This is a genomic window from Microcoleus sp. CZ3-B2 (genome assembly GCF_036705055.1).
Lineage (GTDB): Bacteria > Cyanobacteriota > Cyanobacteriia > Cyanobacteriales > Microcoleaceae > Microcoleus.
Genome location: NZ_JAUBTN010000024.1, coordinates 1 through 88,515 on the forward strand (window position 1 = coordinate 1; position 88,515 = coordinate 88,515).

The following is an 88,515-nucleotide window of genomic DNA, read 5'->3' on the forward strand; positions in this document are numbered from 1 at the left end:
TATTGGTTATTGGTTATTGGTTATTGGTTATTGGTTATTGGTTATTGGTTATTGGTTATTGGTTATTGGTTATTGGTGATATCGTGTCCGATGGATTGAAAACAATAAGATTGGATCGCACGCGCGATCCGTTTTTGTTGTGGTAAGCGATCGGACATGATATCATCAGTCATCAGGAAGAAGGAAGTTCGGCAACGAGCAATGTACGGGATGTAACGGATGTAACCGATGTAACCGATGTAAGTCCGTCGGAAGAAGGAAGAAGGAAGTTCGGCAACGGATTATGTAGCGGATGTAACGGATGTAACGGATGTAAGTCCATCGGAAGAAGGAAGAAGAAAAAAATAAAAGGAACAGGAAAGCAGGAAGAATTAAGTTTTGAGGAATGTTTTCAGTAATTAAGAAATTTCTCACCATCTTGGGGTGGCTACACTTATTTTTTTACTCAGACAAAACAAACGATTTCTTAGTAAGAATATTGGATAAATCAAACGAATAATTCGCTCATAAACCAGTTTTTTAGCGGTTTGCTTTGTGCAATTACTGTGAGTCTTCGTTTGCCAATCTTCAAACCTCCAGTAGCAGAGTCAAAGCGTTATTGTACCAAGTCAATCCTTTATTTAAAACCTTAAATCCAGCTACTTTGCACATAGATTCTAAAGCAGAAGCTGTAGGCAACCACCACCACGGCCCAAAGTCGTTGATGTCAAAAACTGCTTTCTCAATTACTCCAAGAATTGGTGTGCCGTAGGTGTATTGCTGCCAGTAAGCTGCTAATATAGAGCGTTCGGATTCGCTCAAAGCGGGAATGAATATTACCCCAGAAGCTGGAATTTCGTAGCGCCCCCGCTCGTTTTCTATAACTTCTTGGGTTATAGCTGAAGTTAAGATTAAATACTGCCCTGTTATTTGACGCAAGCTGATTAAAATTTGCAAAGGGTGGGGGTGATGGTACAAAACTCCTGCACAGTGGACTACACCGTAAGGTTCGCCAATTTCTGCGGGCTGAATCTGAGTTATATCTCGACTGATACAATTATAATTAGCAATATTTAAACTTGCCATGCGATCGCGAAAATCTTGCCAAATTTCTTGTGATGTGGGGGTGACATCAATCATTGTTAGAGAAACTGCACCGTATTTGCTTGCTACAGATACTTTTTCGTTGACGGTTCCCCACAAGCCGCCGACTTCTGCAAAAGTCTGATTTTTGACGACTCGGGCAATGTAGCGATCGCGAATATCGTCAATTTCCAACTCTAATAATAAACTGCGATCGCCACTTTGATGTTTTCGATCCAATATTTCCGCTAATTTTGCGGATATTGCTGCATCTTCCGGCCGCATTTCTAATGCCATCAAGTACAAAACAATCGCTGCATCAAGCCGATCGCCATCAACAAACTTTTGGGCGGTTTCGCAGTAAAATTCTGGAGAGTGCAGCGGTTGCAATTCGTGGTGATAGTAGCTGGTTGCGGAGTCTAAATTGGCTGGAGTTCTTTCGCTCAAAGCGGCGGCTAACTTGGCGTAAATTTTCGGGAGAGAAGGCTCGATTTGTAAGGCACAAAGGTAAGCAGAAACAGCCTTATTCCAGTCGTGCATTTCAGTCAAAGCATCGCCTAGATTGTAATAAGACCAAGCAAAATTTGGGTTGAGTTCAATGGCACGCTCATAAGCTGTAGCGGCTGCTTTCCACTGCTGGGTTTTCAACAGCGCTTCTCCTAAATTGTGGTAAGTCCAAAAAAAATCTGGATTGAGTTCGATCGCCCGCTGGTAGGCGAAGGTTGCCGCCAACCAATCCTGAAGTTTAACTAAAGTCAAAGCTAAATTATAATGAGACCAAAAAAAATCGGAATTAAGGGCGATCGCGCTTTCGTAGGCTGTGGCAGCTTCCGACCATTTTTCTAGTTGAAAAAGCGCCTCTCCCAACTTGTGAAAAAAGCCAGAACAATTCGGATCTAAGTCAACAGCCTGCTGGTAGGCTGCGGCGGATTCCGACCATTTTTCTAATTTGCCGCAAGCTTCACCGATGCTGTAGTAAGACCAAGAAAAATCCGGGTTAATTTCAACAGCAGTGCGGTAGACAATTAAAGCTTCTTGCCATTGCTCTAGCTCTAGCAAAACTGCGCCTAAATTAAAGTAACACCAAAATGAATTCGGATTCAATTCAATACTTTCGCGATAGGCTTTTTCTGCTTCGTTCCAGAGTTTTTTCTCTTGAAAGACTCTTCCGAGTTTGTAATGAAATTCCGAAATATCTGGTTGAATTTTAATAGCTTGACGGTAGCTCAAAATAGCTTCATCCCACTGTTTTAGCTCGCTGGCTGCTTCGGCTAATTGGCAGTAAGCTTCGCAAAAACTAGGGTTTAAATAAATAGTGCGACGATAGCAAATTATGGCTTTTTGAATTTTATTTTGCGCTAATAAAATGTTACCTAAATCTAGATATTCTGAGGCTACTTCTATCGGTTCCACCATGAGTGCTTGATAGGAGCAGTCTGCTGCTTTTTCTGGTTGACCGAGTTGGGTAAATATGCGGCTCAAATTGCGGTAAAATCCTGCACAGTCGGGTTGCAGGGAGATAGCTTTTTGGTAAAAGGCGATCGCCTCTTGCCACTGTTGCAAACTAGCGCTGAGCGTGCCGAGGTTAGCAAAAGCTTCGGCAAAATCGGGTTTGTGGGCGATCGCAACTTTATACCAATACTTTGCGTCTTCTAGATTGCCCTGAGCTTGCAGCGCCTTCCCTAGGGTTTTGCAAGTCTCGGCAGAATCGGGGTGCGATGCGAGAATTTGGTGGCAAAGTGCGATCGCCTCCTCCAACTTCCCAAAAGCTAAATATATTTCTGCCTGTTGTTGCAAATCAAGCGCTGCTGTTTCTGAATTCACTTACCGCGTTCCTGTTGAGTAATAATGACCTGTATGATTGTAGAGCAAAACCTGTCTAATTTCCAGATTGTACACAGACATCTGCTTTACTGTAAATACCGGAGCGCCTGCTGGGCATTTGTGCGATCGAACTTTAAGTGAATTTGCACAAAAGTAGAAGAAAAACCAATTTAGATTACACTAAAATAGCAACCAGTTAAGTAAATTCACTTAATCAAACGCCAAATACGGATCGCGATCGATATTGTGATGTATTTTTTCTTCCTGCTTGCCTCTTCCTGATGACCAATAACCAATAACTAATCACCAATGACTAATCACCAATGACTAATAAAGTTCGCGAGCGGGGACGTTCGCGCTAATGACCAATGACCAATGACCAATGACTAATGACTAATGACCAATGACTAATGACCAATGACTTCTTCCTTATACTTAACAGCGAATCAAATAATGTCAACAGTTAATCAAACACCGCTAGTCAGCGTAATTATACCAGCATATAATGGCGATCGCTACATCGCGCAAGCAGTAGAAAGTGTCCTAGCGCAAACTTTTACAAATTTGGAAATTATCGTTGTAGACGACGGTTCCACAGATGAGACACATCAGGTATTGCAGCCTTATCTGGACAAAATTCGCTATGTATATCAAGAAAATCGAGGAGTAGCAGCCGCCCGCAACCGAGGAATTCAGGAAGCAAAAGGCGAATTTATAGCATTTTTAGATCAAGATGACTTCTTTGAACCCGATAAATTAGCCGCACAAATAGCACTGTTTCGCTCCTCACCATCCTTAGGAATTGTCAACAGTGGCTGGCGTTTAGTTAACGAGCAAGGCGACGCAATTTCCGACATCACACCTTGGCTGTATTTCCCCAAATTAAACTTAGAAACTTGGATAGTACAAATGCCCGTACTTCCCAGCGCCATGATGTTTTCGCGCCAGTGGCTGGAAATTGCCGGCGGGTTTAACTCAGAGTTTGATTCAGTAGACGATTCAGATTTAGTGCTGCGTTTAGCAGTGCTGGGTTGCGAAGCAGCTTGGCTCCCTCAAATCACAGTATCCTACCGCCAGCACGACAAAAATGTATCAATCAAAAAAGCCCTGAAACAAGCAAATCTTTTTATTACCTTAAAACAGCAATTTTTCGCCAAACCCGATTTGCCGCAGCACATCCGCGAATTAGAAAATCCGGCTTTATACGAAGCATTGACTTGGATGGCGTGGCAATTGTACTATAGTAACTATCCAGTTGAGGCGGTTGATTTTTTTCAAAAATCTCTCCGCTACAGTCCCTATCCAGCAAAAAAAACAGTCACAAATTGGCTCCAACGTCTGGCTTCTATTGCCCTAGTTTACCGACGTACAATCGACTTTGAAATATTAAGAAATTTATCGGACTGGAAAAAGTTAATGGCTAGCATACTTTCCTCAAAAACACCCAGAGTCAGCGTCATTATCCCGGCATACAACTGCGAACGCTACATTGTGAATGCCTTAGAAAGCGCGATCGATCAAACTTACCAAGACTGGGAAATCATAGTCGTAGACGACGGTTCTACAGACAACACTCGCCAAGTTTTAGATGCTTACCGCGATGTAATTCAGTACGTCTATCAGGAAAATCAAGGCGCAGCAATAGCTCGGAATCGCGCTTGCGAGATTGCCAAAGGCGAATTCTTAGCTTTTCTGGATGCTGACGACTTTTTTCTGCCAGAAAAACTTGCCAAACAAATTGCTTGTTTTGAAGCTGACCCCTCTTTAGGGATGGTACAAAACGGCTGGTTGATGGTTGATGAAACCGGAAAAGATATCTACGCATCCGTCCCTTGGGAAGACTCGCCCAACTTAGATTTAGAAACCTTTGTTCTATACAAAAGCGTGCGTCCCAGCGCCATGATGCTGCGGCGCGAGTGGTGGGAACGTCTGGGCGGTTTTGACCCTCGCTTTCCGCCAACCGAAGATTTAGATTTTGCTTTGCGTTTGACTTTAAAAGGCTGCAAATGTGCTTGGTTGAAAGAGGTATTAACCTGCTACCGCCAGCACGATAAAAATTTGATGTCCGGCGGGCAAAAAGTGATGAAAAGTATGGAAATTGTGATGGAGCAATTTTTCGCCAGACCCGATTTGCCCGATCGCATTCGCAAATTAAAAAAGGCAGAACGTTACAAATGTTTAGTGTGGATAGCGTGGCGGATGTACCGCGACGGATATTTGGCAGAGATGGTCGAGTGCCTGCAAAAATCGCTGTACTATACTTCTTTTACTGGCTCCGAAACTGTTTTCAAATGGTTGGAAACTTTTAGAGTTTCTTCGGAAGAATACAGCAATAGTTTTGATGCTTATGCCTTGACCAATTTACCTGAATGGCAAGACGTAGTTGTAGAGGCTGTCAACAATACCTATCAATTTAAATCAGTGCCCAGTTCAAGTTCCCGTCAATTGGGAAGGCACGTACTCCTGTACGCAGAAGACCACGGAATCGGCGGTTTAGCGCAATTCAACCACTCGCTGCTTTGCAAATTAGCAGCCGACGGCTACCGAGTTACTAGCGTACAAACTAAAACTTCTAATCCTTTAATTACCGAACAGCAGCAGCTAGGGATCGAGCATATTTGGCTGGAGTTCGACACAATGAAGGAGTTTTTGCGAATTGCTTACAATTGTGCGGATGCTGAAAGAATTTACGCGGAAGCTCAACCGGATTTAATTATCTTTAGTGATGGCTGGCCGATCGCAAATTTTGCTGCAAAACAAGTGGCGATTAAGCAAAACATACCTTATGTAATTACTCTCGGTTATATCGATCGCACTTATCAACATTTCAACCGTGGCGATCGAGTTCCCTATTTCGATGCAGTCGCCTATCAGTACGATTTAGCCAAATCCGTCATCGCTGTTTCCCACGAAAATTTAAACTTGTTCAAGAGTTTGTTTAAAACACCTCTGGAACGGGGAAAGGTTATTTATTACGGCAGGCCGGACAGTTATTTTGAACCGCCCAATCTTTCCAACCGCCAGCGCTTGCGCCGAGAACAAGGCATCCCGGAAGAAGCTGTGGTTTGTTTCACGGCGGCGAGACTGACTCCAATTAAAGGATATCAGTATCAATTGCAGGCGATCGCCCAACTGAAAAATCTGCCAATTTGGCCGCAGCTATACTTTGTGTGGGCCGGCCCCGGTTCTACCACTCACGACAATATGGAGCCGGAATTGAGAGCAACTGTTAGCGAATTAGGAGTCACCGAACAAGTTAAATTCTTAGGACAGCGGTGGGATATTGCCGATTGGTTGGACGCCAGCGACATCTTTATTTTATCTTCCGAATCCGAAGGAATGCCGCTAGCAATTATGGAAGCAATGGCGAAAGAACTGCCCGTAATTGCTACAGCAGTCAGCGGTATTCCCGAAGAGTTGGGAGACACCGGAAAGTTAATCGCCGATCCCAAAATTGACCCGAAACAGACAGCGCGAGAGTTAGCAGAAACGATAGAACTCTGGGCGCAAAACCCCGAATTGCGGAGGCTTGCAGGACAAGCTTGCAAATTGCGGGCTGCAGAAATGTTCAAGGAAGAACGGATGCTTGGGGAATACGCAGAAGTTATCGCAGAAGTCTTATCTGCTAGCAGCAATCGAGATAAATTTGCGGTAGCCCCCAAAGTCCAAAAGCAGATTCAGCAAGTTGACAGTATGCTCAATTACTATTATCTAGTATGGCAGGCATGGCAAGCTTTCGATCGCGGAGATATGTCCGGGATGGCGGAGAAGTTGCAGTTATCATGGAAATGTACGCCGCTGTTTACAACGGAAACTATTTTGAGCTGGATCACGAATTTTGTGACACTATCTGCCGAAAAGGGCGTTAAACTTGATACTCGCTCGCTAGTTGATTCTGAAGCTTGGCAAGAATTGATAGCATCAATCCAGGGTTTTGAAGTTGCCTTGTCTGTTCGTTAAGACTTTGTGCGTTCCCATTTCTAAAAAATGGTTCGCAGTAAGGAATGCAAGTCCTTGTTAGTTGGTAGTAATAACTTGCATTCTTTCTTGGCTTGTGGTAAAAAATGCCAGTCTTTCTTATCTAAAATCTTTGAGGAAGGACTAAAGTTCTCACTACAAACTTACTAAGGTTTGTCATTGCTTCCTGTTGTTCACTTCGCCAGCCAATACAATATGCAATTCACCTTCAAGTTCAAACCTATTAACAAGCTGCTGCCAATTTGCTTGGCGGTGGTAACTATGCTGTTAATCGCCTATTTTGGGCAGCAAAGAGCGATCGCCCAAATGCGATCGAACATCACAGTAGATTTTGGCCAACCAGCCGTCGGTATAACGTCCATGAGCGGCATCTTGCACGGCATCGACCCCAGCAAGCCCCCAGACAACTTAATCAAACCCTTGCAGCCGAAGCTGTGGCGCGCGGGAAGGCTCGACATTTACGATCGAGTAATCGCCAGCGGAGCCGAATTTCAACTATTAGTTAGCGACCTCTGGGGCTACGGTAGCAATCCCAATGGGTGGCCCTATCAAAACTACCCCGCGTGGGAAGCATTCATCCGACAGTTAGCCCAGCAAAATAAAGGCAAAAAAATTATTTGGGATGTATGGAATGAACCCGATTTAAAAAATCCGTTTTGGAATGGTAGCAGAGAACAATTCTTTGAAACCTACAAAAGAGCTTACAAAATTCTGCGGGAAGAATTGGGGCCAACAGCCGTGATTGGCGGGCCGAGCATCAGCACTTACAACAAAGAATACCTCGCCGCCTTTTTGGATTACTGCAAAGCCAACAAACTAGAAGTAAATTTCCTAGCTTGGCACGAACTCAACGATACGATAATTTTATTTGTGGACGACCACGTAATCGATGCCAAGCGCAATTTTCAACAAAGTCCTTTTTACAAGGAACTGAAACTGCAAAAAATTTACGTTAACGAAATTGTTGGAGAATTAGCTCAATATCAGCCGGGGGAAATTTTAGGTTATTTGTATAACTTGGAGTATGCAAAAGCTGATGGTGCTTGTAGGGCTTGTTGGGATACAACTGGAGTTCAAAAAGTTAGCAATTGCTTCAATAATACGCTGAGCGGGATGGTTACGCCTAATACTTTTGAGCCTAGGGCCGCTTGGTGGACATACAAAGCTTATGCTGACGGAGTGAATTCACGGGTGCTTAGCCAATCGGATAACGATCGCCTTGTCGCTTTAGCCAGCAAGTCAAATCCAGAAGGTAAAGCACAGGTACTTTTAGGTTATTTCGACCGCAATTATTCCTCGGCCACAACGGTAACATTAAGCCTCGGAAATTTGGAGCAGCTAGGTATTCAAAAGGGTCAGAAAATTACTCTAAAGTTAGAAAAAATTCCCAACAATCAAGAAGGATCGGTGCAGAAGCTTGTCACGGTTAAAGAAGAAAACTTGTCGGTGGGTAGCGGCAGCTTGGCTTATGTTATCCCTAATTTCAACGTCCATGAAGGCTACTTATTGACGGTTAGCAAGTGATATAGTTTCTGGTTGCACCGGAATTATATAGAGGACACGGCAGTGCCGTGTCCCTACCGCGATTAATTGTAGGGACACGGCAGTGCCGTGTCCCTACAAATATATAGCCGTGTCCTTACAAAGATATAGAGTTTAGCTGGGATTTTTCAAAGATTTTTGCACTGATTCCAGCCATTCTCTGACTGTTTGATTTTCCGATTGTGGGTCATAGTAACAGCCTAATTCATCGAGGATGAATGTTTCTAAGTCGGCTGGGGCGATCGGCATTTCTAGCAGTTTGCTAAGCTCTTGCGATGCGGCTTCAACCGTTTCGCGCGGTTCGCTGCTGCGGTAGTTGTTCACTACATCGCTGGGAGTCTCAGCTTCTAGCGGCCAGTCTTGGTGAAAGTAGGAACTGAAAAATTGGGTTAAATTAGGAAATTGATCGATCATTCGGGATAAGCTGTGAGAATAAAGTATCCGGGAGGTAATTTGGCACTGCGCTGGAGGACTATTTTCAGGCGAGATGCTGAAGTTGCTTTCGATGCGCGGCGGCGCAAAGTAATGCCAATTATTCTGTTGGCGTTATAGTCGATCGTATAACGATTTCCTCGACTTTTAACCCAGGAGTCGATCGCACTTTGGTTTCTGTTCATTGCTTCCGCAATGGCCGATTCGGCGACGGAACGGTCAGTAAAGGAAGATGCAGCAGAAATTCTCGTTTCGCTTGCGAGTCGCTGTGCTAGTTGTGCTTCTGTTTTGCCAACGTGTCTCTCTAAAGTATGTCCTCCTGCGGCTTCGTGAACATCCAATCCGCCGCCCGGTATGCTAGGAACAAAAGCTACGGTGGTTTGTGGTATGCTGGAAATTTCCGACCCAATAACCGTGGCGTAAACATCAGGTATTGCCGATTGGAATAAGATTGTTATTGAGGCGATCGCGCCTATGATACCTAAAAACTGTTTGAGGCGATCGAATTTAGTTCTCATTGCTGTTTTTTATGTTCATTTTCAGATTTATATACTATTTTTTGTCTGTTTCATAGTTTACCATTAGTGAGTTAAAGATTGCGCGCAGCATTTTAATATACGGTGCGCGGTGCATCGCCCTAGAATTACTGCGATGGCGATTATTCATAAATTTAAGGTGAGGGGTACTTACCCTAGAATTATTGAGCATAGGGGATGATTTCTGCGCTTCACAAAGCTTCACTAACCATGACAAAATGTTAATAATTATTTTAAAAAATACAAATAATTGATGATACATTAATTGATGAGCTTTCAAAAGGTGGAAAAATGCAAGTAGTTATCCTCGCTGGCGGCCTCGGTACTCGTCTCAGAGAAGAAACAGAATTTCGTCCAAAACCTTTAGTTGATGTCGGCGGGCGTCCGATTATTTGGCACATCATGAAAATCTATGCCTACTATGGCTTCCAAAACTTCATTGTGTGCTTGGGCTATCGCGGAAACATGATTAAGGAATATTTCCTCAATTATGAAGCCATGAACAATGACTTTACTGTCTGTCTGGGACGCAAAAATAGCATTACCTATCATGAGGAACATCGCGAACAAGATTTTAATGTAACGCTGGCTGACACTGGCGCAGAAAGCTTGACGGGAGGACGGGTGAAACGGATCGAAAAATATATCGATGACGAGAATTTCATGGTGACATATGGTGATGGAGTTGCTGATGTCAATATTGATCAATTGATGGAGTTTCACAAGTCTCACGGGAAGCTAGCAACTGTGACTACATTTCGCCCGATTTCGCGCTTTGGAATTTTGGATGTAGACAGCGATAGCCGCGTAGTAGAATTTACTGAAAAACCTCAAATAGACGGTTGGATTAGTGTTGGATATATTGTGTTTAACCGCCGGGTATTTGAGTATTTGGGTGGGGATGATTGTGTTTTAGAACAGGAGCCGATGCAGCGTTTGGCGGCAGAGGGACAGTTGATGGCTTACCGTCACGAGGGCTTTTTCTTTGCAATGGATACTTACCGAGAATACAAGTATTTAAACGAACTTTGGGATGAAGGGAAGGCTCCTTGGAAAGTGTGGAAATAAGTTATAGAATTTCTCAGAAAGATGAGGTACTCTCGTGGGCATTGGGCATTGGGCGGAGCGAAGCGGAGGGATTGGGCATACCTCACAACGTTTGAGAACCGCTATATACTAAATCCGGGTTTGGGCTCCCCTTTATGAACCAATCGGTGCCGACATCGTTTGACTTTCTGGCGGTTGAAACCGCCGAATCATAAAAGGGGTGGCTCATATTTTGTATTAGTTGTGGGGCTTTCCGAAATAATAGTAATGCCAATTTTAAAACAATCATAAAAAATGGATTTTCAAGAAATTCTCCACAGCACAAAAAGTTATCTTAAAGAGTGTGTTGTGCCCCGCGCCGAAGTTATCGACGGTGACTCGGAAGCGCTGAAAATAGCAGTTGCTGGGTTGGAAAGTCGATCGCTCTTAGCGTTGCGAGTTCCCCAAAAATGGGGCGGTGCGGACATTCCACCGGAGCTTTTTTACGAATATCAGGAATTGACGGCTCGATATTCTGGGGCTTTGGGTTTCCTGCAAACTCAGCACCACAGCGCAACTGCGATGATTGCCAGCAGTGACAATGAAATGCTAAAAAGTAGATACTTGGGCGCGATCGTCCAAAAAGAGTTACGCTTAGGTGTTGGGTTTTCGCATTTAAGGCGATCCTCTTCGAGGGCTTCGCTAACGGGTAATCCGGCTGTCACCGCAACTCCCACAAAGGATGGCTATTTACTGTCGGGGAATATTCCTTGGATTACAGGTTTTGGCTTGTTTCAAAAGTTTATTGTGGCTGCGCTACTTCCAGACAATCGCGCGGTTTTTGGTGTGCTACCTTTTGCCAATATCGATCGTGAATATGGTAAAATAGCTGTCAGCGAAATCATGCAGTTAATCGCCATGAACTCGACTAATACTGTGACAGCAACTCTCGATAATTGGTTGCTGCATGAATCGGAAATAATTTCGGTTAAACCTGTCGGGTGGATAGCCGAAAACGACAGCAAAAATATCCTGAATTCTGTGCCGGCTACTTTTGGCTGTATTCGAGCGGGATTGGATGTAATTGCAACAGTGGCGACTGCTAAAGATTCGCCTGTGATGGCGACGACTTGCCAAAAATTGGAGCAAAAGCTCGATCGGCTAAAACAGAATTTCCGACAATCTCAACATAGCTCAAAAGCAGAACAATTAGCGCTCCGAGCCGCAGCCATTGACTTAGCGGTGCGTTGCGGGCACGCAGCAGTTGTAGTTTCCGGCGGTGCGGCTAACGGTATCCAGCACCCCGCCGGGAGAGTTTATCGAGAAGCTTTGGTGTATACTGTTTCCGGGCAAACCAAGGACGTGATAGAAGCTGCGCTCGATCGAATTGTCAGCTAGCTTTTAGTCCGCTAGCAGTGGACTTCGCTTGACAAGGAGCGGTTTCAACCGCCGATTCATTTGTGCTTGACAAGGAGCGCTTTCAACCGCCGAAATTCTTCATTTTTGCCGATGACAAACAACTTTAACTCAAACAATTTAAAAACGATCGCCTACAGACAAATTATCGACTTAACCCATGCAATTCATCCAAATATTCCCATCTGGCCCGGAGATCCGGCGATCGCATTTGAAACCGTATCTCAAATAGAAAAACACGGCTATTTCCTGCGAAAAATTTCAATAGGAGAACACAGCGGCACTCACATCAACGCACCCAACAGCTTCGATCCAGCCGGCGCAAGCATTGATAGTTATGCGCCACAGTCGCTAGTTTCGCCCGCAATTGCGATCGACATCCGCGAGGCAACTGTTGCCAATCCAGACTACACTTTAACTGTAAGTGATATATTAAATTGGGAACAACAGCACAAACTTATAGAACCGGGAAATCTAGTTTTATTGTATACTGGATGGCAAGAAAAATGGGATAACAAGCAAGCATTTTTCAATCCCGATGCAGACGGAATTTGCCACTTTCCCGGATTTGGCAAAGCAGCAACTCAATTTTTGCTGGAAGAACGCTCAGTCGCCGGAATAGGAACCGATACCCACGGAGTAGATCCGGGACAAGATGAAAGTTTTGCGGTTAACAAAATGGTGTTGGGAAACCAGCGAATAGTGCTGGAAAATCTAGCAAATCTCCACTTGTTACCTGCTGCCGACATCACTTTGGTTATCGGAATATTACGTTTGTTGGGAGGCTCAGGCTCGCCCGTGTCAGTGTTAGCTTTTGTAGCTTAAACGCTTGCACATTTAAAGTGTTTGTTGGGGCGAGTCTGAAGCGCACCTCACTCATGGTTGCATGATTGTTTGATATAAAATGTTAGTGTTGATTAGCTTATTGCGGTAAAATTAAAGTGAGAGAAGTCGAGTAAAAATAATTAAGATTGATGACAGAACTGCCAAAGGATCTCAACGAGGCGATCGCCCAATCGCGCATTGCAACAGCCGCCGCCCTCTCGGACGGCAAAAATCTCCTGCAAGTCGAATTAGTATTTCCCGAAATAGCACTGCAAGCACAGTCTATCGCCCAACAATTTCTCCCAGAATTTGAGGAAATTCACTCTGGAGTCAAAGTCTTTTTTCCCGATACTGGTGCGGCGGCCCTCGCCCGTCGCGACTGGGGAGAAACACTGTTTAAAGTGACTGATTTGGGTAGCAGCCGCACCCCTATTGAAGAGAAAATAGCACCGGAAGACGAACTATTTTTGTTAGTGAATCCGGCGGCGGTAGAAGTGGCGCAAGTCGAAAAACTCTACTTAGCGACGGGGGGTCGCCCGGTAATTATACTCAACCCGCGACTCGAAGATGTTGCTACTATAGGGATAGGCTATGCAGCCCGCCAATTGCGCGATCGATTCCTCAACAAAATCGAATCCTCCTACTACATCAGGCCTCTAGACAATGCGGCTTTATTCCGCTGTTATCCGCAACCCTGGCAAGTTTGGCTGGAAACAAATGACGAATACGAACTAATTTCTGAAACCGCCCAAAAACCCGTCGGAGACGATTTAGAGCGGATTTTAAACAAAGCTTTGGGAACCGTCGATCCAAATTCCAACGCACCTGTTAAACCGCTAAAAAAGAAAAGTTTTTTGGCAGAACTTCAGACTTTTCTCAAAGCTTTGACTCAGTGAGATTTGTTAACGCTCGATCGTGGTATTGTAGGGTGCGTCAGCTAGGATTATTTTTGATTTATATAGATAGGGCTTCACTGACGCACCCTACAGAAGTGAGTTATTTTTGAGTTGATTTATCGACAAATAACTGTCGAGTAAATCTCAAATCTCAAATCTCAAACTCGTACTGAGCGAAGTCGAAGTATCTCAAATCTAAAACTCGTACGCTCGCGAAGTCGAAGTATCTAAAATAGATTGACTCAATAATAACAGTTGCAGAAACGCAATGAAAAGCTTGCCAGTTTTGCTATCTGTAGCAAGACAAACAGATATTAGGGAAAATTACTGAATCTCGATCGCAAGGACTATAATGGGTGAGACCCCTCCTCCCTAAAGAATGAAGGAAATAGCATCAAAATCAGATGGTATAAGCAAGTAATTGGGGTTTTGAGTCAGGGAAGCGGATAAACACAGTGGAGTACCGACGCATTGTTATCGGGGACGTACACGGGCATTACGACGGCTTAATGCTCTTGCTAGAGGCACTTGCCCCGAGCTTGAAGGATCGCGTTTATTTTTTGGGAGATTTAATCGATCGCGGGCCCAAAAGCGCTCAGGTATTAGATTTTGTGCAGCACAGCCCCTACCAAACTCTGCTGGGAAACCACGAACAACTAATGCTGGAGGCTTTGTCGGGGCCGCAGGTGGATATGCGGGCGTGGCAATTTTGGATGTACAGTGGCGGGGAGGCGACAGTCGCCAGCTACAAAGAGACAGGGATGATGCCGTACAAACACTTAGATTGGCTGCGATCGCTCCCTACGTACATTGACTTAGGCGATATCTGGCTGGTACACGCGGGCGTGCATCCGGCTATGCCAATTAACGAACAGTCTAGCGAACAACTCTGCTGGATTCGCAAAGAATTTCACACGATATCGAAACCGTATTTTCCCAACAAATTAATTATTACCGGTCACACGATCACTTTTACCTTTGAGGGTGTGAGGCCTGGGGAATTAGTCAGGGGCCAAGGGTGGTTGGATATTGACACGGGTGCTTATCATCCCAAAAGCGGCTGGCTGACTGGATTTGACCTCAACTACCGCAGAGTTTATCAAGTAAATGTGTTTAACAATCAAGTCCGAATTGTGCCGTTTGACGAAGTTGTCCGACAATTGAAGCCACAGATTACATTCCCGAAAAGTCAGATTAACCCTGTTGTTCAGCAGCAGGGTTAAATTAAGTTGTAGGGTGCGTTAGTTTGAGTTTGATCGACAAAATCGAAATTCACTTGTTTCTAACGCACTCTACCAAATAGATTTGTTTTTTAACGAACCGCGAAGACGCAAAGATCGCTAAGTAAGAAAAGAGAAGAGAAGAGAAGAGAAGAGAAGAGAAGAGTTCGCCTTTGACAATTAGAGAATTGCTAGGAAGATCGCAAAAATCGCCGGATTTCCAGCTTGTAAGCCGCATTGTTCAAACCTTCACCGCTAGCCAGATCCGGATCGATCGCTTGAGAAATAGCGGCAATCCGATCGCTCGTAGCCGGGTGTGTGCTCAAAATACTCGGTGGAGAAGACTGATTGAGCAACTTTTTCATAAAATCAACCATCCCAGATTGAGCGTAGCCGGCTCGCCCCATAGTTTCCAATCCCAACTGATCCGCCTCGTACTCAGCTTGGCGGCTGTGGGGGCGGCGCAAAGCCAACTCGACACCAATCTGCACCGCCGCAGAGCGATCGAGCCCTGTCGCCGAAGCTACACCAGAGGCGATCGCCATTTGACGCATTTGTTTAATGGAGTGGCGAGCACTAATATGCGCGATTTCGTGGGCGATGACACTGGCTAATTCCGCTTCATTATCCGCCGCCGCCATCAAACCCTTATTCACATAAACAAAACCGCCCATAGTCGCAAAAGCATTAATATTGTCGTCATCAATCACCTGAAAAGTATAAGGAATATTAGGGCGAGTGCTTTGCTCTGCCAGCCGTTGACCGATGCGGTTGATATATGCTGTAGCAGCGCGATCTCGGTAAATTTTTACTTCTCCCCCCGCCAACTGCTGATTGATTTGTCCGCCAACAGTCACCTCCTGGCGATCGGACATATTCGACAGTTGAATAACTTGAATCCCCCGAAAAATCAGTTCCGGCAAAGAAAACGCCTGTGTTGGTTCCGGGGAAACCACCCAGATACCCGCAGTCACAATCAGCGACAGAAACAGATAAATCCCCCGGCCACAAGTATGCCGGCAAGTCAACCAAAAACTTTTGAACATAATTGATAAGTGTTAAAGGAAGTCATTAGTCATTGGTCATTAGTCATTAGTCATTGGTCATTAGTCATTAGTCATTGGTCATTAGTCATCAGTTATTAGTGCTGTCCCCCCCGAGCTTTCCGTCCCACCTCATCAGGAAGATGGAAGATGGCTATAAGGGCGAAGCTGAGCGGGTGAAAAGATGAAAGATGGAGATAAGACGGCGGTTGAAACCGGATTTACAACAACAAAGTCCCTCTCTAAGAGACTGAAGAAAATAATGTAATTTCAACCGTCCGTTCTTCAACCGGCGTCGGCAGGTTTTGTTTGACTTTCTGGCGGTTGAAACCGCCCGGTATTCTTTTTTTTTTACGAAAAATTCAAAAGTCACTAAATCGGCAGACGAAATAGAACGCTGCTTAGTTGCTATTTTAACTTGTTGCCAAATTTTAACCACTCTCCCCATCTCCCCACTCTCCCCCTCTTCCCCATCACCCCATCACCCCTCACCGACTCTGTAAGTCCTGCGGATTTTGGGCGATCGTTGTGGTAATATCTTTTGGCTTGTACAGATACTCCTGTCGCTGTCCGTTTATAGGCGATTTATGAAAATTTTAGATTCTCAAGGCCGGCTGTTCGGCAAACTCAGCATTCTAGACGTATGTGCCGCAATGATTGTGCTGCTAGTTGCAGTCGGCATCTTCTTTTTTCCCGGCACATCGGGCGGTTCCGTCGCCCAAGTCGGCGGCGCTAGTGTTAAATCTGTAGAGATTGATGCAATTGCGATCGGACTCAAAGGCACGAACTTCCCAGAGTTGTTCAAAGCTGGCGATAAAATCAACGTAGTTATCCGCAACCAGCCCGCCGGTCAGATTACGATCAAATCCGTCAAAACTATCACCAGAACCCTCGCAGTTCCCCAGCCCAACGGTACTCTCAAAGCTCTCCCCGATCCCCGAGAAGAAGAATCCTTCAGCAGAAATATGATGTTTACCCTAGAAGGAAAAGGTCAAATTACTGACAACGGCCCGGTTTTAGGAAATACGAAGGTTAAAATTGGCACTACCCTAGAACTTGAAGGCAAAAAATACATTTTCAATGCCAGCGTCATCGACGTGCGAGTCAAAGAATAGTCATTAGTCATTAGTCATTAGTCATTAGTCATTAGTCATTAGCATTTCGAGTTCTCCTATGAGGTTCTGTCGGCTTCCGCGCGCATACCTCACAACGCGATCGAACCGCTATAATAGGGAAGGGGGGAAGAGGGAATTCATATTTCTTCTTCCCCCCTTCCGTCTTCCGTCTTCCGTCTTCCGTCTTCCTTCTTTCTTCTTCCTGATGACTTTGTACGGAAAGCTCGGAGGCGACAGCACTAATGACTGATGACTAATGACTAATGACTAATGACTAATGACTAATGACTTCTTCACCCTTGAGAAAGCACCCTTAAATATTGTCGAATTAAGCCAACAGTCACAGCCGGAATTTCCAACTGCGGAGTCAAACCCACATTTTCCAGAGATTGAAAAACTTTGATTGCTTCGGGGTTGAGATTGGCCAATCGCTGGCCGATATCCGGGCTGGTAAACTGCGATTTTTCTCCCCAAATAATCGCTGTCGGCGTTGTTAGCTGAGTGATGTACAGCGACAAATCAAAGCACAAATCTCCCCGCACAAAGGACAGGGCGGCATATTCTGCATTTGGTTCTAAGGCAGATTCGAGGTAAGCATCGACAATTTCTTGGTAGACGCGGCGCGAATCGGCAAATTGGCGCTGTTCTAAGAAGCTGCGAATCCCGCCGTCTGTGGCGATGGCCGTACTGTAGAGCAAACGGTCTAAAATTGGCGTGTTGACTAGCTTAGCGAAGAAACTGCTGCCGTAATCCTGTCCGAAGTCCGACAAACCGCTTGGTGTTGTCAAAATAAGCGATTTGAACAGATCCGGGCGGGCGATCGCCGCTCGAATCGCGATCGCCCCTGTCAGCGAAGAAGCGATCGCATCCGTCGGACTGTCGCAAGTTTTTTCCAGAAATTCAATCAAAGTTGTGATATAATCTTCGACTTGATAATTTCTCGGCGGATGTTCCGATCGCCCCCAACCGATTAAATCCGGTGCTAAAATTCGATATTCCGCTGCAAAAGCCGGATAAACTTTCGACCATTCGTAGGCACTAGACCCGCCCCCAAAACCGTGGAAAAATACCAAATTCGGTTTGTTTTCCGATGCCGGGGCAGACAATTCGAGCCAAGGCATTTTTTCAGCAGTGTAGTACACCATTCTGCCGAGAGAAGTAACTATCGATCGCTGACCGAAGCCGAGGGGCATAAGCATAAATAAACCTCAATCGCTGTTAGATTTTAGCTTTTCCTCCGCAGCCGGGCCTCAATTTAAAATTGTTGCAAAGCTAGCGGAGTTTTTGTAAAGATTAAGTATTGATTTCAATCTATTTTAGTACAAATCAAGCCTGAAACTACGGACAGCAACTAAGTTGTGCGATTTTGGGGACTTTTGCCCTGTAGTTATCTTCACCCTTGCTTGCCTACCGTCGATCGGAGATAATAGCAAAATGATGGGTAAGACCCCTCAAAAGCACCGAGTCGGTTCGCCAAGCTCGAAAGCAGGAGTATTCGATTTCGCTTTTAAACCGACCGCTGGTTTGCTGCCGTGAGCCAATCAAGAATAATTAATTACCATATTTTGCGGAGCAGTCGATTTTGAGGTTGAAAGTCCTTGTTAGAGGCGATCGGTTTTCGATTCCGGCGTTGCAGGTTTGGCAATTTCCCGCCTCGCCACTATCAATTCCCAAACACCAGAAACAACCAATTTCAGGGAGATTTACTAAAAATGCAACTGCTCAGGAAACGGGATCGCGAGGGTTTTATGGTTGACGCACAGAGTCTTCGATCGGACGGGTTTGCAGAATTTGATACAGCCTGTCGAAGCATGGATTTAAACGGCAAAAAGTCTTTAGTCGCCATTCCCGAACGATCGGGCGCTGGGCTAGACGTGCGATCGCGCGCCACGGTACCGGCGATCGTCCGCCTAGCTTTAGAAGATTTGAAATGCTTTGAAGTAGTAGAACACCAGTTTGCACATTGGGGGGTGACTTTTAGCAATGCTGTAGCCATCCAACCTTCAAACCCAGCATTTTTCACCAGTTTTGGGAGAACAGTGCTAATGGGAGCGCCAAAAAGCGGATTGATAGAAGTAACTTTCAAGCATCCTGTTCGCAGCGTGTCAGGACTTGTCACCAGTTCGCGGCGAACTGTTTTATCGGCTTGCGACATTGACGGACACCTAATTGTTCAGGATGAAATGCCTGCACCGAATCTGGTAGGCTCTAATTCTCCGATCGCCCCTAGCACTCCCCTGCGTGTCAAAGCTCCGAATATTCATCGAATTACTTTTTATGCTTTTGACGGTCAGCTAATAGTCGATGACTTTATTTTTGGATTTTGAACTGGTGCCATAGGTATCATCCCAAGTCTGCAAACCTTCGAGAAGGGCATTGCGGACTAAAGCTTCCGGTTCTTGACTCAGCATCAGGCGAAAACACTCGGCAGCGCGGGTTAGGGCTATCCTGTTCCTTGGCTTGGCGGGCTGATTTTTGACAAAACTCCGATGGCCAAACCCACCGTTATTTACCAAATCGGTCATTTGCCGCACTGCAATCAAACGCTTCACGGGGTCAGCATCGGTCAAATCTGCCAGGATGCGATCGACCGTGGCTTCATCTTTTGAGGCTCCCATACTCAGCGCTTGTCGCAGCAGCAGCCCTGCAATGGCGATCGTCCCAAAGTTTTGCAAAATCAGGCTCGCAGCCATCCAGTGGCTGCTTGAGTCCGCCCAAATCGCCAAACTCATGTAAGCGCCCAAGGTAGCAATGCCGCCGGTGCCCGCTGCTAAAATAAACCGACGGTTCGGGCTATCCCAAAATTGCTCGACTTGCGATCGCAGCAATTGCCACTCCCGCGACTCTCCTCGGTAAACCAGCATCATGGCTGCGATTCCGAGCCCTGTCGAAAACAGTAACTGACTGTTCCACAACGCCCAAATTGCTGCCAGGGTGATAACTGTCAGCCAACCTTTCGATCGAGTCAAACGATTTAGCAACCACTTGACAAAGCCGATAGAACCCACAGGCGATCGGGCCCGATCGGTCTTGGCCTCAGCCCGGAAATATCTTGTTTGGGCAGTCTCTGGGAATCCTCTAGAGCGATCGTCCAGACTGAGTTCTCTCAAACCTCGCGCATCAGTGATATCCTCAGACAGGTCGAGGGGGGGGAGCTTACTGAGTTGCCAAGTGCGATCGGATACTTGCACTGGCGATCTATTCAGCTTGGTTGTAGTTTTTTTAACTTGATTCATAGTGACTTTTTTGATAAATAACTTACATTTATCCCGGCGTTTTTAGCACGGATTTAAATGCTCGGAAAACAAGACTCTGACACTAGACTTGAGTTGCACTCTGCATCGCAGATTATATTGAATTATCTGCGTCGGTCGGTGTCGATCCGGTTGAAATCTGGCGTTAACCGATCGAATATTGATGCAATCTTGGTCTCCTCTATGATATCATCGGAAATTAAAACCCGTCGTGGTGAACACCTCAACTGCGCTGAATTCCCAGCCATCATTACAAAAAATCCAGCAATTGCAGATTGTTAAAAAAAGTACGAATACAGGTCAACAGCGAATATTTCTGACTCACTTTTGAGACAGTGCGGGCGATCGCACCGCGCCGCGGGCCGACAAGCAGTCCCCCAAAGAATACGCGACGCAAATTTAGCCTTTGGGGCCTGGGCCCGGGAAATCGTCGCTGTGCCCGGATGTCGGATCGGGCTGTGTTCGCAGGTTGAGCGTTTGGATCGACAGCCGCAGGTGAAACCCCAGAATTGCAACAGTCTTGTGGGAAAATCCATAGCAGGATCGTTCCTAAACTGCTAAGATTTTTGAATAAGAATCCGAAATAATCAAGTCTGGTAAATTAGCCGTAATTCTAGTATGGGGCAGGAAGCGTCGCGCCCGATCGCCAACCAACCCAGATATCTCGATATTACGGTCGATCGACCCGAAATGATAGCATCCAAGCCGCTTCCGGTGGTTCCAACCCGTAAACCTGCAGCGCCAAAACCGACTGCTGCAGCTTGTACCGGCAAAGGCGGAAGCAGGAGAAATATAGACTGCAAGACCAGACTCAGGCCCAAGTTCTGCTTCAAATTGTGTCTGCAAGGGTTAGGCTAGTGAAGAAAAGAAAATAATAGTTGCGATCGAGACTTCATCAGTCTACGTTGTAATTTCTTATCCTGTCGTCAAGCTCAACAGTTTTAGATTCTCTGGCAAACGAAATGCTTGACACCGATCGTGCAAAACTCGACAGTCAAAGAACAGAGGTTTGACGGCAAAGCCCTTACCAATATGTAAACATTTTACCGATGGCTCGCCGGAGTAATCTTGCAGGAAAACCCATGTCTAGTATGCAAAACCAATTCACGGTTCACTTCTGGGGCGTTAGAGGTAGCATAGCCTCTCCCGGAGCCGAAACAGTACGTTACGGGGGCAACACACCCTGTATAGAAATGCGAGTGGGTGAGAGCCGCCTAATTTTTGATGGCGGTACTGGATTGCGGGTTTTGGGACAAACTCTCCTGTCGCAGATGCCCGTAGAAGCTCATATGTTTTTTACTCACTCCCACTGGGATCACATTCAAGGATTCCCATTTTTTGTCCCCGCTTTTCTTAAGGGTAATTGTTTTCACATCTATGGGGCAGTGGCTCCTAATAAGGCTACGATCCAGCAGCGGCTAAACGACCAGATGCTTCACCCCAATTTTCCCGTGCCTCTGCAAATTATGGGGGCCGACCTGAAATTTAACGATATAGAAGTGGGCAAACCGCTGGAAATCGGAGAAATCAAGGTGGAAACTGCTTTGTTGAACCATCCGGGGGAAGCTATGGGCTACCGGGTGAACTGGCGGGGCTATGCGGCGGCTTACGTGACTGATACCGAACATTTTCCCGATCGTTTAGACGAAAATGTGCTGTATTTGGCTCGGGATGCTGAGGTGCTGATCTACGATGCTACTTATACCGATGAGGAGTATTATGCGGAAAAGTCTAGCAGGGTTGGCTGGGGACATTCGACTTGGCAGGAAGCGGTGAAGGTGGCAAAGGCTGCTAATGTCAAGAAGCTGGTGATTTTTCACCACGACCCGCTACACAATGACGAGTTTTTAGACAAGGTGGGAGAGCAGGTGGCTCAAAGGTTCCCGAACAGTTTGATGGCGCGGGAAGGTTTGTCGTTACAGTTGCTGCCTCCGGGTGAGATATCTGAAGAAGTCGGTGCAAGCGCCTAAAGTGCTTGTCTGAGGAATTTGAGATTGGCCTGCAAGTTCTGAAATCTTGAGGTCGGAAATTTCAAATTGAAGTTAGGACTGACCTTACTTACCTAAAGACGAGAGACCTCCGAGACTCTCGCAGCGCGAGAGTCAATTCTTTAATCTTTAATCTTTCATCTCAAATCGACGCTTCGATCGCACGCGGGCTAATTATGTCAAAATGTAAAGCGTGTTGCTAACTTCTTCCTGTACCGCTGCTCTGACTCCAACTGCCGTTGCCTTGGGAAACTTTGATGGTTTGCACCTAGGGCACCGACAAGTCGTGCAGCCAATTTTAAATCGATCGCCTAAATCAAATTCTGCGACTGTTTCGGTGTCGGCGCAATCCTCGCGCTCAAACCCTGGCCAAGATGCAAATTTGGAAAGCAAACCTTCGGTAAGCTGGGACAACGACTCAGCAGCACCGCCCGATACAGCCGACAGCGGCCTTAATTTCAATGGTTCGATCGCCCTCGGTCAGGCTGTGGGTAACAGCTTCTCTGGGCTCGATTCTAATGGGGTAGATCGGCTTTACAGCACTGTGCTGACATTCGCTCCGCACCCGCAAGAATTTTTTACAGGTAAACCCAGAAAACTGCTGACACCTCTGGCCCAAAAGGTAGAATTGCTCGCAGCAATGGGTGTTGAGCAACTGGTACTGCTGCCGTTCGATCGAGAACTGGCGGCCTTGACTGCTGACGAGTTTGTCGAAAAAATTCTGGTGCGACAACTGCAAGCGAGTCGAATTAGCGTGGGGGTTGATTTTCGGTTCGGGCACCGACGCGCGGGGACGGCTGTGGATTTGCAGTCGATCGCCTCGGGTTACGGTATTGATGTGACTCTGGTAACGCTGCACAATTGCGATGAAGGCGATCGGATCAGCAGTTCTGCCATCCGAGAAGGTCTGGCATCCGGCGACCTCAGAAAAGCCAATCAGTTGCTGGGCAGATCCTACACTTTAGTCGGGACTGTGGTTGGAGGACAGCGACTCGGCAGGACGATCGGATTTCCTACTGCTAATATCGAACTGCCGCCAGAAAAATTTTTGCCTTGTTTTGGCGTGTACGCGGTGCGAGTCTCGGTGAAAAATGGAGGAGAAAATATCAAATATCCAAATTCTTCCTATAAGTGGGAAAATCCGCAATCTTTAATCGCCCAAAAACCGTCAAATTTATCATTCATAAATGGAGTGATGAATATTGGCCGCCGCCCGACGGTAGACGGTTTACAACTCACTGTAGAAGTTCACTTGTTAGATTGGTCGGGGGATTTGTACGGTAAAACCTTGAGCGCAAGTTTGGTAGAGTTTTTGCGACCCGAACAAAAATTCGCATCTCTGGATGCTCTCAAAACTCAAATTCAAGCCGATTGCGATGTTGCTAGAAAAGTTTTAGCTGCTAATGGTTAATATATCTATTGCAAAAATATTTGTTAATCCAAACTTCGGAGCGGCTAGAAGCCCATCCGAATTATGAATTCATTGTGTACAGTTTTACTTGGGCGATTGAAATCGCGTCTACACAAACGAAGTCCTAGCTGAGAGGAACTAGGAATCAAATAACCAGCAATGAAAAACCAACAATTAGCAAAGTAAATCAACGTAATTAACGTAAAAGGGGGAACGCTTAAAAAGCTAGCTGTGTATTTCTTCTTCCTTGTTCCTTCAATCTAATGACTAATGACTAATGACTAATGACTAATGACTACTGACTACTGACTAATGACTAATGACTAATGACTAATGACTAATGACTAATGACTAATGACTACTGACTAATGACTAATGACTAATGACTAATGACTAATGACTAATGACTAATGACTAATGACTACTGACTACTGACTACTGACTACTGACTACTGACTACTGACTACTGACTAATAACTTCTACTTAAAAATCAGGGATATGAGAGAACACATTGAGCGGCTAAAACAAAATCTAGGCAAGACGATTGTGGGAAAAGCGGATGCTATTCGCTTGGTGCTTGTAGCCGTGCTTTCGGGCGGGCACGCGCTGCTGGAAGATGTGCCTGGTGTAGGAAAAACGCTGCTGGCGAAGTCTTTGGCGCGATCGATCGATGGGAAGTTTCAGCGGATTCAGTGCACTCCCGATTTGTTACCGACTGATATCACCGGTACTAATATTTGGAATCCCCGCAGCGGAGAGTTTGAATTTTTGCCCGGGCCAGTTTTTGCTAATGTTTTGCTTGCTGATGAAATCAACCGGGCGACGCCGCGAACTCAGTCTGCTTTGCTGGAAGTGATGGAAGAAAAGCAGGTGACGGTAGACGGAATTTCTCGGAGTGTTCCGGCACCGTTTTTTGTGATTGCGACTCAAAACCCGATCGAATATCAAGGCACTTTTCCGCTACCGGAAGCGCAGATGGATCGGTTTACTTTGTCTTTGACTTTGGGCTATCCCGCTGCGTTGGAAGAGTTGCAAATGTTGGAACGGCTGTCTGATACTTTTGCAGTTGAGGATTTGCAGCCTTGTATTTCTTTATCTGAGGTGCAGGAATTGCGCCGCTTGTGTGCTGCGGTGAAGGTAGAAGGCTCTTTGAAGCAGTATATTGTTGATTTGGTGCGATCGACCCGCGAGGATGAAGAGATTACTCTGGGAGTGAGTCCCCGGGGTGCGGTGGCTTTACACCGGGCGTCCCAGGCTTTGGCATTTATGGAGGGCCGGGATTTTGCTACTGATGATGATGTTAAGTATGTGGCGCCGCACGTACTTTCTCACCGGTTGATTCCGGCGGGGGGAAGGAGGGCTAAGACGATTGTCGATCGATTATTGCGGTCTGTTCCTATTCCTTAAAAAGCATTGAGATTAATATTATCCACAGTCAGGACACGGCAATGCCGTGTCCCTACAATTAATCGGGCGATGGTGACATTTTAGGGGATCTCGTGATTATTTTGGGGTAGGGAAACGGCACTGCCGTGTCCTCAGTTGCTTGTTTTCTCGCGAGAAAAATTGATTGTTTTGAGGTAGGGAAACGGCATTGCTGTATCCTTTTTATATCAAATATTTTGGGTAGGGAAACGGCATTGCCGTATCCTCAATTGCCTTTTTAAATCACTCGATAGAACTTTCAAACAGCGCGACTAATTTTTTTGCTTCTAAATCGATATTGTGTTGTTTAGCTACCCGTTCTGCTCCTGTTTTCCCCATTTCTTCTAGCTTTTCTAAAGGTGCTTCCAAGGCCGCGCGCATCGCCACAGCTAATGCTTCTACGGAACCGGGAGGAACTAACCAACCGCAAACACCGGGTTCTACGAGTTCCGGGATGCCGGCAACATAGGTGCTAATTACGGGCCGATTCAGAGCGAGGGCTTCCATAATTACGACGGGTAAACCTTCGGCAAAACTTGGCAATACCATGGCGCGGGAAGCTAAAATTTCTTGCTGAACTCGATCGCCACTGGCCCAGCCGGTAATTTCTATATAGTTTTGCAGATTGAGTTGTGCAATCTGCTGTTCAATTTCAGCTCGCAGCGGCCCGTCTCCAACAAATACCAATTTAAACTCCAAGCCTTGAATTGCTAGCTTGCTGGCGGCTTCTAGCAATAACAAATGGCCTTTTTGTTCGCTGAGCCGGCCGACACAAACTAGGCCGGGTGCTGCGGGTATGGGGACGTGCGCGTGAACTAAAAAAGCTGCATCGACTCCGCAGTGTATGACGTGGATTTTTGACCAATAAGTGCGATCGCACCACCGAAAAAGCTGACTTTTACCGAAGGAACTGACTGCTGCTACAAAGGTCGATCGTTTAATTTTTTCGTCTAAGGAAAGAAGTGTAGCTTTATCAAATTCTTCGGGGCCGTGAACTGTGAAACTGTAAGTCGGGCCGCCCAGCACGCGGCACAGCATGGCAACTGTTGTGGAATTTGTGCCGAAGTGAGCGTGAACGTGTTCTGTACCGGATTCTGCAAACCAATTTAAAAGAATGCAAGCTTCTGCTAAATAAGCTAGATGCAGCAAAATCCCCCGTTCCGAGTGCCAGCCAACTTGGAACATTAACTGCACAGCTTGGAGGAATCGAATTGGTCTAGTTGCGGCAACGCGCAGCAAACCCCACGCTAGGCCCTGTACGCCAACTCCTAAGATTACTTTAGTCAATTCTTGCTCTAGTTTGTCGGCTTCATCAACGAGTTCTGACTCGCAGGATCGGACCGAAAAACGTGCGATTTTTATGCCGCATTTTTCCACTGCGAGTATTTCTCTGCGGACAAAGCTGTGGCTGACTTTGGGGTATTGGTTGACTAGATAGGCGATATTCATGAAGGGGGAGAAAATTTTATGGTAAAACTTAGATAAGTTTAGCCTTTGGCTGCATTCCCTGGGCAACAAATTTAGCTGATTTGTTGAGCTTATTTGAGCATGGGTTGAGGGCGATCGCTTTTGGGGGAACGGGGAAGTGACAGCGGGGCGATCGCCCTGCGGCGCGAGCAAATCAATCCACACATTTTACATTTTTAATACAATAGTCAGGACTGTTTTTAGGTAGTAGTCACAAACCCTTGATTTTCCCGCAAGCAGTTTGCTCGCCATGAAAGCCTTTTTTTAGGGATCGCAATCAAAAACTCTCTCAAGTGTTTTCCTATGCAAACCACTCCCAATCAGGTTGAACAACCCCCAGATTTCCTGAATAATTGGTAATTATTCAACGTGCAATTCCATCTAATTTCCTATTGTCACCTAAATTTTCCCAAAAATCACCAGCCCGAAAAATCATCGCCCAAATCCCCAAAAAACCTGCAACTCTCGCAACTCTCACAACTCCCCGAACTCTCACCACCAAAGATTTTTCAGACACAACTTGCTCTGCACCTACCCAAAATGACAGCAATAAGGTAAAGTAAACGGCACAAGAGTCTAGAACTCTCCAACGACCGCAACTCGGCCAACCCGCCCCTGACCAGCAAAACTGGCAGATACAGGCGGCTTTAACCGCTAACCGTCAACCCCTAACAACCGACAAAAATGCAAACCTACTACTACGTTTTAGCCAGCCAACGCTTTTTGCTAGAAGAAGAAGCCCTTGATGAAGTGTTTAAAGAAAGAATTCGCAATTACAACGAACAAGAAAAACAAATAGACTTCTGGTTGGTCAAACAGCCAGCTTTTCTAGAAGATGCGACAATGGCAGAAGTCAAAGCAAAATGCCCTCAACCCGCAGCAGCCATTATTTCCACCGATCCTGTTTTCATTACATGGTTGAAACTTCGACTAGAATATGTACTGACAGGTGAGTTTCAAGCACCGTCAGCAAATATTCCCGATGCCCTCGCATCGCTACAGACAGCATGAATCAACTAGCAAAAGAATCTACAGCTAAGCTAGGAAAATTAACGGGAAAATTGTACAATATTTTTGTCTTTTTTCCCCTATTTTCTGCTACGACGATCGCTCTTTTGACCTTGACAATTTTATCGAGTTCTGTTAAAGCTCAGTCGAGCTGCGAACCGCCGCTGTCCGACGAATATCTACTGTTAATTGTCACCCGAACACCCGAACAGCAAGAAAAAGCAAAACGCTCTTTTCCCGGAAATACTGACAATACAGTTTGTCGGTACATCAACGATACGGTGACGCGAGTTGGTGGCTTTCGCGACTCGCAAATTGCTAGCGATTGGGTTAAATATATCGAAGATGTTGTCGGATTGCAAGCTTATGTAGTACGATCGCCCGCAGCGGCACTTCCTCAAAATTTGCCCGTCTACAACCCTGAACCAGCAACAGGTTCTGAACCAATCGCCAATCCTCAAACCGGTAATATTGGGTTCAATCCCCAAGCCCTAGGCCCCGGTTATGCAGTGTTAGTGGATTATTTCAATCAACCGGAATTAGCCACCCAAGTCAAGCAAGCATTGGGCACGCAAGTAGGCTTGGCTTCCTACGGCCAGCGTCCTTTTTTATTCGTCGCTTATACCACGGATCAAAATGCCGCTACTGCTGCGGTAAAAGCATTGAGCGATCGAGGTTTTTGGCCGATGTTGGTAGACAGCCGCCGCGTTACGGTAATTAGTCCTGCTGTTAGGTGAAAGTTCACCTATCTCCATTATCATTCGGCGATTGAAATCGCTTCTTGTCGCACAAAGTCCGCGCAACGCGAGACTAAGAGTAATACCACGATCGTTCGGCGATTGAAATCGCTTTTTATCACACAAAGTCCGCGAAGGCGGACTAAGAAGTAATAGCAAATTTAGTTAAGAATTAATTATTGTTGTTTGAGCTGTAGCCCATTGTTTCCAAGCTGACTTTCGGCCCGCTTTTTTGCCTCGATTGCGGCTCCGTAATCCGGTTTGTAGCGAATTGCTTTATCATAGGAGGCGATCGCATCTCCGTATCTTTTTACCGCTACCAGCGCATTGCCGCGGCTGTACCAAGCTTCCGAATAGTCCGGCTTGACATAGACGGCTTCGTTGTAAGAGGCGATCGCATCTTCGTACCGCTGCAAATTGTACTGAGCATTGCCTCTATTGTACCACGCTTGAAATTCTTTCGGATTCAAATCTAAGGCTTTGCTGTAACACTCAATTGCTTGTTCGTACCGACGCAATTCGTGGTACGACCAGCCTAAATTATACCATGCTTGATAATAATCTGGTTTTAATTTAACAGCTTTTTCGTAAGCTTCTACCGCTTCTTTATGCCTCCGCATTTTCAGCAAAGCGATGCCTTTACTGTACCAGGCTTGATAAAAATTTGGCTGAAACCGCACGGCTTTTTCGTAGGCTTCCAAAGCTTCTTGATTTTTGTTTAATTCTAGGAAAACATTGCCTAAATTGTACCAAGCCTCAGAATTGTCAAATTTGATTTCAACTGCTTGTTGATAGGATTCTACGGCGCGATCGTACTGTTTTAATTTTTGGTAAGCTTGCCCCATATTGTACCGCGCCCGGTACGAATTTGGCTGAAATTGTACGGCTTTTTCGTAGGATGCGATCGCTTCTTCGTAGCGCTGGGAATCTAACAGGGTATCGCCTTTTCCTTCCCACGCTGCGGCATAGTCGGGCTGGATTTTTAAAGCGTTGTCAAAAGATGCGATCGCCTCTTGAGACTGTTGCAACTTATCCAAAGCATAACCGCGTCCCGTCCAAGCTTCCAAATATTCCGGCTTTAATTCTATTGCTCGATCGTAAGCTAACTGCGATTCCCGATATTTTTTCAATTCATATAAAGTTTTAGCTTTTTCCTGCCAAACTTCCGCGTAGTCTGGCCTGAGAGTTATTGCTCGATCGTAAGCTGCCAGAGCTTCTTCAAATCGGCTTAAATTGTAAAGGGTATTTCCTCGGTTGTACAAATCAGTTGCATTGGCAGAATTAAAAGTATGTACACCATAAATTGATGCGAGAATCGTGATGCCAATCACACCGGCGAGCGCCCCAATTTTTAAATATAGTTTTTGACCAGGTTTAGGCGACTTTTTCGCAGCAGCAACCGGAGGCAATGCCGGCATCGTACCGCTGAAAGATTTTTTCAATTCTTTAATAGCTTCCAGTGTTTCGCCGGCACTAGAATAGCGCTGCCGAAAATCGTACTTTACCATCCGATCTAAAATCTTGGCAAATTCAGGACTCACCGATGCTTTATCCTGCCAAATAATTTCCTCTGTATTCGGATCTTTGGTCATTTGATGAGGATTGATGCCCGTGAGAAACTGAATTGCGATCGCCCCTGCGGCATAAATATCGCTGCTGAGTTTCGGATTACCGTGAGCTTGTTCGCTGGGCATATAACCGGGAGTTCCGATGCTCACACTTAAGCTATTCTTCGGCTGAGGATTAGTAATTTGAGTAGTGATTTCTTTAACTGCTCCAAAGTCGATTAACACTAACTTATTATCTCGATTTCGGCGCAGGATATTGCGAGGATTTACATCGCGGTGAATCACATTTTGCTGGTGTACAAAATCTAAGATTTCGAGAACTTCCTCCAATATACAAATAACTCGCTCTTCCTTCATGCCTCCGGCATTTCCCGGAGAAGCGGGCGTAATTTCTTGACTTAAATCGTGACCTTCGATAAATTCTTGAACGAGATAAAACTCTTGATTTTCTTCAAAATAAGCAAAAAGTTGCGGAATGCGATCGTGATTTCCCAACTTGTACAAAACCTGTGCTTCAGTATCGAACAAACGTCGGGCTATCTGTAGAGTTTCCGGATCGGTTGCTTGAGGTTTAAGCTGCTTGACGACACAGAGGTGATTGCCTGGTAGCTGTTTATCTTCAGCTAAATAAGTTTGAGCAAATCCGCCGCCTCCCAAGTGACGGATAATGCTGTAGCGCGTGCTGAGTGTGATTCCAAGCATGAAATTTACCTAATATTTCCGAGTCTTTCTCCCCTTTCGGAGTAAAACAGGGGTTGGGGGAAAGGTTTTGTATTTGATTAAGTTTAACTAATTTGCGATCGCCCTTGTGGCACAAAGCTTGTGAAAATACCAGTAGATTCTACCGACAATCGGTAAAATTGTCGGCGAATCATGTTAGCAGTGACATTTCAGATGCGTAGGATGCGGATTGTACACTTTACTTTGATTTAACATGGTTTAGACCCATGGGCTAGAAACCCGGTTTCTACGATTTTTACGAACAATAACGATAAATTTACGAAGAAACCGGGTTTCTGATGTCAGCGCGCGCCAGTTTGATTTTACCTTAAACAGCTTTCAAAATTTCATCATCAACCGAAAAATCTATCTCGGCTTTGTCCCTTCCCGAAACTACATAATCATTCTGAAAAGAATCTTTCAATCCCGAAACTAAGTCAAATTCTGGTTGCCAGTTAAGCTCGGTAACAGCTTTATTAACTGAGGCAAAAAAGTGCTGCACCCGCATCGGAAAAGCTTTCTTTTTACCGAAGTCAAATTGTTTCGGATCGTAGTGTACAATTTTGATAGCATCGGGCGATTTGCCGGCGGCTTGAATGCAGGCGCGGGCTAAACCGTCAAAGGTGACAAATCGATCGCCCGAAACGTTGTAAATTTGCCCTCGAGCCCTTTCATTCCCCAAAACCGCCGCCATCGCCCTCGCCAAATCCTGACAGTGCCCCAACTGCGTGAAGTGCATACCGTTACCCGGAATCGGAATCGGGCGATCGCGCGCAATGCGATCGAAAAACCAAGCCTCCAAATCGTTATAATTTTGAGGCCCATAAATGTAAGTCGGACGGATCGAAGTCCAAGGCAAACCGGACTCGGCCAAGTAATTTTCCGTTTCGCACTTACCCAAATGCCGGCTTTTGGGATCGGTAGCATCCCCTTCCACGTGAGGCATTTGATCAGACTTCAAATAAACCCCCGCAGAGCTCATGTAAACAAAGTGCTGCACCCGCCCTTTAAATATCTCAGCTAAAGGCTTTGTATCGCTCAGTTCCCGACCGTTGTTGTCAAAAACAGCGTCAAACTCCTCTGTAGATAACTTGTCTTTAAGTTGGTCAAGATTTGTGCGATCGCCCAAAATCTGTTGCACGCCCGCAACCGGCACAGGCTTATTGCCCCGGTTAAACAACACCACCTCATGCCCTTGTGCTGCTAAAATTTTAGTAAGATAAACCCCAATAAACCGAGTACCGCCCATCATCAAAATTCGCATTATTTCCGATGCTCCTTACAGTTAGTTCAAATATTTTACAATAAAATCAGTATCTTGCTTTACTAACAGTTCGCGATCGCATCTAAGCCAAAGAAACCCGGTTTTTCAACCGAAGATCCGGGCCGCCACCTCTATATTTTCCCGAAAAATCCGGTTGCTGCGCCTGCGACTAACTCCGATGGTGCGATCCCCCGAAATAAACATACTTTGAAACCCCCTAAAAAAGCCCTATGCAAATTCCCCGGCTGCACCCAGAAACCATCGAAGAAGTCAAACAAAGAGCCGACATAGTAGACGTTATTTCCGGTCGCGTCATCCTGCGGAAACGCGGCAAAGAATTCGTCGGGTTATGTCCCTTTCACGACGAAAAATCTCCCAGTTTTACCGTCAACCAAGCCAAACAAATGTACTATTGTTTCGGCTGTGGCGCAGGAGGAAATGCCTTTAAATTTCTCATGGAATTAGAGAAAAGATCCTTCAGCGAAGTCGTATTAGAACTTGCTAAAAATTATCAAGTACCAGTCAAAACAGTCGAACCAGAACACCGACAAGAATTGCAGCGCCAAATTTCCCTGCGCGAACAACTCTATGAAATCTCAGCACTAACAGCCAACTTTTACGAACACGCCTTGCGACAAACCCAAGGAGAAGAACCTTTAGCATATCTCAAATCCGATCGCCAACTCAGTGAAGAAACTATCCAACAATTTCAACTAGGTTATGCGCCCCAAGGTTGGGAAGCACTTTACAGTTATTTAGTAGAACAAAAAAACTATCCAGCGCAATTAGTAGAACAAGCTGGATTAATTGTACCGCGCAAATCAGGCGGTAGCGGCTATTACGATCGCTTCCGCAACCGCATCATGATTCCCATTCGCGACACCCAAGGCAGAGTCATCGGTTTCGGCGGCAGAGCTCTGGGCGACGAACAACCAAAATACCTCAATTCTCCCGAAACAGAACTTTTCGACAAAGGCAAAACCTTATATGCTCTAGATACAGCCAAAACAGCCATTAGCAAAGCCGATCGCGCGATCGTCGTAGAAGGGTACTTTGATGCGATCGCACTGCACGCAGCAGGCATCTCCAACGCCGTAGCATCCCTCGGCACTGCCCTGAGTTTAAACCAAGTGCGGCAGTTATTGCGGTACACAGACTCCAAACAAATTATCCTCAACTTCGACGCAGACAAAGCAGGAAATCAAGCAGCAGCGCGCGCCATTGGAGAAATAGAAAAACTCGCCTATCAAGGAGAAGTACAACTGCGAGTGCTCAACATTCCCGACGGCAAAGATGCCGACGAATACCTCAAAACATACTCCCCGCAACAGTATCGAGAATTGCTTGAAAATGCACCATTATGGCTCGACTGGCAACTACAACAAATGCTAGTAGATCGAGACTTGAAACAAGCAGATACTTACCAGCAAATTACCTCAAAAATTATCAAATTACTAACCAATATTACCGACGACAATCAGCTCACGCATTATTTACAAAAAGGCGCGGAAATCCTCAGTAAAGGAGATTCTCGACTCACCAAAATGCTAACCGAAAACTTACTCAATCAAGTAGTAAGCGATTGGGCAAAGCGGCAAAATCAAGACGAATCTTTGACAATGCCTCTATTGATTAGAAACAAGCTGAGGCCGAACAAACAATATAAAAAGCAGCGCGCCACCGACCAAAACCAAAGCTCAAAACCAGGCTTTTCAGCAGCAGCCCGCAGTCTGTTAGAAGAAGCAGAAGCGCAATTATTGCAGATTTATTTGCACTGTCCCGAATACCGCCAAGAAGTCAGAGAAGCAATAGAAGCTAGAGACGTGCAGTTTAGTCTTTCTCACCACAGATTTTTGTGGCATCAGATTGTGAATACAGAAATATTGCACAAAGCTTATTTACAAATAGCGCCGTCTGAGTTAGTTTTGAAATTGCAAGATATTTTGATAGAATATCCCACTCAACTCGATCAAATCTCCCATTTATTTCACTTAAACGAGTTTTCCGAAAAAAATGTTTATCGCGCACCTTTAGTAATTAGATCGACCATAGCTTGTATCGAGCAAATTATCAGCATCAAGCGGCGGAAAATTGCACTAGATATGTGGAAAAAAACCGATGCTGCTATCGAATATTATCAACAACTCTGCGCCGAACAAGAATGGATAGAAGAATTAGAGAGGCTGCGTCAAGTTAATTTTTACGATTTAACCTCCGTACCTTGGGCTTGAGGTGAAGGACTAAAGTTCTGACTTCAGTCCTTTCTACCACAAACTTTTAGTAATCGCAAAACAGAGTTTCGCGAGTATCTCTACCCGTTACTGAATTAGTACCTTTTGCAACTTCACAAAGTTTTTTGATCGTATCGTCTCGCAGCAGTGTCTCAGTAAAATCAGCACCGTCAATAATCGCTCCTTCCAGTCTGGTATTGTAAGCAAAAGCACCCTCAAGGATAGCATTTGTTAAATTTGCGTTCATCATACGAGCCAAATCCAAAGTTGCACCGCTAAAATTAGCACCTTCTAAATTTGCATCTTCCAGATTGGCGGCAAAAAAGCTCACGCCGCGCAAATCTGCGTTGGTAAAATTGCTGTTGCGAAGATTGGCTTTATTAAAACTGTCGTTAGTCAAAACTTGTCCAGCAAAATCAGCGCCAATGAGGATTTCTTTGTCACGATCCAAGGCGAAAGCAGGTGCGGGCGCGATCGCGATCGCCCCAGCAGCAATTACTGCTAAAATAACAAAACTCAGCAAGAAAGTATAAATATGTTGGCGAATTGTAGAAGTCATACAAGTTAAAGCGAATGGGCAGCGATGACAGTTCACAATTGAATTCTAGCAGAAAGCGCGCGCCTGCTGACCCCAATTCTTCCCAATCCCCCAACTATCGGGATCTGGGCACATTGGGAGAAAACTTAGTCGCCGAGTGGCTGCTGCAGCAAGGTTGGGAAATTTTGCACCGACAGTATCACTGTCGTTGGGGAGAGATTGACATCATCGCCCTTGGAAGAGATGAAGCCAGCTATCAAAACCGAGGCATTCCCCATCACCAATTCCCAACATTAGCATTTGTCGAGGTCAAAACTCGCCGCCGGGGAAATTGGGATCTCGGTGGAATGCTGGCTGTTAGTGCTGCAAAACAAGCCAAACTTTGGCAAACCGCCGAAATATTTTTAAGCACTCGTCCAGATTTAGCAAATAATTCTTGTCGCTTTGATGTCGCCCTCGTCAGGTGCGAACCTTCAGGGCAAAATATTAAGCAAAAATTACCACTATTAACCGCAGCAAATTCTAAATCCGCCCTTACAGGAAACTACCGGCTCACCCTACAAGAATACATTCGAGCGGCTTTTAGTAACTAGAAATATCCTTAAAAATTACATTACAATTGAAAATTAGCTTGTTACCATGCTCTGCCTGGTAACACAGATTCAGAGGCTATGCCTCTTTTTACCTCACCACTTATAGGACTGTAGGATATGTTTAAGTTATTCAATTTTAGTCACTTAAAAATTACCACTGAAAATTAAAAATTCAGGGCTGTTGGTAATTTTAAATTATTAACTTATCTCTATTTTCACGCATCTCGATTTCGATCTTTGATGGACATGGAAACAGGGTTAAATCTTTTCCCCATCTCCCCATCTCCTCCCCCCGGCTGTCTCGTCACGGTTATATCGATCGGCACAGAAGTCTAGGCGAGAGTCTCCGGGCAATATCCCAGACCCTTGACAAATTGCTGGCGAAACGCTTCAATTTCTTTACGGTCGGGGCTGCCGTGACAAACCACCGCCACCTGGTAGCGGCGCATCACGCCTAGTGGCGACTGTCCTGTTTCCAAACTCCACAGTGCCATTTGCAACCGAATTTCTGGATCGTAAGGAATCCCGAGTTCGTTCATAAAAGCCCGAAAATCCCCGTGCATTTGGGGAGTTAGATATTGGCTCATTTTTACCTTCACCACCCAGCCGTCAATTTGGTGAATAACAGTGATAAATTGCAAGGGAAGATGACTAGCCGCGCGCAGGTAATCCACCACTCTCAGAGTGAGGCTAGTATTGGCGATGTAGTAGAGGTATTCCATAACTATCCTTCGAGCAAAGCTGATGCTACACCTCTATCCTCGCGGGCTTTACCCGCGACCACAAGGGGAAAAGCACCCGACTTTGGATGGGGGTTTTTACCCAATTTGTTACCCAGTTGACAGATCGATCGTACAGGAATTTACCCGATGACAGAGATTGACTGGTCTTTGGACGGCTACGACTACGAACTTCCGCCCGAGTACATTGCCCAAAATCCCGCAGTACCGAGGGATAGTTCTCGCTTGCTGGCTGTAGATTCTCCCAGCAGCCACCAACACCGGATTTTCCGGGATTTGCCCGACTTGTTGGAACCGGGAGACTTGCTGGTACTCAATAACACCCGCGTGTTGCCGGCGAGGCTCTACGGGCACAAACCCAACGGCCCGGCTGTGGAGATATTGTTGATGGAAGAACGGCAGCACAACTGCTGGCTGGCTTTGGTTAAACCGGGGAAACGCTTAAAGTTGGGAGCAAAAATTGAGTTCGATCCGCATTGTAATGACTCCGCAGCAGCAGGCCCTTGTTGTTGCCTTCCCCACGGGGATGACCTCGCGAGGCGATTGACTGCGACAGTTATAGAGAGGGACGAGGCAACCGGGGGACGGCTGTTGGAGTTTGACATCCCCACAGATGCGACTCTGGCGAAGTTTTTTGACGAATACGGCTACGTACCCCTGCCGCCCTACATCGACAACTCCCAAGCTGCGCCGGAACAGTATCAGACTGTGTATGCCGATCGGCCGGGGGCAGTGGCAGCCCCCACAGCCGGCTTGCACTTCACCGAAGAATTGTTCGACCGCTTGCAGCAGCGGGGCATCGAAAAAACTTTTGTTACCCTCCACGTCGGGGTAGGGACATTTCGCCCGGTGGAGGTGGAAGACGTGACGACTCACCAAATGCACAACGAATGGGTGGAAGTATCCGCCGCTACTGTGGAGAAAATCCGCGAAACTAAAGCTAGAGGCGGGCGGATTTTTGCCGTAGGTACAACAGCAGTGCGAGCTTTAGAGGGAGCGGCCGCCGCGAGCGGCGATTTTTCGTTGCAGCCTTTTTGCGGCCCGACAAATCTGTTTATTTATCCGGGCTATAAGTGGCGGGTTGTAGACGGGATAATTACCAATTTTCATTTGCCGCGCTCTACTTTGATGATGATGGTAAGCGCGATGATTGGAAGGCCTCGGCTGTTGGATTTGTACCTAAGAGCGATCGAGCATCAGTACCGCTTTTATTCCTTTGGCGATGCCATGCTGATTTTACCGGCTGCAAAGAAGGATTAACTTATATCTGGCACCATTCTCAACTTTTCCTTGAGGGGCGGGCCATCCGCGGCTACCCCACAACCCAATTTATGTGTTGTGGGACAGCCATCGGGCCTGTTAACCGAGAATGGTGCAAAATATCAGAAATGCCAGTTGTTAATTTTTAGTCGCTTTACTCTTCCTCCTCTTCTTCATTGCCGGGATACACGAAGCTGTTGGAACGTCCAGTCAGAACCGATTTGCCTAGGGACAGAGCTTTCTGAGCTGCCACAGTAGCTTTGCGCTTCCATGTGGCCTTACGCATATTCTTTTTGGATTTGGAGGTTTTCTTCTTAGGGACTGCCATGACGCTAAATACTTTGAGATTGTATAGACAAACAAACATTCTAGCCGATTTTGCCTTGCTCGCTTGCTCGACTCTGTGAGAACAAATGTTTCATTAGTAGGGTGCGTCAGCCGCTAGCTTCTCCAATAACACGCCAAATCCCCCGGCTGGCGCACTCGCAGCAGCCAAATTCCCGTAGGGTGCGTCAGCCGTTAGCTTCTCCAACAACACGCCAAATCCCCCTGCTGACGCTCCCTACATTTAAATCTCCGCCTGTTTGCTGCTTAGAGTTCGTGAAAGTGGTAGAGCACGACGCCAGTAACTGGGTCGTTCTCAATGCTCACATAACCGGTTTTGAGCATGGCGGTGAAAGCTTCTTCCACTTCGGCAAAAGTAGCGCCGGTTGCCATCACGCCTTGGGTAACAGATAATCGGCCGTTCTTGGTATAAGCTGCCTTCAGGAGTTTAATCCCTAACTGTTCGGGGGTTTGCTTGGTGTATGTCGAGGCGATCGCCCCGCTGGTGGAAGATAGCGGTATACCTTGGGGAGATACGCCGAGTTTGCCCCTGAGACTGGCATTGTGTTCGTCCACCATGTTCGGTAGCAGCAGCAAGTCAAACAATTGCCCGAACCCAAACAAGCCAAAGGTACACAGCCACAGCAAACCCGTGCCAATCTTGCCGTTGTAGAGACGGTGGAGTCCGAAGGGGCCGAAAAAACAAGCAGCCCATAACAGGTAACTAACACCTAAATTGCTCATTTTATGACCGTCCTGTCTGGTTATTCTAATAATTGGAGTCCCTTTATACATTTTGTACTTTCTATCTGGCGTTTGAACAGTTTGACACCAGCGGATATTTGTGCATTGTCCGAAGTTATGGGTTATTTACTACCAATTCCCCATGCTCCATGCCCCATGCTCCATGCCCCATGCTCCATGCCCATAAGTAATTGTGCGTAGCAATTCTTAACGCCAACAACATATTTTCGGGGTCGAGAACTTGGTACACTGGAGGGCGTGGAAATTACACCAGCTTTGAGTTGGATTCCACGCGGTTCGGGCTACCGGTGCTGGCCAAACTAACCGAGAGCGATCGACCTCACCCGCCCGACACCCGAAACAAGCAAGTTGTTATAAGCAAAAAATCCAATAAACATATGGTAGATTCTCTCAAAAAACCCGCTTTTGCTCAACAGCAAGAAGGGAAAACCCCAGCCAAAGAAACTATTCTCACGCCGAGATTTTACACAACAGACTTTGACGAGATGGCCAAAATGGACATCTCGGTAAATGAAGCCGAACTCGAAGCAATTATCAAAGAGTTCCGCGTTGACTACAACAAAACCCACTTCGTGCGGGATGCCGAGTTCGATCAATCTTGGGAACACATCGACGGCGAAAAGCGCAAGTTGTTCATTGAATTCCTCGAACGCTCTTGCACCGCTGAGTTTTCTGGCTTCTTGCTCTACAAAGAATTAGCACGCAAGCTCAAAGACAAAAATCCGGTACTCGCCGAAGGTTTCTTGCTGATGTCCCGCGATGAAGCGCGGCACGCCGGATTCTTGAATAAAGCGCTGTCGGACTTTGGTTTGTCCCTAGATTTGGGTTTCTTGACAAAGAGCCGCAGTTACACATTCTTTAAGCCGAAGTTTATTTTCTACGCCACTTACTTATCCGAAAAAATCGGTTATTGGCGCTACATCACGATTTACCAGCACTTGAAAGCGCATCCTGAAGACCAGATTTATCCAATTTTCCGATTCTTTGAAAATTGGTGCCAGGATGAAAACCGCCACGGAGATTTCTTCGATGCGGTGATGAGAGCTCAGCCTCAAATGCTGAACGATTGGCGCGCTAAGCTTTGGTGCCGTTTCTTCTTGCTGTCGGTATTCGCGACAATGTATCTCAATGATATCCAGCGCGCGGGTTTTTATCGATCGCTCGGACTCGATGCTCGCGAATACGACATTGAAGTGATCAAAAAAACCAACGAAACAGCAGGCCGCGTATTCCCCGTCATGCTAGACGTGAACAATCCTGAGTTTTACGAACGGTTGGATGTTTGTCTCCAAAACAATCAGCAGTTGACCGCAATTGTTGCTTCTGAAACTCCAAAATTCTTGCAATTCTTCCAAAAATTACCTCTGTATTTGTCGAACGGCTGGCAGTTGTTGAAACTGTATTTGATGAAGACGATCGAATCGCCTTCTGTTGAAGGTGCAGTGCGTTAGGTTTTGATTTTTCATCCTCTATTACGGCGGTTCTGCAGGAAGCGGAGCCGCTTTTTTTTGGTATGATGTGAAATTAGTTTAAATGGGCGATCGCATTTCAAATTCAACTCAGAAAATTGATGCAGCAGTTAATTGTGAGATGAAAAGTGAGTAATACGAGTACCGCAAGACGCACCTATTTTGAACTAGAAGATATTCAAAGGCAATGAAGAGAATGGCAGTAGAAACGTAAAAAAATATTTTTAGCAACTTGGTAATTTTTACGCTATTCTCAATTCTTAACTCAGTATTTTAAAATTAAGGTTCTCAAATCTACGATATTCCGGTGCACTTTATGAAACTCCACAAAAAACAATTCAACAGATCTACTTGGGTTTTTTACCTAGGAATGTTCGCCGTATTCCTCCTATCCTTAACTCTCCGATTTTGGCAATTAGAGCGATTTAACACTCTAGTATTTGACGAGGTTTATTACGCCAAATTTGCCAACGATTATCTCACCAGAACGCCTTTTTTCAACGCTCACCCGCCCCTAAGCCAGTATATAATTGCGATCGGAATTGCGATCGGCACTCACCTGCCCTTCGGAAAAACCGCCGTCAACGGCCTAACAGGCTCAATGCTTTCCCCTTGGGATTATCGCTGGCTAAATGCTCTCACAGGTTCCTTTATTCCCTTAGTTGTCGGAGCCCTCGCCTATCAGCTCCTTCGCCGCCGCACCTTTGCTTTTCTTGCGGCTTTATTTATCGCCTGCGACGGTTTATTTTTAGTTGAATCTCGCTACGCACTCAATAACATTTATCTAGTCTTATTCGGAATACTTGGTCAATTATTTCTGCTCAAAACCGTAGAAGCTGAAGGCAAAAAGCGCTTGCTTTGGCTAGTATTAGCTGGGATAGGATTCGGTGCATCTGCCGCTGTCAAATGGAACGGATTGTGGTTTTTGTTTGGGGCTTATCTCATTTTAATCTGCGCTTGGGCCGTGCGTTTAATTCAGGGAAACAGAGGAAATGAAGAACCAATCCGCGATATAAATTCTGCTCTGCTTCCGCCCGAAAGTCCAGTACAAAAATTGACAGAGCTAACTTTTGTGGAAGTATGCTGGAGTCTAGCTGTAATTCCTATTTTAGTTTACAGCATCTGCTGGATTCCTCACCTGCATCTGAATCCAACTCCCAATTTCTGGCAGATGCAAACGGAAATTTTGACTTATCACGAACGCATTAAAAGTGGCCCTAGCGTGCATCCTTACTGTTCCACTTGGTACAGTTGGCCTTTGATGCTCCGCCCCATAGTTTACTTCTACAAAACTGCTAGCAACAATGCACAACCAGATCCGGTTTTGCCACCTTTACCCAGCGGTGCAACTGAGACGATTTTTGACGTTCACGCGATGGGAAATCCTTTCCTTTGGTGGTTTTCCACTTTAGCTTTAATATTAGTAGCAGGAGTTTTAATTCACCGGATTGTGGTGTGGTTTCAAACGCGCCAAGTGGCTTCTGTTGACAGCCTCGAACAGCAGCAGCCGATTTTGTTTCCGCCGACGGCCCAAATGTGGATGGTGTTATATTTGATAGTTAATTGGGCTGCTAATTTGCTGCCTTGGATGAAGGTGAGTCGCTGCGTATTTTTGTATCATTATATGGGCTGTTCTGTGTTTGGAGCCTTAACACTTGCTTGGTGGGTTGACAGGTGGCTGCACAGCCCTCAAACTCGACTCCGAGGGATGGGGGTAACAATTATTTTTCTGGTTTTGGCTGCTTTTATTTTCTGGATGCCTATCTATTTGGGACTACCTTTGTCGCAGTGGGAATGGAATCTTCGGATGTGGCTTCGTTCTTGGGTTTAAGTTAGAAATAATTCCTTTATAAACGGGCCGAATATCCCGTTCCACCAGAAAATTAAGTTGTGTGGAACAGGCCGGAAAGCCTGTTCCTAACAAAGGTCTAAGATGTAAGTTATAACATTTATAACGGTTCTCAAGCTTGGTGAGGTATGCGGCATTTTTGCACTCCTGCCTATGCCCTATCCCCTATCCCCTATCCCCTATCCCCACGAGAGCACCTCATGTTACTGAGAAAGGCTATATAACAAAGGTGAGTTTGCAAAAGCGAGCATTATTTTTGATACAGTGCTCGATAAACTGGTTCGCCTCGTTTTTGAGTAGCAATTTCTCTTTCCGTAGCAACGGGTAGGGGATTTTCTGCTAGCCATTCCCCGCCATTTTGACGCTGAAAACTGGGATGAGATGAAAAGCGATCGCACATTTCGACTTCTACTTCCTCAATATCCGATTGAATAAACACTTCACCGCCAACAGCCAGATAAGTAGCCAACTCGCTGACTAATTCCTGCTGTACTACCCGCCGTTTGTGGTGCTTTTTCTTGAACCACGGATCGGGAAATTGAATGCTGACTCGCTGCAAAATACCAGCGGACAAAGTTTCTAAAATTGGCTTCAGGGAACTATTCGCATTGCAAAATAAATAGTGCAAATTTGTCAAGCCTTTTTCATCGCGCCACAGATTCGCCTCATCTACCAGAGGTTCCCGAATTTCTAATCCGAGAAAATTCCAATCTGTTTGGATTTGCGCCATATGCCACAAAAACCTTCCTCTACCGCAGCCGATATCTAGATGCAGCGGTAAATTTAAGTCGGCATAGATTTTAGTCCAATCTGGGGGACTTGCGGATGCTTGATATCTAATTGATAGGGGATTGACGTGTTCCCGAACTCTAACTCTTGCCAATTTTGCTGTCTCCTGAATGTGATTTTTAATTGCCGATCGAGGCAGATTAACGCGGATTAACGCAGATGAATTTAGAAATAAAAAATCCTAACACTACGATTTTTTATTTCTAAATTATTGTATTATGATTCTGGTTCTATTCCTGCTGCTCTTAATTGCGCGGCTAGTCGATCGGCCCGCTGTTGAACATTTGCTTTTTCCTGCCTTTCTCTTTCTACCATTTCTGCTCCCCACAATAACATCTGTCCGCTTTCATCCCACCACCGCAACCAATATCCGGTTCTTTCGGCTTTTGTTCCTTGCCAAAAACCTAGAAATAACCCAACTCCGGCAATCCAATAATGATTGTTTAGATCGGGTTGCTGTACTTGATACTTTCCTGATGAATCCAACTGGTAGATTTCTAGCAATCCAGTAGCAGGTTCAAAAATTGCATAGATTGGTACTCGCAATACTTGTTCGTAAAAATACCATTTGCCGGGGGGATAAGTTGGTTTGCTAGAGTATTCGTCCCAGGGAGTAGCTGACAAAAACTCCATCACGATCGCCGGAATGTCTCCTTCTAAGTTGGGAGTGTAACTGCGGCGAATTTCTTTACTCTCAAGCGTTTGTACGTTGCGGGCATAAAACCAATCTGGAGCTTTGATAACTAGCTTGCTATCTACTGTCGCACAAATTCCCATGTTGGGGGCAACTAATATTCCTGTTACAATTAGCCCTGGGATTTCTAAGATTTCGCGCAAGGCCGCAGCGAGCAAGGGTTGGTCGATATTTTCCACAGGTTCCTCGTCTAAAATGAAGTCTTCTGGCAATTTTTCCCAGGTAATTTTTAAGTCGGCTGTACTGGCTGTCACGGTATTTTACCTCTTACTGAGACTGCTGGAGTGCGGTTTGCAATACTTGCTGGTGAAAGAGCGATCGCCCTACAATAAATTTTATCCTTTCTGGCGATAGTGCGTCGCCGTTGGCGTAGTGTTCGATCCAGGTTTTGCTGATTAAATAGGGATCTTCGGGCAATTCTGATAATACATATCCCGGCATTTCTAACTCATCCATCAATTGAGTTACTTTGGGATCGTAGCTGAGGGCAAAACAGCGGCATTCTTCCGATGCTGCCATAATTAAACTGTGGTAGCGCATCCCGATCGCCATTTCGACTCCCCGGAATAGTCCTTTCAATTTTCTCGGATCGTCTAAACTAAGTATCTCACTTCGTTTCGGCAGGGCTTCGTGCAAATGCTTGGCAATTTCTAAGTCGCGAGATGCTTGAAAAGGTAGCAGTAAAATTAAGGTTCTGGTTGCTTTTTGAAAGTCAACTAAAGCTTGAGTTAGAATTGACAATCTGGCGGGAGTTAATGTAGGATGGGAGCGCAAACAAACTGCAACTCTGGGCGCTGGTAAATTCCATAAACCGGAGACGGGGGAATTTTCTAAAGCCCACACGGGATCGGGCGCTAAAGTGAACGGAATTTGCCAATCTGCAAGTAAGGTAGCTGAGCCTTTATCCCGCACGCTGACGGCGGTGCATCCAGCAAAACACCGCTGAGATAATTTGCGGGTAATCTCTCGATTTAAAGGCCCAATTCCCTGGGCCCAAGCAACTGTTTTTAAGCCCATTTGTTGCGCTAGTCCCATCAAACCCCCATAATAGAAAGGGCTGACAATGCTGGTAGCGTCTTGGATCAAACTGCCGCCTCCCCAGATTAGCGCGTCGGAGGTGCGGAGTGCTTCGAGAACTTGAAACGCATTCATACGATCGCGCGCAGCTACCCCGTACCGCTGATTTGTCTCGACAGGATTGCCAGACAGGACGATCGGCGTCACCCCATCTGGTAACATTTGCAGTAGCGATGCCAACAGCGCCTCGTCGCCACCGTTGCCTTTACCGTAATAGCCGCACAAAATTGCTCGCATTTCTACTCTTGGTTTATAATGGGGAATCTAAGTATTACAATATCTAATTGTTGCGGTCGATCCGTAAAATATTTTAACAGTTAACAGTCAACAGTTAACAGTCAGCAGTCAACAGTCAACAGTTAACAGTCAACAGTCAACAGTTAACAGTCAACAGTTAACAGTCAACAGTCAGCAGTCAACAGTTAACAGTTAACAGTTAACAGTCTTAAACAAATAAATACATATTTTATCTTCCCCGTTCTCTGTTATTTTAGAATACAAAAAATGCACGTTTTGTCAATTCCCACCTGGATTATTCACATCTCTAGCGTCGTCGAGTGGATTGCGGCCATCTGGTTAATTTGGACTTACGGCGAAGTCACTCAAAACCGAGCTTGGTGGGCCCTTTCCGCCGGAATGCTGCCCGCCCTAGTCAGCGCCATGTGTGCTTGCACTTGGCACTATTTTGACAACTCCCCAGCCCTAGAATGGATCGTTACCCTGCAAGCGGCGATGACTCTCATCGGCAATTTTACTCTGTGGGCGGCGGCTTGGTGGATTTGGCGATCGGCTCAACCAGTAGAGAAAATTCAAGATTAAAAGAGGTGTCAAGTCAATGAAAAATAGCACTTTTTGGGCAACATTTACAACAATTTCCCTCGTATTAGCAGGCGGATTATTGCAGGAGAGCAAAGCCAGCAATAATTTCCAGGAAGTCGCCCAACAGCCTAACTGTAAAAGTCCTCAAACCACGCTAGACATGAATATGTGTTCTAGTCAAGAGTTCAAAGCAGCAGACACCAAGCTCAATCAATTATATCAGCAACTTCGGGCTAAACTCAACAGCAAACAGCAGCAAAGATTGACGGTTGCACAGCGTAGTTGGCTCAAGTTTCGCGATGAAACTTGCAGCTATGAAGCCGGACACTTTGAAGGCGGTACTTTGGCGGCTCCTGTATACATTTCTTGCAGAGCAAAAGTTACACAGCAGCGCGTTAAAGATTTAGAAGATTATTTGAAACAAGCAAATTTGTAAGCAAATCTACAGAATTAGCTATTAAATTACCGACTTCTTCTGTGAGATGTTGCACCTGTGGTAAAAATCGGTTTTTTGACATAAAATATAGCATTCAAACCTATATATTTCGTTCAAAAAACCAGTTTTTGTACGTTGCCGATGCTGTAAAATAAAAAATCAATTTATCTTTCTCAACGGCAATAGTGTACAATCGAAAGTCTAAAAACTAAAAGCTAAAATCTCAAATCGCCATGTCCTTCGTTGGTTTGCACATTCACAGCGATTACAGCCTCCTAGATGGCGCTTCTCAGCTACAGCAGCTCGCCGAACGGGCGGTGGAATTAGGGATGCCCGCGATCGCCCTTACGGACCACGGAGTGATGTACGGCGCGATCGAACTCATCAAAGTTTGCCGAAATAAAAACATCAAGCCCATAATTGGCAACGAAATGTACGTCGTCAACGGCGACATCGAAGTCAAAGTTAGAGGTAGAAGAAAATACCATCAAGTTGTCTTAGCCAAAAATACCCAAGGCTATAAAAACCTCGTCAAACTCACCACAATTTCTCACTTACAGGGAATGCCAGAACGAGGTATTTTTGCCCGCCCCTGCATCAACAAAGACCTGCTCAAACAATACTCCGAAGGTTTAATTGTCACCAGTGCTTGTTTGGGTGGCGAAGTTCCCCAAATGATTCTCCAAAACAAGCTAGATACAGCGCGCGAAGTTGCCAAATGGTATAAAGAAGTATTTGGGGATGACTACTATATAGAAATTCAAGACCACGGTTCCCAAGAAGACCGGATGGTAAATGTGGAAATCGTCAAAATTGCCCGCGAATTCAATATAAAAATAATCGCCACTAACGATTCTCACTATATTTCTTGTAACGACGTAGAAGCCCACGATGCTTTGCTGTGCATCAACACCAACAAACTGATTGAAGAAGACAAGCGGATGCGCTACAGCGGTACAGAATATCTTAAGTCCGCTGACGAGATGGCGCAACTGTTTCGAGACCATTTGGACGACGAAACCATCAAAGAGGCGATCGAAACTACCCTAGAAGTAGCAAACAAAGTATCAAGATACGAGCTAACAGGAGAAGCTCGGATTCCCACAATTCCAATTCCCCCAGAACATACCGCCGATACCTATGTAGAAGAAATATCTTGGCTAGGACTATTAGAACGCCTCAAAAGCCGCACCAAAAACGAAATCCCCCCAGTCTACAAACAAAGACTAGAATATGAGCTAAAAATGATTCAGCAGATGGGTTTCTCTGAATATTTTTTAGTAGTTTGGGACTACATGAAATATGCTAGAGATAACAATATTCCCGTCGGGCCAGGACGTGGTTCTGCGGCAGGTTCTTTAGTTGCTTACGTCCTCAACATTACCAACATAGACCCCGTACACCACGGATTGCTGTTCGAGAGATTTCTCAATCCCGAACGTAAATCTATGCCAGATATCGATAGCGATTTTTGCATAGAAAGACGCGACGATATGATTAAATATGTTACGGAAAAATATGGCACAGACCGCGTAGCACAAATTATTACTTTCAACAGAATGACATCAAAAGCTGTCTTGAAAGATGTTGCTAGAGTGCTAGGAATTCCCTACAAAAAAGCCGACGAAATGGCAAAAATGATTCCCGTGTCGCGGGGGAAACCGGAAAAACTCAAAGTGATGATTTCCGAGGGAACACCGGCACAGGATTTTAAAGACAACTACGAAAATACAATTTGCATAAATGCAGAAACTGGCACCGAAGTTCCAGTGCGTCAGTGGATTGACATGGCAATTCGCATTGAAGGAACTAACAAAACCTATGGCGTTCACGCGGCCGGTGTGGTCATTTCTTCCCAACCCCTTGATGAAATTGTACCATTGCAAAAAAATGACAATGGTGCTGTGATTACCCAATATTTCATGGAAGACTTGGAATTTTTGGGGTTGCTGAAGATGGATTTTCTGGGACTTAAAAATTTAACAACTCTCCAAAAAACAGTCGAGTATGTTAAGCAAACGCAAGATATAATTATCGATGCCGAAGCCTTACCTTCTGATATTGAACGCAGAGCTCAAGAGACATTTACTAGGAACAACAAGTTACCAGGTGATGTAGCAAAAACTTATCAACTCTTAGAAAAAGGAGATTTGGAAGGTATTTTTCAGCTAGAATCTTCTGGGATGCTGGATGTAGTAAAAAAAATTAAACCTTCCTGTCTGGATGATATTTCTTCTATTCTGGCGCTTTATCGTCCCGGCCCGCTGGATGCTGGTTTGATTCCACAATTTATCGATCGCAAACACGGTAGAGAGGTGGTTAAATATGACCATCCGTTGTTAGAACCAATTTTAAAAGAAACCTATGGAACGCTTTGTTTCCAAGAGCAAATTATGCGGATGGCTCAAGATTTGGCGGGCTATTCTTTAGGTCAAGCTGACTTGCTGCGCCGCGCAATGGGCAAGAAGAAGGCTGATGAAATGCAGAAGCAAAAGGAAACATTTATTGATGGGGCAACTAAGAATGGTGTCACTCAAAGAGTTGCCGAAGAGTTGTTCGGACAAATGCTACAATTCGCAGAATATTGCTTTAATAAATCCCATTCAATGGCCTATGCCTATATCACTTACCAAACTGCTTATTTAAAGGCAAATTTTCCTGTAGAATACATGGCTGCACTGCTGACTGCTAATAGCGGCGATCAGGAGAAGGTACAGAGATATATTGCTAATTGTCTCAAGCTGAAGATTGACGTTGAGCCACCTGATATTAATAGCTCTGAACTTATTTTTACGCCGCTTCCTATAGAGATGACAAAGGCCGAAAGACATAAAATTTTGTTTGGAATTTCGGCGGTTAAAAATGTGGGTGAGGGGGCTATTGAAAATATTTTGGAGGCGCGCCAAGAAGGGGGTAAGTTTAAGTCGCTGCCGGATTTGTGCGATCGCGTAAATCTACATTCTGTCAACCGCCGCGCCCTAGAAGCCTTAATTCAGTGTGGTGCTTTTGACAAAATCGATCCCAACCGCCAGCAATTGGTAAACGACCTCGAAGGGGTGATGAAATGGGCTCAAGACCGCAAGAAAGACCGGGAAAGTGGTCAAGGTAATCTGTTTGACTTGTTAGGTGGGAATAGCTTTGGGAACTCGGCGAATAAATTTGAGTCTGCACCAAAATCAAAGACTGTCAAAGATTTTGATACACAGGAAAAATTGCGTTTAGAAAAAGAATTGCTGGGTTTTTATGTATCAGAACATCCCCTCAAGTTTCTGCTTGAATCTAATCAAGATCCAGATGTTGTGACTCTGGCAGAGTTGGCGGAGAAAAAAGGGAAAGTTTCGGTTATTGTAACGATCAACGCTATCAAACTTGTAGTGACAAAAAAGGGCGATGCGATGGCAATTTTGCAATTAGAAGATTTGACTAATCAAATCAAAGCTGTTGTATTTCCCAAGGCTTACGAACAAGTGAAACCTTACATTGTAGATAATGCGATTTTGCTAATTGGTGGAAAAATAGAGAAAGATGGCGAAGAAATTCAGATAATTGTAGACACTGCAAAGCCTGTAGAAAATTCACAAGTTGCAGAGGAGATCGAGGTAGCCCAACCGGAAATACAAAATTCTTGGGCGAGGGAATCGGAAACACAAAGTTCTTGGGCGGCGCAACCGGAAAGACAAAATTATTTGGCGACGGAACCGGTTAACTTTGCCCGATCGACAAAACCTGTGGAAGTTATAGAAATGGTGATTGTCAAGTTTACACCGCAGCAAGTACAAGATGCAGAAAAACTCAATTATCTCAAAGCTCTTTTGGAAGAACTTTCCGATCGCCGAGAGGATGCTAGGGCTTCTGTGGGCGGAATTGTTGTGGGTAAATATTGCTGTCAGCCGCTTCGGATTAACCCTAAGTTATGGGTACAAGATGGCGGTGGTGCTGTTAGCCGCCTCAAGTCTGCGGGATTTGATGCTTGGGTTTTTCCTCTCGACAATCGCGGGGATGCTGCGGTGTTTCGAGAAGTGCGATCGCAAGTTAACATACATTCTTGGGCCAGTCGTTTACTTGACGCGGATGCCGATCGCATTTCTCAGTATCTCAACTATCTCGCCCAACTAAACAAACGCCCGCCAAACTAACACCTCGTAGCCATCCCCACCGGTGACTAAAGTTTGACCGTCAGGACTAAAAGCCACCGGATTACACCCAACCAGACTGCACAAACATACCCCTGTTTGCAAGTTCCACAGTTTAACCGTACCATCTCGGCCGCCGCTAGCCACAATAGAGCGATCGGGACTAATCGCCACCGAAATAATTGCGTCAGAATGCCCGTTCAAAGTATTAATTAATTCCCCTGTATCGACATTCCACAATTTTAGCGTAGCGTCCGCACTACCGCTGACAATCGTCTTGCCATCTTGACTAAAGGCGATCGCATAAACCCAATCCGAATGACCCACAAAAGTCCGTACACTCTCCGCAATACCTACACGCCAAATCTTAATAGTTTTGTCCGCACTACCGCTCGCCAGAATCATACTTTGAGGGCGGAAACTCACAGATAAAACCTTGTCAGAATGTCCCGAAAGTTTTTGCACCAAGGCTCCGTTGTGCTGGTTCCACAGTTTAATACTCTTGTCGCCGCTAGCACTCGCAATTGCGCCTCCATCACAGCTAAAAGCCACCGAATACACCGAGCCGTACCGGTGACTGTAGGGCGAACCGTAATCGCTGTAAAACTCGCGAATCATCGCCTTTTTATCCAGCTTCCACTCAATAACTTTTCTGTCAAAACTGCCACTAACCAGCATTCTTCCGTCCGGGCTGATAGCCACAGCATCAACCGTTGCAGAATGGCCGAAAAAAGTATGAATTAATTCACCTGTGTGCAGGTTCCACAGCTTAATTGTTTTATCGTCGCTGGCGCTAGCAATAATATTGCCTTGAGGATTAATTACAACAGCATTAACCGAGCCTGAATGACCGCGAAGAATGCAGGCGCAGCGCCAGTTACGAGACAATAATTTCTGGTTGCTAGGGGAAGCAGTTGCAACGTGAATCTTGTGGATCGGCGCGACAGAGACAGCGGTCGATCTATTTTGCTGCAAGTTAGTTACTGCCGAATTGATAGCTATTTTGGGTCGATAATTATAAGCGATTTGAGAGCGGGGATATTGCCCAAAATGTACTAGGTCTTGCAGCACTTCAGCAGCGGATTGATATCGCTCTCTTACTGAATCTTTGAGCAATTTGTTTAAAATACTTGTTAATTTTTTGCTGACTTTGATGCCTTTTTGCGCTAAGTGCGATCGCCAAATCCATTTGCATTCCAAAGCATCAAACAAATCATTCAGCACCGCCCCAGTCAGCAGATGAATGCACGTAACGCCCAAACTGTAAAGGTCGCTCGCCGGATAAGCCTTGCCGCTGCGAATTTGTTCGATCGGCGCATAGCCAGCAGTTCCAGTTATCGTACCAGTTTTCGCCTCAGAAATGACGCTAATCTGCTTAGCCACCCCAAAATCTACCAGCACAAACTGACCACCCCTCGCCGCACCCTGTACAGCAGCAGATTCAGGCATAATTATCCCTTTTTTTCCTTTCGCTGCAGTCGAGTTGCAATATCGGGCAGCCCTGAGATTTTGGGGATTTCTCCGCAGAATATTTTCCGGCTTAATATCCCGATGAATCACCTGCTGCTCGTGAACAAACTGCAAAACAGGCAACAAATTAATCAACAATTCCCAAATCTGTTCCTCACTAAAAGCTCCCCGCTGCTGCAACTCCTGAAATAAATTATTTCCCTCAATTAACTCTTCCACAAGATACAGATGTGTTCCTTGTTCAAGAGAAGCCAACAAACTTGGAATTTGTGGGTGTTCTCCGAGTTCGTACAGCCGCTGAGCTTCTTGTTTAAACAGTGCAGTTGCCTTTTCTAACTCTGCCTTTTCTTGAACCTGCGGAAAAAATTGTTTGATGGCGCAGCGAGTTTTTAACCTATCTTCATCGACAGCTAAAAAAGTTCTGCCAAATGTTCCTTCACCGATAGGTTGAAGGGCGCGGTAACGCTCTTTCAGCAGCAATTTTGAGCCGCACGCCAGACAAAACTTACTTGAGTCAGGATTTTGCGGCTTCTGGCAATGGGGATTGAGGCAATAGCTCATCTTTTTTCCTGCCTGGAGAGTCCCACCACGGCTAAACTTAGCAAATATGGTAGTCTGTTTCAACTCATGGCGCGAGATTAAAGTCAATCGGACCTGACTAATCGGGTTAATCGACCCAAAATCTAGCTCGCATCTCAGGTTGAGTCAGTGACTAGAAGTGCTTGAGGTGAGTTTTTATATATTCTAATACTTTCCTAAAATTTTGCAGGGCAAACCGATCGCCAACACAAACATCTGTGTTTTGCATTTGAGCGAGCACCTCAATAGCTCGCGTATTGTACAACTCGCTCTGAGAGACAGCACTATATATAGCCTTTTTCACTCTCGATGAGGTACAGGTTCAGATTTTAGATTCTTCGACTTCGCAAGCGAACAAGTTTTAGATTTTAGATTTTAGATTGAGGAATTGAGGAATTGAGAGAGTGATAAGTGCTATAGAAGTTTCCCCAAAGAATGCAGCGGCAGAATAACTTCCTAACCCTTAATTCATCAGCCCTTCGCAATTCTTCAATCTCAAAATTGTACCATCGCGAAGTCGAAGGATCTAAAATGGTATTAACCGCAACTATTTTCTCCCTCTACAATAGACTCTTGCTTTTCGCTCTCATTCTGTGAAGATGCTTTTGCTTTAATCACCGCTTCCCGAAAGCCTAAAACCAGTAAAATATTGGCAAGTGTCAAGAATAATTCCGCAGAACCGTGCAGCCAATCGACATTTGCTAGTGACTCGTTGTAGGCAACTTTTGCATAAATTGCGGCGGGAATAGTCACAGCCACAAAAACCAGAGTCCCGTAAAACCCTATCAAAGCTAAGCGAGGTGTTTTTCCCGAGCGAGTCAAAAACCAGAGAAATCCCAAGTAGGGAAATAGAGACAGTACAAATAAAGTTTCTTTGGAAATCATTAGTAATTGTTCGTTCAGTTGAATATTGATAGTTTATATCATGTACCGTCGCGCAATCAACAAAGTTCGTAATGCGGACACCATGACGCACTACGAACCGTTTTTATTGTGGTAATCGACCGGATACGATCTGACAGATGAGGGCGACTTACCTGGAATGCAGAGAATGGTCGCAATCAATAGTGTTTTTTAAATTTATCCCTAAAAGGGAGAGGCTTTCAATCAATTATTTTTTGTCATGAGCCAGATATTGCGATCGAATTAAAAAATATTCACAATAATTTTTAATTTTTCATCTTTAACTTGACCAGCCCCAAAACCGATACCGTGCTGCATAGGACGGTCGTGAATCTTCCCAAATTTTAGACTCAAGTTCCCGACTGGGTGATTCGCGGCGCTGCAAGTAAATCTCTCATTCTTCAATTCTTTAATCTCAAATATACTGACATATCGACCCGTTGCTCTAGAACTGCTACAGACTCACCCAAGCTCCTAGCTGAAAACCAAAGTTGCAGCAGGTCGTCAGTATTCAAGACCCTTCACCTACGCGAAGACAAAACCCGTAACTCTTCCCCTGACACCGTTTTTAGCATAACACATCTTCAATTGTTCCAATCTTTTAATTGTCCCTCTACCCCACTACCCAGCAATTAAAAGCCGATACATATCCAAACTTTTTGCTCTGCTAGGAATCAAGCAAAGATAGTTCAAAACTTCTAAATCGAAGCTTGGTTTTCTATCTGCTGCAATAATTTCCTTGAGCTTAGCATCAAAATCAAAACTCGGGCCGCAATCCCAAACTTTGAGTTCCAAGTGTCCGTCAAACACGGTAATTTCTAGTTGAACGGGAGTTTCTACTGGCAGATTTTTGTGAGCGTGGCGAACTGCATTAATAAAACCTTCAGCTAAAGCTAACTGAAGCTGGAACCAAACTTCATTGGGTAGCGATAAATCTTTTAATTGCTCAAACCAATCCATAACTATAGTTAAAGCATTGACATCTGTGTTGACTTGCAGGCTCATGTTTTGAACAGAAGTTTCGTAAAGCTCTGCTTCCTGGTCTGTTTCATTCTGCCAATCCCATCTATTTAATAAATTCATTAATCCATCTAAAGCTTTAGAATTTTTTTTATTTGGCTCTTTATTGCGACCTTCTACTTCGTAACTTTTGCTGAGTGACAAACAATTTTGACCGTCGAGAGTCCGGGTGTAGCTTAACTCGTCTGCAATCTGCCACATCAGTTTGATGCCTCTGCCACTTTCGGCCAGTTCGTCTATGTTGTTCAACATTTATTTTCCCTGTGTAAAAGTATTAATTTTTAGCGATTTTCAGACCGGGTGAGCCAAGTTGTTGTATTTTATACTTGCTTGCTCGGTATTATTTCGCGCTCACACCAGAATGCTATCTTTTTTATAGAACGTAAGGCATCAGCAATATGTCTTAAGAGTCTAAGCCAATTGGCTTATTTACCGATCGCCTGTACGGAGAAAATTCGCCCCCCTGAGCAAAATCTTGCTGCCGCGAGTACCAATATTTATGCAATGCCCCCCGCCAGCTATTTGTCCCAGCCGTCGCCAGCTCAAAAATGCAACGCATTCAGCGCCCGCACAGCTACGCTCCTGTGGAAGTTGCAAGGGAGTGTAGCTGTGCGCGAGCTCATCCTAAAAGCCTAGGTAATATCCGCAAGTGCGATCGCGCCGACCAATCTTACACCGTCAGCGCACTAGACTAGGACTGGCACCAACAACCCGGCTTCTGTGAGAAATATTGGGTTTGACAGCGCCGAATCAACCGATAAACCCTATTTTTAGCCCGCGCGTCATTCTAGCAGACGACTCGGCGCGCGATCTCCAAGACTTACCAGACTTGGGCCAAGCCAAAGATAGTCTGTTATGTTCGAGAGAGAAAGAGATGAGCTGTTGTGCATCCCAATTGTGTATGGTGATTGAGGGAGAGAGGGGCTTGCTTCGGCTTGCTTCGGCTCCCTTCGGCTTCGCGAGCGGGTAAAGACGGGGAGAAGGGGATAGGGAGAAAAGATTTTTGATCGATCGTCGAAATATACAATGTTTATTTGCACAACAGCTTAGAAGGTGAAAGACGGAAAAAGAAAAAGGATTTTACAACGTTTGATTGGGAATTGAAATATACAATTTAAATGCGCTACACCTTATGACCAAAATCAAACTGACAATTCTAGCAGCTATATTACTACTTCCATTTTGTGCAGCCGTTCCCTTACAAGCTCAAAATCTGTCTTTAGTCAAGCGGCTGCTAGCAACCAGAGGATGTCCCGGATGCGACTTATTTGGTGCTTCCTTGAGTCGTGCAGATTTGTTCGGCGCTTCCTTGAGCCGTGCCACTCTCAGCAGGGCCGACTTAGTTGATGCCGACTTAACTGCGGCTGATTTAATTGAAGCTAATTTAAACAACGCCAACATGAGAAATGCCTTTTTGGCCTACGCTGACCTCAGCAAAGCCGACATGAGCAGGGCCGACATCAGGGGAGCAAGCTTAGAAAATGCCAACCTTAGCAATAGTTCTATTCAAGAAGCATCCCTGATGATGGCTAACTTAAAATGCAGTAATTTGAGCGCCGCTAAACTAAGTCGAACAGACTTGAGAAATGCTGATTTAAGTGGTGCAAATCTCAGCGGTGCCAACCTCCAAGAAGCCGATTTAAGTGGTGCAAATCTCAGCGGTGCTGACCTCAGAGCCGCCGATTTAACTGATGCGAGATTGAACAAAACTAATCTCACAGATGCCAATCTTTGCGGTGCCAAGATGCCGAATCGAAAAACCTCTCGGAAAGGCTGCGAAATTAATCAACCACAACCGATTATTACAAATAATTACTGTAATTACTGCTATCCTATCAAGGATTGGTGGCTGAATGTTTTAAGGTTGAATTAAGCGGTAGAATCTCTAGATATTCCTTTTTCCTGATTGGCGATCGCGCTTGAAAACCTAACAACCTGGTTTCTTGCTATATTTCTCGTTACCAAACCTAAAATTATAAGACACCCGGTTTCTCACCCCCCATGCGTCGCTAACTATTACCAACTCAACTGGTGCGCCGCGCATACCCTACAATAACTAGAATCACTGTTAGCGCCAACAACTTTTATCTATTTTGGAATATCCCAAAATTGGCTTAATCTTTGCAGATATTCTGCGCCGCCGATTTCTGCAACATTATTGTGACCTCCACCAGGAACCATGTAAAGCTGTTTGGGCTCTGGTGCTGCATCAAACAGTTTTTTGCTCATTGGGGATGGAACTACAGTATCGGCAGTCCCGTGAATAAATAGCACCGGCATTTGCAGGCGATCGACTTTTGATAGAGAATCAAACCGCTGAGTCAGCAAAAAATCGATCGGAAACATCCAAAACAGCCCTTGTCGGAAATCCACCATTTCCCGCACCGAAGTAAAAGAGCTCTCCACAATTAACCCCGCCGCCTCCGGGTGGCGCACTGCCAGATCGATCGCAATTGCCCCTCCCAAAGAATGCCCGTAGATATAAATTTGATTCGGGTGAATCCCGCGCTGTTTCACCAAATAATCCCAAGCAAATTCAGTATCCTCATACACCCCAGATTCGCTCGGAAAATCGCCCTGGCTTTTTCCGTAACCGCGATAATCTATCAAAAATACCGAAAAACCTAAGCGATGAAATCGATTAGCGTGTTCGACATTTGCTCCCACATTTGAACCGTTACCGTGCAGGTACAAAACTACCGATGGGTTAACCCGAGCGGCTTCTCTTACTTCCCCCCGAACCTTGCGGGGGTTTTTCGAGGCAGGAATCCACCACCCGTGCACGGTTTCCACCGCACCTGTTTTAGTAGGAATTGGCAGCAAAACATCTTGATATTTCAACTGCCAATCATCTGGCGTAGTTTCGATCGCCCGCGCTGGAACAAAGATAAACTTACCTTGCGCGGCCCATAGAAACAGACAAACAGCAGAATAAGCGATCGCCAAAACTGTCCCAAAAGTTATTAGCGATTTAGACAATAGCAATACCAGAAAATTGTTCATAGAAAATAGGGCACGCTGGAAATTAGAGATCGGTCAACAGCTAAGGGCGAATGATTAATTCAAACAATTAGCCAAGATCGATTACTAACTTCCACCGTCCAGTTCCGCCAAGTTTGAAAAATTAATCCAAATCAGGGCGGTGCAAGTGCCAATTCGTAGACTGTTCGTAAGCATGAGCTACTTGAAACAACCGAGATTCTTGCAAAACATTACCAATCAGTTGTATGCCCACCGGCAGTCCTTTATCATCAAATCCGCAGGGCAAACTCAAAGCTGGCAAACCAGCCAGATTCACCGGAATAGTCATCAAATCTGACAAATACATACTCAGGGGATCGTTGAATTTTTCCCCGGCCTTAAAGGCCGTAGTCGGAGCAGTGGGACAGACCAAAACATCAACTTGAGAAAAAGCTTTTTCAAAGTCTTCTTTAATCAAAGTCCGAACTTTTTGAGCTTTGAGATAATAGGCGTCGTAATATCCAGCCGACAGCACGTAAGTGCCGATCGCAATCCGGCGTTTAACTTCCGCACCGAACCCTTGAGAGCGAGTTTTGGCATACATATCCAAAAGATTGTCGGCATCGGGCGATCGGAAACCGTATTTTACTCCATCATACCGCGCCAAATTTGCCGAAGCTTCCGAGGGAGCAATAATGTAGTAAGTGGGTAAACCGTAGCGGAAGCGGGGACAAGAAACGACTTGAATTTCTGCGCCCAATTGTTGAAATTGCTCGATCGCCTTAGTAACAGCGTCTTTAACCCCAGAGTCCAGCCCTACACCAAAAGTTTCTTTAATTACACCAATTCTAATCTGACCCTTCGGTCGCAAACTGGGTCTTAAAGCTTGAGCGTAGTCAGGAATTGGGACATTAAGACTCGTGGAATCTCTCGGATCGTAACCAGCGACGGCCCCCAACAAAATCGCCGCATCCTCAACAGTCCGACCAAAGGGCCCGATTTGATCCAGAGAAGAAGCATAGGCCACCAAACCGTAACGAGAAACCAACCCATAGGTCGGTTTCAGCCCCACCAAGCCACAAAAAGCAGCAGGTTGGCGGATCGAACCCCCAGTATCCGAACCCAAGCTCGCGACGCATTCTCCGGCGGCTACCGCTGCGGCAGAACCGCCAGAAGACCCTCCGGGTACGCGCTCCAAGTCCCAAGGATTCGCGGTAACTTGATAGGCAGAAGTTTCCGTCGAGCTCCCCATTGCAAACTCGTCCATATTCGCCTTACCCACAATCACCGCACCGGCGGCTTTGAGTTTGGAGACGACGGTTGCATCGTAGGGAGGCACAAAATTCTCCAAAATCCGAGAGGCGCAGGTTGTGGGAACGCCATCGGTACACATATTGTCTTTAACGGCGATCGGGATGCCGGCCAAGGGCCCAATTTCCTCACCGGCGGCGATTTGGGCATCCACTTTGTGGGCCTGGGCCATTGCGCTGTCTGCCGTCACGCACAGAAAGCTTTTCAACTTCGGCTCTAGCTGGGTAATTCGGTCTAATGTTTCTTGAGTAATTTCCACAGCAGAGCGTTCTTTATTGACCAGTTGTCGGTGCAACTCGCGGATGGATGCCATGCTCGTACCTTTATCATTTCTACTTTCGGCCACTTAGTCAATATAGCTGGCAATTGCACCTGGTTACAGCCCTTCCTCAACAGCGTCTATCTGCGCGCATCTACAGTCAAAAACAGCCACCTATTTGCCACCACGATCCCCAGGAAAAAAATTTCATCCGGAATTGTCCCCAAAACTAGAGATATATGCTAAGAAGTTCCCGATGCCCCGTTGGAGGAATGCCACCTAAAGCTCACCTAGAATCTCACCTGACGGCAGAGGAACTCAAACTTCGCTACCGGCAGGCACAAAACACCACAGAGTCCCGCCGCTGGCACTTGCTGCTGCTAGTTTCCCGAAATTGGACTATCAAAGAAGCAGCCCAAGTCGTAGGTCTCAACTACGACTACGCCAAAGAAATTGTCCAGCGCTACAACCGAGAAGGGCCTACCTCTGTGAGAAACCGCAGCGGAGACCGCAAGCCCCCTCCTGCAAAATCCTTGCTGAGTCCAGAACAGCAAGAAGAACTGCGACAAGCGCTGCAAGGCCCTGCCCCCGATGGCGGAGACTGGACAGGGCCTAAAGTAGCTCTCTGGATTGCCGAAAAGATCGGTATCGATCGTGTCTGGCCCCAACGCGGCTGGGATTACCTCAAGCGGTTGGGTGTTGACTGGCGGCGGCGCAAAAAGTAGATTGTTCGCAATATTTTAGAGGGAGTCGATCGCCATTGAGTGCGATCGATTCCCTTTATTTTGGCAGAAGTCATTAGTCAGCAGTCATTAGTCATTAGTCATTAGTCATTAGTCATTAGGCATTGGGCATCGGGCATTGGTCAAAAGAACAGGTGCGCCGCTCGATCGATTGTTGCTCTTTGTTGAGGATTGTCGATGTATCCGCACCCTACGGCTAAAATCCCAAATCCCAAATCTAAAATCTAAAATCGTTTGACTCTTGTAACAATAGCTGCTTAGATTGAATTTGGTTGTGTTGAGGATGTCGAATATATGCGAGGAATCGGGCGTTTTTTGTCGATCGCAAACAAGATGGCGGCAGTAGTCGCTGGCATCGGACTGGTTCAGGTGTTAACCATCGCCAGTTCATTCTCTCAATCATCTAACCCGCGTTCCCTAGACGAACTCTACAAAATTCGCGATCGGCTCGTCACCGAATTAGAACAACCAGCCTCTCCCTCCCCAGAACCAACCCTGCTTTCCGGCTTAATTCCCCTCGGCGGCAATCCCCAAGAAAAACTGATACAACAGTTGCAAGCGGTAGATGTTCAAATATTAGTAGAACAGAGAGCTAACGACAATTTGCAGCAAGCAGTCCGCTTAGCCAACCGAGCCGTAGAAACTGGAAAACAGCAAAATCAGTCGATCGAATCTTCGCAACAAACTCAATTTTTGTGGCACCAGGCCCTCAACAACTTGCAGGAAGTTCCCCAAAATTCCTTTTTAGCTCCTTTCAAAGCATCAAAAGCTCAAGAATACCGGGAAAACTTCACAGCAGCCACCTCTCAAGTGCGGCAAGCAAAATCAGATTTTTTGGCTGAGGTGGCTCGCGAAAGCGGTTTGTCCGATCGAGCTTCGATCGGCATTTGCCACCTGTCGAGAGAGTGCGTCAACCTGCGGGGCGATGTGCCTCCTGCCAGCCCGGCCAGCTTAATTAAACTGCCGATTGCTGTCGCCTTGATGCAAAAAGTCGAACAAGAAAAAATTAGTCTAAACCAGGAAGTATTCGTCAATCGGGGCAACTTCACCGAAGACTCATCGACGAAGATTGTGTCCGCTAAAAATTACCCGTTGAAGACACTGTTAGAAGAAATGATCGATCGCAGCAGCAATACTGCTACCAATCAACTAATCGATTATGTCGGTTCCGATTACATCAATCAATTCTTGGAAAATCGCGGCTACCAAGTCACCCGCGTCAACTTCAAATTAATGGGGGAAAAAATTATGCCAGCCAACCCCGGTTCCGGCCCAAACCGCTTGACGGCTAACGAACTCACCGAAATGATGGTGCAAATTTACAACGGCGAAACACCCGGTGCTAAACTATTAGTAGAAACTCTCAACGGCCAGTACGATCGCGCTTTGGGATTTGCCGCCTTGGAAGGAACTAAAGTTCAGTGGTTGGGCGAAAAAACTGGCGAAAATTCCCTGGTGCTAGGCACAACTTTAGCGATGAATATTGACGGCGAAGCCTACGTGATGACTGTGATAGACAGTCGCAGCAGCGGCGATTTACAAATCCGCAACTCTATTTCTAAAATTGCCGATTATATTAGCAAAAATCCCAGTTTTTAACCACTCTGGAGCTAGGTTCACAATACGAATTTGGTTCAAGCATCAATCCTGGACGCTGCTAAAAGCTCATCCCACAAATCCTGCTTTTGATTGCTATAGCAACCGCCAACACGATCGAGAAGTTCCTTCTTCCCTCTTCTCTCTTCCTGATGACGTTGTACGGAAAGCTCGGAGGCGACAGCAAAACATGACTGATGACTGATGACTAATGACGTTGTAGGGAAAGCAGTTGTCAGTTGTCAGTTGTTACCAACAACAAAAAACAAAAAATAAAAAACAAATAACAAAAAATAAAAAACAAATAACTAATAACTAATAACTAATGACTAATGACTAATGACTAATGACTAATAACTAATGACTAATGACTAATGACTAATGACTAATGACTAATGACTAATGACTAATGACTAATGACTTCTTCCTTCTCTTAAAAATGCCGCATCAAAAACTCAGTGTTTCTGTCAAAGGCGAAGGATTTCCTATTCTTTGCTTGCACGGACATCCCGGTTCCGGCGATTGTATGTCAGTGTTTACAGAACACCTCTCAAAGCGCTTTCGGACGATCGCCCCAGACTTGCGCGGCTACGGCAACAGCCGCACCTCCAATCCCTTTGAAATGACCGACCACCTCCTCGATTTAGAAGCACTTTTAGACCGATTGGGAGTCGATCGGTGTTTGGTTGTCGGATGGTCTTTGGGAGGGATTTTAGCCCTGGAATTAGCGATGAAATATCCCCAGCGAGTCACGGGTTTGATTGTGCTGGCATCCGCTGCCAAACCGCGAGGTAGTCACCCTCCGATCTCTTGGCAAGATAACCTTTACACCGGTTTAGCCGGAATCATCAATTGGGTGATTCCCGGTTGGCAGTGGAATATTGATACTTTTGGCAGGCGATCGCTCTTTCGCTACTTGATCCAGCAGCATACAGCCACGCCTTACCGCTACTTGGCACGGGCAGGTACTCCCGCCTATCTCCAGACTTCCGGCGCGGCTACAAAGGCTTTAAATACCGCTCTCAGAGCCGGATACGATCGACTGCAGCATCTCGGCGACATTCAATGTCCCTGCTTGGTGCTGGCTGCTGAGGGCGATCGGCACATTACCTCCGCATCCAGTTTAGAAACAGCCCGCCACCTCCGCGATTGTCAGTGGAAGTGTTATCGGGATACAGCCCATTTGTTTCCTTGGGAAATTCCCGATCGGGTAATCGCAGACATCGATCGCTGGATTGAGAGTAACCCCCAAGCACTTAGCTAAAGTTCTGAACTTATATCATGTCCAGTCGATCGCCATCACAAAAACACCGCGAACCAATTTTATCGCTGTCAATCGACATGATATCAATTCCGGTTGCACTCTTTATGATGTTAACTGTTAACAGTCAACAGTCAACAGTCAACAGTCAACGCCTGAATTTACTATTCCGATGAAGAGAGGATTTGATATGACACGATATTATCTCTATCGTTTGCGTTTGTATCTGAATTAAAAAGTGCGATCGCCGAATCGCACTGTGGTATAATTCCGATGTTACCGGAACTTAATTTACAACTCACGCACTCAAAATTTCCCTGCCGCTACTGACCGCTCAAAACAGGCCACAGCCCTCCATCACCAAACTTTCCCAAATCATCTGCCACCGTCAAAGTAACAGGTTTGCAGCGTTGAATCGAAACACTAACACCTTCTGCACCTTCATTTTCTATGTCTTCTACATATCCTGCTTTTGCAGATTCCGCCTCTTGAGTGCTCAAGAAGGGGCCAAAATAGTAAATGCACCGCGGCGTTGAAGTTTTAACTTCAACCCACCAAGCCAATCCGAAAACATTGAGCAAGCTAATCAAGAATTCTTTCATCTGCTTTTTTAATTTATTTAACGGTGTTTTCAGGGTGCAGCAGGCAACGCCCGCGCTTTTGTTATTTACAAGGGGAAGTGACACTGCTACCAAGAATTTATCCAAACCTATTTGGAGCTGATATCTAAATAGATTGGTGTCGAATTCCTGTTTAAACCAAGGGAGAAAGTTCCTTTTACTTTCGCCTTCAACCTGTCCCTAACTCAGGCAGCTCTATTATTACTTGTTCAAAGTGTGATACCGCTCAATTTTTGGCGGTATTCACACATTATGGCATCGCCCTAGCTGCTGACAAACCGGGAATCACCAAAGTGCGTTCTCATCCATCAGAGTTATCTGTTGTTTATTCAGCTTTAATTCTAATTGAATTCCAGACATGGTGTTTTCCCAGATGACATTCTACGGGCATTGTGCTAGTAAGGTGTAAGTAGCTGCTGAGACCGATCGCCCCGATTGAGCTACTTACATCAATTACTCTGTTGTACACTTTTTTTCAACGACCTTCAAGATCCGTGTACGTGAAACTTTTTGGGCCCCCGCTGGCGGTAAATTTCGTATAAAGCCATCCCCGTTGCTACCGACACATTCAGGCTAGGAGTCTTTCCCCTTAAAGGAATTGAAACTAATCCGTCGCAGCCGCGCTGTATCAAAAGGCTCAAACCGTCAGCTTCACCGCCCACAACTAAAACAGTAGGCCCGGAGAACTTGATTGTCTCTACCGAGTCACCTACCCCTGCTGCAGTGCCGTAAATCCAGAATCCAGCCTCTTTCAATTCTTCCAGCGCCCGGTTAAGATTGACAACCCTTGCCACTGGCAGGTTTTCCAATGCCCCTGCTGCGACTTTTCTCACTGCCGAGGTAATCCCGACGGCCCGCCGCTGTGGAATCACAATGCCCTGAGTTCCTAACGCTTCTGCGGTGCGAACGATCGCCCCTAAATTGTGGGGGTCGTTAAGTCCTTCTGCTACCACAATCACTGGATCTTGGCAAGCGGCCTTAGCATTGGCGATCAGTTCGCTCAAATCGAGGTATTCGTAAGCTGATACTTGGGCGGCTACACCTTGATGGTTTGCCTTCCGCGTGATGTAGTCGAGGCGCAAATCGTCAACTTCATCAATGATGCTGCCGTTGGCCTTGGCTTCGGTTAGCAAGCTGTGAAAGCGCGGATCGTAGCGCAGGTGCGGGACAACCCAGATCCGGTTGAGCACTTGGTTGCTTTCTAAAGCCGCTTGCACCGCATGGCGGCCGTAAATCATGTCGTCTGTGTTTGCGTCTGGTTGCACGACAGTATTTGAGGCAGTGTCCACAGGGCGAGTGTCTGTCTCTTTGTCTCTGTCTCTGAAATGATAGCCTCGGAATTCCCGCGGGCTGCTATCTCCGTCTCTGTTTTTGTCTTTGTCTCTGTCTTTGTAAAAATTGCCCCGGGAGTCCTGCGGGCTGCTGTCTCTGTTTTTGTCTCTGTCTCTGTCTCGGAAATTGTTGCGGGCTGGCTGCGGGCTGCTGTATCCGTCTCTGTCTCTGTCTCGGAAATTGTTGCGGGCTGGCTGCGGGCTGCTGTATCCGTCTCTGTCTCTGTCTCGGAAATTGTTGCGGGCTGGCTGCGGGCTACTGTATCCGTCTCTGTCTCTGTCTCGGAAATTGTTGCGGGCTGGCTGCGGGCTGCTGTCTCTGTCTCGGAAATTATTGCGGGCTGGCTGCGGGCTGCTGTATCCGTCTCTCTCTCCGTCTCTGTCTCTGTCCCTGTCTCTGTAAAAATTGCCGCGGGATTCCTGCGGGCTGCTGTCTCCGTCTCTGTCTTTGAACTGTCGGCGCGCGGAGGGTTGGCCGTCGCCATCGACATTCCGTTTGAAAATTGCTCGCACGGGCATTTCTCGGGATTGGGGAGAGAAAGTCGATCGCTTTTGAGGCGCTTCTACTCCGCGAGTGTCGGGAGAGGGCTTGCGTTCAAAGCGGGGAGAGGAGGATTGCGAGTCTTGACGGCGGCCTTCGCTTCTGAATGGCTTGCTGTCGGAATTCGATCGCGAGGAGTTTGGTTTTGTAAATTTTCTCATGGGTTTATGATTGCAGTTAGAGCGATTTGAGATTTGAGATTTTGGCTTGAGAAACCAATCTTAGGAATTTGGGATTTGAGATTGGCGGGTTTGGGATCAAAGATTTTTCTCTTGTTAAAGTTGCTCGTTGATAGACTCGATCTGCATACATATTCGATCGATCTGTTAACCGCAGATTGCCAGCGGATACACACAGAGGGACGCAGATAATTCATTGGAGTCTGCGATGCACAGTGCAACTTAAGTCTAATCACTCCATCGGTAGCGACAGTTTTTAGGTGGTAGTCACAAAAGGCCAGTCCTAAGCCGATTCGTGACCTCAGACACCCGGTTTCTTCCGATATTTATTGTCAAGCGCCACTAAATTTTCTCGACAACCGGGTTTCTAGCCCCCGCTCGATCGTAATCCCTGAAACTGTCGCTACGTATCGATCGCCGGTCGATCCTGTTTGCGCCATCGATTTTTGGGCTTTTTTAGGTAGGTTTGCGGTGGAATTAATTATTGATTAATCCGCTGTCCTTCGCAACTATTAACTGCTAGATACTTTCAGTTTCTAGCTCTAAAAGTCCCAAAATTTCCGTCAATCTTTCGGAATCGGTGAGGTACAAATATCCGACCAAAGTTTCTAAGCTGCTGGCTTGTTGGTAAATCTCTGGATCGGCTCGCTTGGAACGGCCGGATACGGCATTGCGCCCGCGCTTGACAATTGCTAATTCTGTACTGTTCAAATAAGGAGAGATCGATCGCAAGTGACGCGCTTGAGTTTCGGCTCGTACTTGTCCCACCACCAATTCGTGATAAGCTTGCAATCTTTTCGGCGGTACTAAGTACGAGCTCCTAATGTAGAGTTCGTATACTGCATCTCCCAAATATGCCCAGGCGGAGGGCGATATCCTTTCTATTTCTGCTGGTGTCGCCCTCTCCGCATACTGTCGATTTAAACTGATATCAGTCAGGCTCAATTTGAGTCCATCATCTGCCGTAGGCGACATACTTTTTTAAATAAAACTTCCGCACAGATTGGTTGTTCTAGTCCTTTGACATTTTTGTCTTCGATCGCACCGACTCAAAAACACTTTTTACACTTATCGCAACGCTCCCCTTCTTATACCATTTTTCTGTCTGTTTGCCACACATATTTTGCTGTTCCTCCACCGGATTTCAAAGTATCTGGGGACTTTGCAGCTTGCGCGTGTCGCAGCTTCTCGAAAAATTCGTATTTTTGTACCCGCAAAACTATAAAAATTTGCTATCCAGCGTTGAGAACCGGATAGCTAATTAAATCCACCTTTGCATCAAGTATCCTTGACGTTTTTTACCGCATCATCAACCGTTGGCTGCAAAGACAAAAATTTCTCTAAGCGAACCAGTTTAACAGTCTGAGTTACACGGGGATTTGAGACAATTTGCAATGTTCCTTCCAAGGTTTGGGCTTTCTTGACAAGTTGTACAAGTGCGCCCAAGCCGGAACTGTCCACAAAGTCTATTTTAGACAAGTCCAAAATTACGTGTTTTGGGCCATCGTCTATACATTTGCTTATTACCTTCCGAAAAGTGGCCTCAGAAAAAGCGTCGAGCAGGCCAGTCAGGCGAAATAACTGATAGTTATTCTTGACTTCGCGAGTGCCTCTGAGGCTAACGGTCAGGGTCAATGGCTCAGAAATGACACCCTCCTAGCTAAATATGACTAAAAGTCGAGGCTTCATTATAGGAGTTTTTTGGTTTTTTGTCTACAGTTTTTTGGTCATCAGCGATCGGTCAGGAGTCGTTAGTCATTAGTCAGAGGCTCTCTACACCAAGAGCCTCTGAGAGACGAGCAATTGCAAAAATAGCTGTGACGGGCGAGGAGGATCGTCCCACAAAAATGATTTTTTCTTGTGGGGAGTAGGGTTCGCCGTCCCGCCTGCTGGAAAATTCGCTCAAAACAACTGAGGCAATTCCAGCCCGATGACTGGGGACTGATGACCAATAACCGAAAGCCAGGGGGGACAGCACTAATGACCAATGACCAATGACTAATGACCAATGACTAATGACCAATGACTAATGACCAATGACCAATGACTAATGACCAATGACCAATGACCAATGACCAATGACCAATGACTAATGACTAATGACCAATGACTAATGACTAATGACTAATGACCAATGACTAATGACCAATGACCAATGACCAATGACCAATGACTAATGACTAATGACTAATGACTAATGACTCCCCAAAGATGGCTAAGCTGTGATTTTCTGATGGTCTCGCATGGACTGCACGAATCGATCGAACAAATAGTCAGCGTCGTGCGGGCCCGGACTGGCTTCCGGGTGGTACTGGACTGAGAACATCGGCAAGGTTTTGTGCTTCAATCCGGCTACGGTGCGATCGTTCAAATTGAGATGAGTAATTTCTACTTCCGGGACTAGGGAATCCGGGTCGATCGCAAAACCGTGATTTTGGCTAGTAATTTCTACTTGCTGGGTTAAACCCGCAGGATGATTCAAGCCCCGGTGGCCGAACTTGAGTTTAAAAGTTTCCGCACCCAAGGAAATCCCCAGTACCTGGTGTCCCATGCAAATGCCGAACACGGGTTTGTCTGACTTCAACAAAGCTCTAGCCGTCGCGATTCCTTCAGTTACCGCCGAGGGATCTCCCGGGCCGTTGGACAGAAAAATGCCGTCCGGGTTGTATTTGAGAATTTCCTCCGCCGACGTGTCAGCGGGTACAACAATTACCCGACAGCCGTAACTCGCCAAACGCCGCAGAATATTGCGCTTGATCCCAAAATCGATCGCCACCACCGTCCACATTTCGCCGCTGGCCGGTTGGACTGTCGGACTGAACTCCCACACCGAGTCCGTGGCTTCCGACCACTCGTAAACCTCGCGGGTGGTCACTTCCCGAACCAGATTCAGCCCGGCCATACTGGGAGCGTTTTGGACTTGCTCCAACAGCTCTGCCTGGTCGAGAATCACTGTCGAGATGCCGCCGTTAATCGCTCCCACAGTGCGAATTTTGCGGGTGAGGGCGCGGGTGTCGATGCCGTAAAGGCCGGGGATATTGTGCTGTTTTAGGTAGTCTTGCAGGGATTGCGAGCAGCGCCAGTTGCTGGGGCGGCTGCATAGGTTACGGGCGATCGCACCTCGAATTTGCGGCCGCGAGGATTCTTCGTCTTCGAGATTTACCCCGGTATTACCCAATTCTGGATAAGTAAAAGTGACAATTTGACCGCAATAGCTAGGATCGGTCAAGACTTCTTGGTAGCCTGTCATTCCCGTATTGAAAACTACCTCGCCGACGACGGTGGCGTCAGCGCCAAACGACCAGCCGCGGTAAGCAGTACCGTCAGCCAGGACTAGGAGAGCGGGTTTTGCTGTTGAAAGTGACATGGCATCCTTAATTACTTTACGTTTAGTTTCATTTCATTTTTATCCCGACTGGGGGCTTTTGGCCGATCGACCAAATAGACCTCTCCCACAATGATTGTGGAACAGGCATCCTGCACGTTCAAAACAGTCTTTTTGGCAGATGTCTCATAAAAATCTCATTTTATTTTCATACAGTAATTTCCTGCTGTATTTTTTTTTACGGTTTATAGCTCAATCTCGTAAAAATTTATATTACGTGCTTTGGTACTTTTGACTTAGGAACCTTCCAGTCTCAATTACTGAAACAAATTGTTTGTCATTTGTCAAGCATTTTGTGACATACCGCCCTCATCAGACAAAAATACAAGCTGAAATCCCCAAACTGTCAGCGCTAAATCTATACTCAAAGGTGGTTGTCGTTGTTACGATCGACAAACAAGCGTTTAAACAAACTATGGTCAGCAAATCTCCCTTGCCTTTACTTTCCAACTCAAAAAAGCCTCAACCGAACGCTAAAAACCTCCGCAAACCTTTACTGCTTTTAACAGCAGTTATTTCTCTGAGCAGTTCAATTTTACTTGACACTGCAGTCAACTCGTCGCCAGCGACTGCTCAAGAGAGCGAGGGATGCTTCATGCGTAACGACCGCGGCCAAACAATTAGCTTGAGCCGCTCTGTCTGCGGTTTTATGCCCCAAGAATTGGCTCCTGCAGGTTCGTCTGATACTAAGGCTAATACTAAATCGGGAGTATTTCTGGTCAAAATTAAACGCCGAGAAGCTAATATCCCAGTGATAGAAGTCACGTTTAACGGCACGCAAAAGTTTGAAATGATGGTGGATTCTGGAGCAAGCCGCACAGTAATTACGCCAGCAATGGCTACTGCTTTGAAGATAGTTCCTCAAGGAAGCGTGCAAGCCAAAACTCCCAACGGAGTGGCTACTTTTCCTCTGGGCAATCTTACTTCGATCGAAGCTGGCGGTTTGGCGATTACAAATGTAGTTGTACCGATATCGCCCGCACTAGACATCGGGCTGCTGGGTCACGATTTTTTTGGTAATAAAGATGTGACTATTAAGCAAGATGTGATTGAATTTCGATCGCGCTCTTAAAGTGGAGTCATTAGTCATTGGTCATTAGTCATTGGTCATTGGTCATTGGTCATTAGTCATTGGTCATTAGTCAGAGCGTGCGAATACCTTAAGAGTTCGCTGGGTTTTGCAAACAGTTGATCCCTGCGTAATGGTTCGAGTTTGCTCGATCGCCAGAAGCGAGAGACGATCGCAAATTGTGCATCTCATTCTTCCCTCCTCTGGCCTCTAACCTCTTTTTTCAACATCTGTTAAATCAGCCAATTGCATCAGATGCCGAACTTCTTCCTTCACCGCAAAAACTCAATTAACTGCTGCAATTTCAACCAAGATTCGCCGCTCGATAAAATATCCTTAGCCAAATCAACTCCTGCAGCGTGGGAACCCATAGGAATTGCACCCCCCACTTGAAAAGCTAAAGACGCATTCAAAGCTACAACATCCATTTGCGCTGCTGTACCTTTGCCTTGCAAAACATTCCGCAAAATCTCGGCGTTTTCCTCAACATTTCCGCCTTTCAAGGAGCCGATCGCACTTGGTGTCAATCCTACCTGTTCCGGGTTTAAAGTAGTAAGTTCCACCTTGCCGCCCGACAAAATGGCCAAATCAGTCACATCACCCAAACCCGCCTCATCCAACTTTTCTCGGCCGTGCACCACTATCGCCAACTCAGTCCCCAACTCGCCCAAAGCTTGCGCCACAGTTGATACCATCCTGGGATCGAACACCCCGATTACCTGCCCATCCGGGCGCAGAGGATTGACGAGAGGCCCTAAAAGGTTAAAAACAGTCCGCACCTTCAAAGTGCGCCGGAGCGATGCTACAGCCTTGAGTGCTGGATGCCACCCTGGCGCAAATAAAAAAGTGATCCCTACCGAGTCTAAAGCAGCTTTTACCTTCTCCATATCGGCGTTGAGGTTGACTCCGAGTGCTTCTAGCACGTCAGCAGAACCGACTTTGCTCGATGCCGATCGATTTCCGTGTTTGGCGACTCGCACTAGGCCTGCGGCGGCAACAAAAGCTACAGCCGTGGAAATGTTAAATGTGGAAGCGCCATCACCGCCGGTGCCGCAAGTATCAATTAATTTAAGATTTGAACTTCGAGATTGGCGATCCAAAACACTTTCTGACTCGCCTGCGAGGGACTCAAACTGCAATACCTGAGCCATTCCCGCCAATTCTTGAGCAGAAATGCCTTTAGCTTGGAGAGCAGCTAAAATTGCGCCGGAAAGTGCCGGGGGTATAGCTTCTGCTAGCCATCCCTGCATTAAGTCGGTGGCTTGGGCGCGCGAGAGAGATTGTCTGTCTAACAGTTGTTGTAGCAGGGCTGGCCACAGAGGAGAATCCGCTGTCAAAGTTGAAGCTGCGGATATATCTGGTGTTGCGAGTACGGGAGAATCTGTCATTTATAGTGTTAGTCAAATTTAGCCCGATCGAGCTTAGCGGCCAAACCGAGAATCGATCGGCATTTTACCAGACTTACACCATGTTCAATTTTTGCGTGGGAGATTTTAGAATTGGCAATGACTTACTGCACAATGGTTTAGAGCGTCCTTAAAATTGCATCTTGTTTGGGAAACTGCCCAAATCTCACCCTATTTTGAGCCCAGGGATCAGATTTTGGCCCCTGATATTAGCAGCGTTACATCATTTGTCCGCCCGCAGCAGCCGAATATGAAGTTTTTGATACAACAATTGCCCTCTTGTTATGGCAACTTTAAAGGGAAACGCGCGATCGTGCAACTACCAGCAGTCCGCTGTATTATATTTGACTAAAAATAATTAACAGTAACCGAGAGCACTAACGGATACAAGTTTCCGACAAAAGTTGTGGATACCCCAAAATTTTAGGCCAGAGCGACAGTCACAGATTCACTGCGCCGCAAGTCCATGATTCGATCCAAAATCTTCAATCTCCCAATCGACAGCACAGCACCCACAGCCGTTCAGTTGATACCCGCAGGTTAGTCACAGGAGAGAGAGAGTCGATCGAACTTTGACCCAAACCTTAAAAATAAACTCTTGCGGTTGTAGAAGTAGCTGCCTCTGATTATAGTAAAACAGCATCGCCACTAACTTATTTCAGGGTACTTAACTGCTAATATATTCACACAGATTTTAAGGAGCAGGTTGGGAATCGAGCAACTCGTCCGTCTGAAAACCAGCCAAATCTTAAAAAAAGACAAACCCAATCAACTAAACTTGCCTCAATAACATCTAACATCTAACAGCCCAGCAGGAAAAATGAATCAACATACTTGTATAATTGCCGCCCCGGACACAAACCAATCGCCAAGATTTGTGGGCGATCGCTTGTTTTTCGCGATCGGGCGGCACAGTATTTTCCTGCCTAGTTAACAGTTCATACTTAACAGGAATATACTAAAAATATTCAACTCCAATACAAGAGCAGGGTATTCAAAAGTGGCAAATCAACAATTACAAAATAAAGCAATAGAATGCCTGAATGTCCAGGAGGCGCTGCAGCAAATGGAAGCAAAATATTACAGTATGTTTGAAAATGCTGTTTCCGGCATTTTCCAGACCACACCCGAAGGGCGTTACCTCAGCGCTAATCCCGCTTTGGCTCGGATTTACGGGTACAATTCCCCAGCAGAATTGATGGGGAACCTGACCGATATCAGCGATCAGCTTTACGTCAATCCCGATCGCCGCAGCGAGTTTGTTTCGGCTTTACAAGCGCGCGGCATCGTATCGGATTTTGAATCGCAGATTTATCGCCGAGATGGCGCAGTAATTTGGATTTCGGAAAATGCGCGAGCAGTCCGCGATTCCGACGGCAAATTGCTTTATTACGAAGGGTTTGTCGAAGATGTTACTCAGCGCAAAAATGCAGAAACTGCACTGCGAGAGAGTGAAGAACGCCTGCGAATGGTAATAGAAGGCGTTAAAGATTATGCTATATTCATGTTAGATACTAAGGGATATGTAGCTAGCTGGAATTCCGGCGCTAAAAGAATTTTGGGGTATGAAGCCAGCGAAATAGTAGGCAAAAACTCGGAGTGCTTTTATACGCCTGAAGATATTAAAATTGGCAAACAGCAAGAAAAATTAGCCACAGCTACCGCAGCAGGTAGATATGAAAGTGAAAGCTGGCGGTTCCGCAAAGATGGCTCTCGATTTTGGGCGAAGATTATTGTGACTCCTTTGCGGGATGAAAGCGGAGAGTTGCAAGGCTTTTCTCAAATCATGCAGGACATTACCGAGCAAAAGCGGACTGCAGAAGAAAAAATGCAGTTGATTGCTTCTTTACAAGAATCGGAAAGGAAGTTTCGCACTCTCTACGAATCGACAACTGATGCGGTAATGCTGTTAGACGAACAGGGATTTTTGGATTGCAATCCAGCAACTTTAAAGTTGTTTGGCTGCAGCACAGAATCGGAGTTTTGCGGCAAGCATCCTTCGGCATTTAGCCCACCTTTACAACCGAGTGGAGAAGATTCTATGAGTCTGTCTCAAGAGCAAATTAATACGGCAATCACCACAGGAAGTTGCCGTTTTGACTGGCTGCACCGACGTTTGGACGGTTCCGAGTTTCCGGCGGAAGTGCTGCTAACTTCTATGGATATCGGCGGCAAAATTGGGCTGCAAGCTGTGGTGCGCGATATCACTTATCGGGTGCAAGCCCAGGAAAATTTGCAGCGGGCTAACGAGGTTTTGGAATGCCGGGTTAAAGAGCGGACAAGTCAGTTAGAAGCAGCTATTAAACAGTTGCGTTTGTCGGAGGAAAAATTTTCTAAAGCTTTTCGATCTAGTCCAGATCCGATGACTATTACTACTTTCTCAGGCAATTTTATTGAAGTTAATGATAGCTTTTTAGCGATGACAGGCTACAGTTTAGCAGAAACTATTTACCATACAGTAGATGATTTAAATATTTGGGTGAAGCCAGAAGAACGAGTTAATTTTAGGAAAATATTGCAAGAAAAATATATTGTTCGCAACCAGGAATGCGAATTTCGGGTGAAGTCGGGATCGGTGGTGGTGTGTTTGCTCTCAGCAGAGTTGATTGATTTGGAGGGCGAACTTTGTATGCTGGGGGTGATGACGGATATTACCGATCGCAAACGTGCAGAAGAAGCCCTGCGGGAAAGCCAGCGGGCACTGGCGACGCTGATGAGCAATTTGCCCGGGATGGCCTATCGTTTTCGCAATGATGCCGATCGCAGTATGGAGTTTGTCAGCGAAGGTTGCTATCAATTATCCGGCTATTCTCCTGAAGAATTTATCGGCACCATGCAAATTTCTGTATCGGAATTAACACACCCGGACGATCGCGATATTTTGTGGAATGCCATTCAAATAGCCTTGGCAGAAAATCGCCCCTATCAGCTAAATTATCGAATAACTTGTAAAAACGGCGAATTAAAATGGGTTTGGGAGCAAGGTTTGGGAGTGTATTCCGACTCTGGAGAATTGATAGCTTTAGAAGGGTTAATTACTGATATTTCCGAGCAGAAACGCAGTGAAGAAGCTTTGCTGCAGTCGCAAACAGAGTTAACTCAACAAAAACTTCAGCTAGAACATACTTTGCACGAATTGCAGCAAACTCAAGCGGTATTGATTCACACCGAAAAAATGTCTACACTCGGTCAAATGGTAGCAGGTGTCGCTCACGAAATCAACAATCCCGTTAGCAGCGTCTGCGGCAATCTCGTCCACGTCGGCCACTACACCGAAGATTTGCTAAATTTGATCGATATGTACCAGCAGCACTGCCCGCAGCCGCCCGCACCAATTCAAAATAAAATTGAGGAAATCGAGCTAGAGTTTCTGTTAGAAGATTTGCCAAAAGCGATGTCCTCGATGCAGATTGGGGCCGATCGCATTCGGGAAATCGTGCGCTCTCTCAGAAATTTCTCTCGCAAAGACGATTCTCAAATGAGCAAAGTCAACCTGCACGAAGGCATTGAAGGAACACTGCTAATCCTGCAAAGCCGGTTGAGGGCGCGCGGCAACTATCCCGAAATTGCAGTAATTAAGGACTATGGAAATTTGCCTTTGGTTGAGTGCTATTCGGGTAAAATAAATCAGGTATTTATGAATTTGATCGGAAATGCGATCGATGCGATCGAGGAATACAACGCAGGGCGTTCAGTAGAGGAAGCCCAAGCTAACCGCAGCAAAATTAAAATTAGGACAGAAGTCCAAAACTCCAACGCTGTAATTCGGATTTCTGACAACGGCCCAGGGATGCCGGAAGAAGTTTGCCAGCAGTTATTCGAGGCCTTTTTTACCACCAAACCCGCCGATAAAGGCACTGGTTTGGGCCTGTCAATTTCCTATAAAGTTGTCCGAGAACACGGAGGCACGCTGAGTTGCGTGTCTGCACTCGGTCAAGGAGCCGAATTTATCATAGAAATGCCGATCGAGCAAAATAGTTATTAGTTATTAGTTATTGGTTATTGGTTATTGGTTATTGGTTATTGATACCAAATCCGGGTTTTGGATATCCTTTATGAACCAGTCGGTGCAGGCCGACTTTGTTTGACAAGGCGCGGTTTCAACCGCCGAATCATAAACGGGGTATGTTACTAACAACTAACAACTAACAACTAACAACTAACAACTAACAACTAACAACTAACAACTAACAACTAACTAAGACACCTATCCCAATAAATTTGAGCCACCTTATCCCCCGGATTTTGTCGCCAACAATCCGCAAAAAGTTCCCCAGCTTCCCTAAAATTATTCATATTGTATAAAAACAAAGCCTCAGCAAACAACCGCAAATTAGCCAACTTTCCCGCCTTAACTTCCGGCAAATCCGCCTCAAAAACTTCATAAACAGTCACCCATTCAGACTTCCCCTTAACCTGAACCCGATCAATTACCCGAATTGCATAATCAGCAGGATTTGTCAAGCGATCGAAAGTCTGTTGAGTAATTAACAGCGACACCCCATAATTCTTCGTCAAGCTTTCAATTCTAGAAGCCAAATTAACCGCATCACCAATAACAGTACCGTCCATCCGGCTGTTTCCGCCAACAGTACCCAACATCAAAGAACCAGTATTAATTCCCACCCCAATCTTAATCGCCACATCGTCCGCAGCAGCGCGCTGTCGATTGTATTCAGCAAGACTGTGCAGCATCGCAATTCCCGCTTTCACAGCATCATCCGCACCCTCACTAAACAAAGCCATAATTGCATCGCCAATATATTTATCAATAAACCCCTGATTTTCTAGAATCAGCGGTTCCATATAACTCAAATATGAATTGATAAATTTGAAATTTTCTTCTGGTGTCATCTGTTCCGAAAGAGTCGTGAAATCGCGAATGTCAGAAAACAGCACCGACATTTCCAACTCCACCGCATCTCCCAATTTAACATCAACAATACTGTCACATCCCAAAAAAGATAACAACTGATTGGGTACAAAACGACTTGTCGCCTCAACGATATCTAATTCTGCCTCCAGTGAAAGTTGCAAACTGCTATTGACCTCAAAAAGCTCCTCCATGAACTTTTTGCGCTCAGCCTCAGCTTCTTTGCGTTCTGTGATATCTAAAAGAGTGTTGATAGCATATACAATTTTGTTCTGCTGCTCGTAAATCGGGGAAGCATGAATTTCTAGGGGAATAATCTTATTTCCGTGCCGGACTTCTAAATCGTCAGCCATCGAAGTTTCGCCCCTCAATGCCCGAATGACGGGCAAGTTTTCCACAGGGCAAGGTTCAAGACTTCCTGCTGGATAAACTTGATAAACCTCTGACAGTTTTTCGGCTGGGAGTTCAGACACGACTCCTTTGTTAAATATCTCTTTTGCTTTTTTATTGATATAGTAAACTTGGCCATCAGCATTCAGCACTCCTACGCCGATAGGTATTGCTTCCAAAAACTGCATCAAACGATTTTCGTTCTCGTGGAGTGTCGCAATCAGTAGCGATTGCTCGCGGTTTAAATCAGCCAATTCCTGATTCATTTGCTGAAGCTGCGCGTTTTGTGATGCCAGAAGTTGATTTTGCCGATAACTATTTACTGCTTCTTTTACCGTCAAACTCAAGTCTTCTTGTTGCCAGGGTTTGGCTAGATAACGATATAAATTTGCATTTTTGATGGCATTGCCCACCGCCTCAATATCTGCTTGCCCTGTCAGCATAATTTTGATAGTTTGGGGCGAAAGTAGGTGGACTTGTTTTAATAGTTCATCTCCCTTCATCTCAGGCATGATGTGATCGGAAATAATTAACGGTACTTCATACCCATCTAACAATAATTCTTCAAGCAACTCTAATGCTTCCTCCCCACCCTCGGCAATTTCGACCAGATAAGCATTGCCGACAGCTTCTTGGAGTTCTACTTTGAGGCTCTTGAGTACAGTGTTGTCATCATCTACACAGATTATTACCTGTTGTTTCATAACTTCAACAAACCAGACTTTATAGTTTCCAGTAAATCGGCTTCCGACCAAGGTTTAGATAAGCAGCGATGGAGATTAGCCTGCTTTTTTGCTCTGTCAACTGCTACTTCGTCAGCTTGACCAGTCAGCATAATTGTAATAATATGGGGGTATTGTTTGTGAATGCGTATCAGTAACTCATCTCCCTTGATACCAGGCATCAACCAATCAGAAATAATCACAATAACGCTAGTTTCTTCGTTATATAGTTCGCCGATTACCTCTAACGCCTCTTCAGCATCTTCGGCTCCTTCATAGGTGTAGGCATCCCCAAATTCTGCTGCTAGCTGCGTCCTGAGACTATCTAACACCATTCTCTCATCGTCAACGCATAAAATAACTGGTTTAGACATTTATTTTTTCTCCTTCGTGAGTTTTTATTAGTAGGAAAAGTAGTAAAGTGTATTAGTATGCCCGATCGCATTTTAAGATGCTAGCTCGCGATCGCGCCGGCGACCGTTACCTTGGTTTTTTACCAAAATACTTGCTGACAATCCTCTTGGCAGAGTTCAAAAACCCCGTTTCTTGGTTTAAGTGCGATCGCCAATTAAATGCCACGAAACAACAGATCTCCAAGTTCTCTCCCCTCCCCAGTCACCGAAACCAAGAAATCTAAATGCGTAGCAGCTTAGCCGAGCATAACGCACCGTATAGCGATTTTACCTCGATTCCCGGTAGAATCCGAGTTATTGTTCTCAAAACGCTTTAACTTTTGCCATCCTCCCAATGGGGTAGATTGCAGATGGGATGGAACTAAATAAAACCCCACCTACTTACTGCGTTATATCGTTTGCCACATACTTTACCTCCTTATACAGCGGTTCTCAAGCGTCGTGAGGTATGCCCGGTTTGGCCGGTTTGGCCGGTTTGGCCGGTTTGGCCAGCGGCACCTAATCTTTCGCTTGAAAGGCTATACACCACTTATTGGTAGAAAAACATTAAATGTAGTTTGACCGGGAATCGATTCCACTTCAATCTTTCCCTGATGTTTTTCAACAATCTTCTTGACAATATCTAGTCCCAAACCGCTGCCTTCTCCCGGAGGCTTAGTAGTAAAAAATGGGTCAAATATTTTCTCTTTTATCTCCTCTGGTATGCCCTTACCGCTGTCACTAACACTAATCTTAGCCTGCTCGTCTTGTGTTGTCACATCAATAGTTAGCGTCCCCCGATAATCCATTGCTTGCAAAGCATTGTGCACCAGATTTGTCCACACTTGATTCAGTTCGTCGGGATAGCACAGTATCGGCGGAATTTCGGCATATTTTCTAACCACCTCAATACCTTGTTTTAATTGATTTTGATAGAGAGTTAAGATAGTTTCTATCCCTTCTGCAATGCTGGCGCTTGTCTTGGTACCAGACTGTTCGTAGCGGGCATAGGTTTTCAAAGCAAAAACAACTTTTGATGCTCTATCTGTGGCTGTGTTAATAATGGCAATACCTCTTTTTAATTCTGACAGTTTGTATGCAGCTTCTACAAGATGCAAACTGTCCGGTCTTTGCAGCAGTGGTAGAAAAGTTTCGATTCGCTCGTAGACCCCCATCATGACTAATCTATCGGCCACAGTATCGGCACTCTCAATCTCTAATATTTCGAGTTGGCTTCTTAAAGCTCTCTTTAATTTGCGTTCTTCTTTGGTTGATAAGTTTGTAGATTGTTGGAGAGAATACTGAAGTAATTCTAAAAAATTCTGTCCAGCTTCTGGGGAGAGAGATTGAAAAACTGCGGGCAATTGTTCGAGAGCTCGATCCAAGAACTTAGAAACATTGCCCGCACTGGAACGAATTGCACCTAGGGGTGTATTAACTTCGTGGGCAACTCCGGCTACAAGTTGTCCTAAAGCTGCCATTTTTTCTGATTGAATCAATCCTTCTTGGGTGGCTTTGAGTTGTTGGAGAGTATCGCTGAGTTCCTGATTTTTTTGGTGCAGAGCTAATTCTGCCTGTTTGCGATCGCCAATTTCTCGGCACACCGCGTGCAGAATTTCTTTTCCATCTAAAGGAATTACTGTCAGCAATACTTCTACCCAAAAATCTTCTCCATCAGTGCGGCGGTGCATCCATTCAAAGCGGTGATTTCCTCGATCGAAAGCCAGGGCTGTCATGGCTTCAGCTTTTTCAAAAGAGTTTCTACCGTCAGGTTGAAACTCGGGGGAAATTTGAGCCGGATGCAGAGAAAGAACCTGTTGTTTGTTCGTGCAACGCATCATTTTGACTGTGGCGGGGTTGCAGTCAATAAAAGTGTTGCCATCTAACAGCAAAATAGCATCGGCAGATTGTTCGTAAAGTTGTCGAAAGCGAGCTTCTGACTGCTGGAGTTCTTGGGTGCGCTCTGCTACTTTTGCTTCTAAGTTGGCATAGAGTTGGGCATTTTCTATGGAAATTGCCGCTTGCGAGGACAAGATTTTTAAGACGGCTAATCTGTCGGGAGTAAATGCACCCGTTGTCAGGTTATTTTCTAGGTACAGAATTGCGATCGGCTTTCCTTGATGTTGAATCGGCAGACACAAAACCGACTTTGGTTGATGCTGGATGATATAATAGTCAGCAGCAAATATAGCCTCAGTAGTCGCATCGTTTATTACGCAGGTTTCTTGGGTGCGCCAGACATAGTTAATAATTGCGATCGGAATTTCGTTAGAGTCAAGAACGTGAGTTGATTTTAGGTTGCAAAATTTACCACTAACACATTGAGCAGCGACGAAAAATGAATCTCCTTCTATCAAAATCATAGAGCCCTTTTCGGCTCCCGCATTCTCCATCATCACTTGCATCAAAGTGGAGAGCAACTTATCGAGGTTGATTTCTCCTGACAGTGATTGAGATGCTTTGATTACTGTTGCCAAATCCAGAATTTCGGAAACACCTGAACTGCTATTTGTAACAACAGTTCCAGTCATCATTGGGGAAATTGTATCACTTGTGTTGAAGCTGATTTTTTGACTGAGAATCTTAGCAAGTAATTGGGGATAGCGTTTTTCTAAATCGTCAATTTTTGCCTTAGCTCCCCACCGCGCGTAAGCGTAATAGGCTTCTGTTAGGTATAGTTGGGCGATTTTGTCTTTTCCCCAGCCGAGATAGAATTTGGCAGCGAGTTCGTGGGCTAGGGCTTCTTCGTTGAGATAACCGTTTTCTTTGGCGATGGAAATGGCGCGATCGTACATTTCCATCGCCTCTAATTTTTTCGCTAAAACTCGATGTCTTTCTGCTTCTACTAGATAAAATTTATGTAGATAATTCATGGGGGCATGATGTACCCATATTTTCATTTTCTCCTGATTGGTCATTACAGTTTTGAGGATTTGTTGTTGTTCAAAAATCTCTACATCGGGATACACAGCCAACTTAGAAAGAGAATTGTAGGTATAAAAAATAGGTACTAATATCGAAGCTACTCCTGCATCTAAATACTCTTCGGCTCCAGCAGAATACTCAATTGCTTGTTGGTAGTCATCAAAAAGATAACAAAGGATTAACTTATTTAAATAGAAGTAGTAACACGCTATTCTGTAATTATTTGCAATGTAAACCGGCAACATTTGAGATTCATCACAAGCTGAACCGATTAAAAGGCAAGGATTTTCTGTCTTTCCCAGCAAGTTTAATACAGCTTGATGGTGAATTTGATGTAATTGAAGAATGCTATCCTGATTGATCTTTGCCAAGGCATCACTGTAGGTTTCAAGCTCTAGTTCCACGCTTGATAGCTCGGCAGAACCGCTAAAGTACAAAAGGTAACAGTACCTTTGTGCGGAATAGCCAGCGTGTTCTAAATCCCCGGTTTCTAAACCACTAAAGTAAGCAGATAACAGAGGCTTTAATGTTGTTTTGATATGATGTTTCCAATGCTTTGTAAAGTAATTTACTACAAAGAGCGTCATAGCTCTAAAAGGCTTAGCATCGAGTTTTTCGAGCAAATTTAGTGCCAGTTCTCCAAATTGATAGCCCGTTTCTAACTCTCCCATAACTCCGCACAGAATGAGCGCATAATTTGCATAGGCATGAGTATGAGTTGGTGCATTACCATATTCAATGGCTAACTGAATCTGTTTAAAAGTAATCAGTGGCAACAAAACTGGAGTCACCATGTAGGCAGCAGGACAGAGTTGTAACAGCATCTGAGTTGCTGCCAGTTTTTGGGGGTCACTCATGTCGGGTAAATCAATTAAGTCCTGAATAGATTTTCCTTGTAAAGCCAATTGCGTCTCTGCAAAAGCCCGGGGAATTTCTGTCGGTTCCGGATCTTTAGGTAGATATATCCCCAAGAGTTCGAGAATGTCTAACCCAAAATTTAAAGATTGTTTGATTTGGTTCTGCGCTTTCAAAGCTTGAATTTGAATTTGATAAATTTTAATTTTATCTAAGAGCGTCTTTGAATTTTGGATAACTATTTCTGCTAATTGCTCCATTTGCTCAAAATCACCGTTCAAATACATCGCCTCGGCGGCTTGTTCATATAGTTGCAAAGTCAGCTTGTAATGGGTCTGCCAACACTCAATATCTAGGAGTTCTATACCAATATTTAAATACTTTTTAGCAGCCTCGTAAGCCGTGGAAGTTTTAGCTTTATGTCCGGCTCTTAAATTTAATTGAGCGAGTTCGTCCCGTTCTGTTTGATGGGTAATTAACTCCATCCCAATATTCAACTGGTTGACAATATCAAAAATCTTCTCTTCTTTTTCTGCTTCTGTAGGAGCGGTGCCGCCGTGCCCGCCCTTCCTCAACAGCAGTTGTCCAATTTCGAGGTGGGTTGACTGTTTTTGGGATTCGGGAATCAGAAGATATGCTGCTTGCTGCACTCGGTCATGTAAAAACTTGTAGGGAACCGATAACTCCGACGCTGGTGCAACTTTAACAGATTCCGAGTCCTGAAAAAACTTGTAAACTTCAGTAATCGGTATAACTAACCCTTCTTGCAAAGCTTTCCACAAATCAGCCGCTGTCTCACTCTGAGATTTTTCGTGAACAATTGCTAGAGTTGCTAAGTCAAACTCGTTGCCAATACAAGCTGCAAGTTTCAGAACATTCTGGGTATTTATCGGCAACTTTTGCAACTGAATAGCCATAAACTCGACCACATCATTGGTAAAAGCTAGGGTCTTAACTTGAGCAATATCGCATTGCCACCCCCCCATTCCCCCCCCTTGGTAAGGGGAGGGAATGAGGCTAAAATCAAAGGATATTAACCCATCTGCGTACAGAGATTTGAGAAATTGAGTAGCAAAGAAAGGATTGCCTTGAGTTTTGGTGAAAACCAGTTCTGTCAGAGGAATTGCCCTTTCTAGTGGACAAATCAGGGTATCAGCAATCAGGCGATTCAGGGAAGGTTGGTCTAAGGGTGCTAACGTAATTTGGTTGAGTGTTGCCGAGTCTTTGCGAATCTCATCCAATGTCAGCATCAGTGGATGGGCGGAAAACACTTCGTTATCGCGATACGCTCCCATTAACAACAGATAGCGGGTATCTATTTCACTCATCAACAATTGCATTAGCTTCAATGAAGCGGAGTCTGCCCACTGCAAATCATCCACGAAAATCACTAAAGGATGTTCTTTTGTTGCAAACAGTCGGATGAATTTTTGAAATAATAGATTGAAGCGATTTTGAGCGGCAGTTCCTTCTAGTTCTGGCACTTTTGGCTGCTTGCCAATTAGTCGTTCTAATTCTGGGATAACATCAATAATGACTTGACTATTTTCGCCCAAAGCCTCTAAAATTTTGACTTGCCATTTATGCACCTCAGTAGCACTTTCGGTGAGTAATTGCTGCATCAGATTCTGGAATGCCTGCACCCACGACGAGAAGGGAATATCACGCTTAAATTGGTCAAATTTTCCTTTGATGAAGTAACCCCGTTGGCGGACAATGGGTTTGTGAACTTCGTTAACCACGGCGGTTTTGCCAATCCCGGAAAAGCCCGCCACCAGCATGATTTCGGAAGTACCTTCGCTGATGCGATCGAATGCCTCTAATAGCGTCTTAAGTTCGTTTTCTCTACCGTAAAGTTTTTCGGGAATGGTGAAGCGATCGCAAATATCCCTATTTCCCAAATCAAATTCGCTAATTTTCCCGTTGTCTTGCCATTCCTGCCAGCATTTTTCCAAGTCGTAGCGCAATCCAGCAGCACTTTGATAGCGTAACTCTGGAGTTTTTGCCATCAATTTCATGATGATTTTATTGGTCATTACTCCAATAGCTGGAACTAGCTCGATTGGAGGATTTGGCATCTTGGCAATATGACAGTGAACTACCTCCATTGGGTCAGTTGAGTAAAAGGGTAATTGCCCTGTTAGTAGCTCGTAAAATGTAACTCCCAGCGAGTAAAAATCAGTGCGGTAGTCGATACCTCGATTCATTCGTCCCGTCTGTTCGGGAGACATATAAGCTAGGGTTCCTTCTAAGACGTTGGGATTTTGGATTTGCTGGTTTTCTCTGGGTAAAAGAGAGGAAATACTGAAGTCAATTATTTTTACTTCTTTGGTTTCCGGGTTAATGATAATATTCTGGGGCTTGATATCTTTGTGAATAATTCGGTTGTGGTATAATCCTTCTATGGTTTGGACAATCTGAATCGCGATCGGCAGAAATTCATCTAGCGGTAGGGGCGAAGTATCGGGGCAGGAAACCTCAGAATTACTTGATAGGATATTATCTAATTGCTCTGGATTAACAGTATACTCAGCAAGGGAAACACCGCCAACATCCTGCATTACCAGAGCAAAAGCATTGCGGTAGTTTAAGAGTGCAATGGGTTTGACAATTCCCGGAAGGTCAAGATTTTTGGTAATGGTGTACTGATTCCGAAACTGCACGAGTTCGCTAAAAGTGGGATACTCGCTCAATAGCAGTTTGATAATTACTTTTTGGTTTGACTCAGAAAGTCCTCGATAAACCTTGGTTCTAGAGCCATTGTAGATTTGCTCATTGATGCGATAGCCGGGAATTTTTAACATATTATCAGTCCTGGTCAAGAGGTTAAATAAAAATTTAATAGATGCTACCGGAGGCTGAAGCGATAAGGTGCTCATCGCGCACCCTCTAGAATAGAGTTTATGCGCCCAGGACTATTAATTGGAAATTATTGATTTTTCAAATTTTATATAATCGCGCTGGAGTTAGAGAGGTTTTTCGTTGTTATTGTTAAATTTTTGACAAGGGCTAAATGATAAGCGGTGAAAGACAGACGCACCGTAGCGTTCCAAAGCCAATTTATGTTTAGCTGTTCCATATCCTTTGTTATTTGTCAAGTCATATTCGGGATACTTAACAGCCAAGCGCACGATTAATTCATCGCGCCAAACTTTGGCGACAATACTAGCAGCGGCTATCTGAATCGATCGCGAATCACCTTTAATCATCGTCTCTTGTGCGATCGCCAAATTGGGGATTCTTTGATTCCCGTCAACCAAACACAAATCCGGAGTAACCTTCAACTTCAAAATCGCCCGCTTCATCGCCAACAAAGAAGCTTGCAAAATATTGAGGCGATCGATTTCCCGCACCGAAGCCACACCAATTTGACAGTCAACAGCCACAGCCCGGATTTTTAGTGCTAACCGACTCCGGGCTGCGGCACTCAACTGCTTGCTGTCGCGCACCCCGCAACTTGCTAATTCATCGATAACTTCGTCGGGCAGAATGCAGGCGGCCGCCACCACGGGCCCGAACAAAGCTCCCCTTCCTACTTCGTCCACACCAGCTATTATCTGAGTCCGAGAGGGGGATTGGCCTTCGGCTTCGCTCAGGCTAGAGAGGGGGAGATTGGGGGAGGGGGAAAGATGGAAAGATGGGAAGAGAGTAAAAATTTCTACTTTTTTGTTCTTTGTTCTTCCTTCTTCCTTCTTTCCTCCTCCCTCTGACTGGAGATCAGTCATCTACAACAGCAGACGAGCGACGGCGGCGGCGGCGGTTGATCGCTGGCTCTTCGGGTTCGCTGGATTCGCTGGATTCGCTGGATTCACTTGATTCATTCGACTCGTTTGAGTCATTGGATGTCAAAGGCTGATTCAACTCGCTTGACTCATGGAATTCGATCGACTGCTCGAATTCGATCGACGGCTCCGATGCTCCCCATTCATTCGATTCGTCCATCCCATCGCTGGTTTCCTCCACGTCGCCAGCAAAATCATCCATGAGGTCGATCGAACTTGCACCGTAAATTTCAACCTCATCATCAAGATCGAGATCGTCCTCATCATCCTCATCACCCTCAGAAAATACAGGCTCAACTGCCGATATTTCTGCATAATAATCGGCTTCCTCAGCCTTCTCTGCTGGCGCGGGGGGTTCAAATTCAAATTCGAGCTGCTCGAAAGACGACTTGTTCGGCGGCTCTCCGGGGAGTGTCACCGAAACGATCGCATTCTTAGGATTTTTTACACCGCGATCCGTCATCACCAAAGGAGAAACTCCCATCAGAGCATAAACATCCTGCTCCTCGGCTGTCATTTCCACCGAAATCATTTCAGGAGGCTCCACCATCGGCTTCATCAACTCAGACTTAGTTGGACGCACGCGATCGAAATCCTCGCGCCTGCCAACAGCAGCCATATTCACCAGCCCGAAGCCCTCGGAAGCGGCGCGGATGCCGGGGGGTGCGAGATACTCAGAGCGCGTCTCCACGACGGGCGCGCTGTTGGTATTCGGCAGTCGCAACTTGTTGCGTACCGGTTCCTCCTCGGCTACAGCAAAAGGCTCTTCGCCAATTCGGCGACGGCGGCGGCGTCTGGTTCCGTTCCCCAAATCCTGATAGCTGGGATGGTTGAGCAAGTCCAAAGACGAGGCGTTGCTGCCGGTCTCAAAATCCAAACTTTCGCTAGACGGTTCCCAAGCAGCCCGAGCTGGTTCGACGGAACGTTCTTCTCTTACTGGTGCAGGAGTTGCAGCCGCCGTAGGTGTCAGGCTGCGGCGTTCCAATCCTTCTGGCAAATTCAACAAAACGCGGTTGGAGGAACCCACAGTGCGATCGGGTGATTCCCGCACGGCACCGGCGATATCGTCTTCGCCGGGGAGGTGTACCAAATGCCCCAACCCGCTGCAAGTCGGGCAACTGTGGCCGAATAACTCGTAAATATTTTGACCTTGGCGCTTGCGAGTGAGTTCTACCAGTCCCAATTCCGACAGTTGAGCGATTTGCGGCCGAGATTTGTCTGCTTTGAGAGCTTTATTGAAATGTTCCAGCACTTGCAATTGATCGCGGCGGGATTCCATGTCGATAAAGTCAACAATAATTACCCCGGCAATATTCCGCAGCCGCAGTTGTCTGGCAATTTCGGTTGCTGCTTCGCAATTTGTCCAGAGTACAGTTTCGCGAGCTGTGGCCGATCGAGTAAACGAGCCTGAGTTGACATCAATCACCGTCAGGGCTTCAGTCGGCTCGATGATCGCGTAACCGCCCGAAGGCAAATCTACCCTCGGTCTGAGGGCTTCTCGAATCGCAGCGTTGACGCGGAAAAATTCTAAAATCGAGGCGCGCTCTCGGTGGTGGTCGATCAAAACTCCTGCAGGAAGTTTACCGCCGTTCCAGCTCATCAACTGCTGTTTGACACGCTTAATGCCATTTTGCGAGTCCACCACAATCCGATTCACGTCACCGCTGAACATATCCCGGAGTACCCGCTGGATAAAATCGTCGTCGCGGTTTAGCAGTGCTGGCGCTCGGGAAGTACCGCCTTCGAGTTGAACGGATTCCCACTGTTTTTGCAGCACTTCCAAATCTTCCATGATGGCTTCTTCGGTCATGCCTTCGGCTTCGGTGCGTACCAGCAGCCCCATCCCGGCCGGTTTCACCAAAATAGCTAGGGCTCTGAGGCGGTTGCGCTCGGCTTCCGACTTGATCCGGCGGGACAGATTGACTCCCCGGCCGTAGGGCATCAGTACCAAATAGCGGCCGGGCAGGGTGATATTGCCTGTCAGCCGGGGGCCTTTACTGCCCGTCGGTTCTTTCATCACCTGTACCAGCACTTTTTGCTGGGGGGTGAGGAGTTCTGTAATTGCTCCTGCCGATCGTTTGAGCCGCAGCGGGCCGAGGTCTGTGACGTGCATGAACCCGTTGCGTTCTGGGTCGCCAATATTGACGAAGGCCGCATCTATCCCAGGGAGTACATTCTCGACAATTCCCAAGTAAATATCGCTGACTTGGTGGCTGCCTGTGGCTACCACGAGTTCTTGAATTTGATCTTCGGAAAAAACGGCAGCAATGCGATGCTGCTCTGCTATAACTATCTGCTTTGTCATTCAATTTCCTCAAAAAAATGGCAGCAAATTAGAGACACTTACGCACGCTCATAGTGCCTCTTACTTTGACTGTAATTATTAGTAGTAGCAGGAAGAGTTATTAGCTGTGAGTTGGTTCAGGGTGGAATGACTGTTAACTGTTAACTGTTAACTGTTAACTGTTGACTGTTAAGTTAAGAGGGCGGGCCCGCACCATCCACCGCCCCTACTGACTGTTGACTGTTGACTGTTAACTGTTACAGATACAGTGTTTGAATCCACCCGATCGCAAGTTATGAGTTATGCTTCGCAGACTGAGCTGGAAGATAGAAATAAGGACGTTTTTACCGAGTTATAAATATTGAATTTTGATTGGTGAATTGCAAACTCTCTCACTCAATCTTCAACACTTCCAACTCTTCCTTTGAACGAGCGTGAATAAATTCAGTGACTCCGTACCAATTTCTTAACACACAACTTAACACTACGAACTGATAACTCCGCTTGCGTGGTTGAGGGCTGGTTTTGAGCAAAAGTTAAGTAGGATTGAAAGCGCGTAGACTTTTGTTGAATTCTTGCGGGATAGCGGTCAACTTACCCCAGCTTGACATTCTTCGACTGCGACTTTTGCCTGTGCCAACCCTAAAACCTCTTGATTCGATTTTAGATACTTCGACTTCGCTGTAGAAGTTTGAGATACTTCGACTTCGCCGTACAAGTTTTAGATTTACTCCACAGATGAATCAGGGAGCAGGAGCTAGAATCTAAAATCTCAAATTTTTGCTTCTTTACGACGTTTGTCGAGAGCTTGTCTCTGTTTTCCGATCGAGGTCAAAAATATCTATTGTTGAATACCAGCAGAGCGGCTTGAACCGTGAGATTTGTGAGTAAGCCGACAATCGACTCATTGTCGATCGATCGAAATTAATCGCTAAATTTGGTTCAGGCCCGGCTCCTGCGGGTTTGGCACTAGATTTAGCCGGTCAACGTACAAAAAGGCTTAAAGTCTTGAACAGAAGCAGTTTCACCCAGCCCGCGTTGCTGGTTGACTCTTAGCGACGAGCGACTAAAGCGCTCGAGCCGCTGCGGCTTCCATAACAAACAATTATAGCTTAAGCGACACATCCCGATCGATAGCCCTAGTGAAATATTTCACCAGGGCTTCCCTATCTTAACAATAACCTAGGATTAGCTGACTGCGCTGAACTTGCAGAAGCTGAATTTCCTGCCCGCTGACTTGTTCGAGCATGAACACAAGATGTTCGGGCTTGAGCAAGTTGCCATCGCTGCGACAACTGCCGGTATAGCGCAAGACTGCTCTACCTTCGGATGTACCGCCACAGTCAGAGGCGCGGATTGCTGGTAGCTGCTCTACAAGTTCTAGTTTGTGCAGCCGATCGCGCAAATTGACATCCTTAGTTTTGCCCGACTTAGTAGTGTGTACCCGCCAAAAAGCCTCTGTTTCGGCGATCGCCCCTACCCAAGCTTCCCAGTTAGGGCTAACAGCGACAGAGACAGCAGCCAAATTTTCACCTTCAAAATCGCCATTTTCTGCCAGCGGGCCTGTTGCTGCCACAGTAACGATATACTCAGCGGCTTCTAACAACTGGTTAGCAGAAGGAGCTTTGAGGTCGATCTGTTCCACCTTGTAAATCGGGATATTTTCTGGCAGAGTCGCTACCATTTTTTCCCGAAAAACCTCAATATCGATCGGCCGAGAAAGCTCAAAATCCGCAATTTCCCCTGTGCTAGTGACACCCAGAGGCAGAGCGTTTGCCACAGAAATCCGAGGATTCGGGTGAAAGCCGCCAGTAAACGAAATCGGCAAATCGGCCCTGCGGACAACTCGATCGAACAATCGCAGCAAATCCAGATGACCAACCAAAGCCATATCGCCCACCTTCCCGAACCAAACCCGAACCCGCTGTTTCCGTTCTGTATTCGGCACAAACTCCCCAGCAAACTCAGGAATTGGCAGCGCATCAACTACCACATTGTGTCCGAAATCCGTGCCGCAAACCCCGCAGCGCGAACACCCTTCAAAGGAACAGTCAGGAACCGTCGCCGCTTCCAAAGCATGAAGCAAGTCAATTTTCAGCCAGTTTTTATCGATCCCCGTGTCTAAGTGATCCCAAGGCAAAGGTCGATCGAGGGAGAGGGGGAGAGTGGGGGAGGGGGAGAGG

The 88,515-nt window shown here is 45.8% G+C and carries 67 protein-coding genes; 30 read left to right on the top strand and 37 right to left on the bottom strand.

The features are described from left to right. Positions 1 to 567: 567 nt before the first annotated feature. Complete coding sequence (locus QUA97_RS13155) at positions 568 to 2,886, bottom strand: tetratricopeptide repeat protein (RefSeq protein WP_333194843.1); 2,319 nt, start codon at positions 2,884 to 2,886, stop codon at positions 568 to 570. Positions 2,887 to 3,339: 453 nt separating this feature from the next. On the opposite strand from QUA97_RS13155, the gene QUA97_RS13160 reads away from it, so the two are divergent. Together QUA97_RS13160 and QUA97_RS13165 are read left to right on the top strand one after the other, a co-directional pair. After that, a complete protein-coding gene (locus tag QUA97_RS13160) occupies positions 3,340 to 6,846 on the top strand; it encodes a glycosyltransferase (protein WP_333194872.1) in 3,507 nt (1,168 codons plus the stop codon). Between the two features lie 213 nt (positions 6,847 to 7,059). Then, positions 7,060 to 8,388 (top strand): GH39 family glycosyl hydrolase, encoded by a 1,329-nt coding sequence (locus QUA97_RS13165; RefSeq protein WP_194069468.1) that lies wholly within the window; start codon positions 7,060 to 7,062, stop codon positions 8,386 to 8,388. 132 nt (positions 8,389 to 8,520) lie between these two features. Here QUA97_RS13165 and QUA97_RS13170 read toward each other — a convergent pair whose 3' ends face one another. Both QUA97_RS13170 and QUA97_RS13175 read right to left on the bottom strand, forming a co-directional pair. Then, positions 8,521 to 8,820 (bottom strand): contact-dependent growth inhibition system immunity protein, encoded by a 300-nt coding sequence (locus tag QUA97_RS13170; protein WP_194069467.1) that lies wholly within the window; start codon positions 8,818 to 8,820, stop codon positions 8,521 to 8,523. After that, a complete protein-coding gene (locus QUA97_RS13175; protein ID WP_333194844.1) occupies positions 8,817 to 9,356 on the bottom strand; it encodes an RNase A-like domain-containing protein in 540 nt (179 codons plus the stop codon). The genes QUA97_RS13170 and QUA97_RS13175 overlap by 4 nt, the downstream gene beginning before the upstream one ends. Before the next feature lie 309 nt (positions 9,357 to 9,665). Between QUA97_RS13175 and rfbF the strand changes: the two genes are divergently transcribed. From rfbF to QUA97_RS13200, 5 genes are all read left to right on the top strand, one after another. After that, entirely contained in the window at positions 9,666 to 10,442 is a 777-nt protein-coding gene (gene rfbF, locus QUA97_RS13180) for a glucose-1-phosphate cytidylyltransferase (RefSeq protein WP_194069465.1), read from the top strand. Positions 10,443 to 10,715: 273 nt separating this feature from the next. Then, complete coding sequence (locus tag QUA97_RS13185) at positions 10,716 to 11,798, top strand: acyl-CoA dehydrogenase family protein (protein ID WP_333194845.1); 1,083 nt, start codon at positions 10,716 to 10,718, stop codon at positions 11,796 to 11,798. Between the two features lie 111 nt (positions 11,799 to 11,909). Further along, positions 11,910 to 12,641, top strand: coding sequence for a cyclase family protein (locus QUA97_RS13190; RefSeq protein WP_194069463.1), 732 nt, complete (start codon positions 11,910 to 11,912; stop codon positions 12,639 to 12,641). A gap of 149 nt (positions 12,642 to 12,790) precedes the next feature. After that, positions 12,791 to 13,537 carry a DUF1995 family protein gene (locus QUA97_RS13195; protein WP_194069462.1) on the top strand — a complete coding sequence of 249 codons (747 nt, stop codon included), beginning with the start codon at positions 12,791 to 12,793 and terminating at the stop codon, positions 13,535 to 13,537. Positions 13,538 to 13,992: 455 nt separating this feature from the next. Then, positions 13,993 to 14,760 carry a metallophosphoesterase family protein gene (locus QUA97_RS13200; RefSeq protein WP_194069461.1) on the top strand — a complete coding sequence of 256 codons (768 nt, stop codon included), beginning with the start codon at positions 13,993 to 13,995 and terminating at the stop codon, positions 14,758 to 14,760. 188 nt (positions 14,761 to 14,948) lie between these two features. On the opposite strand, the gene QUA97_RS13205 is transcribed toward QUA97_RS13200, so the two are convergent. Next, on the bottom strand, positions 14,949 to 15,803 hold the full coding sequence (locus tag QUA97_RS13205) for a M48 family metallopeptidase (RefSeq protein WP_194069459.1): 855 nt from the start codon (positions 15,801 to 15,803) through the stop codon (positions 14,949 to 14,951). 584 nt (positions 15,804 to 16,387) lie between these two features. Here QUA97_RS13205 and QUA97_RS13210 point away from each other — a divergent pair. Then, positions 16,388 to 16,915: a DUF4330 domain-containing protein gene (locus QUA97_RS13210; RefSeq protein WP_194011245.1), complete on the top strand. Its 528-nt coding sequence runs from the start codon at positions 16,388 to 16,390 to the stop codon at positions 16,913 to 16,915. A gap of 293 nt (positions 16,916 to 17,208) precedes the next feature. Here QUA97_RS13210 and QUA97_RS13215 read toward each other — a convergent pair whose 3' ends face one another. Then, positions 17,209 to 18,114, bottom strand: coding sequence for an alpha/beta fold hydrolase (locus QUA97_RS13215; RefSeq protein ID WP_194066871.1), 906 nt, complete (start codon positions 18,112 to 18,114; stop codon positions 17,209 to 17,211). Between the two features lie 513 nt (positions 18,115 to 18,627). Here QUA97_RS13215 and QUA97_RS13220 point away from each other — a divergent pair. Then, positions 18,628 to 19,242 (top strand): hypothetical protein, encoded by a 615-nt coding sequence (locus tag QUA97_RS13220; RefSeq protein ID WP_194066870.1) that lies wholly within the window; start codon positions 18,628 to 18,630, stop codon positions 19,240 to 19,242. On the opposite strand, the gene QUA97_RS13225 is transcribed toward QUA97_RS13220, so the two are convergent. The 3 genes from QUA97_RS13225 to QUA97_RS13235 form a co-directional block, all read right to left on the bottom strand. Continuing rightward, a complete protein-coding gene (locus QUA97_RS13225) occupies positions 19,210 to 20,151 on the bottom strand; it encodes a hypothetical protein (RefSeq protein ID WP_194066869.1) in 942 nt (313 codons plus the stop codon). The genes QUA97_RS13220 and QUA97_RS13225 overlap by 33 nt on opposite strands. Positions 20,152 to 20,419: 268 nt before the next feature. Continuing rightward, positions 20,420 to 20,566, bottom strand: coding sequence for a hypothetical protein (locus QUA97_RS13230; RefSeq protein WP_194066868.1), 147 nt, complete (start codon positions 20,564 to 20,566; stop codon positions 20,420 to 20,422). A 190-nt stretch (positions 20,567 to 20,756) separates the two neighbouring features. Beyond that, entirely contained in the window at positions 20,757 to 21,002 is a 246-nt protein-coding gene (locus QUA97_RS13235) for a hypothetical protein (protein WP_194066867.1), read from the bottom strand. A 249-nt stretch (positions 21,003 to 21,251) separates the two neighbouring features. Between QUA97_RS13235 and QUA97_RS13240 the strand changes: the two genes are divergently transcribed. The 3 genes from QUA97_RS13240 (at position 21,252) to QUA97_RS13250 (ending at position 24,976) form a co-directional block, all read left to right on the top strand. Next, positions 21,252 to 22,139, top strand: a complete 888-nt coding sequence (locus tag QUA97_RS13240; RefSeq protein ID WP_194066866.1) for an MBL fold metallo-hydrolase — start codon at positions 21,252 to 21,254, stop codon at positions 22,137 to 22,139. 211 nt (positions 22,140 to 22,350) lie between these two features. Beyond that, positions 22,351 to 23,568 (top strand): bifunctional riboflavin kinase/FAD synthetase, encoded by a 1,218-nt coding sequence (locus tag QUA97_RS13245; protein ID WP_333194846.1) that lies wholly within the window; start codon positions 22,351 to 22,353, stop codon positions 23,566 to 23,568. Positions 23,569 to 24,067: 499 nt separating this feature from the next. Then, a complete protein-coding gene (locus QUA97_RS13250) occupies positions 24,068 to 24,976 on the top strand; it encodes an AAA family ATPase (protein ID WP_333194847.1) in 909 nt (302 codons plus the stop codon). A gap of 261 nt (positions 24,977 to 25,237) precedes the next feature. On the opposite strand, the gene QUA97_RS13255 is transcribed toward QUA97_RS13250, so the two are convergent. Together QUA97_RS13255 and QUA97_RS13260 are read right to left on the bottom strand one after the other, a co-directional pair. Then, complete coding sequence (locus QUA97_RS13255; RefSeq protein ID WP_333194873.1) at positions 25,238 to 26,443, bottom strand: glycosyltransferase; 1,206 nt, start codon at positions 26,441 to 26,443, stop codon at positions 25,238 to 25,240. Positions 26,444 to 26,825: 382 nt separating this feature from the next. Then, positions 26,826 to 26,978, bottom strand: a complete 153-nt coding sequence (locus QUA97_RS13260) for a hypothetical protein (protein WP_333194848.1) — start codon at positions 26,976 to 26,978, stop codon at positions 26,826 to 26,828. Positions 26,979 to 27,145: 167 nt separating this feature from the next. Between QUA97_RS13260 and QUA97_RS13265 the strand changes: the two genes are divergently transcribed. Together QUA97_RS13265 and QUA97_RS13270 are read left to right on the top strand one after the other, a co-directional pair. Further along, positions 27,146 to 27,472 carry an MgPME-cyclase complex family protein gene (locus QUA97_RS13265; RefSeq protein ID WP_194066861.1) on the top strand — a complete coding sequence of 109 codons (327 nt, stop codon included), beginning with the start codon at positions 27,146 to 27,148 and terminating at the stop codon, positions 27,470 to 27,472. After that, on the top strand, positions 27,469 to 28,206 hold the full coding sequence (locus QUA97_RS13270) for a hypothetical protein (RefSeq protein ID WP_194066860.1): 738 nt from the start codon (positions 27,469 to 27,471) through the stop codon (positions 28,204 to 28,206). Before QUA97_RS13265 ends, QUA97_RS13270 begins: the two co-directional genes overlap by 4 nt. 176 nt (positions 28,207 to 28,382) lie before the next feature. Here the strand turns inward: QUA97_RS13270 and QUA97_RS13275 are convergent, their stop codons facing one another. Together QUA97_RS13275 and QUA97_RS13280 are read right to left on the bottom strand one after the other, a co-directional pair. Continuing rightward, positions 28,383 to 30,476: a tetratricopeptide repeat protein gene (locus QUA97_RS13275; RefSeq protein ID WP_333194849.1), complete on the bottom strand. Its 2,094-nt coding sequence runs from the start codon at positions 30,474 to 30,476 to the stop codon at positions 28,383 to 28,385. A gap of 346 nt (positions 30,477 to 30,822) precedes the next feature. After that, a complete protein-coding gene (locus tag QUA97_RS13280) occupies positions 30,823 to 31,758 on the bottom strand; it encodes an NAD-dependent epimerase/dehydratase family protein (RefSeq protein ID WP_333194850.1) in 936 nt (311 codons plus the stop codon). 230 nt (positions 31,759 to 31,988) lie between these two features. Between QUA97_RS13280 and dnaG the strand changes: the two genes are divergently transcribed. After that, positions 31,989 to 33,989 carry a DNA primase gene (gene dnaG / locus QUA97_RS13285; RefSeq protein WP_194066857.1) on the top strand — a complete coding sequence of 667 codons (2,001 nt, stop codon included), beginning with the start codon at positions 31,989 to 31,991 and terminating at the stop codon, positions 33,987 to 33,989. 46 nt (positions 33,990 to 34,035) lie between these two features. On the opposite strand, the gene QUA97_RS13290 is transcribed toward dnaG, so the two are convergent. Then, positions 34,036 to 34,548 (bottom strand): pentapeptide repeat-containing protein, encoded by a 513-nt coding sequence (locus QUA97_RS13290; RefSeq protein ID WP_194066856.1) that lies wholly within the window; start codon positions 34,546 to 34,548, stop codon positions 34,036 to 34,038. A 38-nt stretch (positions 34,549 to 34,586) separates the two neighbouring features. Between QUA97_RS13290 and QUA97_RS13295 the strand changes: the two genes are divergently transcribed. Beyond that, positions 34,587 to 35,120, top strand: coding sequence for a YraN family protein (locus QUA97_RS13295; RefSeq protein WP_442921932.1), 534 nt, complete (start codon positions 34,587 to 34,589; stop codon positions 35,118 to 35,120). Between the two features lie 332 nt (positions 35,121 to 35,452). On the opposite strand, the gene QUA97_RS13300 is transcribed toward QUA97_RS13295, so the two are convergent. Continuing rightward, positions 35,453 to 35,842 (bottom strand): hypothetical protein, encoded by a 390-nt coding sequence (locus QUA97_RS13300; RefSeq protein WP_194012871.1) that lies wholly within the window; start codon positions 35,840 to 35,842, stop codon positions 35,453 to 35,455. A 147-nt stretch (positions 35,843 to 35,989) separates the two neighbouring features. Here QUA97_RS13300 and queA point away from each other — a divergent pair, with 147 nt between their 5' ends. Then, the gene (queA, locus tag QUA97_RS13305; RefSeq protein WP_333194851.1) at positions 35,990 to 37,120 is read left to right on the top strand and encodes a tRNA preQ1(34) S-adenosylmethionine ribosyltransferase-isomerase QueA; all 1,131 of its coding nucleotides are present in this window, start codon (positions 35,990 to 35,992) and stop codon (positions 37,118 to 37,120) included. Between the two features lie 154 nt (positions 37,121 to 37,274). Here the strand turns inward: queA and rpmF are convergent, their stop codons facing one another. Together rpmF and QUA97_RS13315 are read right to left on the bottom strand one after the other, a co-directional pair. Then, complete coding sequence (gene rpmF, locus QUA97_RS13310; protein ID WP_194011875.1) at positions 37,275 to 37,448, bottom strand: 50S ribosomal protein L32; 174 nt, start codon at positions 37,446 to 37,448, stop codon at positions 37,275 to 37,277. Between the two features lie 263 nt (positions 37,449 to 37,711). Next, the gene (locus tag QUA97_RS13315) at positions 37,712 to 38,188 is read right to left on the bottom strand and encodes a TM2 domain-containing protein (RefSeq protein ID WP_194066853.1); all 477 of its coding nucleotides are present in this window, start codon (positions 38,186 to 38,188) and stop codon (positions 37,712 to 37,714) included. A 398-nt stretch (positions 38,189 to 38,586) separates the two neighbouring features. Here QUA97_RS13315 and acsF point away from each other — a divergent pair, with 398 nt between their 5' ends. After that, positions 38,587 to 39,660, top strand: a complete 1,074-nt coding sequence (acsF, locus tag QUA97_RS13320; RefSeq protein WP_194066852.1) for a magnesium-protoporphyrin IX monomethyl ester (oxidative) cyclase — start codon at positions 38,587 to 38,589, stop codon at positions 39,658 to 39,660. Between the two features lie 334 nt (positions 39,661 to 39,994). Continuing rightward, complete coding sequence (locus tag QUA97_RS13325) at positions 39,995 to 41,509, top strand: dolichyl-phosphate-mannose--protein mannosyltransferase (RefSeq protein ID WP_194066851.1); 1,515 nt, start codon at positions 39,995 to 39,997, stop codon at positions 41,507 to 41,509. 268 nt (positions 41,510 to 41,777) lie between these two features. Here the strand turns inward: QUA97_RS13325 and trmB are convergent, their stop codons facing one another. The 3 genes from trmB to csaB form a co-directional block, all read right to left on the bottom strand. Beyond that, on the bottom strand, positions 41,778 to 42,410 hold the full coding sequence (gene trmB, locus QUA97_RS13330; protein WP_333194853.1) for a tRNA (guanosine(46)-N7)-methyltransferase TrmB: 633 nt from the start codon (positions 42,408 to 42,410) through the stop codon (positions 41,778 to 41,780). Between the two features lie 122 nt (positions 42,411 to 42,532). Beyond that, positions 42,533 to 43,264 carry a Uma2 family endonuclease gene (locus QUA97_RS13335; RefSeq protein WP_333194854.1) on the bottom strand — a complete coding sequence of 244 codons (732 nt, stop codon included), beginning with the start codon at positions 43,262 to 43,264 and terminating at the stop codon, positions 42,533 to 42,535. A gap of 13 nt (positions 43,265 to 43,277) precedes the next feature. Beyond that, entirely contained in the window at positions 43,278 to 44,324 is a 1,047-nt protein-coding gene (csaB, locus tag QUA97_RS13340; RefSeq protein WP_333194855.1) for a polysaccharide pyruvyl transferase CsaB, read from the bottom strand. Between the two features lie 267 nt (positions 44,325 to 44,591). Here csaB and QUA97_RS13345 point away from each other — a divergent pair, with 267 nt between their 5' ends. From QUA97_RS13345 to QUA97_RS13355, 3 genes are all read left to right on the top strand, one after another. Continuing rightward, positions 44,592 to 44,906 carry a DUF2499 domain-containing protein gene (locus QUA97_RS13345; RefSeq protein ID WP_194066847.1) on the top strand — a complete coding sequence of 105 codons (315 nt, stop codon included), beginning with the start codon at positions 44,592 to 44,594 and terminating at the stop codon, positions 44,904 to 44,906. A gap of 16 nt (positions 44,907 to 44,922) precedes the next feature. Further along, the gene (locus QUA97_RS13350; protein ID WP_194066846.1) at positions 44,923 to 45,342 is read left to right on the top strand and encodes a lysozyme inhibitor LprI family protein; all 420 of its coding nucleotides are present in this window, start codon (positions 44,923 to 44,925) and stop codon (positions 45,340 to 45,342) included. A gap of 233 nt (positions 45,343 to 45,575) precedes the next feature. Then, on the top strand, positions 45,576 to 49,478 hold the full coding sequence (locus tag QUA97_RS13355; RefSeq protein WP_333194856.1) for a DNA polymerase III subunit alpha: 3,903 nt from the start codon (positions 45,576 to 45,578) through the stop codon (positions 49,476 to 49,478). Here the strand turns inward: QUA97_RS13355 and QUA97_RS13360 are convergent. The 4 genes from QUA97_RS13360 to QUA97_RS13375 form a co-directional block, all read right to left on the bottom strand. Continuing rightward, a complete protein-coding gene (locus QUA97_RS13360) occupies positions 49,455 to 51,506 on the bottom strand; it encodes a WD40 repeat domain-containing serine/threonine-protein kinase (protein ID WP_333194857.1) in 2,052 nt (683 codons plus the stop codon). The two genes, QUA97_RS13355 and QUA97_RS13360, sit on opposite strands and share 24 nt — an antisense overlap. A 151-nt stretch (positions 51,507 to 51,657) precedes the next feature. Beyond that, positions 51,658 to 51,828, bottom strand: a complete 171-nt coding sequence (locus QUA97_RS13365) for a hypothetical protein (protein WP_194066843.1) — start codon at positions 51,826 to 51,828, stop codon at positions 51,658 to 51,660. Between the two features lie 233 nt (positions 51,829 to 52,061). After that, positions 52,062 to 52,409, bottom strand: coding sequence for a DUF3593 domain-containing protein (locus tag QUA97_RS13370; RefSeq protein ID WP_194011872.1), 348 nt, complete (start codon positions 52,407 to 52,409; stop codon positions 52,062 to 52,064). Between the two features lie 639 nt (positions 52,410 to 53,048). Next, on the bottom strand, positions 53,049 to 53,699 hold the full coding sequence (locus QUA97_RS13375) for an ATP-binding protein (RefSeq protein ID WP_333194858.1): 651 nt from the start codon (positions 53,697 to 53,699) through the stop codon (positions 53,049 to 53,051). Positions 53,700 to 53,995: 296 nt separating this feature from the next. Here QUA97_RS13375 and QUA97_RS13380 point away from each other — a divergent pair, with 296 nt between their 5' ends. Beyond that, positions 53,996 to 54,142 carry a hypothetical protein gene (locus QUA97_RS13380; protein WP_194066841.1) on the top strand — a complete coding sequence of 49 codons (147 nt, stop codon included), beginning with the start codon at positions 53,996 to 53,998 and terminating at the stop codon, positions 54,140 to 54,142. A gap of 437 nt (positions 54,143 to 54,579) precedes the next feature. Further along, positions 54,580 to 55,320, top strand: coding sequence for a pentapeptide repeat-containing protein (locus QUA97_RS13385; RefSeq protein WP_333194859.1), 741 nt, complete (start codon positions 54,580 to 54,582; stop codon positions 55,318 to 55,320). Between the two features lie 215 nt (positions 55,321 to 55,535). Here the strand turns inward: QUA97_RS13385 and QUA97_RS13390 are convergent, their stop codons facing one another. Together QUA97_RS13390 and gatA are read right to left on the bottom strand one after the other, a co-directional pair. After that, on the bottom strand, positions 55,536 to 56,450 hold the full coding sequence (locus QUA97_RS13390; protein ID WP_333194860.1) for an alpha/beta hydrolase: 915 nt from the start codon (positions 56,448 to 56,450) through the stop codon (positions 55,536 to 55,538). Between the two features lie 121 nt (positions 56,451 to 56,571). Next, positions 56,572 to 58,032: an Asp-tRNA(Asn)/Glu-tRNA(Gln) amidotransferase subunit GatA gene (gene gatA, locus QUA97_RS13395; RefSeq protein WP_194010601.1), complete on the bottom strand. Its 1,461-nt coding sequence runs from the start codon at positions 58,030 to 58,032 to the stop codon at positions 56,572 to 56,574. A gap of 218 nt (positions 58,033 to 58,250) precedes the next feature. On the opposite strand from gatA, the gene QUA97_RS13400 reads away from it, so the two are divergent. The 3 genes from QUA97_RS13400 to QUA97_RS13410 all read left to right on the top strand — a co-directional run bounded on the left by QUA97_RS13400 (position 58,251) and on the right by QUA97_RS13410 (position 61,581). After that, positions 58,251 to 58,703: a helix-turn-helix domain-containing protein gene (locus QUA97_RS13400; RefSeq protein ID WP_194010600.1), complete on the top strand. Its 453-nt coding sequence runs from the start codon at positions 58,251 to 58,253 to the stop codon at positions 58,701 to 58,703. A 351-nt stretch (positions 58,704 to 59,054) separates the two neighbouring features. Next, positions 59,055 to 60,320 carry a serine hydrolase gene (locus QUA97_RS13405; protein WP_333194861.1) on the top strand — a complete coding sequence of 422 codons (1,266 nt, stop codon included), beginning with the start codon at positions 59,055 to 59,057 and terminating at the stop codon, positions 60,318 to 60,320. 436 nt (positions 60,321 to 60,756) lie between these two features. Further along, positions 60,757 to 61,581 (top strand): alpha/beta fold hydrolase, encoded by an 825-nt coding sequence (locus QUA97_RS13410; RefSeq protein WP_333194874.1) that lies wholly within the window; start codon positions 60,757 to 60,759, stop codon positions 61,579 to 61,581. 320 nt (positions 61,582 to 61,901) lie between these two features. Here QUA97_RS13410 and QUA97_RS13415 read toward each other — a convergent pair whose 3' ends face one another. The 5 genes from QUA97_RS13415 to carA all read right to left on the bottom strand — a co-directional run bounded on the left by QUA97_RS13415 (position 61,902) and on the right by carA (position 67,616). Beyond that, the gene (locus tag QUA97_RS13415) at positions 61,902 to 62,180 is read right to left on the bottom strand and encodes a DUF1816 domain-containing protein (protein WP_333194862.1); all 279 of its coding nucleotides are present in this window, start codon (positions 62,178 to 62,180) and stop codon (positions 61,902 to 61,904) included. 503 nt (positions 62,181 to 62,683) lie between these two features. After that, complete coding sequence (rlmB, locus tag QUA97_RS13420) at positions 62,684 to 64,231, bottom strand: 23S rRNA (guanosine(2251)-2'-O)-methyltransferase RlmB (protein WP_333194863.1); 1,548 nt, start codon at positions 64,229 to 64,231, stop codon at positions 62,684 to 62,686. 537 nt (positions 64,232 to 64,768) lie between these two features. Beyond that, positions 64,769 to 65,224 (bottom strand): Mini-ribonuclease 3, encoded by a 456-nt coding sequence (locus QUA97_RS13425; protein ID WP_194010595.1) that lies wholly within the window; start codon positions 65,222 to 65,224, stop codon positions 64,769 to 64,771. 303 nt (positions 65,225 to 65,527) lie between these two features. After that, a complete protein-coding gene (locus QUA97_RS13430; RefSeq protein WP_194010594.1) occupies positions 65,528 to 65,884 on the bottom strand; it encodes an STAS domain-containing protein in 357 nt (118 codons plus the stop codon). Positions 65,885 to 66,464: 580 nt separating this feature from the next. Further along, positions 66,465 to 67,616: a glutamine-hydrolyzing carbamoyl-phosphate synthase small subunit gene (gene carA, locus QUA97_RS13435; protein ID WP_333194864.1), complete on the bottom strand. Its 1,152-nt coding sequence runs from the start codon at positions 67,614 to 67,616 to the stop codon at positions 66,465 to 66,467. 388 nt (positions 67,617 to 68,004) lie between these two features. On the opposite strand from carA, the gene QUA97_RS13440 reads away from it, so the two are divergent. Continuing rightward, a complete protein-coding gene (locus tag QUA97_RS13440) occupies positions 68,005 to 68,706 on the top strand; it encodes a retropepsin-like aspartic protease family protein (RefSeq protein WP_333194866.1) in 702 nt (233 codons plus the stop codon). A 269-nt stretch (positions 68,707 to 68,975) separates the two neighbouring features. Here QUA97_RS13440 and trpD read toward each other — a convergent pair whose 3' ends face one another. Beyond that, a complete protein-coding gene (gene trpD, locus QUA97_RS13445) occupies positions 68,976 to 70,091 on the bottom strand; it encodes an anthranilate phosphoribosyltransferase (RefSeq protein ID WP_333194867.1) in 1,116 nt (371 codons plus the stop codon). Between the two features lie 5 nt (positions 70,092 to 70,096). Here trpD and QUA97_RS13450 point away from each other — a divergent pair, with 5 nt between their 5' ends. After that, positions 70,097 to 70,243 carry a hypothetical protein gene (locus QUA97_RS13450; protein ID WP_333092940.1) on the top strand — a complete coding sequence of 49 codons (147 nt, stop codon included), beginning with the start codon at positions 70,097 to 70,099 and terminating at the stop codon, positions 70,241 to 70,243. 866 nt (positions 70,244 to 71,109) lie between these two features. Further along, the gene (locus QUA97_RS13455) at positions 71,110 to 74,094 is read left to right on the top strand and encodes a PAS domain-containing sensor histidine kinase (protein ID WP_194066830.1); all 2,985 of its coding nucleotides are present in this window, start codon (positions 71,110 to 71,112) and stop codon (positions 74,092 to 74,094) included. 209 nt (positions 74,095 to 74,303) lie between these two features. Here QUA97_RS13455 and QUA97_RS13460 read toward each other — a convergent pair whose 3' ends face one another. The 6 genes from QUA97_RS13460 to QUA97_RS13485 form a co-directional block, all read right to left on the bottom strand. Continuing rightward, positions 74,304 to 76,076, bottom strand: coding sequence for an adenylate/guanylate cyclase domain-containing protein (locus tag QUA97_RS13460; RefSeq protein WP_333194868.1), 1,773 nt, complete (start codon positions 76,074 to 76,076; stop codon positions 74,304 to 74,306). Then, positions 76,073 to 76,468, bottom strand: coding sequence for a response regulator (locus QUA97_RS13465; RefSeq protein ID WP_333194869.1), 396 nt, complete (start codon positions 76,466 to 76,468; stop codon positions 76,073 to 76,075). The genes QUA97_RS13460 and QUA97_RS13465 overlap by 4 nt, the downstream gene beginning before the upstream one ends. A gap of 557 nt (positions 76,469 to 77,025) precedes the next feature. Further along, the gene (locus tag QUA97_RS13470) at positions 77,026 to 83,070 is read right to left on the bottom strand and encodes an ATP-binding sensor histidine kinase (protein ID WP_333194870.1); all 6,045 of its coding nucleotides are present in this window, start codon (positions 83,068 to 83,070) and stop codon (positions 77,026 to 77,028) included. A 162-nt stretch (positions 83,071 to 83,232) separates the two neighbouring features. Further along, positions 83,233 to 83,991, bottom strand: coding sequence for a ribonuclease HII (locus tag QUA97_RS13475; protein ID WP_194066826.1), 759 nt, complete (start codon positions 83,989 to 83,991; stop codon positions 83,233 to 83,235). Further along, positions 83,984 to 86,353 (bottom strand): Rne/Rng family ribonuclease, encoded by a 2,370-nt coding sequence (locus QUA97_RS13480; RefSeq protein ID WP_333194871.1) that lies wholly within the window; start codon positions 86,351 to 86,353, stop codon positions 83,984 to 83,986. Before QUA97_RS13480 ends, QUA97_RS13475 begins: the two co-directional genes overlap by 8 nt. Before the next feature lie 1,150 nt (positions 86,354 to 87,503). Then, positions 87,504 to 88,515, bottom strand: a 1,012-nt coding sequence (locus QUA97_RS13485) for a TIGR03936 family radical SAM-associated protein (protein WP_194066824.1), incomplete at its 5' end; no start/stop codon positions are given.

Bases quoted from the DNA above. Each gene is read 5' to 3' on its own strand.
- QUA97_RS13160 (WP_333194872.1), top strand. From the start codon at position 3,340: ATGTCAACAGTTAATCAAACACCGCTAGTCAGCGTAATTATACCAGCA.
- QUA97_RS13165 (WP_194069468.1), top strand. From the start codon at position 7,060: ATGCAATTCACCTTCAAGTTCAAACCTATTAACAAGCTGCTGCCAATT.
- QUA97_RS13170 (WP_194069467.1), bottom strand. From the start codon at position 8,820: ATGATCGATCAATTTCCTAATTTAACCCAATTTTTCAGTTCCTACTTT.
- QUA97_RS13175 (WP_333194844.1), bottom strand. From the start codon at position 9,356: ATGAGAACTAAATTCGATCGCCTCAAACAGTTTTTAGGTATCATAGGC.
- rfbF (WP_194069465.1), top strand. From the start codon at position 9,666: ATGCAAGTAGTTATCCTCGCTGGCGGCCTCGGTACTCGTCTCAGAGAA.
- QUA97_RS13185 (WP_333194845.1), top strand. From the start codon at position 10,716: ATGGATTTTCAAGAAATTCTCCACAGCACAAAAAGTTATCTTAAAGAG.
- QUA97_RS13190 (WP_194069463.1), top strand. From the start codon at position 11,910: ATGACAAACAACTTTAACTCAAACAATTTAAAAACGATCGCCTACAGA.
- QUA97_RS13195 (WP_194069462.1), top strand. From the start codon at position 12,791: ATGACAGAACTGCCAAAGGATCTCAACGAGGCGATCGCCCAATCGCGC.
- QUA97_RS13205 (WP_194069459.1), bottom strand. From the start codon at position 15,803: ATGTTCAAAAGTTTTTGGTTGACTTGCCGGCATACTTGTGGCCGGGGG.
- QUA97_RS13210 (WP_194011245.1), top strand. From the start codon at position 16,388: ATGAAAATTTTAGATTCTCAAGGCCGGCTGTTCGGCAAACTCAGCATT.
- QUA97_RS13215 (WP_194066871.1), bottom strand. From the start codon at position 18,114: ATGCTTATGCCCCTCGGCTTCGGTCAGCGATCGATAGTTACTTCTCTC.
- QUA97_RS13220 (WP_194066870.1), top strand. From the start codon at position 18,628: ATGCAACTGCTCAGGAAACGGGATCGCGAGGGTTTTATGGTTGACGCA.
- QUA97_RS13225 (WP_194066869.1), bottom strand. From the start codon at position 20,151: ATGAATCAAGTTAAAAAAACTACAACCAAGCTGAATAGATCGCCAGTG.
- QUA97_RS13240 (WP_194066866.1), top strand. From the start codon at position 21,252: ATGTCTAGTATGCAAAACCAATTCACGGTTCACTTCTGGGGCGTTAGA.
- QUA97_RS13250 (WP_333194847.1), top strand. From the start codon at position 24,068: ATGAGAGAACACATTGAGCGGCTAAAACAAAATCTAGGCAAGACGATT.
- QUA97_RS13255 (WP_333194873.1), bottom strand. From the start codon at position 26,443: ATGAATATCGCCTATCTAGTCAACCAATACCCCAAAGTCAGCCACAGC.
- QUA97_RS13265 (WP_194066861.1), top strand. From the start codon at position 27,146: ATGCAAACCTACTACTACGTTTTAGCCAGCCAACGCTTTTTGCTAGAA.
- QUA97_RS13270 (WP_194066860.1), top strand. From the start codon at position 27,469: ATGAATCAACTAGCAAAAGAATCTACAGCTAAGCTAGGAAAATTAACG.
- QUA97_RS13275 (WP_333194849.1), bottom strand. From the start codon at position 30,476: ATGCTTGGAATCACACTCAGCACGCGCTACAGCATTATCCGTCACTTG.
- QUA97_RS13280 (WP_333194850.1), bottom strand. From the start codon at position 31,758: ATGCGAATTTTGATGATGGGCGGTACTCGGTTTATTGGGGTTTATCTT.
- dnaG (WP_194066857.1), top strand. From the start codon at position 31,989: ATGCAAATTCCCCGGCTGCACCCAGAAACCATCGAAGAAGTCAAACAA.
- QUA97_RS13290 (WP_194066856.1), bottom strand. From the start codon at position 34,548: ATGACTTCTACAATTCGCCAACATATTTATACTTTCTTGCTGAGTTTT.
- QUA97_RS13300 (WP_194012871.1), bottom strand. From the start codon at position 35,842: ATGGAATACCTCTACTACATCGCCAATACTAGCCTCACTCTGAGAGTG.
- queA (WP_333194851.1), top strand. From the start codon at position 35,990: ATGACAGAGATTGACTGGTCTTTGGACGGCTACGACTACGAACTTCCG.
- rpmF (WP_194011875.1), bottom strand. From the start codon at position 37,448: ATGGCAGTCCCTAAGAAGAAAACCTCCAAATCCAAAAAGAATATGCGT.
- QUA97_RS13315 (WP_194066853.1), bottom strand. From the start codon at position 38,188: ATGAGCAATTTAGGTGTTAGTTACCTGTTATGGGCTGCTTGTTTTTTC.
- acsF (WP_194066852.1), top strand. From the start codon at position 38,587: ATGGTAGATTCTCTCAAAAAACCCGCTTTTGCTCAACAGCAAGAAGGG.
- QUA97_RS13325 (WP_194066851.1), top strand. From the start codon at position 39,995: ATGAAACTCCACAAAAAACAATTCAACAGATCTACTTGGGTTTTTTAC.
- csaB (WP_333194855.1), bottom strand. From the start codon at position 44,324: ATGCGAGCAATTTTGTGCGGCTATTACGGTAAAGGCAACGGTGGCGAC.
- QUA97_RS13345 (WP_194066847.1), top strand. From the start codon at position 44,592: ATGCACGTTTTGTCAATTCCCACCTGGATTATTCACATCTCTAGCGTC.
- QUA97_RS13350 (WP_194066846.1), top strand. From the start codon at position 44,923: ATGAAAAATAGCACTTTTTGGGCAACATTTACAACAATTTCCCTCGTA.
- QUA97_RS13355 (WP_333194856.1), top strand. From the start codon at position 45,576: ATGTCCTTCGTTGGTTTGCACATTCACAGCGATTACAGCCTCCTAGAT.
- QUA97_RS13360 (WP_333194857.1), bottom strand. From the start codon at position 51,506: ATGAGCTATTGCCTCAATCCCCATTGCCAGAAGCCGCAAAATCCTGAC.
- QUA97_RS13370 (WP_194011872.1), bottom strand. From the start codon at position 52,409: ATGATTTCCAAAGAAACTTTATTTGTACTGTCTCTATTTCCCTACTTG.
- QUA97_RS13375 (WP_333194858.1), bottom strand. From the start codon at position 53,699: ATGTTGAACAACATAGACGAACTGGCCGAAAGTGGCAGAGGCATCAAA.
- QUA97_RS13380 (WP_194066841.1), top strand. From the start codon at position 53,996: ATGCAACGCATTCAGCGCCCGCACAGCTACGCTCCTGTGGAAGTTGCA.
- QUA97_RS13385 (WP_333194859.1), top strand. From the start codon at position 54,580: ATGACCAAAATCAAACTGACAATTCTAGCAGCTATATTACTACTTCCA.
- QUA97_RS13390 (WP_333194860.1), bottom strand. From the start codon at position 56,450: ATGAACAATTTTCTGGTATTGCTATTGTCTAAATCGCTAATAACTTTT.
- gatA (WP_194010601.1), bottom strand. From the start codon at position 58,032: ATGGCATCCATCCGCGAGTTGCACCGACAACTGGTCAATAAAGAACGC.
- QUA97_RS13400 (WP_194010600.1), top strand. From the start codon at position 58,251: ATGCCACCTAAAGCTCACCTAGAATCTCACCTGACGGCAGAGGAACTC.
- QUA97_RS13405 (WP_333194861.1), top strand. From the start codon at position 59,055: ATGGCGGCAGTAGTCGCTGGCATCGGACTGGTTCAGGTGTTAACCATC.
- QUA97_RS13410 (WP_333194874.1), top strand. From the start codon at position 60,757: ATGCCGCATCAAAAACTCAGTGTTTCTGTCAAAGGCGAAGGATTTCCT.
- QUA97_RS13415 (WP_333194862.1), bottom strand. From the start codon at position 62,180: ATGAAAGAATTCTTGATTAGCTTGCTCAATGTTTTCGGATTGGCTTGG.
- rlmB (WP_333194863.1), bottom strand. From the start codon at position 64,231: ATGAGAAAATTTACAAAACCAAACTCCTCGCGATCGAATTCCGACAGC.
- QUA97_RS13425 (WP_194010595.1), bottom strand. From the start codon at position 65,224: ATGTCGCCTACGGCAGATGATGGACTCAAATTGAGCCTGACTGATATC.
- carA (WP_333194864.1), bottom strand. From the start codon at position 67,616: ATGTCACTTTCAACAGCAAAACCCGCTCTCCTAGTCCTGGCTGACGGT.
- trpD (WP_333194867.1), bottom strand. From the start codon at position 70,091: ATGACAGATTCTCCCGTACTCGCAACACCAGATATATCCGCAGCTTCA.
- QUA97_RS13460 (WP_333194868.1), bottom strand. From the start codon at position 76,076: ATGAAACAACAGGTAATAATCTGTGTAGATGATGACAACACTGTACTC.
- QUA97_RS13465 (WP_333194869.1), bottom strand. From the start codon at position 76,468: ATGTCTAAACCAGTTATTTTATGCGTTGACGATGAGAGAATGGTGTTA.
- QUA97_RS13470 (WP_333194870.1), bottom strand. From the start codon at position 83,070: ATGTTAAAAATTCCCGGCTATCGCATCAATGAGCAAATCTACAATGGC.
- QUA97_RS13475 (WP_194066826.1), bottom strand. From the start codon at position 83,991: ATGACTGATCTCCAGTCAGAGGGAGGAGGAAAGAAGGAAGAAGGAAGA.
- QUA97_RS13480 (WP_333194871.1), bottom strand. From the start codon at position 86,353: ATGACAAAGCAGATAGTTATAGCAGAGCAGCATCGCATTGCTGCCGTT.